This window comes from Desulfobulbus sp. (assembly GCF_030824455.1).
Lineage (GTDB): Bacteria > Desulfobacterota > Desulfobulbia > Desulfobulbales > Desulfobulbaceae > Desulfobulbus.
The window spans coordinates 1-115,343 of the sequence record NZ_JAVBXR010000010.1 but is presented as its reverse complement, the minus strand read 5'-3'; the positions used below and the strand labels follow the sequence as shown (position 1 = coordinate 115,343).

92 protein-coding genes, 3 tRNA genes and 1 CRISPR repeat array (1 of these 96 running past the window's edge) are annotated in these 115,343 nt (G+C 57.8%); of the genes, 39 read left to right on the top strand and 56 right to left on the bottom strand.

Annotated features, from left to right (window positions below):
• Window positions 1-1,541: the 5' portion of an AMP-binding protein gene (locus RCH93_RS01530; RefSeq protein WP_306546413.1), read on the bottom strand. The gene continues 946 nt to the left of window position 1, outside the view; 1,541 of the gene's 2,487 nt are visible here — the first part of the coding sequence; it begins with the start codon at window positions 1,539-1,541; its stop codon lies off the left edge, out of view.
• Between the two features lie 84 nt (window positions 1,542-1,625).
• On the bottom strand, window positions 1,626-2,630 hold the full coding sequence (locus RCH93_RS01525) for a YhdH/YhfP family quinone oxidoreductase (protein ID WP_306546411.1): 1,005 nt from the start codon (window positions 2,628-2,630) through the stop codon (window positions 1,626-1,628).
• 270 nt (window positions 2,631-2,900) lie between these two features.
• On the opposite strand from RCH93_RS01525, the gene RCH93_RS01520 reads away from it, so the two are divergent.
• From RCH93_RS01520 to RCH93_RS01475, 10 genes are all read left to right on the top strand, one after another.
• Window positions 2,901-4,106 (top strand): MFS transporter, encoded by a 1,206-nt coding sequence (locus RCH93_RS01520; RefSeq protein WP_306546409.1) that lies wholly within the window; start codon window positions 2,901-2,903, stop codon window positions 4,104-4,106.
• Between the two features lie 93 nt (window positions 4,107-4,199).
• A tRNA-Leu gene (locus tag RCH93_RS01515) sits at window positions 4,200-4,285 on the top strand.
• A gap of 114 nt (window positions 4,286-4,399) precedes the next feature.
• Window positions 4,400-5,716, top strand: a complete 1,317-nt coding sequence (tig, locus tag RCH93_RS01510) for a trigger factor (RefSeq protein ID WP_306546407.1) — start codon at window positions 4,400-4,402, stop codon at window positions 5,714-5,716.
• An 88-nt stretch (window positions 5,717-5,804) separates the two neighbouring features.
• Window positions 5,805-6,407, top strand: a complete 603-nt coding sequence (gene clpP / locus RCH93_RS01505) for an ATP-dependent Clp endopeptidase proteolytic subunit ClpP (protein ID WP_306546405.1) — start codon at window positions 5,805-5,807, stop codon at window positions 6,405-6,407.
• A 2-nt stretch (window positions 6,408-6,409) separates the two neighbouring features.
• Window positions 6,410-7,681: an ATP-dependent Clp protease ATP-binding subunit ClpX gene (gene clpX / locus RCH93_RS01500; RefSeq protein WP_306546403.1), complete on the top strand. Its 1,272-nt coding sequence runs from the start codon at window positions 6,410-6,412 to the stop codon at window positions 7,679-7,681.
• 9 nt (window positions 7,682-7,690) lie between these two features.
• On the top strand, window positions 7,691-10,105 hold the full coding sequence (gene lon / locus RCH93_RS01495; RefSeq protein ID WP_306546401.1) for an endopeptidase La: 2,415 nt from the start codon (window positions 7,691-7,693) through the stop codon (window positions 10,103-10,105).
• Between the two features lie 112 nt (window positions 10,106-10,217).
• Window positions 10,218-10,293 (top strand) — tRNA-Val (locus RCH93_RS01490).
• Between the two features lie 9 nt (window positions 10,294-10,302).
• Window positions 10,303-10,379: transfer RNA gene (locus RCH93_RS01485), tRNA-Asp, on the top strand.
• A gap of 400 nt (window positions 10,380-10,779) precedes the next feature.
• A complete protein-coding gene (locus tag RCH93_RS01480) occupies window positions 10,780-11,670 on the top strand; it encodes a DMT family transporter (RefSeq protein ID WP_373693240.1) in 891 nt (296 codons plus the stop codon).
• A 140-nt stretch (window positions 11,671-11,810) separates the two neighbouring features.
• A complete protein-coding gene (locus RCH93_RS01475; protein WP_306546399.1) occupies window positions 11,811-12,959 on the top strand; it encodes a citrate/2-methylcitrate synthase in 1,149 nt (382 codons plus the stop codon).
• 110 nt (window positions 12,960-13,069) lie between these two features.
• Here RCH93_RS01475 and RCH93_RS01470 read toward each other — a convergent pair whose 3' ends face one another.
• The 27 genes from RCH93_RS01470 to RCH93_RS01340 form a co-directional block, all read right to left on the bottom strand.
• Entirely contained in the window at window positions 13,070-14,068 is a 999-nt protein-coding gene (locus tag RCH93_RS01470) for an efflux RND transporter periplasmic adaptor subunit (RefSeq protein WP_306546398.1), read from the bottom strand.
• Between the two features lie 84 nt (window positions 14,069-14,152).
• On the bottom strand, window positions 14,153-14,569 hold the full coding sequence (locus RCH93_RS01465) for a secondary thiamine-phosphate synthase enzyme YjbQ (protein ID WP_306546397.1): 417 nt from the start codon (window positions 14,567-14,569) through the stop codon (window positions 14,153-14,155).
• Window positions 14,570-14,623: 54 nt separating this feature from the next.
• On the bottom strand, window positions 14,624-15,688 hold the full coding sequence (locus RCH93_RS01460) for an HD domain-containing phosphohydrolase (RefSeq protein ID WP_306546396.1): 1,065 nt from the start codon (window positions 15,686-15,688) through the stop codon (window positions 14,624-14,626).
• Window positions 15,685-17,685, bottom strand: a complete 2,001-nt coding sequence (locus RCH93_RS01455; RefSeq protein WP_306546394.1) for an ATP-binding protein — start codon at window positions 17,683-17,685, stop codon at window positions 15,685-15,687. Before RCH93_RS01455 ends, RCH93_RS01460 begins: the two co-directional genes overlap by 4 nt.
• Before the next feature lie 145 nt (window positions 17,686-17,830).
• The gene (locus RCH93_RS01450; protein WP_306546392.1) at window positions 17,831-19,243 is read right to left on the bottom strand and encodes a cobyrinate a,c-diamide synthase; all 1,413 of its coding nucleotides are present in this window, start codon (window positions 19,241-19,243) and stop codon (window positions 17,831-17,833) included.
• Window positions 19,244-19,331: 88 nt separating this feature from the next.
• Window positions 19,332-20,030, bottom strand: coding sequence for a lysophospholipid acyltransferase family protein (locus RCH93_RS01445; protein ID WP_306546390.1), 699 nt, complete (start codon window positions 20,028-20,030; stop codon window positions 19,332-19,334).
• Window positions 20,023-22,068 carry an excinuclease ABC subunit UvrB gene (gene uvrB, locus RCH93_RS01440; RefSeq protein WP_306546387.1) on the bottom strand — a complete coding sequence of 682 codons (2,046 nt, stop codon included), beginning with the start codon at window positions 22,066-22,068 and terminating at the stop codon, window positions 20,023-20,025. The genes RCH93_RS01445 and uvrB overlap by 8 nt, the downstream gene beginning before the upstream one ends.
• 87 nt (window positions 22,069-22,155) lie before the next feature.
• Complete coding sequence (locus RCH93_RS01435) at window positions 22,156-24,036, bottom strand: bifunctional acetyl-CoA hydrolase/transferase family protein/GNAT family N-acetyltransferase (protein WP_306546385.1); 1,881 nt, start codon at window positions 24,034-24,036, stop codon at window positions 22,156-22,158.
• A 41-nt stretch (window positions 24,037-24,077) separates the two neighbouring features.
• Complete coding sequence (locus tag RCH93_RS01430; RefSeq protein WP_306546383.1) at window positions 24,078-26,216, bottom strand: acetate--CoA ligase family protein; 2,139 nt, start codon at window positions 26,214-26,216, stop codon at window positions 24,078-24,080.
• Window positions 26,217-26,227: 11 nt separating this feature from the next.
• The gene (locus tag RCH93_RS01425; RefSeq protein WP_306546381.1) at window positions 26,228-26,884 is read right to left on the bottom strand and encodes a CBS domain-containing protein; all 657 of its coding nucleotides are present in this window, start codon (window positions 26,882-26,884) and stop codon (window positions 26,228-26,230) included.
• A gap of 34 nt (window positions 26,885-26,918) precedes the next feature.
• Window positions 26,919-27,884 carry a histone deacetylase gene (locus RCH93_RS01420; protein WP_306546379.1) on the bottom strand — a complete coding sequence of 322 codons (966 nt, stop codon included), beginning with the start codon at window positions 27,882-27,884 and terminating at the stop codon, window positions 26,919-26,921.
• A 358-nt stretch (window positions 27,885-28,242) separates the two neighbouring features.
• Window positions 28,243-29,169, bottom strand: a complete 927-nt coding sequence (locus RCH93_RS01415; protein WP_306546377.1) for an alpha/beta fold hydrolase — start codon at window positions 29,167-29,169, stop codon at window positions 28,243-28,245.
• 57 nt (window positions 29,170-29,226) lie between these two features.
• Window positions 29,227-30,672, bottom strand: coding sequence for an NADH-quinone oxidoreductase subunit N (locus RCH93_RS01410; RefSeq protein WP_306546376.1), 1,446 nt, complete (start codon window positions 30,670-30,672; stop codon window positions 29,227-29,229).
• Between the two features lie 49 nt (window positions 30,673-30,721).
• Complete coding sequence (locus RCH93_RS01405; RefSeq protein ID WP_306546374.1) at window positions 30,722-32,233, bottom strand: NADH-quinone oxidoreductase subunit M; 1,512 nt, start codon at window positions 32,231-32,233, stop codon at window positions 30,722-30,724.
• A gap of 30 nt (window positions 32,234-32,263) precedes the next feature.
• Window positions 32,264-34,186 (bottom strand): NADH-quinone oxidoreductase subunit L, encoded by a 1,923-nt coding sequence (gene nuoL, locus RCH93_RS01400; RefSeq protein WP_306546372.1) that lies wholly within the window; start codon window positions 34,184-34,186, stop codon window positions 32,264-32,266.
• Window positions 34,187-34,191: 5 nt separating this feature from the next.
• Window positions 34,192-34,494: an NADH-quinone oxidoreductase subunit NuoK gene (gene nuoK, locus RCH93_RS01395; RefSeq protein ID WP_306546370.1), complete on the bottom strand. Its 303-nt coding sequence runs from the start codon at window positions 34,492-34,494 to the stop codon at window positions 34,192-34,194.
• Window positions 34,491-35,075, bottom strand: a complete 585-nt coding sequence (locus RCH93_RS01390; protein WP_306546368.1) for an NADH-quinone oxidoreductase subunit J — start codon at window positions 35,073-35,075, stop codon at window positions 34,491-34,493. Before RCH93_RS01390 ends, nuoK begins: the two co-directional genes overlap by 4 nt.
• Before the next feature lie 11 nt (window positions 35,076-35,086).
• Complete coding sequence (gene nuoI / locus RCH93_RS01385; RefSeq protein WP_306546366.1) at window positions 35,087-35,725, bottom strand: NADH-quinone oxidoreductase subunit NuoI; 639 nt, start codon at window positions 35,723-35,725, stop codon at window positions 35,087-35,089.
• A gap of 25 nt (window positions 35,726-35,750) precedes the next feature.
• Window positions 35,751-36,719, bottom strand: a complete 969-nt coding sequence (gene nuoH, locus RCH93_RS01380) for an NADH-quinone oxidoreductase subunit NuoH (RefSeq protein WP_306546365.1) — start codon at window positions 36,717-36,719, stop codon at window positions 35,751-35,753.
• Between the two features lie 86 nt (window positions 36,720-36,805).
• A complete protein-coding gene (locus RCH93_RS01375) occupies window positions 36,806-37,366 on the bottom strand; it encodes a hypothetical protein (protein WP_306546363.1) in 561 nt (186 codons plus the stop codon).
• A 17-nt stretch (window positions 37,367-37,383) separates the two neighbouring features.
• Entirely contained in the window at window positions 37,384-38,610 is a 1,227-nt protein-coding gene (locus RCH93_RS01370) for an NADH-quinone oxidoreductase subunit D (RefSeq protein ID WP_306546361.1), read from the bottom strand.
• The gene (locus tag RCH93_RS01365; protein WP_306546359.1) at window positions 38,607-39,194 is read right to left on the bottom strand and encodes an NADH-quinone oxidoreductase subunit C; all 588 of its coding nucleotides are present in this window, start codon (window positions 39,192-39,194) and stop codon (window positions 38,607-38,609) included. The genes RCH93_RS01370 and RCH93_RS01365 overlap by 4 nt, the downstream gene beginning before the upstream one ends.
• Window positions 39,176-39,673 carry an NADH-quinone oxidoreductase subunit B gene (locus tag RCH93_RS01360; protein ID WP_306546503.1) on the bottom strand — a complete coding sequence of 166 codons (498 nt, stop codon included), beginning with the start codon at window positions 39,671-39,673 and terminating at the stop codon, window positions 39,176-39,178. Before RCH93_RS01360 ends, RCH93_RS01365 begins: the two co-directional genes overlap by 19 nt.
• An 11-nt stretch (window positions 39,674-39,684) precedes the next feature.
• Entirely contained in the window at window positions 39,685-40,053 is a 369-nt protein-coding gene (locus RCH93_RS01355) for an NADH-quinone oxidoreductase subunit A (RefSeq protein WP_306546357.1), read from the bottom strand.
• 13 nt (window positions 40,054-40,066) lie between these two features.
• Entirely contained in the window at window positions 40,067-40,570 is a 504-nt protein-coding gene (locus RCH93_RS01350) for a 4Fe-4S dicluster domain-containing protein (protein WP_306546355.1), read from the bottom strand.
• 16 nt (window positions 40,571-40,586) lie between these two features.
• A complete protein-coding gene (locus tag RCH93_RS01345) occupies window positions 40,587-42,671 on the bottom strand; it encodes a molybdopterin-dependent oxidoreductase (protein ID WP_306546353.1) in 2,085 nt (694 codons plus the stop codon).
• A gap of 276 nt (window positions 42,672-42,947) precedes the next feature.
• The gene (locus tag RCH93_RS01340; protein ID WP_306546351.1) at window positions 42,948-43,169 is read right to left on the bottom strand and encodes a hypothetical protein; all 222 of its coding nucleotides are present in this window, start codon (window positions 43,167-43,169) and stop codon (window positions 42,948-42,950) included.
• A gap of 210 nt (window positions 43,170-43,379) precedes the next feature.
• Here RCH93_RS01340 and RCH93_RS01335 point away from each other — a divergent pair, with 210 nt between their 5' ends.
• From RCH93_RS01335 to RCH93_RS01300, 8 genes are all read left to right on the top strand, one after another.
• On the top strand, window positions 43,380-43,652 hold the full coding sequence (locus RCH93_RS01335) for a FeoA family protein (protein WP_306546349.1): 273 nt from the start codon (window positions 43,380-43,382) through the stop codon (window positions 43,650-43,652).
• A gap of 3 nt (window positions 43,653-43,655) precedes the next feature.
• On the top strand, window positions 43,656-43,895 hold the full coding sequence (locus RCH93_RS01330; protein WP_306546347.1) for a FeoA family protein: 240 nt from the start codon (window positions 43,656-43,658) through the stop codon (window positions 43,893-43,895).
• Window positions 43,892-46,255 (top strand): Fe(2+) transporter permease subunit FeoB, encoded by a 2,364-nt coding sequence (feoB, locus tag RCH93_RS01325; protein WP_306546345.1) that lies wholly within the window; start codon window positions 43,892-43,894, stop codon window positions 46,253-46,255. Before RCH93_RS01330 ends, feoB begins: the two co-directional genes overlap by 4 nt.
• A 10-nt stretch (window positions 46,256-46,265) precedes the next feature.
• On the top strand, window positions 46,266-46,487 hold the full coding sequence (locus RCH93_RS01320; RefSeq protein WP_306546344.1) for a FeoC-like transcriptional regulator: 222 nt from the start codon (window positions 46,266-46,268) through the stop codon (window positions 46,485-46,487).
• Window positions 46,488-46,587: 100 nt separating this feature from the next.
• Complete coding sequence (locus tag RCH93_RS01315) at window positions 46,588-47,838, top strand: LbtU family siderophore porin (protein ID WP_306546342.1); 1,251 nt, start codon at window positions 46,588-46,590, stop codon at window positions 47,836-47,838.
• 188 nt (window positions 47,839-48,026) lie between these two features.
• Window positions 48,027-48,509 carry a flavodoxin domain-containing protein gene (locus RCH93_RS01310; protein WP_306546340.1) on the top strand — a complete coding sequence of 161 codons (483 nt, stop codon included), beginning with the start codon at window positions 48,027-48,029 and terminating at the stop codon, window positions 48,507-48,509.
• Between the two features lie 169 nt (window positions 48,510-48,678).
• Window positions 48,679-49,365, top strand: coding sequence for an HD-GYP domain-containing protein (locus tag RCH93_RS01305; protein ID WP_306546338.1), 687 nt, complete (start codon window positions 48,679-48,681; stop codon window positions 49,363-49,365).
• A gap of 328 nt (window positions 49,366-49,693) precedes the next feature.
• Window positions 49,694-51,055 (top strand): alginate export family protein, encoded by a 1,362-nt coding sequence (locus tag RCH93_RS01300; protein WP_306546335.1) that lies wholly within the window; start codon window positions 49,694-49,696, stop codon window positions 51,053-51,055.
• A gap of 322 nt (window positions 51,056-51,377) precedes the next feature.
• Here RCH93_RS01300 and RCH93_RS01295 read toward each other — a convergent pair whose 3' ends face one another.
• The 14 genes from RCH93_RS01295 to RCH93_RS01230 all read right to left on the bottom strand — a co-directional run bounded on the left by RCH93_RS01295 (window position 51,378) and on the right by RCH93_RS01230 (window position 70,484).
• Window positions 51,378-56,159 carry a PAS domain S-box protein gene (locus tag RCH93_RS01295; RefSeq protein ID WP_306546334.1) on the bottom strand — a complete coding sequence of 1,594 codons (4,782 nt, stop codon included), beginning with the start codon at window positions 56,157-56,159 and terminating at the stop codon, window positions 51,378-51,380.
• A gap of 300 nt (window positions 56,160-56,459) precedes the next feature.
• Window positions 56,460-58,130, bottom strand: coding sequence for a methyl-accepting chemotaxis protein (locus RCH93_RS01290; RefSeq protein ID WP_306546332.1), 1,671 nt, complete (start codon window positions 58,128-58,130; stop codon window positions 56,460-56,462).
• A 273-nt stretch (window positions 58,131-58,403) separates the two neighbouring features.
• Window positions 58,404-58,856: a chemotaxis protein CheW gene (locus RCH93_RS01285; protein ID WP_306546330.1), complete on the bottom strand. Its 453-nt coding sequence runs from the start codon at window positions 58,854-58,856 to the stop codon at window positions 58,404-58,406.
• Between the two features lie 23 nt (window positions 58,857-58,879).
• Complete coding sequence (locus RCH93_RS01280) at window positions 58,880-61,588, bottom strand: chemotaxis protein CheW (RefSeq protein ID WP_306546328.1); 2,709 nt, start codon at window positions 61,586-61,588, stop codon at window positions 58,880-58,882.
• Window positions 61,589-61,935: 347 nt separating this feature from the next.
• Window positions 61,936-63,405, bottom strand: a complete 1,470-nt coding sequence (locus RCH93_RS01275) for a sigma-54 dependent transcriptional regulator (RefSeq protein WP_306546326.1) — start codon at window positions 63,403-63,405, stop codon at window positions 61,936-61,938.
• A 125-nt stretch (window positions 63,406-63,530) separates the two neighbouring features.
• Window positions 63,531-64,157 (bottom strand): cyclase family protein, encoded by a 627-nt coding sequence (locus RCH93_RS01270; protein ID WP_306546324.1) that lies wholly within the window; start codon window positions 64,155-64,157, stop codon window positions 63,531-63,533.
• Window positions 64,154-65,509, bottom strand: coding sequence for a glucose-6-phosphate dehydrogenase (locus RCH93_RS01265; RefSeq protein WP_306546322.1), 1,356 nt, complete (start codon window positions 65,507-65,509; stop codon window positions 64,154-64,156). The genes RCH93_RS01270 and RCH93_RS01265 overlap by 4 nt, the downstream gene beginning before the upstream one ends.
• Before the next feature lie 3 nt (window positions 65,510-65,512).
• A complete protein-coding gene (gnd, locus tag RCH93_RS01260) occupies window positions 65,513-66,418 on the bottom strand; it encodes a phosphogluconate dehydrogenase (NAD(+)-dependent, decarboxylating) (RefSeq protein ID WP_306546320.1) in 906 nt (301 codons plus the stop codon).
• A gap of 185 nt (window positions 66,419-66,603) precedes the next feature.
• Window positions 66,604-67,344 carry a hypothetical protein gene (locus RCH93_RS01255; protein WP_306546318.1) on the bottom strand — a complete coding sequence of 247 codons (741 nt, stop codon included), beginning with the start codon at window positions 67,342-67,344 and terminating at the stop codon, window positions 66,604-66,606.
• Window positions 67,345-67,457: 113 nt separating this feature from the next.
• Window positions 67,458-67,916: a peroxiredoxin gene (locus RCH93_RS01250; protein WP_306546316.1), complete on the bottom strand. Its 459-nt coding sequence runs from the start codon at window positions 67,914-67,916 to the stop codon at window positions 67,458-67,460.
• A gap of 184 nt (window positions 67,917-68,100) precedes the next feature.
• Entirely contained in the window at window positions 68,101-68,508 is a 408-nt protein-coding gene (locus RCH93_RS01245) for a diacylglycerol kinase family protein (RefSeq protein WP_306546314.1), read from the bottom strand.
• A gap of 2 nt (window positions 68,509-68,510) precedes the next feature.
• A complete protein-coding gene (locus RCH93_RS01240) occupies window positions 68,511-69,584 on the bottom strand; it encodes an alkene reductase (RefSeq protein WP_306546312.1) in 1,074 nt (357 codons plus the stop codon).
• A 155-nt stretch (window positions 69,585-69,739) separates the two neighbouring features.
• The gene (locus RCH93_RS01235) at window positions 69,740-70,225 is read right to left on the bottom strand and encodes a GNAT family N-acetyltransferase (RefSeq protein ID WP_306546310.1); all 486 of its coding nucleotides are present in this window, start codon (window positions 70,223-70,225) and stop codon (window positions 69,740-69,742) included.
• Window positions 70,200-70,484, bottom strand: a complete 285-nt coding sequence (locus RCH93_RS01230) for a hypothetical protein (protein WP_306546308.1) — start codon at window positions 70,482-70,484, stop codon at window positions 70,200-70,202. The genes RCH93_RS01235 and RCH93_RS01230 overlap by 26 nt, the downstream gene beginning before the upstream one ends.
• Window positions 70,485-70,814: 330 nt before the next feature.
• Here RCH93_RS01230 and crcB point away from each other — a divergent pair, with 330 nt between their 5' ends.
• The 4 genes from crcB to RCH93_RS01210 all read left to right on the top strand — a co-directional run bounded on the left by crcB (window position 70,815) and on the right by RCH93_RS01210 (window position 75,517).
• A complete protein-coding gene (gene crcB, locus RCH93_RS01225; protein WP_306546306.1) occupies window positions 70,815-71,198 on the top strand; it encodes a fluoride efflux transporter CrcB in 384 nt (127 codons plus the stop codon).
• A 324-nt stretch (window positions 71,199-71,522) separates the two neighbouring features.
• Window positions 71,523-73,922 (top strand): methyl-accepting chemotaxis protein, encoded by a 2,400-nt coding sequence (locus RCH93_RS01220; RefSeq protein WP_306546305.1) that lies wholly within the window; start codon window positions 71,523-71,525, stop codon window positions 73,920-73,922.
• 258 nt (window positions 73,923-74,180) lie between these two features.
• Window positions 74,181-74,879, top strand: coding sequence for a hypothetical protein (locus RCH93_RS01215; protein ID WP_306546303.1), 699 nt, complete (start codon window positions 74,181-74,183; stop codon window positions 74,877-74,879).
• Window positions 74,876-75,517, top strand: a complete 642-nt coding sequence (locus tag RCH93_RS01210) for a FlgO family outer membrane protein (protein ID WP_306546301.1) — start codon at window positions 74,876-74,878, stop codon at window positions 75,515-75,517. The genes RCH93_RS01215 and RCH93_RS01210 overlap by 4 nt, the downstream gene beginning before the upstream one ends.
• 24 nt (window positions 75,518-75,541) lie before the next feature.
• Here the strand turns inward: RCH93_RS01210 and RCH93_RS01205 are convergent, their stop codons facing one another.
• The gene (locus tag RCH93_RS01205; RefSeq protein WP_306546299.1) at window positions 75,542-76,600 is read right to left on the bottom strand and encodes an OmpA family protein; all 1,059 of its coding nucleotides are present in this window, start codon (window positions 76,598-76,600) and stop codon (window positions 75,542-75,544) included.
• 295 nt (window positions 76,601-76,895) lie between these two features.
• Between RCH93_RS01205 and RCH93_RS01200 the strand changes: the two genes are divergently transcribed.
• Window positions 76,896-79,706, top strand: a complete 2,811-nt coding sequence (locus RCH93_RS01200; RefSeq protein ID WP_306546297.1) for a response regulator — start codon at window positions 76,896-76,898, stop codon at window positions 79,704-79,706.
• A 69-nt stretch (window positions 79,707-79,775) separates the two neighbouring features.
• Window positions 79,776-81,464 (top strand): methyl-accepting chemotaxis protein, encoded by a 1,689-nt coding sequence (locus RCH93_RS01195; protein ID WP_306546295.1) that lies wholly within the window; start codon window positions 79,776-79,778, stop codon window positions 81,462-81,464.
• A gap of 187 nt (window positions 81,465-81,651) precedes the next feature.
• Here RCH93_RS01195 and RCH93_RS01190 read toward each other — a convergent pair whose 3' ends face one another.
• Window positions 81,652-82,827, bottom strand: coding sequence for an LbtU family siderophore porin (locus RCH93_RS01190; protein WP_306546293.1), 1,176 nt, complete (start codon window positions 82,825-82,827; stop codon window positions 81,652-81,654).
• Between the two features lie 294 nt (window positions 82,828-83,121).
• Between RCH93_RS01190 and RCH93_RS01185 the strand changes: the two genes are divergently transcribed.
• From RCH93_RS01185 to RCH93_RS01170, 4 genes are all read left to right on the top strand, one after another.
• Entirely contained in the window at window positions 83,122-83,640 is a 519-nt protein-coding gene (locus RCH93_RS01185) for a metal-dependent transcriptional regulator (RefSeq protein WP_306546292.1), read from the top strand.
• A 23-nt stretch (window positions 83,641-83,663) separates the two neighbouring features.
• The gene (locus RCH93_RS01180) at window positions 83,664-84,623 is read left to right on the top strand and encodes an alpha/beta hydrolase (protein WP_306546290.1); all 960 of its coding nucleotides are present in this window, start codon (window positions 83,664-83,666) and stop codon (window positions 84,621-84,623) included.
• A complete protein-coding gene (locus tag RCH93_RS01175) occupies window positions 84,620-85,114 on the top strand; it encodes a dCMP deaminase family protein (protein ID WP_306546288.1) in 495 nt (164 codons plus the stop codon). Before RCH93_RS01180 ends, RCH93_RS01175 begins: the two co-directional genes overlap by 4 nt.
• Before the next feature lie 91 nt (window positions 85,115-85,205).
• On the top strand, window positions 85,206-86,441 hold the full coding sequence (locus tag RCH93_RS01170; RefSeq protein ID WP_306546286.1) for a DEAD/DEAH box helicase: 1,236 nt from the start codon (window positions 85,206-85,208) through the stop codon (window positions 86,439-86,441).
• Between the two features lie 507 nt (window positions 86,442-86,948).
• Here the strand turns inward: RCH93_RS01170 and RCH93_RS01165 are convergent.
• The 5 genes from RCH93_RS01165 to RCH93_RS01145 form a co-directional block, all read right to left on the bottom strand.
• The gene (locus RCH93_RS01165) at window positions 86,949-87,176 is read right to left on the bottom strand and encodes a hypothetical protein (RefSeq protein ID WP_306546284.1); all 228 of its coding nucleotides are present in this window, start codon (window positions 87,174-87,176) and stop codon (window positions 86,949-86,951) included.
• A 158-nt stretch (window positions 87,177-87,334) separates the two neighbouring features.
• Window positions 87,335-87,634, bottom strand: a complete 300-nt coding sequence (locus tag RCH93_RS01160) for a hypothetical protein (protein WP_306546282.1) — start codon at window positions 87,632-87,634, stop codon at window positions 87,335-87,337.
• An 82-nt stretch (window positions 87,635-87,716) separates the two neighbouring features.
• Window positions 87,717-88,601, bottom strand: a complete 885-nt coding sequence (locus RCH93_RS01155) for a universal stress protein (protein WP_306546280.1) — start codon at window positions 88,599-88,601, stop codon at window positions 87,717-87,719.
• A gap of 21 nt (window positions 88,602-88,622) precedes the next feature.
• Window positions 88,623-89,681 (bottom strand): sulfite exporter TauE/SafE family protein, encoded by a 1,059-nt coding sequence (locus RCH93_RS01150; RefSeq protein WP_306546278.1) that lies wholly within the window; start codon window positions 89,679-89,681, stop codon window positions 88,623-88,625.
• Between the two features lie 87 nt (window positions 89,682-89,768).
• Window positions 89,769-90,650: a universal stress protein gene (locus RCH93_RS01145; protein WP_306546275.1), complete on the bottom strand. Its 882-nt coding sequence runs from the start codon at window positions 90,648-90,650 to the stop codon at window positions 89,769-89,771.
• 493 nt (window positions 90,651-91,143) lie between these two features.
• On the opposite strand from RCH93_RS01145, the gene lon (RCH93_RS01140) reads away from it, so the two are divergent.
• Window positions 91,144-93,234, top strand: a complete 2,091-nt coding sequence (gene lon / locus RCH93_RS01140; RefSeq protein ID WP_306546273.1) for an endopeptidase La — start codon at window positions 91,144-91,146, stop codon at window positions 93,232-93,234.
• A 153-nt stretch (window positions 93,235-93,387) separates the two neighbouring features.
• Here the strand turns inward: lon (RCH93_RS01140) and RCH93_RS01135 are convergent, their stop codons facing one another.
• The 5 genes from RCH93_RS01135 to RCH93_RS01115 all read right to left on the bottom strand — a co-directional run bounded on the left by RCH93_RS01135 (window position 93,388) and on the right by RCH93_RS01115 (window position 100,545).
• Window positions 93,388-94,749: a sigma-54 dependent transcriptional regulator gene (locus RCH93_RS01135; RefSeq protein ID WP_306546271.1), complete on the bottom strand. Its 1,362-nt coding sequence runs from the start codon at window positions 94,747-94,749 to the stop codon at window positions 93,388-93,390.
• Between the two features lie 12 nt (window positions 94,750-94,761).
• The gene (locus tag RCH93_RS01130; RefSeq protein ID WP_306546269.1) at window positions 94,762-96,192 is read right to left on the bottom strand and encodes an ATP-binding protein; all 1,431 of its coding nucleotides are present in this window, start codon (window positions 96,190-96,192) and stop codon (window positions 94,762-94,764) included.
• 244 nt (window positions 96,193-96,436) lie between these two features.
• Window positions 96,437-97,543 carry an ABC transporter permease gene (locus RCH93_RS01125; RefSeq protein ID WP_306546267.1) on the bottom strand — a complete coding sequence of 369 codons (1,107 nt, stop codon included), beginning with the start codon at window positions 97,541-97,543 and terminating at the stop codon, window positions 96,437-96,439.
• 9 nt (window positions 97,544-97,552) lie between these two features.
• A complete protein-coding gene (locus RCH93_RS01120; RefSeq protein ID WP_306546265.1) occupies window positions 97,553-98,677 on the bottom strand; it encodes an ABC transporter permease in 1,125 nt (374 codons plus the stop codon).
• A complete protein-coding gene (locus RCH93_RS01115; RefSeq protein WP_306546263.1) occupies window positions 98,674-100,545 on the bottom strand; it encodes an ATP-binding cassette domain-containing protein in 1,872 nt (623 codons plus the stop codon). The genes RCH93_RS01120 and RCH93_RS01115 overlap by 4 nt, the downstream gene beginning before the upstream one ends.
• Window positions 100,546-100,969: 424 nt before the next feature.
• Between RCH93_RS01115 and RCH93_RS01110 the strand changes: the two genes are divergently transcribed.
• Complete coding sequence (locus tag RCH93_RS01110) at window positions 100,970-101,779, top strand: ABC transporter substrate-binding protein (RefSeq protein ID WP_306546261.1); 810 nt, start codon at window positions 100,970-100,972, stop codon at window positions 101,777-101,779.
• A gap of 163 nt (window positions 101,780-101,942) precedes the next feature.
• Here RCH93_RS01110 and RCH93_RS01105 read toward each other — a convergent pair whose 3' ends face one another.
• Window positions 101,943-102,242, bottom strand: coding sequence for a hypothetical protein (locus RCH93_RS01105; RefSeq protein ID WP_306546259.1), 300 nt, complete (start codon window positions 102,240-102,242; stop codon window positions 101,943-101,945).
• A gap of 1,539 nt (window positions 102,243-103,781) precedes the next feature.
• Here RCH93_RS01105 and RCH93_RS01100 point away from each other — a divergent pair.
• The 9 genes from RCH93_RS01100 (at window position 103,782) to cas2 (ending at window position 113,659) form a co-directional block, all read left to right on the top strand.
• On the top strand, window positions 103,782-104,768 hold the full coding sequence (locus RCH93_RS01100; protein ID WP_306546257.1) for a YafY family protein: 987 nt from the start codon (window positions 103,782-103,784) through the stop codon (window positions 104,766-104,768).
• Window positions 104,769-104,878: 110 nt separating this feature from the next.
• Window positions 104,879-107,062: a CRISPR-associated helicase Cas3' gene (cas3, locus tag RCH93_RS01095; protein ID WP_306546255.1), complete on the top strand. Its 2,184-nt coding sequence runs from the start codon at window positions 104,879-104,881 to the stop codon at window positions 107,060-107,062.
• Between the two features lie 232 nt (window positions 107,063-107,294).
• Entirely contained in the window at window positions 107,295-107,960 is a 666-nt protein-coding gene (gene cas5c, locus RCH93_RS01090; RefSeq protein ID WP_306546253.1) for a type I-C CRISPR-associated protein Cas5c, read from the top strand.
• Window positions 107,957-109,717, top strand: a complete 1,761-nt coding sequence (gene cas8c / locus RCH93_RS01085; protein WP_306546251.1) for a type I-C CRISPR-associated protein Cas8c/Csd1 — start codon at window positions 107,957-107,959, stop codon at window positions 109,715-109,717. Before cas5c ends, cas8c begins: the two co-directional genes overlap by 4 nt.
• 2 nt (window positions 109,718-109,719) lie before the next feature.
• A complete protein-coding gene (cas7c, locus tag RCH93_RS01080; protein ID WP_306546249.1) occupies window positions 109,720-110,580 on the top strand; it encodes a type I-C CRISPR-associated protein Cas7/Csd2 in 861 nt (286 codons plus the stop codon).
• A gap of 40 nt (window positions 110,581-110,620) precedes the next feature.
• Complete coding sequence (rhuM, locus tag RCH93_RS01075; protein WP_306546247.1) at window positions 110,621-111,661, top strand: virulence protein RhuM/Fic/DOC family protein; 1,041 nt, start codon at window positions 110,621-110,623, stop codon at window positions 111,659-111,661.
• On the top strand, window positions 111,654-112,331 hold the full coding sequence (gene cas4, locus RCH93_RS01070; RefSeq protein ID WP_306546245.1) for a CRISPR-associated protein Cas4: 678 nt from the start codon (window positions 111,654-111,656) through the stop codon (window positions 112,329-112,331). The genes rhuM and cas4 overlap by 8 nt, the downstream gene beginning before the upstream one ends.
• Window positions 112,328-113,356 carry a type I-C CRISPR-associated endonuclease Cas1c gene (gene cas1c, locus RCH93_RS01065; protein WP_306546243.1) on the top strand — a complete coding sequence of 343 codons (1,029 nt, stop codon included), beginning with the start codon at window positions 112,328-112,330 and terminating at the stop codon, window positions 113,354-113,356. The genes cas4 and cas1c overlap by 4 nt, the downstream gene beginning before the upstream one ends.
• Before the next feature lie 12 nt (window positions 113,357-113,368).
• Entirely contained in the window at window positions 113,369-113,659 is a 291-nt protein-coding gene (gene cas2, locus RCH93_RS01060) for a CRISPR-associated endonuclease Cas2 (RefSeq protein ID WP_306546242.1), read from the top strand.
• A gap of 172 nt (window positions 113,660-113,831) precedes the next feature.
• Window positions 113,832-115,334: direct repeats of the CRISPR family, unit length 32 nt; unit sequence GTCGCCCCCCGCACGGGGGCGTGGATTGAAAC.
• Window positions 115,335-115,343: the final 9 nt, after the last annotated feature.

The window sequence follows — 115,343 nt, the reverse complement described above, 5'->3', positions numbered from 1 at the left end:
GCCTTGCGTTGCTCCCGGGCCGCAACCAGACCCGGCAGCCGGAAGCGTTTGAGCTTCGACAACCGGGTGCGGGGCAGCTCGCTCTCCACCAGGGTGAAATGGTGGAGCCGCTTGGCCGGCGACGCACTTTGGTTGTAGCGGTCGATCACCTGCCAGCGGAAATACTCGTCCATCCGGGCGACGCCCTTTTCGCGGATCAGAGCCAGATTGGGGCGGATCACGGCCTGGAGAACGTCGTCATTGAGAAAAACGCCGACCTCGGCAATGGCCCCGTACTTTGCTTCCAGTTCCTGCTCGATCAAGGCCGGATTGATGTTTTTGCCGTTGGCCAGCACAATGATCTCTTTCTTGCGGCCGGTGATGAACAATCGCCCTTTCTCGTCGAGACGACCCAGGTCGCCGGTGTAGAGCCAACCATCCCGGAGCACCTCGGCGGTCTCCTCGGGTCGGTTCCAGTAGCCCTGCATGATGTTTGCGCCGGCCGCAACAATCTCGCCGTCGCGAATTGCAACAGTGGTGCAACTCATGGCCGTGCCTGCCGAACCGATTAGCACCTGCCCAGGTCGGGTAAAGGCGATCATCGGCGCAGCCTCGGTCATGCCGTAGCCCTCCAGAATCTCAAACCCCAGGGTGGTGAACCGCCGCCCCACCACCGGATCCAGGGCAGCCCCGCCGCTGACCAGAAATTTGAGACAGCCGCCGAATTTCTGATGCACCGAGCGAAACAGCACCTTGGACAACTGCGGCGAGTTCGCCTGTTCCGCCAGTCGGAACAACAGGGTTGCGATCCTGCTGGCCGCGATCTTGTTCTGGATCGACTGCATGATCAGGCTGTAGAGCCGGGGCACGCCGATAAGGATGGTGATCTTGTTGCGCTGCAGGGTGCGGACAATGTCCTCGGCCAGCAGCGAGGGCGACAAGGCCACCGTGGCCCCAATCTGAAAGGGGATCACCAGGGTGCCCAATAACGGAAAGATGTGATGCAGGGGCAGGAGCATCAGCACCCGCTCGTCTGGGCCGTAAATCGGCGCGCCGACGGTGACCGCCTCGACGTTTGCCAGCAGGTTTGCAAAGGAGAGCATCACCCCTTTGGGCGTGCCGGTGGTGCCGGAGGTGTAGATCAGAAGGGCCGTTGCCTGGGGATCGGCGGCGGCAACCGGTTCCGTCGAAGGTTCCGCCTCAGCCGGCATGGACTCAAACACCAGCAATTGCGGCACATAATCAAGCCCGGCCAAGGCCTCTTCCAGCACTGGTTTGCGCTCCAGGGAACAAAACAGCGTTGTCGGCCGACAATCGTTGAGAATAAACGCAACCTCAGCGGCCGTGGCCTGGAAATCCACCGGAACCACGGCCGCGCCGGCAATCCAGGCGGCGTACAGGGCATGGATCCATTCGGCGCGATTCTCTGAAAAAATCAGCACCCGTTGCAAGCCGGCGGGGAGACGTCGGGCATAGCTGTGGGCCATGGCCAGCAGTTGGGCGTAGGTGTAGCTTTGATCGGGCAGAATCAAGGCGGTTTTGTTGTGATCGGCAAGAAGCATAGGGGCTGACGTGGTTAAGGGGTTGAGGGAAAAACATTCGAGACGGACCGGTGGCTCCTGCCTTGAATCCAGGTTGGGCGGCAATCAATCGCTGATTTTAACAATGGCCCGCCCCCGGCTTTTCCCCTGGAGGAGGAGACCAATGCGCTCGTCCAGGGCTTCGAGATTGGGCAACTCGGTGGTGATGGTTTCCAGATGTTCCAGCTTCCAGGCGTCGGCCAGTTTCTCCCAGACCCGCAGGCGAAGCGGGGTCGGACAATTCACCGAATCAATGCCCAACAGGCTGACGCCGTTGAGGATAAAGGGGTAGATCGAGGTGTGCAGCTCGCCGGAAGTCACATTGCCGCAACAGGTGACTGTGCCGCCGTAGCGTGTGGTTTTAATGGCCGTGGCCAGGATGTTGCCGCCCACCGTATCGACCACTCCAGCCCAGCGCGGCTTGAGCATGGGCCGTCCGCTTTGGTCGTCGGCATCGGCGGCGGCAATGATTTCTTGGGCGCCGATCTGGTGCAAATACGGCGCTTCGCCCGGCTTGGTGGTAACTGCAGCCACAGCAAAACCCGCCTTGGCCAGAATGGCCACCGCGATGGAGCCAACGCCGCCGGTGGCCCCGGTCACCAGCACCGGTCCCTGATCCGGGGCAACGCCGCTCTCAAGCAACCGACAGCAGGAAAGCGCGGCGGTAAATCCGGCGGTGCCGTAGATCATGCTCTCGCGCAGGCTCAGATTCGCAGGCAACGGAACCACCCAGGCGGCCGGAACCCGAATATATTCGGCATAGCCGCCGCTGGTGTTCATCCCCAAATCAAAACCGGTCACCAGCACCTGGTCGCCCGGTTGACAGGCTGGCTCGCTGCTGTCAACCACAACGCCGGCCGCGTCGATGCCGGGGGTGTGCGGATATTTCCGGGTCACGCCCTTGTTGCCCGAGGCGGACAGAGCGTCCTTGTAATTGAGCGAAGAATAGCGCACCTGGATCAGCACCTGGCCTTCGGGCAAATCACGGACACGCCTTTCGCCAATCCTGCGAACAAAGTGTTTGTCGGCGGTTTCTTCGACAATCATGGCCTTAAATGCAATGTCATCCATGTCTTCCTCCTGAAAGTGGTCGCAACGGGGCAAGAGCTGACGAATAATTGGCCCAGTATACGGGGTTTCCCCTTGCCGTTCAAGGCGTTCCAGCGCTGTGCCCCGGTTTGATCGATCAACGCGCGTTTGTTCCTGCAGACAGGGGAAACAGGTGTTGCTTTCGCTGTGGCGGATGGTAAGAAGGAAAAGATCACGAGTGGAAAGCCCTCGTTTCCCGACCGCGTCCCTCCCCTCAACCCGTTCTTTCCTTGAGAGGATTCTGTCTGTTCCATGCTGAACCGCATCCTCGTCACCGTGATGCTCTCGGTGTTTATTGCCCTCCTCGGCGTCGGCGTCATCATTCCGGTGTTGCCGCTGCTGGCCACAAAATTGGGGGCCTCCGGCTTCTCGCTAGGCCTGATTACCGCCGCCTTTTCCCTCAGCCGCGGCCTGTTGCAACCGATAGTGGGCAGCCTTTCCGACCGCTGGGGACGCAAGGGGTTTCTCGTCGCCGGCCTGTTTATCTACGGCTTGGTCGGCTTGCTGATCCCCAACGCCAACAACGTGGCGCAGCTGATCTGCATCCGCCTCTTCCAGGGCGTGGGCGCGGCAATGATCGTGCCGGTGGCCATGGCCTACGCCAGCTTCCTCGCCCCGGTCGGCCAAGAAGGCCGTTATATGGGGACGATCAACATCGCCATCTTCTGCGGCATCGGCTGCGGGCCGGTGATCGGCGGCCTTTTTTCTGACCTCTGGGGCCTGTCCTCGGTGTTCTCGATCATGGCCGCGCTCTGTTTTTTCGCCTTCCTGCTGGTGCTGTTGGTCATGCCCGCCTGCTGCCCCATGGATCGACGCCAACAGGTCGGATTGTGGGTCAACATCCGCTCGATGCTGCGCCGGCGGCGAACCGTGGGCATTCTCGTCGCCCGCTTTGCCACGGTGCTGATGATGGTGCCGACCATGGCCTTCCTGCCGGTGATGATGGCCGAATGGCCGGGCAGCAGCGGCCTGCAGACCGGTGTGGTCATCGCCGGCCGCACCCTGGTCAACGCCCTGCTCCAGTACCCTTTTGGCAAACTGGCGGACCGCTGCGACAAGGTGCGGTTGATGCTTGTCGGCTGCATCTGCATGAGCGTTGCGCTCATGCTCATTCCCTCGGCCGCAAGCTTTGCCGCCATGGTCGGCGTCTATCTGTTTCTCGGTTTGGGCGAAGCCGTGCTCTGGCCCGTGCTGGGCGCCTATGCCGCAGAAGAGGGCCGCGCTCATTTTGGCCACGGCGCCATGATGGGCGTGTTCAACCTGGCGATGAGCGCCGGCGTCTTCACCGGGGCCATGCTTGCCGGTCTCAGCATGGACTCTTTCGGCATTCGCCAGGCTTTTGCCGGCACCGCCGTCGCCCTGTTGGCGTTGACCGCGCTTGCCGCTGTTTTGATCCGCGCCGGCGAGGCGGCTGGTGAATGCAACGCCACTCAACCGCAGCCCCATACCTCCGTTTAATCAGTTAAATTTGTTGATAATACAACTTTTTCCCCCTATCGATCACTTGACGGGATTCGTTATTCTGGTTATTAGTTGCAGTTTAACGCAACTGCGAGAGTGGCGAAATTGGTAGACGCACTGGCCTTAGGAGCCAGCGGGCCTGGCTCATGGGGGTTCGACTCCCCCCTCTCGCACCATCCCTCCTTGGCATATCAAGCACAGCGCGCGGACGGAGACGAAAAGCGGGCTAACAATAACTACGCCGTCGGGGTCACAGCCGCGGCAACACGAACCAAAAGGAACCGCAGTCCATGGAAATCGTCGTCGAAAATCTCTCAGACCTGACAAGAAAACTGACCATTACCCTCTCCAAGGAAACCGTTGGCCCGGCCCTTGACAAGGCCTTTGCCAAGATCAACAAAGAGGTCAAACTGAAAGGGTTTCGCCGCGGCAAAATTCCGCAAAGCGTCCTGGTGAAGAATTTTGGGGAGCAGGTGCAGGCTGAGGTTGGCGAAAAGCTGGTGCAGGACTCTTATTTCGACGCCGTCGAGAAAGAGAAGCTCGAGCCGGTGGTGCACCCTGAAATCACCGAGCATTCCTTCCCCGAAAACGGCACGTTTGTCTACGTGGCGCTGGTCGACATCAAGCCGCAGTTTGACTTGACCGCCTACAAGGGACTCGAGGTGGAACGACCGGTGTCCACGGTCAGCGAAGAGGAAATCAACAAGGAAATCGACCTGCTGCAACGGCATCAGGCTGTTTTGCAGACTGCGGACGCGGATCACGGCATTGCCATGGACGATGTGGCCATCGTTGATTTCCAAGGATTCCACGACGGCAAGGCCATGAAAGAGGTCCAGAACCAGAACTTCAGCGTCGACATCGGCATGCACCGGTTGGGCAAGGATTTTGAAGAAAAACTTCTTGGCCTGAAAAAAGGCGACAAAACCCTCTACGAGATCACCTTTCCCGCCGATTATCCCAACCCCATGCTGGCCGGCAAGAACGTCGAATTCAAGGTGGACATCAAGGACGTCAAGGTGCGCATCAAACCGGAACTTGACGACGAGTTCGCCAAGGACATCAAGCCTGAACTGACCAGCCTGGAGGATCTTAAGCAGGACATCCGCACCCGTCTGCAGAAGACCAAGGACGACGCCCTCAAAGGCGACATCGACGACAAGCTGATGCACAAACTGATCGAGCTTAACCCCTTTGAGGTGCCGCAGCGTCTGGTGAATTACGAGATCCAGGAGATGCTCAAGCAGACCGAGGAAAACCTCAAACGCAGCGGCCTTACCTTTGAATCCGCAGGCATCAATCTTGACGACTTGGTCAACAAGAACAAGGAAGTGGCGGAAAAAAGGGTCAAGGGCGATTTTCTGCTGAAAAAAATCGCCGAGATCGAGGAAATCAAGATTGCCGACGAAGATATCCAGCGCGGCTATCAGCGCATTGCCGATCAGTATCGAATGACCCTTGACGAGGTGAAAAAGTATTTCAAGCGCCGCGAGGAAATTCTGCCGTTCATGAATGAACTGCACAATGAGAAGGTTCTTAATTTCCTGCGCGAGCAAGCCAACTTTACCGACGCGGCCCCGACCGAGCCTTCGCAGGCCGAGGCCTGATCGCCGCCGCCCATTGCACTTACCCGGCGGCGGGCTCGCAAGCCCGCCGCCACGACGTGGTTTTCACGTGTTTTTCGGAGAAAAAAGCATGAATTTGGTCCCCATGGTTGTTGAACAGAGTCCGCGCGGCGAGCGGGCTTTTGATATCTATTCCCGACTGCTGAAAGAGCGGATTATTTTCCTCGGCTCCCAGGTCAACGACGACGTAGCCAGCGTGGTCGTCGCCCAGCTGCTGTTTCTCGAAGCCGACGACCCCGACAAGGACATCACCTTTTACATCAACTCCCCGGGGGGATCGGTGACCGCCGGCATGGCCATCTACGACACCATGCAGTACATCCGTTGCGACGTGGCCACGCTGTGCATGGGGCAAGCGGCCTCCATGGGCGCCCTGTTGCTGGCCAGCGGCGCCGCCGGCAAACGATTCGCCCTGCCCAACTCGCGCATCATGATTCATCAACCCATGGGCGGCTACCAGGGGCAGGCAACGGACATCGACATCCACGCCCGCGAGATCCTGCGGATGCGGCACGATCTCAACACCATTCTGTCCTTGCATACCGGCAAATCATTAAAAAAGGTCCAGGCCGACACCGAGCGCGACAATTTCATGAGCGCCGCCGAGGCGTGCCAGTACGGCATTATCGATAAAGTCTTGACCAGCCGCGGGGAACTGGACGGGGAGAAGTAACGGTGAGCAACGATTTTCAAGACGAGCACAATATTGCCTGCGTCTGTTCGTTCTGCGGCAAAGGTCAGGAAGAGGTCGGCAAGCTGATTGCCGGCCCCAATGTCTACATCTGCGACGAATGCATCGGGCTGTGCAACGAAATCATGACCGATTCCTCCGAGGATGAGACCGCCCAGGCCGACTTTGGCGTCAAGCAGGTGCTCAAACCCAAGGAGATCAAGGCCTACCTCGACCAGTACGTGATCGGTCAGGAGCACGCCAAACGCATCCTTTCGGTGGCGGTGCACAACCACTACAAACGGATCAATGTGCCGCCCGCCGCAACCGACGAGGTCGAGCTGCAGAAGTCGAACATCATCCTGATTGGCCCGACCGGCAGCGGCAAGACCCTGGTGGCCCAGACCCTGGCCAAACTGCTTAATGTGCCGTTCACCATTGCCGACGCCACCACCCTTACCGAGGCCGGCTATGTGGGCGAGGATGTGGAAAACATCCTGGTCAGCCTGCTGCAGGCCGCCGATTACGACATTGAAAAGGCCCAACGCGGGATCATTTACATCGACGAGATCGACAAAATTGCCCGCAAATCCGACTCCGCCTCGCTGACCCGCGACGTCTCCGGCGAAGGGGTGCAACAGGCCCTGCTTAAAATCATCGAGGGCACCATGGCCTCGGTGCCGCCCAAGGGCGGCCGCAAGCATCCTCAGCAGGAATTGGTGCGGATCGACACCACCAATATCCTCTTTATCGTCGGCGGGGCCTTTGTCGGCCTGGACAACGTGATCAAGCGACGGACCGGCACCCAGGCCATGGGCTTTGGCGCCAAGGTGGTCAGCCAAAAAGAACGAACCATCGGCGAGGTCCTGGCTTCGATCCAGCCCGGCGATCTGCTCAAGTTCGGCCTCATTCCTGAGCTTGTCGGTCGCCTGCCGGTGATCGCCACCATGGAGGAACTGGTCGAGGAAGATCTGATTCGCATCCTTAAGGAACCAAAAAACGCCCTGAGCAAACAGTATGAAAAACTGTTTGGCTACGAAGGAGTCACCCTGCGGTTCACCGAAGGCGCGTTTAAAGCCATTGCCCAGAAGGCCTTGGCCCGCAAATCCGGGGCCCGCGGTCTGCGGTCGGTGATGGAGGAATGCATGCTCGACGTCATGTACGAACTGCCCTCGGACGAACTGGCCACCGAATGCGTCATCAACGAGCAGGTCGTCACCCTTGGCGAGTATCCGGTCATTCTCTACGACAACGCTGAAACGAAAAAACTCGCCTAAGATGCGCCTATGAGTGACCTGACTGCCGAAACCTATCCGTTAATGCCACTCCGGGACATTGTTCTGTTCCCTGGCATGGTGGCCCCCCTTGTGGTTGGCCGCAAAAAATCGATCATGGCCCTTGAATCGGCCATGGAAAACCGTTCCCTCATCTTTCTCGTCACCCAGAAGGACGCCCGGGTCGATGAGCCTGAACAGGACCACCTGTATTCGCTGGGAACGCTGGCCACGGTGATGCAGTTGCTGCGTCTGCCCGACGGCACCATCAAAGCTCTAGTCGAAGGCAAGCGCCGGGCCATAATCGTCGGCGCCTTTGAAGGCGGCGCGGCAGACTCTTTTTACTCGGTCAGGCTGGTTGAGGCGCTGGACACCGACATTGAGCGGGAGGATGTGCCCGCCTATCTCCGCGAACTGCGCAAGGCCTTTGACCTGTACACCCAAACCAACAAAAAACTGCCGCGCGAGGTGCTGAAATCAATCACCTCCCTGGAAGATCCGGCGCGGATGGTGGATCTGATCACCTCGCACATCCAGTTGCGAACCGAGGAGAAACAATCGATCCTTGAACTGGTGTCTCTGCCGCAGCGCATTGCCAAGGTGCTGGAAATTCTGTACCGGGAGATGGATCTCTCGGAGATGGAAAAAGACATCCACGCCAAGGTAAAGAAAAAAATGGGCGCCACCCAGCGCAACTACTATCTCTCCGAAAAGATGCGGGTCATCCAGGAAGAGATGGGGCAGGGCGAAGGCGGCGACGATCTCACCGAGTTGCAGCAGGCCATCGATAAAAAAAGTCTGCCCAAGGCGGTGAAGGAACAGGTGGCCAAGGAGTTCAAAAAACTCCGCCAGATGCCGCCCATGTCCGCCGAGACCACGGTGGTGCGCAACTACATCGATGCGATCATCAGCCTGCCCTGGAAAAAGAAATCCCGCGCCAAAATCGACATCGAACGCGCTGAAACGGTGCTCAACGAAGACCATTATGGCCTGGAAAAACCCAAAGAGCGCATACTCGAATACCTGGCGGTGCAAACCCAGGTGAAAAAAATTCGTGGCCCGATCCTCTGTCTGGTCGGTCCTCCCGGCGTGGGCAAAACCTCGGTCTGTCGTTCCATCGCCCGGGCCATGGGCCGTGAATTCGTGCGCCTCTCGCTTGGCGGCGTCCGCGACGAAGCCGAGATCCGTGGTCATCGGCGGACCTATATCGGCGCCATGCCCGGCAAAATCATTCTCTCCATGCAAAAGGCCGGTGTGATCAACCCGGTGTTTTGCCTGGACGAGGTCGACAAAATGAGCGTCGATTTTCGCGGCGATCCATCGGCGGCCCTGCTAGAGGTGCTGGATCCGGAGCAAAATTACGCCTTCAACGATCACTACCTGGACGTTGACTACGACTTGTCGGAAATCTTTTTCATCACCACCGCCAACAACCTGCACGGCATTCCTGCGCCCCTGCAGGATCGCATGGAGATCATCCAACTGAGCGGCTACACCGAGGAGGAAAAACTCCATATCGGCTTGGATTTTCTTCTGCCCAAACAGTTGGAGGCCAACGGTTTCAAGTCAGATGAGATTACCCTCAACGACAAGGCCATTCTCGAAATTGTCCGCCGCTACACCAGGGAAGCCGGGGTGCGCAGCCTGGAGCGAACCATTGCCAGCGTGTGCCGCAAGGTGGCCCGTGAACGACTGAAGAACAAAGAGCCTAAGAAAAAATACCGGATTTCGCCGCAGGCGATTGAACGCTATCTCGGCGTGCCCAAGTATCGCTTTGGTCTTGCCGAAGAGCACGACGAAATCGGCCTGACCACCGGCATGGCCTGGACTGAGGTCGGCGGCGAACTGCTGCAGATCGAGTCCACCATTATGCCCGGCTCCGGCAAATTGACCATCACCGGCAAACTCGGCGACGTGATGCAAGAGTCGGCCCAGGCGGCCATGTCCTATGTGCGTTCGCGTGCCATGCGCCTGGGGCTGGACGCCGATTTTTATCAGAAAATCGACATCCACGTGCATGTGCCGGAAGGGGCCATCCCCAAAGATGGCCCGTCGGCGGGCATCACCATCGCCACCTCGATTGTCTCCGCCATTCTTAAACTGCCGGTGGACCGCAAACTTGCCATGACCGGCGAGATCACCCTGCGCGGTCGAGTCCTGCCCATTGGCGGTCTGACTGAAAAATTGCTGGCCGCCAAACGGGGCAACATCACCAACGTGCTCATCCCGCGCGAGAATGAGCGCAATCTCCGCGATGTGCCCCAGAAGGTCCGCAACAGCTTGGTTATTGAACTGGTCGACGATGTTGACGAGGTGTTGCAGCGGGCGTTGATCATTAAAACAGGCGAAACCCTGTTCAAGGATGTATCCATAGAGTCCATTTACAACGACTTTACCCTCTCTTCGCACAACACCCCGGCGCAATAGCCGGATTGTAAGAGACGGGCAAAGGGCTGAGAAACCTGATAATACTTCATGGCGTTTCTGTTTTTTGCTTGACGCAAGAGGCTCCCTCTGATATAAAGGTCCTCACGATTTGGGGCGAATAGCTCAGCTGGGAGAGCATCGGCCTTACAAGCCGAGGGTCACAGGTTCGAGCCCTGTTTCGCCCACCAAAGAATACTGGGGTCGTAGTTCAGTTGGTTAGAACGCCGGCCTGTCACGCCGGAGGTCGCCGGTTCGAGCCCGGTCGGCCCCGCCAGTATATGAGGGTAGTTGGAGCAATCCAACTACCCGTTTTTTTTGTCCAGGGGGCTTTCTGGCAAAAACGACAATGAAGAGCGGTAGGATTTCAGTTGCTGAAGCGCCGGCCGTTGTTATCGTCTGGTTTCATCTCAACATCGTCTTTATATCGAATTCCCGTCGGCAACGAACACGCTTTGAGGCTTTGTTCAGCGTAGTGGCGCCAGCGGTTGCGCTGTTTTCTTTCTTGGCGCACGAGCCTACGCCTTCCGCGTATAGAAATTTTTTTTTGCCGGCGACCTTCCTCCAATCCAATCAGCCACGCATTCCAGTTATAGCGGGGCATTTACAACGCGATTGAGAACGGCGCCTCATCAACGCGTTGCTCCTCCGACCACCTGCTTTCCCCCCTTCCGCGAATGGACTTGACCGGCATCGTCACCGCCATCCTCTCCGCCCTGTTTATGGGAACCGTGGGCGTGTTCGCCAAGATTACCGGCCTCGGCGCAGAGGCGATTACTTTTTTTCGCCTAGGACTGGGCGCGGCGTTCATGCTGCTTCTGCTGCTGATCACCGGTCAAGGACGGAAAATTCTTATCTGGCCTTCCTGGCCGGTTCTCCTCAACGGGACCATGCTGGCCGGCTTTATCATTTTCTATGTCCAGGCCATGGAATACACCACCATGGCCAACGCCATCATGCTGGTCTACCTGGCCCCCCTGACCTCCTCAATATACGCGCATTTCTTTCTTGGCGAACGCTTGACCTGCGCCAGCGCCGCCCTCATAGCCCTGGCTTTGTTCGGCTTTGCCATGATGATGGAATTCCACGTTGATTTTGCCGGCGGCTACCATCTCCTGGGGATTGGCTTAGGCCTCTTGTCTATGCTCTGCTATGCGGCCTTCATTCTGATCAATCGGGTGATTGATCAGAATATCCACGTGTTCACACGCACCTTCTACCAACTGCTGGTCGGTGCAATCATGATGCTGCCGCTCTGCCTCTGGCGTCGCCCCGAACTGCCGCTGCAGATTTGGCCCTGGTTGGCTGCGATTGGCCTGATTCCCGGCTTTCTCGCCATCCTGTGCGCGGTCAGCGCCCTCAGTCGTTTGCCGGCGGCAACCTTTGGCGCGCTTGCTTATTTTGAGCCCATCGCCGTGGTCTTTTTTGGCTGGTCACTTTTCTCCGAATCCCTATCCTGGGTGCAACTGGCCGGCTGCTCGTTGATCATTGCCGCCGGTATCCTGAAAACCTGGGCCAGCGTAGCCAATCAGTCCACCCGCCCGGAACGCGAACGTGTCCCAGATTAAAATCCATCCCAGCACGACAAAATCACAACATGGGTGCCCTTGCATTCCCGCAGCCCATGCTTACAAAAAAGAAATCGATCTAGAACCATAGATTCAATCCTGTGCAACAACACGCACTACAATCGGTCCCAGGAGAACAAATGGCCGCCCCATCCATTGCCCCCGCCAAACCATCCGAGGCCGGTCTGGCCGACGTCATTGCCTGCAACTCTTCCATCTGCCTGGTGGACGGCGACAACTGCCGCCTGCTCTATCGCGGCTACGACATCGTCGATCTTGCCGAACACTCCACCTTTGAGGAGGTGGCCTACCTGCTCTGGTACGGCCGTCTGCCCGGATTTGTTGAATTCCAAGCCTTTCTCGACGGTTTCACCGGCTGCATGAAATTGCCGGTGGAAACGGTTATGATTCTGCGCATGTTTCCCCACGCCGCCACCCCGATGGAGGTGCTGCGAACAGCGGTTTCGTCCCTGGGCCACTGGGATCCGGACAGCGGCAACACAAGGCTTGACGCCTGCCTGCGCAAGGCCCAGCGGCTCACCGAACGCATTCCCATGATCATCGCCTCGCATCAACGGCTGCGCGACGGCAAGGAACCGATCGAACCCCGCTCCAACTCCGGCATTGCCTTCAATTTCCTGTACACTCTCCAGGGCAGGGAGCCGGACCCGATCATGGTCAAGGCCATGGACACAGCGCTGATCCTCCACGCCGATCACGAACTCAATGCTTCGACCTTTGCCGCCCGAGTGACCGCAGCCACGATGACCGACATCTATTCGGCCATGACCAGCGCCATTGCAGCCCTCAAAGGCCCCCTGCACGGCGGCGCCAACGCCGAGGTGATGAAAATGCTGGAGGAGATCGGCAAGCCGGAACAGGCGGCGGACTGGGTTGTGCCCCGCTTGGCCGAAAAGAAAAAAATACCAGGTTTCGGGCACCGGGTTTATCGCTGCGAAGACCCCAGAGCCACGGTGCTGCGGGGAGAGGTTGAAAAAATCACCGCGCTCACTGGCGAAACCCGCTATTACGAAATCGCCCTGGCTGTGGAAGAACTCATGCGCGCCAACTCCAAGGTCTATCCCAACGTCGATTTTTATTCCGCCCCGCTGTATCACGCCATGGGCATTCCTGCGGAACTGTTCACCCCGATCTTCGCCGTCAGTCGGGCCGTGGGTTGGACCGCGCACATTCTGGAGCAATGGAAAAACAACCGGCTGATCCGCCCCAACGCCCACTATACCGGACCTGCACTGACGCCGTATGTCGACATCGGCTCCCGTTCATAGACGCTTTCGTCGGCAGAGTTTTTTTGCGCCAACAAAAACGGGAAGACCAATCGGTCTTCCCGTCACACCTTTGCCCTTAAAAAATACCTTTTCCGTTCGTCAACCACCCCTCACTCGCACCGGGCCGCGTCGCTGGCTCCTCCCTTGGCGGTGTCGATGTTCACTGTCACCGGCATGCCCAGTCGCAACTCCTGCTGGGGATCGCAGGCAAAGATGCGGGCGCGGTAAACCAACTTGGTGCGCAACTCCGTAGTTTCCACCGTTTTTGGAGTAAACTCGGCAGTTGAAGAGATGAAACCAACCCAACCTTTGTAGACCTTGCCGGGCAAACTGTCGCTGCGCAGTTCGGCCGGCATCCCTTCCCGCACCTTGCCGAGATCCGGCTCGCTGATGTAGGCGCGAACCCAGAGCGGGTCGATCAGCGCCAAGGTTAAAACCGGCGCTCCGGTCGAGGCCATGGCGCCGGGCTCAAGGATGCGGTTGCGAATGAACCCGGCGGCCGGGGCCAGCAAGCGGGTGTCGGCCAACCGTTGCTCGGCCAATTCCTTGGCGGATTGAAGGGCGATCAGGGTGGCCTCGGCAGCGGCAATATCCTCTTTGCGCGGGCCCTCAAGCGCCAGCGACTGCTCTTCTTCGGCGGTCTTAAGAGTTGCAGCCAAGGTCGCCACTCGAGCCTTGGCGCTGTCGATCTCCTGCTGAGAGATGCGGTTGGTCTGCAGCAAGGTTTGCTTGCGGGCCAAGTAGAGTTCGGCCTCTCTGAGATTAGCGCGCGCAGCAACCACCGCCGCCCGAGTTTTTTCAATATCCTGGGGACGGCTGCCGCTCTTGAGCCGGTCCAGCAATTGCCCCTGCGCCGTCGCCTCTCCGCCCAAACGATCAGCCTCCAGTTGAAATCGGACAGGATCCAATCGAGCGACTTCCTGCCCTTTTTTTACCCTATCGCCCTCATCCACTCCCAGCCTGAGAATTCTGCCCGCATCCTGAAAGGCCAATTGCACCTCGCGGATGTCGACATTGCCGTACAGGGTCAGCGCTCCGACGTCGTTTTTTTTCTCTCCCTGATCAAAACAACCGGTAACCCCGGTCAACAGCAGCAACAGCAGCGCCAATGCCGCCGGGCGTTGCCTACCGGACCACAACATAACAGTACAACCCATTGGTTTCATAATAATAGTGACTCGCGGCCTCTGCGGTCATTCGCCAATAATCTTGACCAACACCCGCTTTTTGCGCCGGCCGTCAAACTCGCCGTAAAAAATCTGCTCCCAGGTCCCGAAATGGAGTTTGCCGTTGGTCACAGCCACCACCACCTCCCGGCCCATGATCTGGCGTTTCATGTGGGCGTCGGCGTTGTCTTCGTAGCCGTTGTGACGATACTGGTTGACCGGCTCGTGTGGGGCCAGACGCTCCAACCACTGCTCATAATCAGAGTGCAAGCCCGATTCGTCGTCGTTGATGAACACTGAAGCGGTGATGTGCATGGCGTTGCACAGCAGCAATCCTTCCTGGATGCCGCTTTCCGCCAGACACTGCTCGACCTCCAGGGTGATGTTGACAAAGGCGCGCCGCGTCGGCACGTCAAACCACAGTTCCTTGTGATAGCTTTTCATGGGTGTTTCTAGCTGTTTTGCTTGAAAAAAAGGGGGCAGGATCAGCAACGACCGTCAATCAAGGTTGCTGGCTGCGATCTGGCTGAATTGCGGTTCGACCGCCACAAAGGCGTCGATCAGGATCGGGTCGAAATGGGTTCCCGTTCCCTCGAGCATGATTTTCATGGCCTCTTCGTGGGACATCGAATTCTTGTAGACCCGCTTGGAAATAAGGGCGTCGTAGACGTCGGCAATGGCCATAATGCGCCCAGCCACAGGGATGACGCCGCCCGACAGCCCGCGCGGATAGCCGCTGCCGTCGAATTTTTCGTGATGGCTGCCGGCAATCTCCTTGGCGCAGCTGAGAAAAGAGGTGGGCTGTCCGGCCATCTGCTCAAGGTTGGCGATAACCTCTTCGCCGAACAGGGTGTGCATTTTCATTTCCTCAAATTCCTCGGGGGTCAGCTTGCCGGGCTTGAGCAGGATGGAGTCGCGGATGGCCACCTTGCCGATGTCGTGCAAAGGAGCAGATTTCCGCAGCAAAACTATGTACTCAGGGGTCAGTTTGTCGTGAAAATGCCCTTGGGCGACCAGCGTCTCGGCCAGCAACTCAACATAGGCGCGGGTGCGATGAATGTGGCTGCCGGTTTCGGGGTCGCGATACTCGGCGAGTTCGCCCATGGCCTCGATGATCACGTCCTTGAGCAGTTCCGCCTCTTGGCTCCGTTCCTCGACCAGCCGCTCAAGGTTGCTGCGGTAGGCGTGCAATTCGAGGTGATTGCGCACCCGCGACCGCAATTCCACCCCTTTGAAAGGCTTGGTGATGTAGTCGACGCCGCCAAGGTTGAACCCATGGACCACATCCTCGGATTCCGCCCTGGCGGTGAGAAAGATCACTGGAATTGACCGGGTTTCCTTGCCGTGGTTGAGCGTCTCCACGGTCTGAAAGCCGCTCATGCCCGGCATCATCACATCCATGAGGATCAGTTCAGGCTGGGTGGCGGCAATCCGCTCCAGCGCCTGTTCGCCCGAAGTGGCGTAGGCAAAATCGCAATTCAGTTCCTTCAAATGCGACATCGCGATCTGAATATTCTCCGGCACATCGTCGACAATAAAAATCAGCGGTTTTTTCCGGTTCATGAATTTTTCCGGTTGACGGCTCTGGACAACTTGGCAAGTAAACGATCCACACCCAAAATATTGGGTTCGTTAGCAAAAAGGAACAGATCCCGACCCAGGGCGGTCAACACAGGCTGTTGCTCGGTTTTCCCGTGTTGGCCAATGGCCGCGCCCAGGGAAGCGGCGTCGGTCAGGCTGCCGGAACGCACGGCCTGACAGCGCAATTGTTCCAAATCCTCGTTCCAGACCCCGGCCACACAGGCAGACAAGGCGTGTTCCTCGTCGGCAAGGTCGTCCCCATCCGGCGGTTGCGGCTCCGATACGGAGGCAACCTTGGCGTATCGGGCGACAATCTCTTTCAACACCTCGAGGCGAAAGGGCTTCTGGAGGAAATCGTCGAACAGCGGTTTGTAATCTTCCTCTTCCAGCATCTCGCCGGTCATCACCACCACTGGAATGGCTGAGGTCTCCGGGTTTTGGCGCAGCTGTTCGGTGATGCTCCGCCCGTTAGTGCCGCTCAGATTGAGATCCATGAAAATAAGGTCAGGGTGTTCGACAAGGGCCAAAGACATGGCCTCGTCGCCGTTGTTGGCGGTGAGCACCCTGTAGGGGCTGTCCTGGAAGAAATCAACAAACACGTCTTTGATCAGATCAACATCGTCAACCACCAGGATGGTGAGTTCCTGTTCGCGAGCCGTCACAATCCCGCAGAGGGGAGCAGATTGTTCAGACGGCGGGTGTTCGGCCAACTGGATGCCGTTGAGATACACGGTGAAGCGGGCGCCTTGGCCTTCATTGCTGAACAGATCGATCCGGCCGCCCATCATGGTGGTCAGGCGGCTGCACAGGGTCAGCCCCAAACCGACTCCGCCATATTGCTTGGCAATGGTGTCTTCCCGTTGCCGAAACAGTTCAAAAATCTTTTCCTGGTCAACAACCGGAATGCCAATGCCGCTGTCCTGGACGGTGAAACGCAGATCGTAGCCGCCATCCGGGGCCGCCGAAGGCTCGCCGTCCACCGTCAGTTCAACCATGCCCTCTGTGGTGAATTTGATGGCGTTGCTCACCAAATTCTGCAAAATCTGTTTGAGTCGCACCCCGTCCAAAATAAAGGATTGAGGCAGGTTCTTGGCGATCCGGCAGTAGAGATGAATACCTTTCTCTTCGGCCAAGTCGTTGAACAATCCTTGGACTTCATTGATGATCGGCGGCAAACGGATCGAACTGACCATGATCTGCAACCGGCCGGAATCGATTTTGGACAATTCCATAATGTCGTTGAAGATGGAAACAAGCGCCATGCTGCTTTTATGAATAATGGCGACAAAACGTTTTTCTTTGGGCCCAAGCGCGGAGTTGGCCAGCATCTCGGCGTAGCCGATGATGGCGTTCATCGGCGTGCGCACCTCATGGTTGATGTTGGCGATGAACTCGCTTTTCATCCGATTGGCCGATTCCTCGGCCAGGGAGAGCGCACCGGCTGCCGTTGCAGCCTGCAACCCGGCGGTCGACGGCGACCCGAACCAGAGACCAAGGGATTGGTCGTCAACCACCAGCCAGTTGAGAACGCCGCGTGCGCCGATTGCGCCATTCCGGCCGCTCAGGTCTGTTGCCGGGGCGGCCTGATCGGTGGATTGCATCGTCGCTGCAGCCCGCTCATCGGCCAGTTCCGGCTCCAGTTCCAGCAGGCTGCAGCCGATCAGCGTATCCTTGCCATACGCGGCGCAGGCTGCCGGGTTTGCCTCGACAACACGCAACCCGCCGTCGACCTCGACAATGGGCAGGGGAGCATGTTCGACAATCTGCCGCATCAAACGCCACCGGCCCAGGGCGTCCTGCTTTTCCCGTTCACAGCGCCGCAGTCGCGTCCACAGCCCGCCAGCAACCACGAGCAACACGGCAAGCGAGCCATACAACGCCGGCGCCGCTGCAACGGAAACTGCGGCGTCTTGAGCCGCCTGGGCGGCCTGAGGCGGGAGAAAAAGGAGACAACCAGTGATCAGCAGTCGTTTGTTCACAATGGCGACAATCCATTCAGAGGGAAGAAAAGAGTTGGGTTATTATATAGGCAGGCCCGGAGCTTGTCAAAAACAGCTTGCCCGAATGCTGGGTTCCTGGACCCTGCAGACGGGCGTTTCACGACTGCGGCACATAGCGCAAGTCTCAGCACAAGCCGCCGCACTCGGCAGAGCAACCGGCAGAGGCCCGCCGCATTGCATGTTCGCGTGCGGCGGCAATGAATCCCGGCGCCCATTGGGGTGTTCCCGAAGCCAGCACATGGGTGTACAGGGCCAGGACATTGTTTTTCACCAGCCCGTCGCGGCCCCCGTAAAATCCTGCGCCCCGTTCCATGCTCAAGGCCAAGTCCTCGGTGACGCCGTCCCACTGGTGGACCATCGAATAGCGAAATTCATGGCCCTTGATCCGGGCGCCCACCGGGTAAAAACTGTTGGCCTTTTCCACGGTAAAGGTTGAATAGCCGTGGGCCTGGGGTTTAGCACCCAGGGTGAAGGTCACCGGAAAAACCCCGGCCAGCGGATACTCGCAGCCCTCAAGGATAATTGAGCGACCGAGAAAAATCAGGCCGCCGCACTCGGCATAGACCGGTAGACCGGCGTCAATGCGGTAGCGGACCGACTGACGAAACGTTGCGTTGTCGGCCAACTGCTGGGCGCTGGTTTCGGGAAAACCGCCGCCGATGTAGAGGCCGTCGATCTCCGGCGGCAGTTCTCTGGAATGGAGAGCGTCGATCATCACCAGTCGCGCCCCGCCGCTCTGCAGGGCTTCCAGGTTTTCTTCGTAATAAAACTGAAAGGCGGCGTCACGCAGCACGCCGATGGTCAGGCGCGGCTTGACCGAGGAGGAATGTGCCGGCGGCAGAGGCACGATCCCCCGCATCCGAGCGACAATGGCGTCCAGATCGAAATGGGTCTCGGCCAGGGCCGCCAGCCTGTCGACTGCATCACCGGCGGCGGCATACTCCTGGTGGGGCGTCACCCCGAGATGCCGCATGGGAAAGATGTCCTGCTTCAACCGAGGCATGATCCCCAGCACCGGCAGGTCGGTGTATCGTTCCAGGGATTGGCGGATGATCGACTCGTGCCGGTTGGTGGCGATCTGGTTGAGAATGACGCCGGCAAACTTGATGCGCGGATCAAAGGCCTGACAGCCCAGCACCAGGGCCGCCACGGTCCGGGTGGTTTTCGAGCAGTTGACCACCAGCAGCACCGGCAACTCGAGCAACTGAGCCAATTCGGCAGTAGAAAATTCGCCGCCGGCGTTGACGCCGTCGAAGATGCCCCGATTGCCTTCGACCACGGCGTAATCGCAGCCGTTGATGTGGCCCTGAAAGGTGGAGACAATGGCCGCAGGCGACATCAAATAGGGATCAAGGTTGTAACAGGGCTGGCCGGCAGCCTTGCTCATCCAGCCGGCGTCGATGTAATCCGGTCCCTTTTTGAACGCGGCCACGCCCCTGCCCCGATTTTTCAGGGCGGCAATCAAGCCCACCGACACCACCGATTTCCCCGAACCGCCACTGAGTCCGGCCAGCACCAAACTATTTACTCGTTCCAAATCCGTCTTCCTTAACTATTGCTCGTATCAATATGAATATGGGCCTCAAAAAACAGTCTTCCCGGTGACCGTTGAATCCCTTGTCTGCTCAGACTTTTTGGGTGCGCTGCGGCACGCCCAGATCATGCGGAGGCAGGCCGATTTCGTTCCAGGCCGCTTCATAGGCCCGGTTGAGCCGATGCTCCAGCTCAAGCCGATAGGCTTCGATCTGCTCCGGGGTCACTGCCGGCGGCACCCTCAGGGGCTCGCCGTGGCGCACCACAATGGCGGCAAAGGGCAACGGAACCAGGGTGCGATCCCAACTGCGGAACTTCAGGGTTCGGTTGGCGGCCCAGGCGATGGGGAAGATCGGTTTGCCCGACTTGCTGGCCATCAGAATCACGCCCGCCTGCGCCCGCCGGGCCGGCCCCTGCGAGCCGTCGGCGACGATGGCGCTGTTTTTGCCGTGCCGCAGGTGGTCGATCATCTCCCGCAGCGCCTTGACCCCGCCCCGGTTGGAGGAGCCGCGCACCGGCACATGGCCCATCAGTTGGGCCAACCGGGCAATGTATTCGCCGTCCTTGGAGGCGCTGACCATGACCGCCGCCGGATAGCGCCCCAAATAAAACATGTTGTAGAGAAACGAATAGTGCCAGAAGGCGGCGATGCCGGTGTCACGCTCGGCATAAGCGCGAAAGGACGCGCCGTCCCGCACCTTGACCCGGCAGCTGGCAAACCACAGCCGCAACAACCACAGCACCAGTCGCGGGGCCGCAACCAACGAACATGTATACCAAAAATCAGCCAACTGCCAGCTCCAGCATTTTGAGTTCCCTGATGCGGTCACGATAACTGGCCGCTTCTTCAAAGGCCAGTTGCTTGGCCGCTTCCTGCATCTTCTTTTCCAGCTCGGCAATCTCCCGGTGGAGTGCGTCAATGCTGTGATAGACCACCTCGGGCTCGGCGGCGGCCAGCGCCGCGCGCCCATGGTTTTCGTCCGCGCTCTGCCAGCCCGAGGCCCGCAGGTGCTGGTTCATGGCGTCCTTGATCTCCGAGATGATGGTTCGGGGGGTGATGCCGTGCTCGCGGTTGTAGGCTTCCTGGATGGCGCGGCGGCGGTTGGTCTCGTTGATGGTGTACTGCATCGAGGGGGTCACCCGGTCGGCATAGAGAATGACCATGCCCTCGGCGTTGCGGGCGGCGCGGCCGCAGGTCTGCACCAGGGAGCGTTCGGAGCGCAGAAACCCTTCCTTGTCGGCGTCGAGCACCGCCACCAGCGACACCTCGGGAATATCCAGCCCCTCGCGCAGTAGGTTGATGCCCACCAGGACGTCGTACTCGCGGTGACGCAACTCGCGGATCAACTCCACCCGCTCGAGCGTCTTGACGTCCGAATGGAGATACCGCACCCGGATGCCCAAGTCCTCGTAATACGAGGTCAGGTCTTCGGCCATGCGCTTGGTCAGGGTGGTGACCAGCACCGCCTGGTTGCGCTCCACCCGCAGCCGGATTTCCTCAAGCAGATCATCCACCTGGGTGGAAGCCGGCCGCACCTCGATGCGGGGATCAAGCAGCCCGGTGGGCCGGATCAGCTGCTCGACCACGTGATCGCCGGCTTTTTCCAGCTCGTAACGGCCGGGCGTGGCCGAAACGTAGACCGCCTGGCGGATGCGGCGTTCAAATTCATCAAACCGCAGCGGCCGGTTGTCCAGGGCCGAGGGCAGACGAAACCCGAAATTGACCAGGGTCTGTTTGCGCGACCGATCGCCGTTGAACATGCCGCCGATCTGCGGCACGCCAATGTGCGACTCGTCGATGATCAGCAGATAATCGTCGGGAAAATAATCGAGCAGGTTGGGCGGCGGCGCGCCCGGTTCCTTGCCGGTGAGGTGGCGGCTGTAGTTCTCGATGCCGTTGCAGTAGCCCAGTTCGCCGATCATCTCCAGGTCAAACATGGTTCGCTGTTCCAGGCGCTGGGCCTCGACCAGCCGGTTGTCCGCCTGCAGTTCGGTCAGTCGCAGCTGCAGCTCGTCCTGGATCGAGCTCATGGCGGTCTTGAGATTGTCCTGGCTGGTGACAAAGTGGCTGCCGGGAAAGACGGTGGTTTCTTCAACGTCTGCGACCACCACCCCGCGCAGGGGATCGATGATCGACAAACTGTCGATGGCGTCGCCGAAAAATTCGACCCGCACCGCATGCTCTTCCTCATGCGCCGGGAAGATGTCGATGACGTCGCCCCGCACCCGGAACACGCCGCGATGAAAGGAAAATTCGTTGCGCTCGTAGAGCATGAAAGCCAGCCGCCGCTGCACCTCTTCCATGGGATATTCGTCGCCGACGCGCAAAAACAGGTGCATGTTTTTGTACTCGTCCGGCGAACCCAGGCCGTAGATGCAGGAGACCGAGGCCACGATCAGCACGTCGCGGCGGGTGAGCAGCGAACGGGTGGCCGAATGGCGCATCTTGTCGATGGCGTCGTTGATCGATGAATCCTTTTCGATGTAGGTGTCGGAGGCCGGAATATAGGCCTCGGGCTGGTAGTAATCGTAGTAGGAGACGAAGTATTCGACCGCGTTGTGGGGAAACAGCTCGCGAAATTCGCCGAACAGCTGGGCCGCCAGGGTCTTGTTGGGGGCCATCACCAGGGTGGGCCGCTGCACCCGGGCCACCACCTGGGCCATGGTGAAGGTCTTGCCCGAACCGGTAACGCCGAGCAGCACCTGATCGCGCACCCCGGCCTCGATATTCGCCGTCAGCCGCTCGATGGCCGCAGGCTGATCGCCAGCCGGAGCAAAATCAGAAACAATGACAAAGGCTTGTTCGCTGGAATAGGTAGGCGCCTGCACGGGATGCGGATTCCTCTGGGTTGCGGTAATGGAGCGCGCAAGATACCCCCAACCGATCCGATGCGCAACCGCGCCGCCTCCCCTGCCCTAAAATTCCATGTGAAAACTGAACACGCCCTCTTCCAGCTGGCTGCTCACCTTAAGCCCGGAATGGTTGAACACGTTCTGCATCCGTTCGTTCTCGCGCAGGACCTCGGCGGTGAAGCCAGAGATGCCGTTGCGTTTGGCGATCTTGATCAGATGCTGGAAAAGGAAGGTGCCCAAGCCCTTGTTCTGCCACCCGTCGCGGACCACAAAGGCAACCTCGGCCAGGTTGGTCTTTTCATTGAGGTAGTAGGTGCCGACCGCGATGATCTGCTCGCCGTGGGCCTCGGGCACGGTGCCCACCACCGCCACGTCGCGGCGATGATCGATGTAGACGAAATCCTGGATCTGGCGGGTGGTGAAGTGCTGCTGCCGGCTCATGAACCGGTAGTAGATGGTCTCCTGGCTGAGATTGTAGATCAGGTCGCGCATGTGCGGCTCGTCGGTGGGCTTGATCGAGCGGAAGTCGACCTCCAGGCCGTCTTCCAGGAGCAGGGAGGCGCGGATCGATTCCTCCACCGGAATGGTGAACCGGTTGCCAAAGCGGGCCAGACCGGGGCGCAGGTATTTGGCGGCCACCGCCTCGCGGAACAGCTGCTCGCGAAAATCAGGATGGGCAATGGAGATCAAGGCCATGACCCGCTCCTGGATCGACTTGCCGTGCAGATAGGCCACCCCGTGTTCGGTGACCACATAGTGGACGCTGGCCCGGTTGATGACCACGCCGGAACCGGGCTGCAGGGTGCAGACAATGCGCGACTGGTCGCCCTCCTTGTTGAGCGACGGCAGGGTGATGATTGCCCGGCCGCTCTCGGACTTGGCGGCGCCGCGATTGAAATCGATCTGGCCGCCGATGCCGGAATAGAAGCGGCCGCCCACCGAATCGGAACAGACCTGGCCGGTGAGGTCGATCTCCAGGGCCATGTTGACCGCCACCATCCGCTTGTGTTTGCCGATGACGTTGGCGTCGTTGATGTATTCCGTGGGCCGGAAGCTGAACAGGGGGTTGTCGTGGATGTAGTCGTAGAGCCGCTTGGTGCCCATACAGAAGCTGGCGGTGATCTTGCCCTTGTCGATGGTCTTGCAGGCTCCGGTCACGGCCCCGGATTCGATCAGGGGGATGATGGTGTCGGAGATCATCTCGGTGTGGAAGCCGATGTCCTTGCGGTCGAGCAGAAACTCCATCACCACCTGGGGGATGCGGCCGTAGCCGGGCACCCGGCCCAACCCCAGTTCAATGGTGGAACCGTTGGGAATCAGGGCGGCGGCGGTTTGGGCGATCTTGCGGCTGATCGGGTTGGGCGGATCAATCTCCCGTTCCAGAATCGGTCGGTCCACCGGCACCAGGATGTCGAGGTCAAAGACGTCGACCAGGGTGTCGCCGTGGGTCCAGGGCATGTTGGGATTGACCTCGGCAATGACCAGCGAGGCGTTCTCGGTGGCGCTGCGGACAATGTCCACCGAAATCCCCAGACTCACCCGGCCGCGGGTGTCCGGCGGGGTCACCTGGATCAGGGCCACGTCGATCGGCAGGCTGCCGGAATCAAACAGCTTGGGCACGTCGGAGAGCAGGATCGGGGTGTAGTCGCCAAATCCTTCCTGGATCACGTCGCGGATGTTGGAACTGATGAAAAAGGCGTTGATCGCAAAGCTGTCCGACATCTTTTTGTCGGCATAGGGGGCCTCGCCTTTGGTGATCAGCTGGATAATCTCAACATTGGTCAGCGACCGGGACCGTTTGGTCATGGCCGCGATCAGCTCCTGCGGCGCGCCGCAACCCGTGCCGATGAACACCCGCTGCCCAGGCTTGAGGTGACTCAGAGCCTGGGTTGAAGTGGCGATCATGTCGCTGTATTTTTCCTGCCAGTCTTTCTCGTATTCCATGACAAACCCCTTGTGGGTTGGATAAAAATGGCGCCGGCCGTTCAGGCGCCGGTCAGCAGCGGCGCGAAGGTCGGACGGGCGTCGGTCAGCAGCGGCGCAAAGGTCATGCGGGCGTCGGCCACCACCGGTTCGTTGCCGACCTCGCCGACAATCAGGGGGTTGATGTCCAGTTCAACGATCTGGGGAAAATCGGTGGTCAGCTGGCTGATGCGCTGCAGGGCCACGGCGATGGCGCTGATGTCGACCTCCTTGAGGCCGCGCTTGCCCTCCAGCAGTTCATAGGAACGGGTCGACTTGAGCATCTGCACCGCCTCGTTTTCCGTGATCGGGGCCAGATGGAAGGTGACGTCCTTCATCACCTCGACAAAGATGCCGCCCAGACCAAACATCAGCATCGGGCCGAACTGGCGGTCGCGGGTCATGCCGATGATCACCTCCAGCCCTTTTTCCGCCATCTTTTCCACATAGATGCCTTCGACAATGGCGTTGGGCGCGTGCTTGTTGATCCGCAGCATCATCAGGTCAAAGGCGTCGGCGACCTCCTGGCTGGAGCCGATGTTGAGCCGCACCCCGCCCAGATCCGACTTGTGGACGATGCTTGGCGAGACGATCTTCATCGCCACCGGAAAACCAATGAATCGGGCGATCTCCACCGCCTCCTCGGGGGTGGTGGTCAGTCGGCCCTCCATGGTATGGAAACCGTAAGCCTTGAGGATGTCCTTGGATTTAACCTCGCCCAGCCGGAGCCGGCCGGTGCGCTGACGGCGGGTGATGATCCGTTCCACCCGGCGGCGGTTGACCGGAAAGCGGACCACATGCCGGGCCGGACGCCGTTTCCACACCCCGTACTCGTGCATCGCCTTGAGCGCGCCCACCGCCCGCTCGGGCGAATCGTAGAAGGGCAGCCCGGCGGCGGCCAGTTCCTTGCGCGAGGGCATGACGTCGCTGCCGCCCAGGAAGGAGGCCAGCACCGGGGTGGTTTCGTCGAGATGGGCGACAATGGCCCGAACCGTGGCTGCGGGCTGGGTCATGTACTGCGGCGCCAGCACCACCAGGATGGCGTCGATGGAGCCGTCGGCCACGGCAATGTCGATGGCGGCCGCGTAGTGACGGGGCTCGGCGTCGGCGGAGATGTCGATGGGATTGTCGATAAAGGCGGCGGGCGGCAGTTCGGCCCGCAACCGCGCGGCCAGCGGCGCGCTCAACCCGGTGACGGTCAGGCCCGATTTTTCCACCGCGTCGGCGGCCATGGTGCCGGAACCGCCGGAATTGGTGATGATCAGCACCCGGTCGCCCTTGGGGGTGGGTTGCAGCACCAGGGCGGTGGCGTAATCGAACAGGGCCTCAAAGGAGTCGGCGCGGCAGATGCCGGCCCGTTTGAAGGCCGCGCCATAGGCGGTGTCCTTGCCGGCCAGCACCCCGGTGTGGTTGGCCGCCGCCTTGGACCCTGCCTGGGTGGTGCCGGCCTTGAGAATAACTACCGGCTTGTTGATGCTCGCCTCCTGGGCCGCCTTGACGAACTTGTCGCCGTCGCTGATGTCTTCCAGGTAGCCGACGATGACCTTGGTCTCGTCGTCGTGGGCCAGGGCGGCAAGCACGTCGACCTCGGTGATGTCGGCCTTGTTGCCGATGGAGATTGATTTCGACACCCCGAGTTCGCGTTCGTCGGCAATGTCCATCATCGCGGTGCACAGGGCCCCGGACTGGGAAAAAATAGCCAGCGAGCCAGGCTGGGGAATGCGCTTGGAAAACGAGGCGTTGAGCTTGATTGCGGTGTTGATCACGCCCAGGCAGTTGGGCCCAAGCAGGCGCACCCCGCCCGCGCGGCAGATCTCGGTCAACTCGTCTTCGAGCTCGCGGCCCTGCCGGCCAATCTCCTTGAAGCCAGAGGCCACGACCACCACGGCGCCCGCCCTCTTCTTGACCGCGTCGCGAGCCGCCGCCGGCACCATCTCAGCGGGCACCGCGATCACCACCAAATCAATCGACTTGGGATAGTCGCTGAGCTGCGGATACACCGTGCGGCCAAACAACTCGCCGCCGGCGGAATTGATAGGCACAATCGGGCCTTCAAAACCGCTTCTGACCAGGTTGTGCACCGTCTCGTAGCCAACCTTGCCGACGGTCTTGGAGGCCCCGATCACTGCAATCGAGGAGGGAGAAAACAGTCTATTCAGCATAGCCGCCTCGTTCAGATCGATGTTTCCGGGACATGGACGGTAAACCCCTCGGCTTCAAGGGCCTTGTACACGGACCGGATGTTGTAGGTGTTGATGCGCAGATAGATCATGGCCTTGCGCTTGTCGGACCCCTCAACCCGCACCAGACGGGTGAATTGCACCTGTTTTTCTTCCATAATCCTGACCAGTTTGCTCAGCGCCTGAGGATCGCCGGCGTCTTCGATGGACACCAGCACCGAACCCTTGGCGCCCAGCCCGAACAGGTCGCGGTAGGCGTTCATCAAATCGGCGGTGGTAAACACCCCCACCACCTTTTCCTCCTCGTTGACCACCGGCAAGGCCCCGATCTTGCGCGACTGAAACAACAACAGGGCGTCGTCCAGGGTGGCGTTTGGGGTCAGGAAAAGACAATCCCGACTCATCAAGACGGCAATGGGCGTATTGTTGACCTTTTCCTCGACCGTGCCTCGTTCCTTGCTCTGCGCCACGGTCGAAGGGCGGGCGGAACGAAGATCCCGATCCGACAAAACCCCCCGGAGGACGCCCTGGTCGTCCACCACCGGCAGATGCCGGATGTTGTACTGCTGCAGGATGTCGATTGCCTCGGCAACGGTCTGATCCGGCGTGACCGTGACCGGCTTTGGCGTCATATGCTCGTAAATGAACATCGCAATGCTCCCCTGGCCTTATTGCACAATGAACTCATGCATCTTTCTCCACAAGCCCGGACAAATAGGCTTCAACGCAACTGCCAAGTTTTTCAAGACAATACCCGCCTTCCAGGATCGAGAGCAGACGGCCCTCGGTGTAGTCGCGGGCAAGTTCCATAACAAAGACGCCCAACTGCCGATAGAGGTCGACCGTAAAGGCCAGGCCTGACATGTCGTCCTCGCGGTGGGCGTCAAATCCGGCCCCGACGATCAGGACCTCGGGCTGAACAAGGTCGAGAAAGCTTCTGATTTTGGGAAACAGTCGCAGCACCTGCTCGGGGCCGGCGCCAGGCGACAGCGGCAGGTTGAGAATGGTGCCCTTCCCTGCCCCGATGCCTTTGTCCTCGGCCCAACCGGTTCCGGGATAGCTGAAACTGGGGTGCTCGTGAATCGAGACGTAGGCGGTTTCCGGCTCCTCTTCAAAGGCGGTCTGGATGCCGTTGCCGTGGTGGGCGTCAAAATCAAACACGCAGACGCGGCGACGGTTGTACTGCTGCTGCCAGTAACGGGCAGCAATCACGCAGTTGTTGAAAAAGCAGAAGCCATAGGGCTGATTGGGTTCGGCGTGATGTCCCGGCGGCCGGGTTTGGCAGAAGACCACCGAGCCCGGCGCCTGCTCGACCGCGTCCACCCCGACTAGGCCGGAACCGGCTGACAGCGTGGCGATATCGTAGGACTCGTAGCAAACCTGATTGTCGGGATGATCGATGTACGTGCGGCCGGAGAGCACGGCCTCTTCGAAGCGAAACAGCCAGCCTTCGGTGTGAAAGGCAAGCAGCTGGGCGCGCGTGGCCGGCCGGGTGGGGAGACGGCGAATCCGCTTGGCTAGGTGTCCCTCGGCAAGCCGCTCGTTGATCACCTGCAACCGCTCAGGAGTTTCCGGATGTTCGCCGCCGCCGGTGTCGTGCCGGTTAAAGGCGGGATCGGTTATGATGGTGACGACAGGCTCGTTTTCCATTGCGAGGTCCGCTGATCATCTCTTGCCGACCAGGAGCATTATGCGCCCGGCCCGACTCTTTGGGGCAACCTTACCGTATTCTTCGACAAAAACGAAGCATATCTTTGTCTTGCATCAACAACGGGGCCGTCAAGGCGCAGATCCGGTTGCTGACGTGCAGCCTGCAGGTCTGACGCGGTCAAAAAGAGAACGGCTTGGGGTCGAAAAAAAAGCCGCCGCAAGGTTGGTTGCCAACGCTGCGACGGCGTCAAAGGAGCATTGAAACCGAAGAAATGCACGGGGGAGATGGCCGGCTCGCCGACAACCGTTCAGGGTAACCGCCCGCACCCATTCGGCGCCAAAACACAACGAGCAGGGTTCACTGTTGGGCAGCCTTGCGCAGGATTGTATGCACGGCCTGCTCTAAGCCCTGATTAAAGGCATAGGGCCGATCAAGCATCAAAAAATGGTCCGCGTTCGGCACGACCACCGCGTCAAACGACTGCATGTGACGACGATTGGCCTCTGCGTTGATCGGCCAGAGGTCGCCACTGACGCAGACCACCGGCGCTTTGATCTGCTCAAAGATCTTGGCGGCGTCGCCGGCAATGTACTGCTGCATCATTTCCTCGAGTGCGCTCAGCGCCACCCAGGGCGGGGCCGAGGACATGTCGGCGAGTATCCAGTCGCGAATTCGGGGGTCGGTGTCGGGCCGGATCATGCCTTCCACAAAGGCGCGGGTCCCGACCTGGAAATCGTCGACCAGCGGCGCGATCATCTGCTCCAACTCCTTGCGGGTCAGGGGGTATTCAATGTTGTCGAAGGTGTCGACCCCAATCAGGCCGATTACCCGATCCGGCATCAAACGGCCCGCCTCGGCAATCACCTGGCCGCCCATGGAATGGCCGACGAGGATGACGGTCTTGCCGCCCACAGCCTCGACGACCGCGCGCACGTCCTGGCCAAAGGCCTGCATGGTGTAGCGGTAGCGGGTCAGCCCCGAATGGCCGTGCCCGGCGAGATCCAAAACAACCACCCGATATTTCTTGGCAAAATGATCAATCTGGGCGCGCCAATAGCGCGAATCGCAGCTCCAGCCGTGAACAAAGACCAGGGTCGGCTCACCGGTGCCGTACTGTTCATAGGCAATGGGGACGCCGTCCTTGGAAACCGCCGTCTGCGGCCAGACGGATGGGGTGCTCGCCTGGGCCGGCAAGGCAATCAGCGTCAACACCACCAACAGGCAGGCAGTGAACAGAGCGGCGGCCTGCATGGGCAGCGCGCGGCAAGGTTTTGGTGCAATCATCTGGGCGCCTTTTTCCTGGTTAAGGGTTGGAATCAAAGACCTTGATTGGCCGAAGCTTTACATGCCCGACAGGGCGGCCAGGGTCCAATCAAGGAGCGAACCGGGGAACACGCCAAGGCCCAGCACCCCGAGCAGACACAGGCCGAGGGCGGCGCTCATGCCGGGGGAAACGTGCAGGACGTCGGTCTGCCGCGGCTCGTCCATGTACATGTAGCGAACCACCCGCAGGTAAAAATAGGCGGAAATGGCGCTGAACAGCACCGCGCCTACCACGGTGGCGGTGTACCCGGCGGCAAAGGCCGCTTTGAGCAGATAGAACTTGCCAATGAACCCGCCGGTGGGCGGGATGCCGGTGAGGGAGAACAGAAAGACCAGCATCAGGGCGGCGGCCATGGGATTGCGGGCGGCGAGCCCTTTGCAGTCGTCCAGCGACTCGCCGGCGCGTCCGGGCGCGGCCAGCAGCATTAGCACGGCAAAGGCCCCGATGTTCATGAACAGATACATCACCAGATAGGTCATGGCGGCCGCCAGACCTTCAATGGTTCCGGTAAGCAGGCCGAGCAGGGCGTACCCCGCATGGGCAATGGAGGAATAGGCCAACATCCGCTTGAGGCTCTGCTGGCACAGCGCGGTGATGTTGCCCACCGCCATGGTCAACAGCGCCAGCACCGCCAGGATAGGTCCCCACTGGTCATGAAGCGCCGGCAGGCCAAGGTAAAGCACCCGGCCAAACACGGCAAACCCGGCCGCCTTGGGCGCCACCGACATAAAGGCGGTGAGGATGGTCGGCGCGCCCTCGTAGACGTCCGGAGTCCAGAGGTGAAACGGCGCCGCCGCCACCTTGAAACCGAAGCCGGTCAGCAACAGGCCCAGAGCAAGCAGCAGGGCCGGGTTGGCGGTCAACTGCCGGGCAGTGATCTCTTCCGCAATCCGGGCGATCTCGGTGGTCCCGGTCAACCCGTACACCAGCGACATGCCAAACAAGAGCAAGGCTGAAGCGAACCCGCCCATGAGAAAATATTTGATCGCCGCCTCGCTGGTGCGGCCGTCGCGCTTGTGCAGCCCCACCAGGGCGTAGATCGGCAGAGCCATCAATTCCAAACCGAGATACAGGGTCATCAGATCGCCGGCGGCGGCCATGAGCAGCATGCCGACCAGGGAAAGGAGGGTCAGGCTGTAATATTCGCCCTGGCGCAGGTTGATAACGGCGCAAAAACGCTCGCTCATCAAGGTGGTCAGAATCACCGTTCCCAGGCAGATGCTCTTGAACACCATGGCGTAACCGTCGGCCAGCAGCATGCCGCCAAAGCCGATGGCCGGCCGCGCCCCCAAAACCATGGCCAGGGCGGTGAGGCAGCCGATCACGGTCAACCAGGGCAGCAGTTGCCGCTGCCGGGGCAAAAACAGATCAAAACCGATCAGCAGCACGGCGACGCCGATCAGCAGCAGTTCCGGAAGGACAGGTTCCAGGGCGGTCCAGTTGACGGCCACAGATGCAATCATGATCGCTCCTTTTGCACGTTGGCGAAAGTGTTCATGGGGTGTTCAATGCTCAAGGATGCAGGGCAAGAGTAAGCGGCGCCGCCTGACCGGCCAGCCCCAGGCCGTTGACCTGATCAAGCAGATGGCCCACCGAGACGTGGAGGAATCCGAGCAGGGCGTTGGGGTAGAGGCCGATCCAGAAGATCAGCAGCACCATCGGCAGCAGGGTGAGAATTTCGCGCAGATCAAGCGGTTTCAACCCGTGCATGGCCTCGTTGACCTCGTTGAAAAAGATCCGCTGGTAGAGCCACAGCATGTACCAAGCGCCCAGGATCAGGCCGGAAGCGGCAACCACCGCCGTCCAGGGGGCGCGCTCAAAACTGCCCAAAAGGATCAGAAATTCGCCGATAAAACCGTTGGTTCCCGGCAGACCGACCGCAGCTAGGGTGAAAAGGAGAAAAAAGCCGGCAAAGACCGGCATGGTGGTGGCCAGTCCGCCGTAGGCTGTAATCTCGCGGGTGTGGGTCCGCTCATAAACCATGCCGATAGCAAGGAACAGAGCGCCGGTGACCACGCCGTGGTTAATCATCTGCAAAATGGCCCCTTCCAACCCATGCTGGTTAAGGGCGAACATCCCCAGGGTGACAAACCCCATGTGGCTGACCGAACTGTAGGCGATCAAGCGCTTGAGATCGGTCTGGGCCAGGCAGATAATGGCCCCGTAGACAATGGCGATCACCGACAGCACCAGCATCGGCAGCATCATCTCGCGGGTGGCGTCGGGCAGGATGGGCAGGGAAAAGCGGAGGAATCCGTAAGCCCCCATCTTGATCAGCACCCCGGCGAGGATGACCGAACCGGCGGCCGGGGCCTCGGTGTGGGCGTCGGGCAACCAGGTGTGCACGGGCCACATCGGCACCTTGACCGCAAAGGCGGCAAAGAAGGCCCAGAACAGAATCAACTGCAGTTTGAGCGAATAGGGCTGCCCGGCCAGTTTGAGGATGTCAAAGGTGTGCCCGCCGTTCTGATAGAGCAGGATGACGCCCACCAGCATCAGCAGACTGCCGACCAGGGTGAAAAGGAAAAACTTGACCGTGGCGTAAATCCGGTTCGGCCCGCCCCAGACGCCGATGATCAGAAACATCGGAATCAGCATGGCCTCCCAAAAGATGTAGAAGAGGAAAAAGTCGGTGGCGCAGAACACCCCCATCATCGCCCCTTCGAGCAGCAGCAGGCTGATGAAGAATTCCTGCACTTTGGTGGTGATGGATTGCCAGGACACCAGGATGGACAGCACGATGATCAGCGCGGTGAGCAGGAGGAAGAGCACGCTGATGCCGTCGATGCCCAGGGCATAGTTGATGTGCAGCGCCTTGATCCAAGGGTGGACTTCGACAAACTGCATCGCAAAGGTGGTCTTGTCGAACAGCAGGAAGATCGGCGCGCAGAGCGCGAACTCGATCAAACTGACGATCAGGGCCATGATCTTGATGGTTGCGGTCTGCTGCCTGGGCACTATCAAGAGCGAAAGACCGCCGAGAATCGGGAAAAAAATCAGGGTGCTCAAAAGAGGTATGGACATCGAAGACGCTTCCGCAGGTAAGGTTTCGGGTTAGATGCTGACCAAGAGGACGACAACCAGCGCCACGGCGCCGCCGCCCATCCAGGCAAGATAATGCGAGACCTGCCCGTCCTGGATGAGACGCAATTTTTCGGAGAAAACGCCGATGGCCCTGGGAACGCCGTTGACCACGCCGTCTATGCAGGCCAGATCCACCACCCGCAGCAGCACCCCGCGACTGAACGCCAGGGTCGGTTTGACGATGCCGCCGATGTAGATCTCGTCGATGTAGTATTTATTGAGCAGGAGGCGATGACAAAAGGCCAGACGCTCGGCCACGATTGCGGGCAGATGCGGCTTGAGCCGGTACATGTAAAAGGCCAAGCCAATGCCGCAGACTCCAGCCAGGATGGAGCCGAGCATCAGCAGCCCCTCGGTCAGCCCGGAAACATGGACATGGGGATGGCCGAGCACCGGCTCAAGAAAATGGGCCCAGTGATTGTCGCCGCCGATGATCTTGGGTACGCCGAACCAGCCTGCGCCCACGGCTCCGACGGCCAGCAGAATCAGCGGCAGGGTGACCACCGCCGGGGATTCGTGGAGATGGTCGCGCTGATGGTCCGTGCCGCGAAATTCGCCGTGAAAGATGAGGAAAAAGAGGCGGAAGGAGTAGAAGGCGGTCATGAAGGCCACCAGCACGCCGATGGCCCAGGCAAACTTGCCGGCCCCGAGTTCGGTGTTAAAGGCCATGAGCAGGATCTCGTCCTTGCTGAAAAATCCGGCCAGTCCGGGAACGCCGGAAATGGAGAGCGAGGCGAGGAGAAAGGTCCAGTAGGTGATTGGCATTTTGTCTTTCAGGCCGCCCATGGAGCGGACGTCCTGTTCGTGGTGCATGCCCAGGATCACCGAGCCGCAGCCGAGAAAGAGCAGCGCCTTGAAAAAAGCATGGGTGAACAGATGGAAAATGCCGGCGGAATAGGCCCCGACCCCGCAACCGATGAACATGTAGGCCAACTGACTGACCGTGGAATAGGCGACCACCCGTTTGATGTCGGTCTGCACCAGGGCGATGGTGGCGGCAAACAGGGCGGTGATTGCGCCCAGCACGGTGATCAGGTTGAGGGCAAAGTGGGAGAGCTCAAAAATCGGGTTGCAGCGGGCCACCAGGAATACGCCGGCAGTGACCATGGTGGCGGCGTGGATCAGGGCGCTGACCGGGGTCGGCCCTTCCATGGCGTCGGGCAGCCAGACGTGCAGCGGAATCTGCGCTGACTTGCCGATCGCCCCGCAAAACAGCAACAGGGCAATCACCGTGGCCAGACTTGCCTGACCGCCGAACAGGGAGACAGTCTGGCCGGCAATGCCGTCCACCCGGCTGAACACCTCATGATAATGGAGGCTGCCAAACTGGGTGAAGATCAAAAACAGGCCAAGGATAAAGCCGAAATCGCCGAACCTATTGACGATAAAGGCCTTTTTCCCCGCATCCGAGGCGGATTGCTTTTGGTAGTAAAAGCCGATCAGCAGGTAGGACGACAGCCCCACCGCTTCCCAGCCGAAAAAGAGCTGCAGGAAGTTGTTGCCCAGCACCAGCATGAGCATGGAAAAGGTAAACAGGCTCAGGTAGGCGAAAAAGCGGTAATAGCCGTCTTCGCCCTTCATGTAGCCCACCGAATAGATGTGCACCAGGGAGCTGACGCTGGTGACCACGATCAGCATCACCGAGGTGAGCTGATCCACCAGAAAACCCACCGAGACAGTCAGGTTGCCCGAGGCGATCCAGGTGTAGAGATCCTGATTGACGATCTCGCCGGAGCGCACTCGGAAAAAGGCGGCCAAGGCGCAGCAAAACGAGAGCAGAACCGTGATGATCGGCAGCCAGTGCGCCCTGGTTCCCCAGCGTTTGCCCAGCAGCAGGGTCAGGACAAAGGAGGCCAGCGGCAGAAGCGGGATGGCAAGCAAGGAGGCCGGCATGGTGTTCATCCTTTGAGTTGGTTGACGGTGTCGACGTGAACGCTGCGCCGGCTTCGGTACAGGGCAATGGCAATGCCGAGTCCGATGGCGGCCTCGGCTGCAGCCACGGTGATGATGAAGAAGGTGAAGGCCTGACCGCGCAGACTCTCCAGGAAATGGCTGAGCGCCACCAGATTGAGGTTGACGCCGTTGAGCATCAGCTCAAGCGATAAAAACATGATGATCACATTGCGCCGGGTGAGAAATCCGCAGACGCCGATGCAGAACAGGATGGCGGACAGAGCCATGTACCAGGAAAGGGGAATCATTGCGCCGCCTCCTTGTGGTCGGACTGGGCTGGGAGCGGGGTTGTCGCCTCGTCCGCTGCGTTTGCTTCGGTTGCGCCCTCGTCGCGTCGCGCCAGCGCCAAACCGCCGATCAGGGCCACCAGCAGGATCAGGCCGCCGATCTCAAAAGGCAACAGATAGGTGGAATACATCTCCTGGCCCAGGGCCTTGGTGTGGGTGACTTGCTTGATCGCTTCCACCGACCAGACCCCTTTTTCGCCCAGGGTAAAGGCCGGAATCACGTAGAGCAGCGCTGCGGCCAGACCGCCGGCAATGACTCGCCCGATCCAGGGGTTGGCGATAAAGGCGTCCAGGTGCAGTTCCTCGCGCAGGCTGACCAGAAAGAGGACAAAAAGATAGAGCACCAGGATGGCCCCGGCGTAGACGATGATCTGCACCGCCGCCAGAAACTCGGCGTTGAGGGTCAGATAGAGCCCGGCCATGTGAAAAAACAGCACCAGCACCATGAGCACGCAGTGCACCGGGTTGCGCAGGCTGATGGCCAGGATGCCGCTTAGCGTAATCATCAGCGCGCAGTAGCCAAAAAAGATCTGGATAAACATGCACTCCCTCCTCAGGATTGTTCCGGCGTATGGTGCTGCCGCCATTTTCTGCCCACCACCTGCTGCTCGCCGCTCCATTCGGGCGACACCGGCAACCGTTTGGGCGCGGGCAGATCCTGTTCGGACAGGCCGCGCGGCCGCCAGAAGGGATTGACGTATTCTTCGACCGGCGTGTCTAATTCGGCTGCGAACCGATCCCAATTGGCCAGCAATTGCTCTTTGGTGAAATAGAGCGAGGGGCGGGTGTATGAGCCGTACTCATAGACCTCGGTGAGGACGATGGCGTTGACCGGGCAGACCTCCTCGCAGTAGCCGCAGTAGACGCAGCGCAGGGAATCAATCCGGTAGCAGTCGATCACCCGGCGGCTGCCCGGTTCCTTGTCCTTGTGCGAACGGATGCGGATGCAGCGCGACGGGCAGGCCATGGCGCAGCGCATGCAACCGATGCACTTGCAATCGCCGGTCTCGGGATCGCGCACTAGGGCATGCTGGCCGCGAAAACCGGGCCGTATCTTGGGTTTTTCATCGGGATACTGGCGGGTGATCGGCTTGGAAAACAGTCGCTTCAGAGTCAGGGTCATGCCCTGCACGATCTCGGCCTGGAAGATGGTCGCCAACCAGCCCCGTTTGGGTTTGTATTGAATCTGCATATTTTTTGAGAGCTCTCCCCTCCCCTTACCCGATCATCGCCTTGAGGCAGGCGGTGAGGACGATGTTGGCCAGCGCCAGCGGAATGAGCAGCTTCCAGCCCAGATCCATCAGCTGATCGTAGCGGTAGCGCGGCAGGGTGGCCCGGATCCAGATAAAAATGAACATAAACAGGTAGATCTTGAGCACGAACCACAGCGGCGGAAAAAAGGGAACCGCAAAAGGCCCGTTCCAGCCGCCAAGAAAACAGACCGTGCCGATGGAGGCCATGACCATCATGCCGATGTACTCGGCCATGAAAAAGATGGCGTAGCGCATGCCGCTGTATTCGGTGCAGTAGCCGGAAACCAGCTCGGTTTCCGCCTCGGGCAGATCAAAGGGCACCCGGTTGGTCTCGGCCAGCATGCTGATAAAAAAGACAAAAAAACCAATGCACTGGGGAATGAGATACATCCCCAGGATGGAGTTGCCCTGGGCCTCGACGATTTCGCTGAGGTTGAGCGAACCGGAGAGCAGCATCACCCCCACCAGGCTCAGCCCCATGGCAATTTCGTAGCTGATCACCTGGGCCATGGAGCGCAGGCCGCCGAGAAAGCTGAATTTCGAGTTTGAGGCCCAGCCGGCCAGCACCACCCCGTAGCTGGACAGCGAACTCATGGCAAAGATGAACAGCAGGCCGATGTTGATGTCGGCCAGTACCCAGCCCTTGGCAAAGGGCAGCACCGCCAGCGAGGTCATCATCGCAACCAGGCAGATGATCGGCGCGGCCAGGAAGGTCGGCCGGTCGGCGTTGGCCGGGATAATGTCTTCCTTGAAAAAGGATTTGACCCCGTCGGCGATGGGCTGGAGCAATCCGTGCCAGCCCACCCGCATCGGCCCAAGGCGCACCTGCATGTGGCCGATGATTTTGCGCTCAAAATAGGTTGCATAGGCCACATGGAGCATGACCACGGCAAAGAGGATGATGATCCACACGAGCAGGAGCAGGATATTCATAGGGTTCCTTCTGCTTAAAAAACCATTTTGAATGGTTGCACACTTTATTGAATCATTACTTCGTAATAATACAATGAGTCAGTTGGTTATTGTTGATTTAATTGAGGATCGTTGTCATGAATTATAAAAGCGGTATTCAAATCATGAACCTGTGACGGCCGAATTTTGAGTTGAAACGTCTTGATTTCTTTCCAATCGGTTTCTCCTCCTACCTGAGCTTCAAGAATGAAGTCATAATTTTTCAACTCAAACTTAAAGCTCGAAGGCATCTGCACAAATTCACAGATTTGCAACAGTGCTTGCCCTTTATGAACAGCAAATGGAGTAGCAAGGTCATTTTTTATTTTTTCATCAGGTTTTAATTTTTCTACAGTTGCATTAAAAAACAAGAAAGAACGTGTATTATCGATATTAAGAAAAGTAAGACGAAGATTTTCTACCAGAACTGGCAATGCACCTGGATTAAAAAATATTAAAGGCAGTCGGACAAATAGTTTATTCCCCAATTTCCCAGCAGCATAGGTTCGAACACTGCTCACGAGTAGAGAACCTTTTCTCCAATTCATCCACCAAAAGCTGAAAATAGTGAATGATAAAGCAAAACTACTGATCATGAGAGCTGTTTCACTCATTGTTGCTTCACTCATCAAAAAATTTACAACCTTCACCGGTCGGATTCGCCCAGAACCACGTCCAGGCTGCCGATGTTGGCGATCAGATCGGCGATCAACTCGCCCTTGGCAATGGCGGCCAAGGCCCCGATGTGAATGAACGATGGGGAGCGGATGTGCATCCGGTAGGGTCGGTTGTTGCCGTCGGAAATGAAATAAAAGCCCAGCTCGCCTTTGGGAACCTCGGTGGCCAGATAGACGTCGCCGGTAAGATAGGGGGTGCGGTCGCGAATCAGACGAATCAGGCCCGTGCCGTAGGCGCTGCTGTCGGCCTCGATCCGGGCGGGAATTTTGTTGGGCATGACCAGATCCGGGGCGTCCGGGCCGATGATCGGGCCGGGCGGCAATTGGTCGATGCACTGCTGGATGATGCGCGCCGACTGGTGCATCTCTTCCATGCGGCAACGGTAGCGGGCGTAGATGTCGCCGTCGCTGCCCAGCGGCACCTCGAACTCCACCTGATCGTAGGCGTCGTAGGGCTGATGTTTGCGCAGGTCGTAGTCAACCCCGGAACCGCGCAGGCAGGCGCCGGTGAGGCCAAGGGCCAGGGCTTCTTCGCCGCTGAGTTTGCCGACGCCGACGGTGCGTTTAAGCCAGATGCGGTTGGTGTCGATCAGGGTTTCGTATTCTTCGATTTTGGACGGGAAGATGTCGAGGAACCGCTGCAATTCATTGATAAAATGGGAGGTGACGTCCTGACGCACCCCGCCGATCCGGGGATAGGAGAAGGTCAGCCGCGCCCCGCACAACTCCTCGAACAGATCGAGCAGAATCTCGCGTTCGCGGAAACAGTACAAAAAGACGGTCATCGCCCCGATGTCCAGGGCATGGGTGGCCAGCCACAACAGATGCGAGCAGAGGCGCGACATTTCGCACACCAAGGTACGGATGTACTTGGCCCGCAGCGGCACGGAAATCCCCAGCAGCTTTTCCACCGCCAAACAGTAGCCGACGTTGTTGGCCATGGCCGCGATGTAGTCCAACCGGTCGGTGAGGATCAGGGCTTGGGCGTAGGTGCGGTTTTCCGCCAGCTTTTCAAAGCCGCGATGGAGGTAGCCCACCTGGGGTTTGCACTCGATGATGGTTTCGCCGTCCAGTTCAAGATCGACCCGCAGCACGCCGTGGGTGGCCGGATGTTGTGGCCCCATGCGCAGCGAATAGCGTTCGCCTTCGCCGTCGGCCACCGGAACTTCAAGAGTCTGTTGCGTGGGCGAGGTCATTCTTCCTCCTCCTGATCCGGGCCTGCCTGTCCGTGCGCATGCCCTTCCGGATCAAAACCGAATTTATCGAGTTCCTTGACCTGTTCCAGCAGTTCAGTCATGCCGGCCCACTCCACCTTGCCCTTGAGCGGGTATTCCTTGCGCAGCGGATGCCCGACCCAATCCTCGGGCAGGAGCACCCGACGCAGATCGGGATGATTGTTGAAGCGAATGCCCATCAGATCATAGGTTTCCCGTTCCAGCCAATCAGCTCCGCACCAAAGGCCAACCACCGAGTCGATGGCCGGGTCTTTGTCGCCGACCTCGGCCCGCAGGCGAATCTCGTGACGCAACGGGATGGAATAGAGATTGTACACCACCTCAAAGCGCGACAGCCCCGGATCCTTGCGGCGGGCGTTGTCGACCCCGCACAGCGAGCGCAGATGATTCATGCGCAGATCGTCGGAATCGCGCAGCCAGCGGAGCATCTCGACAATCCGACCGGGCCGGACAATCACCGCCGTCTGGCCCTGGTTGGAATAGCTGCTCAATATCTCGTCGGGGAACTCGGCCCGCATCCGCTCGGTTATCGCCACCTGCTCCATCGGAACTGCTCCTTGAGGATCTTTTCCTGTAATTTAAGAAACCCTTCCATCAGGGCCTCGGGCCGGGGCGGACATCCGGGCACATACACGTCCACCGGGATGATCTGATCCACGCCCTGGGTGACCGCGTAGGTGTCGAAGACGCCACCGCTGCAGGCGCAGCTGCCCATGGCCAGCACATAGCGGGGCTCGGGCATCTGATCGTAGACCCGACGCAGCACCGGCGCCATTTTTTTGGTCAGGGTGCCGGCCACCACCATGCAGTCGGCCTGACGCGGACTGGCGCGGAAGAGGATGCCAAAGCGGTCGAGATCGTTGGTTGAGGCCCCTGCATCCATCATCTCGATGGCGCAGCAGGCCAGGCCAAAGGTCACCGGCCAGATCGATCCGGACCGGCCCCAGTTGACCAGTTTGTTGAGCGGCCCCAGAATGGCATTGGCGCCGGGGATGTAACGCACCCCCTCTTCCAGCGGGACCATGGACGGTTCGCTTATTTCTCCCATTGCAGGACTCCCTTTTTCCAGGCGTAGACGTAGCCGACCAGCAGCAGCGCGATGAACAGCAGCATCTCCACCAGGGCGAACAGACCGAGCCGGTCGTAGCTCACGGCCCAGGGATAGAGGTAAATGGCCTCAACGTCGAAGATCACGAACAGGATGGCGATCAGGTAAAACTTGACCGAAAAGCGCATGCGCGGCGCTTCGCTCGGTTCGTTGCCCGATTCGTAGGCGATCAGTTTCTCCCGGTACGGCCGGCTGAGGCGGAAAAACCGGCCCACAAACAGGGTCAGCACCCCAAAGAGGACGCCGAAGATCAACAACAAAAAGATGCCAAGGTATTCCGGGGGCATGGCGTTCATGGCCGCGCTCCTCTCAGCGCCTGTTGCGCAGCAGTTGCTCGGCAAAAGCCTGACGCGCCGACTCCGAGGCCTGGCCCGGCGTGGTGAAGCTCAAACAACCGGTGGTGCATTTGCTGACGCAGGCCGGTTCCAGACCCTCATCGATCCGGTCCATGCACAGATCGCACTTGCCGACCTTGCCGGTTTCGGGATTCCACTGGGGCACGGTCCAGGGGCAGGCGGTGATGCAGGCCTTGCAGCCGACGCAGGATTTGGCCTCGACGTAGACGATGCCGTCCTTGTCGCGGCGGCGCATGGCCCCGGTGGGGCAGGCGTCAACGCACCAGGCCTTTTCGCAGTGAAAGCAGGCAAGGTAGACAAAGTCTATGCGCGGCAACGAACCAGCACTTGATGTCACCTCGATCATCCGGCAGTAAAAGGCGCCGGGGCCGCTGTTGTTTTTATCTTTGCAATGGACCTCGCAGGCCCGGCAGCCAATGCAGTCGGCCACGTTCTGGGTGACGATATATTTGCTCATTTCTGTTCTCCTGCGATTAGACCGGGGTAACGGTGACGAAACTTTCCGCGAGATTGAGACCGCCGCCGGCCTTGTCCCACTCTTTGAGCTTGCCCTGCATGAACATCTGATCGGCCAATCCCTTGCCAACGGACCTTTTTTTGGCGGGCACGTCGGTGCCGAAACCGTGGAGCATGAACACCGCCTGGGGATGGATCAGATCGGTGACGTAGGCGGTTATCGTGCCCTGCTCATCGCCGGACTCGACCCGCACCTGATCGCCGTCTTTGACGCCCAATTTTTTAGCGGCTGCGGTGTTGATCCACAGTTTATTGACGTTGAGCAGTTCGCACAGGATCGGGTTGTTCTGATGCTGGCCGTGGGCCTGGTAGCCGTTGCGGCCGAACAGCAGCCGGAAACTGCCCTCGGGCGGCGGAACCGGAGCCTCGTACGGCGGCAGCGAGGCCACGCCCATGGCCTCCCATTTGGGATTGACGATCTCGATCTTGCCCGACTCGGTGCCGAATTTGAGTTTGTCGCGATCAAACCAAAGGGCCTTGTCGCTCAGTTTGACAAAACCCTGGGCGTCAAAATCGGCAACAGAAAGCCCGGTGTCCTGCAACTGGAACTGCCAGATGTCTTCAATCGATTTGAACGGGAAATATTCGCCCTTGCCCATGCGTTTGGCCAGGTCCAGATAAATTTCCCAGCCGGCCTTGGTGTTGTTCAGGGGCTTGACGCACTGCTGTCGCCGGCCGAAACCGGGTTTCAGTCCTTTTTCGGTGCGCAGGATGTCGTCGCGCTCCAGGAAGGTGTTTTCCGGCAGGATGACGTCGGCAAACCAGGCGGTTTCGCTGAAGTTGACGTCCACCGCCACGATCAGGTCGAGTTTGTCCAGGATGCGCCGCTGTTCGTTGGTGTCGGGCAGGGCGATGAAGGGATTGTGGCGATGGACAAAATAGGCTTTGACCGGATAGGGCGTGCCGGTCTCAATGGCTTCGTAGGCGGTCTGGAGCATGCCCGCGCCTTTGTCCCACTGGGGAAAACGGGAACCGCAGCCGTCCGCCCGCTCTTCGCTGACCGCCGGAACCAGCGCAGCCAGACTTTTGAGGCCCGACTTGCCCACGTCTTTGGGGCCTTTGGGATAAAAGAGCCCGCCGGGCTGCTCGATGCTGCCCATCAGGGCGTTGAGGATGTGGATGATCCGCGAGGCGTGAAAGGAATCGCGATACCGGGCCAGCATCCAGCCGGGATGGATGATCACCTTGGGCCGGTCTTCGTTCAGTTCGCGGCAGAAGGCCTCGATTTCAGAGGCGGCGATGCCGGTTTCTTCGGCCGCCCATACGGGCGTGTACGGGGCGAGGAAGGTTTTGAATTCGGACAGGCCGGTTATGTAGCGTTCAGCAAAATCAAGGTCGTAATAGTTGTTGGAGAGCACACAATGGGCAATGCCGAGCAGCAGGGCGTAATCGGTTCCCGGTTTGATCTGCCAGTACCGGGTGGCCTTGCCGGCGGTGACGGAGGCGCGCGGATCGATGTAGGTCACCCGTGCGCCGTTCTTGACGCCCTTGAGAAAGCTTTTCACTTCCTTGACCTTCAGCGCCTCGGTGATGTTGCGGCCAAAGAGCACAATGTGGCGCGCATTGGCGTAATCGTAGGAAAAATCCTTGCGCCCCAGGCCGTAGACCGATTTGGAGGCGTGGTGGACGTTGCGGCCGCAGGTGCAGTCATGATTGATGTAATTGGGCGAGCCCAGGGCCTTGACAAAGGCCTGACGCAAATCGGCAAAGGGACCGCCGCGGTCGGAAAACATGATCGAGCGCCCGCCGTGTTCGGCAATGACGGCGTTCAGGCGTGTGGTGATGTAGTCGTAGGCCTCGTCCCAGGAGGCTTCCCTCCATTGCCCCTCGCCGCGTTTGCCCATGCGCAGCAGCGGCGCGGTCGGCCGCTGTTTGTCCGCCCGCTGGGCAAAAGCGGCCCCGCCCTTGGCGCAGAGACTGCGGCCCATGCCGCCGTCATGGCTGTTGCCCTCGATCCAGACCGGTTTGCCGTCTTCCACCTGCACAGCCACTGGACAGCGCACGGCGCACATGCCGCAAATGCTGTATTTCGTCTCTTTCATAGAATCCACCCCACACGCATTATCAGAAAACCGACGCAAATCCTTGCCGGCGACAACTCATCTTTTATAAGTAAATTTGATAGAACAATTCAATCCGGGCGACAACAAAAAAAACCAGGAACCATCCCGTCACGCTTCACGACGGTAAATGACGGAGCATCGCCAGGAATCGCGATTCCGCTGAAAACCACAGCCGTGTTCCGCCCGGTTTCAAATCAGTGTAATTGATAAAAAACTAACATTAAGCAAAATAATACTTAAAAGTGACTGTTATTTCTACAAAACTTGCCCATAAAAAGACAATCTATTTTGCCTTAGATTGCGTTCAATTAAATTGAACGTTGTTTGTAACCAATCGACCTGGAATGGTATTTCAGGATCACCACCCTGACGGCAGTTCAGGATACAGGTCAGAAAAAAAAATTCAACAGAATAGCGCGCTCCTGAGGCAAGGAACTTCCCCTCCACAAACCCACCATCAAGCAGGCTATCCCGCATTGTCCACACCTTTTTGGCGCCACAGGGTTGGCGCTGGCCAACCCTCCCGTTACCGACGCCACATTTAATTTCTACGTTAAAATAATTTTAGCCATGCCTATAAAATATCTTGACACCTTACGCCAACAAGGTAGATTTGCCCCCGTGTTAGTTACAGCTAAACAGTGCCGCGCAACGCGTCGCAGTCCGAGATTCAAACCAGGAGAAAAAATGCACCGCAGACATTGTCCCTTGCGCCGCGACAACGCGACGACGCCTTCATTCCCCCTGGCCATGGCCGGCGAAGGCGAACGAGTACAGATCGTGCTGTTCCGCAGCGGAACCATGATGCAGGAACGCTTGCTCAGCATGGGCATCAACCTTCACGATGAGATCCTGGTGATCCAAAAACAAAACGGTGGGGCCACACTCATCGAAAAATCGGGCACCCGGTACGCCCTTGGCGGCGGAATGGCCCATAAAATCAACGTAATCAGGTGTTAAAACATGGAACAGACATTGGCTGACATCTCCGTGGGGGAGACAGGCACGGTCCTTGGCTTTGTCAAGGGCACGCAGGCGTATCGACAAAAACTGCTGGCCATGGGATTGATCAAAGGCGCGGAATTTCAGGTGGCGCGGGTGGCCCCCATGGGCGACCCGGTTGAAATTCGGGTGCGGGGGTTCAACCTCAGCCTGCGCAAGGACGAGGCCAAGGCGCTGCTGGTGGGGAGGGCTGGTCAATGAAACAGCTTGTCATCGGTGTGGTCGGCAACCCCAACTGCGGCAAAACCACCCTGTTCAACTGCTTTACCGGGGCAAAACAGCGGGTCGGCAACTGGCCTGGCGTCACCGTGGACCGCAAATCCGGGGCCTACCGGTTTGAAGACGGCAAGGTTGAGGTTATCGACACGCCGGGCATTTATTCCCTGGCGGCCTCGTCCCTGGACGAACAAGTAACCCGGGATTTCATTCTGTCGCGCGAGGCCGATCTGATCGTCAACATCGTGGACGCCTCCAACATCGAACGCAATCTGTATCTCACCAGTCAGCTGCTGGAGATGCGGGTTCCGATGCTCATCGCCCTCAATATGATGGATATGGCGGCGGAGCGGCGGCTGGAAATCGACGTGCAGGGCTTGGCGCAACGCCTGGGTTGCCCGGTGGTTCCGCTGACCGCCTCAAAAAATCAGGGCATTGACGAACTCAAGGCCGCCATCCGCGACGCCGCCGGAAAAACCGACCTGCCAATCGCCGAAACCCTCTACCCGCCGCTGGTTCAGGAGGCCCGGGAACAATTGGCGAAGGATCTCCAGGATATCTGCGCGGTCAACAGAATCGATCCGAGCTGGCTGGCCCTGAAACTGCTTGAAGGCGACGAGCAACCGGCCAAACACATCGTTTTGGGCGAAACCATTGCAACCCGAATCGCCACGCTTCGCGCCGCCGTCGAACAGCAGGAGGACGAGGAGATCGACATTGTCATCGCCTCGGCCCGCTACGGTTTTATCTCCTGGCTCACCCAGGATTTGATCAAAAACCGGGGCCAACTCAACACCACCCTTTCCGACCGGATCGACCGGGTCGTGCTCAGCCGGATTTTCGGCATCCCCATTTTTCTGGCGGCCATGTACCTGATGTTCATGTTCACCATCAATCTCGGCGGGGCCTTCATCGACTTTTTCGATCAGCTGGCCGGGACCATTTTTGTTGACGGCTTTGCCGAGGTTTTGGGCGGCTTGGGCGCACCTGAGTGGCTGATTGCGGCGCTGGCCACCGGGATCGGCGGCGGCGTCCAGACCATGGCCACCTTTATCCCGCCGATCGGCTTTATGTTTCTCTTTCTCTCCTTCCTCGAGGATTCGGGCTACATGGCCCGCGCCGCCTTTGTCATGGACCGGTTCATGCGCTTCATCGGCCTGCCGGGCAAGGCCTTTGTGCCGATGCTGGTGGGATTTGGCTGCAACGTGCCGGCGATCATGGCCACCCGCACCCTCGAGAACGAGCGCGACCGCACCCTGACCGTGATGATGAACCCGTTCATGTCCTGCGGCGCCCGCCTACCGGTGTACGCGCTCTTTGCCGCCGCCTTTTTCCCCACCGGCGGGCAGAATCTGGTGTTTCTGCTCTACCTGGTGGGGATCGGATTCGCGGTGCTCACCGGATTGATTCTTAAAAACACCCTACTCAAGGGCGAGGTCACCCCCTTTGTCATGGAGATGCCGCCCTACCACCTGCCCACCGCGCAGTCGGTGCTGCTTCGGGCCTATGATCGCCTCAAGACCTTTCTGTTCCGGGCCGGCAAGGTGCTGATTCCGGTGATCATGGTGCTGTCGTTCCTCAACTCTCTGGGCACGGACGGCAGTTTCGGCAACGAGGACACCGACAAATCCGCCCTGGCCTCGATGAGCAAGGTGATCACCCCGGTGCTCAAACCTTTGGGCGTAACCGAAGAGAATTGGCCGGCCACGGTTGGCATATTTACCGGCATTTTTGCCAAGGAAGCAGTGGTTGGGACGCTGGACGCCCTATATACGGGCCTTGACCAGCAAGCGGCGACAAGTGAGGACGCGCCTGAACAAGAGGCCTTTGATTTTTGGGGCGGCATTAGCTCCGCCTTTGCCACTATCCCGGAAAACCTGCTGGGCGTGCTCGACACCGTTGCCGATCCGCTCGGGCTCTCGGTAGGCGACCTCAGCGACACCTCCGTTGCCGCCGAGGAACAGGAGGTCAGCGTCGCCACCTTTGGCTCCATGGTGAAACTGTTCGGCAGCCAAAGCGCCGCCTTTGCCTATCTGCTCTTTGTTCTGCTCTATTTTCCCTGCAGCGCCGCGATTGCAGCGGTCTATCGGGAAACAACCCTGGCCTGGACCGCTTTTGCCGGATTTTGGACCACCTTCCTGGCGTATCTGGCCTCCACCCTGTTTTACCAGACGGCAAATTTTTCGGCCCATCCCGGCTACTCCCTGCTGGTGATTGCCGCCGACCTGGGCGTCTTTGCCAGCGCGATCTTCGTGATGAAATTCCTGAGCGCAGGCCGACGCACGCCGCAAGGGGCCTTGGCCAATGCGGCGACCGCCGCCCCAGGCCTTGCCGGCAAGCAATGAGAGGCAACCCATGGATTTAATCCAGTTGAAACGCTATCTGCGCGAACGAAAAATCACCCCCTTGCAGGATGCCGCCTACCATTTCAAGGTCGACGTCGAAACAATCCGACCCTTGCTCAATGTCTGGATCGCCAAAGGCAAGGTGCACAAACGCAGCGAAACCGGCGGAGCCTGCAAAGGCTGCTGCAAATGCGATCCTGCGACCGTGGAAACCTATGAATGGATCGACTGATTTTTTGGGATTGCGCTGAAAAATTTTATTTATTATCAAACAGATTTGAAGTTATTACATAAATTAAAAAAATAACACCATCAACAAAGAGGAACAACCAATGACCAAAAAACTCCATCGACGCCTTGCTTTGACAACGGCCGGCATGCTGTGCCTGCTGAACACCCTTCCCGCTCAAGCGGCTCCCGCGAAGAGCGAGATAGAACAGCTGAAACAACAGGTGCAAATGTTGATGCAGCAGAATCAACAACTGAATCAGCGACTCACCGACATGGAAAAGGGCATGCAGAGCAAGCCCGCCACAACGCCCGAAAAAGCGGTCATCGAGGAAGAAGTCGCCCGTCAGCTCAAAGAAAAAAAGAGCGGCCCAAACATCAATGAGTATGTCAGTTTAAGCGGTTCCATCGAGGGAGATTACAAACTGTCGCAAGGCCGGGACGGCGCGAACAAGAGCGAGTTTGTCCTTGACACCGTCGAGCTGATTTTAGACGCCAAGCTCACCGATTGGGCCACTGGTAAAATTGTTGTCGATTACGACGGCGACGACGAGGATCGCCTGTACCTTGACGAAGGCCACATCACCCTTGGCAATACCGAGGAATTCCCTTTCTTCCTGACCGGCGGCAAAATTTATGCGCCCTTTGGCGATTACTCCACCAACATGATTCAAGATCCCCTGACGCAAACGGTGGGCGAAATTAATCCGAAGGGCGTTATTGCCGGCTACGAACACAACGGCATCACGGCAACCGTCTTCAGTTACAACGGCATGGACGAAGGCGACGAAGACAACGACACCATCAACGGATTTGGCGCATCGCTGGGATACAGTTATGAAGAAGAAGGCAAATCCCTTCAGGCCGGGGTTTCCTGGGTGAGCAACATTGGCGATTCCAGCGGCATCACCGATTATCTAGAAAGCGATGAAGACGGCAAGACGGCCATCTCTTCCATCACGGACGAAGTGCCCGGCCTGAGCCTCAATCTTGGCGGCAGCTACGGGGCCTTCTCGCTGATCACCGAATACACAACCGCTCTCGACAGTTTTACCGCCGCTGAACTTGCCTTTGGCGACAACGGGGCCGAGCCCAGCGCCTGGAACAGCGAACTCGCCTACACCACCGCCATAATGGACAAGGAAACCGTCTTTGCCGTTGGATACCAGAAATCCTGGGAGGCCTATGCGTTGGACACTCCCGAACACCGCTACATCACCTCGGCGTCGATGACTGTTTTCGAAGGAACCAAGGTTATTCTTGAGTACTACCTCGACGAGTTCTACGATCAAGATCCTGATGCAATCAATGACGACGGCTACGGCTTCACCACCAGATTAGCCTACGAATTTTAACGTTTTTTAAATAATTTAAGGCAACTCTTCTGCTCTGGGAAAAGCTCTTTTCCCAGAGCTTTTTTTGGAACTCTGTGATTAGCCAAAGCTAAAAACTTTGGGGAGTTATGAACAGCGCCTCCCGTCGATAACCACCGGAGACCTTGTTCGGCAACACATTGCGCAAAACGTAGATCAAGGAACAGATCATGGCAAAAGCACTTATTGTTTTTGGCTCCACCACGGGCAACACGGCAACGGTTGCCAGGCAAATCGGACACATTTTCACGCAAGAGGGAATAGACGTGCGCATCCAAAATGTCCGCACCATAAAGACAGAAGAGGTGGGGCGTAGTTTTGACATAACGCTGCTGGGAGCTTCGAGCAGGGGCAATATTGACACGATTGCATTCCAGGAGGATTTTGCCCCTCTTTATGAAGACATCCGCAAGGCCGACATTAAAAATCAAAAAGTGGCGCTCTTTGGCTGCGGCGACTCCACGCGCGAATATTTTTGCGGCGCGGTTGATTTGCTCCAAGAAAAAATTGGGGATCTCGGCGGCATAGTCGTTAATGAATCCTTGCGGGTCGATGGCGATCCCCAGGCAGCCTTGGCGACCATCATCCAGTGGGCCTTGGACGTGGCCAGCGAAACCTGCCAGGCGTCGGCGCCGCCAATACAGTTAGAGTGACGCCTCGCAAGGCAACGGTTGCCGCTTGCTCACGCGACGGTTTTCGCTCAAGCCGGAACCATGCCTACAAAAGGCCTGTCGCGGTGAACACGCAGGGGAACCACCTGGGCGACAGTCGTCAAAACAAATAGTATCCAAACGGCAAAACGTCGTTTGGGCGGAGATTTGCATGACCTGCTTTAAAGACCTAGACTTTCATCTTTTTATTGAGAGTCTCATTCGCACCATCGAGATCAAAGACATGTATACTGCCGGTCATTCCAGACGAGTGTCAGAAATTGCGGAACTCATGTGCAAGGGATTGCACATGTCCGACCAGCATTGCGATTATTTGCATGTTGTTGGTCATCTCCACGATATTGGCAAAATTGGCATAGCCGAAGGCATACTGATGAAATCGGGAAAATTGAGCAAAGCTGAATACTACCTGATGCAGCAGCATTCGGAAATTGGGGCCTCAATTTTTGAAAACCTCCCTGGTCTGGAAAAAATGGGGAAAATCATCCGGCATCATCACGAACGCTTTGACGGCAAAGGATATCCCGACCATCTCCGGCATGACGAAATCCCCCTGGAATCGGCCATCATTGCCATTGCCGATTCGTTTGACGCCATGACCACGTTCCGGCCGTACAAGCGGGCCATGACGGCCGAACAGGCCCTAGCTGAAATTGAGAGGAACCGGGGAACGCAATTTCATCCCGACCTCTGCGATTTGTTCATCGATCTGTTTGGGGCCAATCAAGACAAACTGGCCGCCATGACCCACGAATATGTTCAAATGTATTCCACAGGTTACGTCCCGTTCAATTCAAGAGGCACGGCAATGGAAATTCCGGCAACACTCTGCAGTTAACGCCCTCTCTCCCCTCCAAACCTCCCACTGAGCCACGATCAAGGGAACGCATAAGGGCGAGACACACAGAAAACGCCGAAGCGGAATGCGCCTATCGTTGGGTTTCATGTCAGAGGAACTTGTGATTGTTTTTGTTTCTTGTTAGGAGTGCATTAGTATGGTATTTTGGCCATTTTTTCACTTAATAGCAGCAGATGTTTAATTAACATACTGATGTTATTAAAAAATTACAGCATTGACGTCTCAGTTTTTTGAACAAAAACGTCTGGATATTGCTGCGCACTCTTACACAGAACAATTTCAACCCACTAAAGGAGAGCTACGACCAATGAACACCCTCGTCAAACACCCCTTATCGGCAGCTTGCGCCTCAGTTTTGCTCTCAGCCACGCTCATGGCAGGGCACGTTCAGGCGGAAGAAGCAACCGAAGCCAATCCGCTCCAGTTCTACACCGGAGATAACGGCAGCTATGCAAAAGTGACTCTGGAGGCTGACCTGGGATTTTTCACCCAGGGCAACTCCAATTTCGGAGCGTCTACGGATTCAGACTCCTGGTGGGAATCACTGATCCGTCCGGGCCTTGACGTCAGCTACACGCTGCCCAGCAGCCAGAGAATCTACGGACTCATTGACGCCGTGCAGGCCAACACCTTTGGCGGCATCGACGCCGGCGGCACCAATGCATCCGATTGGGCACAGGGCGACGTCCATGATCTCCGTATCGACCATGCCTATGTTGGATGGCGTTCAGGCAATCTTTTCAATTCGCTCGGGGAAGATTTTCTGGATCTTTCCTTTGGCCGCCAGAATTATGTTGCAGGCGACGGCTTTCTTTTCGCCAGCCAGGGATACGGCGGATTCAACCGCGCCGCCTACTGGATTGGTGGCCGCAAAAGCGCTGAATACGCCGGCATTGCACGGATGAAAAGCGGCAACTGGTCGGGCGACCTAGTCTACTTCGAGGCTGACGACAGAAAGGAAACCGACACGCAGGTCGGTGGCGGCAACCTGAACTATGCGGTTGAGAAAGTCGCCAACATCGGCGGCGGATTCTACTCCATCAGTTCCGACCTCGAGTCCAGGGATTCGATGAAAGTCTACAACGTCCGCGGCGGCATTTATCCATTTGCTTTGGCGGACGGCGCGCCGGCTCTCAAGACGTTCAAGATTGACGCCGAGTATGTGCATGAAGCGGCTGACGGCAACTATGACAACGGCAACGCCTGGTACATTGCGCCCAGCTATCAGTTTGAAGCAATGCCGTGGACACCGACCCTCACCTATCGTTACGCAAGTTTTAACGAGAATTACGATTCCCTCTTCTATGGCTCGTCTGATTGGGGCAACTGGTATCAGGGGGAAATTCTGGGCGAGTACATCATAGACAACTCCAACCTTAAGTCGCACATGATTAAATTGAAGGTTCAGCCAACCGAATCGGTTGCCGTCAATTTGATTTACTACAAGTTCATGATTGATGATACAGCTACAGCTTCAGACATATATAGCAAGACAGTAACAAGCGACAGCCTTGCCGATGAATATAACTTAATTGTCGACTGGACCGTCAACCCCCACCTCTCGGTTTCCGTTGTCGGCGCCATTGCTGATCCCGACGACGCTGCAGCCGAGATTTTCGGCGACGACACCTGGTCATACATGATGCTTTTCGGCTGCATCAAGTTTTAACCCGCCAGCCAGCCGTACTTGGGACGCTGCAGGAGCATTGGCGCACACAGCAAAAAAACCTGATTAAATTGCAGCAACCCATGCAAAGGTAAAACGCGGGAGAGGCGCTTCACACAGCCTCTCCCGCGTTTTTGTTTTTCAAGCCTGTTGTTGCACTGCAACAGCGCGATTGAGCCCATGCGCATTGCAAGGGATCAGGGGGCATCTGTGGCCCCTTCCCTGAACCCGGCCTGACGGTTCAATGAACAAACCACCACACTCCCGAGATCTCCATACCAGACACAGCGCAACGAATGGCGCCTGTCTGCACAAGATCACATGTTCAACAAGTTCTACTGTGCAGCGCTGCGGCCACAGCCTGAGCCAAGTCGCTGGTGTTGACGGGTTTCATGAGAAATTGATGGATGCCATGGTATGCTGCAGACTGCTTACTGACGATTTCACTGTACCCGGTGCAGAGAATGATCGGCAGATCTTTGTCGATTTGTCTCACTTCCCGGACAAGTTGCACGCCGGTCATCTCGGGCATGGTTTGATCGGTAATCAGCAGGTCATAGTTATGAGGCGCGGCGGCAAACATTTGCAAGACATTGGTGCTGCTCAGGCTGGCAGTGACATGGTAACCAAGCAGTTGCAAACTTTCTTGAATAACTTCCAGGAAAAAGGGTTCGTCATCGACCAGCAGCACACGTTCGCCCCTTCCCATGGGGAGCGGCGGCAAAATGCCGCCATTAGGGGCCGCGTTTTCTTGGGTGAGCGGCAGATAGATATCGAACCGCGTCCCCGTACCGATTGCGGATTCAATCTCAATCAGGCCCTGATGGCTCTTGATGATACCCAAGACCACCGCCATGCCCAACCCGGTGCCCTCGTTGACGTTCTTTGTGGTGAAATAGGGCTCGAAGATTCGTTCCAGTACCGCCGGGGACATGCCGCAACCTGTATCGATCACCTGAAGTTGGATATACTCCCCCGCTGGGATGGCCATGGACAGGAACTGGCGAGGTTCATCAAGGAATATTTTATCCAGGGCTATGGTCAATTGACCGCCCTTCTCCCCCATTGCATGGAGGGCATTGGTGGCCAGATTCATCACCACCTGATGCATCTGGGTGGAATCACCAAGAATACGGCCTGACACCTGCGCCATTTGCTGCCGGATGGTGATCGTGCTCGGCAAGGTCGAACTCAGCAATTGGATGGATTCTTCAATCACCGGCACAAGGTCGAACGGTTCCATGACCGTGGCGGTGTGGCGGCTGAAGCGCAGGATCTGCTGGACCAGGTTTTTTGCCCGGTTGCCGCCCTCCAGCACCCTTTGCAGGTTGTCGCGAATTTTTGCATCCATGGCCGAATCGGCCCGATAGAGCGCCAACTCGGTGTAGCCGATGATCCCACCTAAAATATTGTTGAAATCATGGGCAATTCCACCGGCCAGCGTCCCGATGGCCTCGCTCCTCTGGGCATGGATCACCTGTTTTTCGAGAGCGGCCTTTTCTTCGGCCAGGGCCAGTTCCTTGCTCAAGTTGTGGATAAAAACCCCTATGTAAATCGGGTTGCTTTGCTCGTCGACCACCAGCCAGCCCTTGGCCATCACCGGCACGAGGGCGCCGTCCTTTGTCGTGTATGAAAACCGGATCGGCTGATCCTGGGCAATTCCCGACTTGAAGGCGAGGATGGCCTCGACGATCCGGGCCTGATCCTCGGAAGGCACGAACTCCCTGAAGTGTTGCTGGACCATTTCCTCATGGCAGTAGCCACTTTCCCGCAAGAATGCCCGGTTGACATCCAAAATCGTCCCGTGAAAGTTAACGAGCAGGATACCGTCAGGGTTGGTGTTGAAAAAAGAACGGAACCGGAATTCGCTTTCACGCAGGGCAGATTCCGTTTGCTTCCATTCGGTAATGTCGCGGACAATGCACTGCAGGCAGGTCTCGCCCGTGAGGTCAACGGCGCTCATGCGCATATCGGAATGGAACAGGGCGCCATCGAGCCGGAGGTGTACCCATTCAAATTGTTGGGGACGGCCCTGCAGCGCCTCGTGGATGTAGCCCATGCCGTGTTCGGCAAAGGTACGTCCGTCCGGCTGGAGCCTCGGTGAAAAGAATTGCGGCGACATGCCAACGAACTGATCGCGACTCCCCCTGAACATCTCCAGGGTCTTGATGTTGCAATCAACAACCACATCCTCCTTGAGGATAAAAATAGCGTCGCTGCCTGATTCAAACAGGGTTCGGTAGCGCCTTTCGCTCTCCATAAGCGCGAACTCAGCCAATTTACGATTGGTAATGTCGGTATTGATACCGGTGACCAGGAGAGGGGCTCCGTCTTGATCCCGTTCCACAACCTTGCCCCGACTGACTATCCACCGCCAATGGCCATCGCGGTGGCGCATCCGATATTCAACCACCTTTTGAGCATTGTCCGGCGAGGACATCAACTGCCTGAGGGCTTCGACCGCAGCCGGATAGTCTTCGGGATGACAGAGCTCGGCCCAGCTATCGGCGGTCATGGGCAGTTCCCTATCGTCGTATCCAAGCATTTCGTACCAGCGGGGGCTGTAATAGGTACGCGAGGCCTTGGGATACCACTCCCAGATCGCGTCGGTGGTGGCGGAAAAGGCGTGAGCCAACCGTGCCTCGCTTTGTCGCAATGCCTCTTCCGCAAGTTTTTGGGCGGTGACATCCTTCAACGTGCCCAACATGCGAACCGACTTGCCCAGCTCATCGTAAAGATAGGCGCCCTCTTCGTAGACATCATAATAGGTCTGGTCCGCCTTGCGGAATCGATAGGTGGCTGAATACAGTGACCGATCACGGCGGGCGACCTCTATCAGGCCAAGGGTCGTGGCTCGGTCATCGGGATGAATGCGGTCAACCCAGCCAGTAAACCCATGACTGTTAAACGCTTCCGCTGAATAGCCGGTGATCTCCTTGATCCGGCCGGACCACAAGATGGATCCGGAAGCCACATCGTAATCGTAGATCAATTGGCCGCTCAGCTCGGCGGTTTGACGAAATCGCTGTTCGCTGTCCTGCAGCGATTGCAGCATGGCCACCCGTTCGCTGATATCCTGGATGGCCACTGCGGCCCCGACTGCGGGATTGCTGCGATCGAGCGGAGCGGCAAACAGAGAGACGTGGCGTAGTATACCGTCTTGCCGCTTGAATTTGGTTTCAACATAACTGTTGCCCCGCTCCCAAAGCGTATCGTAGAGAGCTCGGCCCACCCGGACAAATTCCTCCTCGGTTTCGTACAGAGTACGAGAAGATTGGTTGAGTAGATCAGCCACGGTATACCCGGTGATGGTGGTGATTTGGTCGTTGACCACCTGGAAGCAGCGATCTTTGAGGATGACCAACCCCACCGGCACCGCCTGAAAGAGGCTGCTCAACACATTTTCGTGGTGCCGCAACTGTTCTTCCATCTGTTTTCGGGCCGTGATGTCGATGAACATGCTGATCACGCAAGGTTCGCCGCCTGCTTGAAATACAGCGGAAGAATAGAGGATGTGGCGTTGGGTTCCATCGATTGTGCTACCTAAGGCCTCCTGGTTGTGGAGACTTCCCGTTGCCAGCAGCTGCGTCCTCGCCTCCCGGCTTTTTTTGAGTTGGGCAGGGGGAAGAAAGTCTTCAGGCGTTTTACCCAGAATATCGTCACGCTTTCTGCCGCCGCTCATTTGTTCGTACGCCGGATTAGCGTCCAGATACACCCCATCACCGAGACGGTTGATGACAATGCCATAGGGGGCGTGTTCAAAAATAGCCCGCCAGGCCGATTCTCGCTCTTCCAGGGCGCGTCTGTTTTGGTTGCGTTCGGTCATATCGCGCAGCAGGACGAGCAGATGGGGCGCACCCGCCAGATCGAACCCACTTAAAGAAACCTCGGTTTCCCGGATACTGCCATCGGGGAGAAGAATGTCCCAATCAAATTGTTGGCGACTCTGCTGCTTGGCGGCGGTAAGCCATTGTTCGGTACGTGCAACCGAGGGGTGGCCGTCCCCTTGCGTGGGGGGCGACAAGGCCGCAAACCCCGCGCCGAGCACATCCTGCCTTGATCGCTGAAACAGGCGCAGGGCCTCATCATTGCATTCGATGACCACGCCTCCGGCCAAGAGGAGAATGGCATCGCTGGCGCTTTCAAACAACGCCCGATAGCGCTGTTCGCTGGACAGGAGTCGCTCTTCGATGGCCTTTCGTTCGGATATGTCAATATAGACGCTCCGGACACCGACAACCTCGTCATCCACTGAAATCGGCTGGGAGTAGACCAAAGCTGCGCCCCTGGATCCTTCCTTGCCGATCAAGGGATACTCCGTTGGTTCCAGTTGCTGGCCCTTGAACATCAGTTGCAGACGTTGCTTGATCTTGGGGTGCAACTGCGGCGGCGCCAGGGAAAAAAAATCGATACCCTGGTCAAGCTCCGCCGCAGTGCGATTAAAATGGTGCAGGGCGGTTTTATTCGCCGACACCATGCGGCCATCACGATCAATTTCATAGACCACCACGGGGAAGGAATCGAGCAAGTGCTGATACCGCTGCTCGCTCTTGTGCAGCTTTTGGGCGGTCTGTCGCTCTAGGAGAGTCAGACGTCCCATCTCCGCCAGCAGCTCAACCATGATTTCCAACCGATCGGTCAACCCGGCCAGGGCCTCATCGGTCATAACCGGAGGCGTGGCCGGGCCGCTGATATCGCCAATCGCGGTCTCTTGGCGGTCCCCCTCGCCTTCCGCACATGACCCGGTACTTGCGGCACATCGAGAAAACATGCCGATAAAAATGCTCCCCAGATGGATGTTGTCGATCATGATAGGGGCGCCGATGGCACTCAAGCCATTGTCGCAGGTATGGAGCGTGGTTTTTTCCCACGAAGAAGGCTGGGGTTCCAGAAATGGGTTGGCTGCCAAGCAGTTCCGAAACGAATGGACGGAGCAGGTTGCCCCCTGAATGCCGTACCGACAGGACCAATCCGCCTCAAAAACAACCTCCCCATGTGGATCGATGAGACAACATCCCATTTCGATGGAGGCGCTGAACCGGCGCAGAGCCGATTGCAGCCTGTGGATGGGAAGCAACTGGTCAAAGGGCGGGATTGTTTGCATCATGGCTCGTCATGAAAATAGGAGGGTGTGTTTTGCACGGGCCCGGAAATTTAGCTGTATCAATCGCTGTTGGTAAAAACCGCTGTCTCAACCCAACAGAGGTTGGTTTGGGGGCATGGGGGTATTCGGTTTTGATCTGGGTGATCTCGACCACCATATTCAGTAACGCCATCGCTCACCGGTGGAGCGTCCACAATGCTTTGCAGAACAATATCGATGAAAGTCTTGGTCGTTGACAAATGTAATGCAGCCCCCCAGGAAAACAACCGCTTGGCTGTCCCCCAGGGGCCTGCCGCCTTTTGCTTACACCTTGAACTGCTTGACCAGTTGTTCCAAATGGGCGGCCAATTGGGCCAGTCCCTGGGCACTGTTTTGCACCTGGCCGCTGCCGTCGCCCACCTGGGACGATTGCTGGTTAATGCTGGCGATGTCGCGGGTGATATCGGTAATGACCACCGTGCTCTGGGCCACGTTTTCGTTGACCTCGGCAATGCCTTGGGAAGCCTGGGCAATGTTGCCGGCAATTTCGCCGGTGGCTGCGGACTGCTCTTCTACCGCCGTGGCGATGCCGTTGATCACATGATTGATCTCGACAATAATGGTGGAGATCTTCTCGATGTCTGCCACCGTGGTGGAGGTGGTGGTCTGCATATCACCGATCTGGTTCTTGATGTCTACCGTGGCCGCGGCAGTCTGACGGGCCAGTTCCTTGATCTCGTTGGCCACCACCGCAAAGCCCTTGCCCGCCTCGCCGGCCCGGGCCGCCTCGATGGTGGCGTTCAAAGCCAGCAGGTTGGTCTGCTCGGAAATCTCGGTAATGGTTTCGGTCACCCTACCGATCTTGCGGGCCGCCTCGCCCAAGGCAGTCATCTTGTCCGAGGTGAGCCGCGATTGCGTGACTGCGCCCTCGCTGATGGCACGCGCCTTTTCTGCGCTTTGGGCGATCTCTCCCACGGTAGAGGTCATCTCCTCGGTGGAAGAGGCCACCATGTTGACGTTGCTGGTCGACTGCTCCATGGCGGCCGAGACCGACTGCATGTTGGTGCTCATCTCCTCGGTGGCGGCGGCCACGGTAGCGGCCTTGTCGGAGGTGTCCTTGGCGGCGGAAGACAGTTGGCGAGACACCGCCGCCATGTCGTTGGAGGCGGCGCCCAGCTGGTCAACACCGGCGATGATGTTGCGGATCATTCCGGCCACCTGGGTGGCCATGCTATTGACCGAGTTGGCCATTTGACCGATTTCGTCCTTCTGGTCGGTGACCATAGTGTTGGTGAAATCCCCCTGGGCCATGATCTCGGCCAGGGCTGCGGCTTTGCGTATCGGCACGGTGATCGACCGAACAAGCAGGAAGGCGATCAATACGCTGAAACCTACGGCAGCGGCCAGGCACAGGGAAATGACCCGGGTCGCTGTGGAGGCGCCGCGCTCGGCTTCTTGGCCAGCCTGTTGGGCTTTTTCGGACTCATATTCGTTGAATTCATTCAAGGCCTTGAAATATTCGCCTTGGATCAGGCGGAAATCGCCCATCAGCAGGGTCTTGGCCTCCTGGAGGCGATCTTTTTTGATCAGGTCGAGCAAGGTCTCGAGGTGGCGGGAGAAGATCGGCCGGATGTCGGTGATCATCTTCGTCAACAAGACCCGCCCTTGTCCCTGCTTCACCGTTTTATCGAGTTCCTCCAGGATGTCGCTCGCAATCTTGCGTGCCTCGGCAATCCGTTGGAACTCCATGGCCGTAAGATTCTTGTCATTGTCGATGAGCAGGAGATTGCGCGACGCCCGGGCTACGATATTGACGTTGTCGATCAAATGGTTGGCCTGCTCGACCTTGACCAGCCGATCGTTGACCAATATATGGATATCATCGTTCAAGTCGTGGATTTTTTTGATACCATAACCGCCCACCAGCACCATCAACACCAGCAGAATGCCAAAGCCGCAGCTCAGCCGCGTTCCGATCTTCAAATTGTTTAACACTGTTACACTCCTTTGCAAGTATTTCGGGTGCGGCCTCGTGATGACCCCGATCCCGTCTTCATCAATAAAAAGGGCGAACCCCTTTCTCCTCTGAGTTGACAGCCGCCCAATGGGTTGGCGCGTGTGGTATTGATGCTCCAACCCCCGCAGTCCCGTCATTGGCGCGGGCTGTTTTTCTGCAGATACACGTGGTGGCTCCGGTAAGGGCGCCATGCCGAAGTGCCAACCTTTCACGGTTGGTTGTGGCCGGCCAATCTGGCTTGGCCACGCGGGTCAGTTGTCATCGAGACTAAGGACCTTGTCGATGTCGAGCAGGCCGATGAGGCGATGTTCTCGTTTGCAGACCCCGGTGAAGAAACGCCCCTGGATGCCTCGCATGTTGGCGGGCGGGGGCTCTTGTTCGCGGAAATCGACGCTGACCACGTCGCTGATCCGGTGCACCAAGATGCCGACCTTGCCGCCGGCGCTGTTGACGATAATCACCCGGCACTGAGAATCCGGCTCGGTGGAGCCCAGCCCCAGTCGTCGGGCCAGGTCGAGCACGGTGACGATCTGGCCCCGCAGGTTGAGGATGCCAAGCACGTCGGCCGGCGCCTGCGGCGCCCGGGTGAGTTGGCTGAGCTTGTTGATCTCCTGGATCTGGCGGATCTCCATGCCGCAGAGGGCCTCGCCCACCTGAAAGGTGGCCAGTTCGACGCGGCTGTCCTGGGGGGATGATGGGGTCATGCGGGCTCCTTGCTCCTCGTGCATCAGGCGGCGACCGTGGCCCGGAGGTAGCGGCAGACGCCCTCCACCAGCCGCTCCCGGTCCAGTTTGATATGGTATTCCTCAACCCCGGCGGCCTTGCCCCGGGCAATGTCCTCCTCGGCGGCCAGGGTGGTCAGGGCGATGACCGGCAGGTGGCCGAACTGCTGGGAATGCTTGATCCTTCTGGTCAACTCGAAGCCGTCCAGGTTGGGCATCTCGATATCGGTGACCACCAGGCCGATGACCTTGTGGTGGGCCTCCAACAGCTTCCAGGCATCGAGGCCGTCGACCGCGTCCACAACCCGGAAGCCGGCCTGCTCCAGATAGCTGCGCACCTGGGTGCGGAAGAACTCGGAATCGTCGACGATGAGGACCAAAGGCGCATTCTCGTTGCCGCAGGCAGCCCCATCCTCGAACCAGTCGGGATGCAGGGTTTCCACCAGCTCGAAGATGTCGACCAGCATGGTGGTGGTCCCGCCGATGATGGCCGAGCCCATGATGCCGGTCTGCTTCAAGGTGACCGCGTCGATCTCCGCCGAGACCTCGATGGCGTCCACCGGACCACTGGCCAGCAGGCCGACGTCCTTGCCCTTGAGATGGAAGACGATGACCAGCAGATTGTCCTGGTCGGCCAGGGGCAGCACTGCGGCCGCCTCGTCGACGCTGAGCAACGGCAGGCTGCCGCCCCGGTACTGCATCACCCGGCGGTTGCCGATGGCTTCGATCTGGGACCGGTTGATCTTCTCCACCCGCTCCACCAGACTCAGAGGCACGGCGAACTGCTCTTCCTGGGCGCTGCGGAAGGTGAGCAGCGCCTGCTGGTCCTGGCTTTTAAGCAGGGTTTCCCGTGCCAGTTCGCCCGCCCGCCGGGAGCCCTCCAGGGAGGTTAACCGGGCCATCAAGGCCAGGTGGGCGATGTCGAGGATCAAGGCGATGCGGCCGTCGCCCATGATGGTGGCCCCGGCATAGCCCTGGCAGCTCTGGAGATGGCGACCGAGCGGCTTGATGACGATCTCTTCCGAGTCGAGCAGACGGTCGACGATCAGGCCATAGCGGAACGCCCCGGTCGTAACCACCACGATATTGAGGGCGCTGGACGGGCTCTGCCGACGGTCGGCGTCCCGGCGCTCCGGCCGCGGCTCAGGATCGCGGACGGCGGGCGCGGCGGGGTCGAACAGCGGCGAGGTCCGCGAGCGGCGGTCGGCGATGTTGTGGCGGCGATCGCCGCGGGTGCAGCCTGCTTCCTCGTCGTAATAGATCCGCTCGATCCTCAGGACATCGGACAAACGGATCAGCGGCAGGAGGGTGCCCCGCAGCCGGACCACCTCGGCGTCGCCCACCCGCTCGATCCGCTCCTTGATCTGCGCAGCGGGGATGCGCAGCAGTTCTTCGAGGTTGGCTTGAGGGATGGCGTAGCGCTCGTTCCCGGTCATGATGATCTGACAGGGAATGATCGCCAGGGTGAGCGGCAGCTTGATGGCGATGCGGGCGCCTTGGCCAACCACCGAGTCGATCTCCAGGGTCCCGCCCAGTTGGTCGAGGTTGGTCTTGACCACATCCATGCCCACGCCCCGGCCGGACACGTCGGTAACCCGGGCGGCGGTGGAGAAACCCGGCAGGAGGATGAGGTTGAGCTTCTCCTTGGCCGACATCAATTTGGCCTGGTCAGCGGAGATCAGCCCCTTGGCCATTGCCGTGGCCGCCAGTTGGTCGCCGTCGATTCCCCGGCCGTCGTCGTTGATCTCGATCACCACCTGGCCGGCGGCATGATAGGCTTTGAGCACCAGGACGCCGTGCCCCGGCTTGCCCTGGCTCCGCCGCTCCCCTGGGGGCTCGATGCCGTGGTCGACGCTGTTGCGCACCAGGTGGGTGAGTGGGTCGCTGATCGCCTCGATGATGGTCTTGTCGAGTTCCACCTCCTTGCCGACCAGGTGGAGTTCCACCTCCTTGCCCAGTTTCTTGGCCAGATCCCGCACCATCCGCGGAAATTTGCCCAGGACATTACCGATGGGCTGCATCCGGGTGAGCATGATCGCCCCTTGCAGCTCGGAGGTCACCAGGTCAATGCGCTGCCCCACCGCCTCGGCCTCGTGAACCGCGCCGGAGCCGATGGTCTGCAGCAGTTGGTTGCGCGACAACACCAGTTCGCCCGCCAGATTCATCAGCTGGTCGAGCAGGGCCACCGACACCCGGATACTGGTCTCCGGCTTGCCGGCAGCCGCCTCATCGTCTGGCTGCGGTGTTTCATCGCCAGTGGATGGAGGAACCATTGCCGCCGGGGCAGCCGACCACTCCTCGGGGGGGCGAGGGGCGACCGGCTGTTCCCCGGCGGCGATGGCATTCAAGGCGGCGACGGGGCCGCTGATATCGGTCTCGTTGCTGCAGGAGACATCAGCCAGCAGTTGCTTGAGCCTGTCCGTGGCCAGCAGCAGGGCGTTGATCACCTCCGGGGTGGGGGTCAGCTTGCGGGTGCGCACCAGGCTGAGCACGTTCTCCGCCGCATGGGCCAGGTTCTGGAGTACATGCAAACCCACGAAACCGGCGCCCCCCTTGATGGAGTGGATCGACCGGAACACCTTGTTGATCCGCTCCTTGTCATTCACTGCCCCGCCCTGCTCGATGGCAAGAAGGTCGCCCTCGATATCGGCCAGCTGTTCAACCGACTCTTCGACGAACGCTCCAAGGAGCTCGTCGTCTTCGCTACTGCTCATGCATGTTTCCTTGCTGAAATGGATCTGGAGCGCCAGAGCTGGCCCCCGGCATGTTTCACTTTTCTGCAAATAACCGTATGCGGGGCCAGGCTTGGCCCGAGCGGGCGTCTTCCTTTGGGTGCTGCTGAAAATGATTGCCCGTCTTCTGCAATGGTATGCTGTAGAGCGAAATCCATACCATTTCGGAAATCTTCTTTTTGTGACAACAAATTAAAGAGTTACATCTTCAAGAGAGGGGGGCAACGGTGAGACGGGAGAGAATTTCCAGAAAAACTGGACAGCAAGCTATCCAGTGGTCCAGAAACAGTAGACGTGGCAAGTTGAACGCAGGGAAGACTGCGCACAACTTATTTCGTGGTCGGATCGTGATCGGGAAGGTGTTCTGGTTTGCCTGAACAGGGAATGGTTGAAGCGGTGAGAGCGTGCATCTTCAATAGATTATACAGGTGAGAGCGGCTGAATTGAGCCATAGCGCAGGCAGCGCTGATGTCGCCATCTGCTTCCTGCAACAGACTTTGCAGGTAATGTTTTTCTATGGTGTCAAGCAGCACGCGGCGGTATTCCTTGTATGGAAGAAGCGTACCCGTTGGAGAATGCGGGGGCGGCGGTTGGAAGTGATTGTGGGGTTCGTTCTTACTCGACACCATGGATCGAATGTGGTGCAGCCGAATTTCCGGAGAGAGGTGAACGGGGTAAAGCGCTGGATTATAGGGGTCGGAAAGAATCGCTTTTTCAAGCACATTGCGAAGCTCGCGAATATTTCCAGGCCAGGGATAGGCGTTCAGGGTTTCAAGAGTTTCGGGAAGGATACCTTTGATAGGAAAATGATGGCGCCGACAAATTGTCAGGACAAAACTCATGGCGAGTTTTTCGATATCAGCATCTCGTTCGCGGAGCGGCGGCAAATGGAGGGTGAACGCAGCGAGGCGAAAGTACAGATCTTGGCGGAACTGCCCCAAGTGCGCCATTTCCTTAAGGTTACGGTTGGTGGCTGCAATCAGTCTGAAATCGCTTTTCAGTTCACGAACTTTACCCACCGGCCTGAATGTCCGCTCATGGAGAACACGAAGCAGACTTTTTTGCAAATCGAGAGAGATTTCGCCGATTTCATCAAGAAAAAGGGTTCCCCCATCAGCCTGTTCAATCAGGCCTTGACGATCACAATCGGCTCCGGTGAACGCGCCTTTTGCATGGCCAAAGAGGATGCTGGCCACTAATTGGTCGGGCAGATTGGTACAGTCGACCACTACAAAGGGTTTATGTGCGCGGGGACTGTTGTTGTGGATGGCTTGGGCGAACAATTCCTTACCCGTGCCCGTTTCACCGGTAATCAACACCCCCGTATCGGTGCTCGAGCACTGGGCAACTTGGTTGAGGCAGGAGATAACACCTGCACTTGTGCCGATGATTTCATCGCGCTTGAGGATGACCTTGCTTGCGCATTGTCTCTTCTTTTCGTGATATTCCAGGGCACGGTTGATTTGCAGGATGATTTCTTGTCTGTTCAGAGGTTTTTGCAGATAATTCCACGCGCCATTTTTAATCGCCAACTCCGCGCCGTTGGCGTCTCCCATGCCGGTAACAATGACGACCTCTGGCGGGGAAGGCAACCTGTTAATATAAGGCAAAACATCAAGGCCGTTGCCATCAGGCAATCGGACATCCAAAAAAACCAGATCCGTTGATTGTGCGGCAAGTTTTGCTTTCCCTTCCTCGACACTGGCGGCGTCACTGGCCTCATGGCCGAGCAATGAGCAATATTCCAAGAGAATATCGCGAAAATGGGGATCATCATCAATAACGAGAACGTGTGCCATGGGTTACCCCTTCAATGAGCTTCCGCGCCCGACCATCCGATGCGTGATGCACCGCTCTCCAGCGCGTGAGGCATGCAGCGCGAATTGTGCGCTGCAGCCGTCGGCCGCCTCATCCTTCTCTGCAATCATTGAGCAAGGGCATACACCAGCACCGGTTCGGCTTCCACGCCCTGTATGCCCAGGGTGAAGGCCGCGCATCGGCGACGGCCGCCTGTGATCCGCGACAAATCCAGCCCCTCAATGATCAAGATGTCCCTCTCCAGCAACTGAATGTGGGTCGGATGACTGGGTTGCGCCCTTTCGATCCCCGGCTGATCGATGCCGACAAAGAGCAGTGGATATCCGACCAGCCAAATCGCCGCCTCGGTTGTCAGCCACGGAAACAGGGGGTCAAAGACCTCAAGGGGCTGCTCGCGGGTGCGGAAAAACACGGCTTCGATCCCATCCATGGGAATATTTTGCACCTGCGCAAGGGTGATGGAGAGCGGAGCTTCGGGACAAAGATCAAGGACATAAACGGAAAATTCGACGGGAAACCGCTGGTAATCGCTGGAACACTTGCCGCCGGCAATGGCGTGCAGCGGATAATCAACATGGGCGCCGGTGTGCAAAGGCAGGCGCAGGGTGCTCTCGTGCATGCCATGGCGGGCAAAATCCCTGGTGATTTCAATCACCGGCCGTTTTTCGTCGAGGTTCTTGTACACGGCCATCTGTTCGCTGATCGGCGGCGAAAGCGCCTGCCAGTGCATCATGTCGCACCTCCTTGTTCACGCATGTCCCAAACGCCGGGAGGATACACCACAAGGCCATGCTCCCTGGCGGCGGCCTGAATTTCATCGGCAATCCGCCACTGGGCCTGCAACTCGGCAAATCCGGCGAACAGCGTTTTATCGCCAGACCAAGCGTCTTTGAGCAGTTTGACATAAGCCTCGGGCTTGTTGCCGATCATCCTGCAACTGTGGCAATAATCGGCAGTTACCGGCTCAACGCCGTACCCGTATCCCGGAGTTTTGGAATTAAACCGCAACTGCACCCCTTCCTGGGGAAACACCTCAATCACCAACTGGTTCGGCGCAGCCTCCAGGGTTTCGCTGCAGTTCAGGCACAGACGGGTCGGACGAAAATGGAGGCGAATTTCGGTTCTTTTCTCGCCCAGTTTTTTCCCGGTGCGGACAACAAACCGGGTTCCCTGCCATTGCGGCGCATCAATCCGCAGCGTGGCCTCCACAAAGGTCTCGGTGGTCGATCCAGGGACCTGGGCGGCGTATCCTGCATACTGCCCGATGACCGGCGGATGGAGCGAATCGAGGCGCATCTGCTTAAGGACGTCGATCTTGGCCCGGCGAATGGACTCGGGTTCCAGGGTCTGCGGTGTGTCCATAGCCACCAACGCCGCCATTTGCAGCAGGTGACTCTGCACCATGTCGTTGACGGCGCCGGCTCGGTCGTAATACTCCAGCCGTTCCTCCACCCCCGAGGTCTCAATGCTGATCACCTCCACCGTCTCAATGGCCCCGCCGTGCCAGCTTTCGGTGAAAATCCGGTTGGCAAAGCGGATGGTCAGGATGTTGCGGATCATCTCCTTGCCCAGGTAGTGATCGATGCGGTACATCTGCTCTTCCGCCGCCAAAGGCAGCAGACGCTGCTGAATGGCGGCAGCCGATTCCAGACTCTCGCCAAAGGGCTTTTCCAGCAGCAGTCGATGCTCAGGGTTGCCGGTCGCAAAAAGCCCGGCCGCCTGCAACTGGTCGATTATGGGGACAACGTCCTCCGGTTTGACGGCCAAAAAAAACAACCGTTTTGCCGCCGGATCAAAACCTTCCGCAACGATGCGGGCCGCCAAGCTATGGTAGGCGGCGGCATCGTCAAACGTAAGACGGTGATAGTCAATCGCCTTTTTCAACCCTTCGTTCAGGCGGAAGTTCCCCTTGGCCTCGACAAAGGCATGGTAGCCAGGCCCGTCCAAGGGCCTGCGTCCCAGGCACCAAATCCGCTCAAAGGGGATATTGTCTTTGGACCATTGCTGCAACGCGGGAAGTATTTTTTTGGCCGCCAGATCGCCGGTAGCCCCAAAAATGCACAGAAGCGCGCCCCTGCTCTCCATGGCTCACCCCTCGCCCTTGGCGACAACGGCATGACCGCCGAATTCGCGGCGCATGGCCGCCAAGGTTTTTTCCGCGTATTTTTCCCGGTCCTGGGATTTAAAGCGGTTGAAAAGCGAGGTCGCAATCACCGGGGCGGAAACACCCAGCCGCACCGCCTCTTCCACGGTCCAGTTGGCCTCGCCGGAGGCGGCGACAATGCCTTCAATCGAGGCAAGGTCGGGCTCCCGGGCCAGGGCGGCGGCGGTCATGTCCATCAGCAGCCCGGAAACAATGGAACCCTTGCGCCACACCTCGGTCACCCTATCCAGTTCCATCGGAATCGGCCCGTGCCGGAGAATTTCCATCCCCTCGGCAATCGCCTGCATCATGCCGTATTCAATGCCGTTGTGGATCATCTTGACAAAATGACCGGCGCCGGAAGGCCCCATATAGCCACAGCCCATGCCGCCGCTTAGCGCCTTGAAGATCGGTTCCATCCGCGCGTACAACGCTTGGTCGCCGCCCACCATCAGACAGGCCCCATTGCGGGCGCCCTCGATGCCGCCGCTGGCGCCGACATCCATAAATGCAATGCCAACCTGCCGCAACTGGGCACAGCGGCGCTGACTGTCCTGGTAGCGCGAGTTGCCGCCGTCAATCAGGATATCGCCCGGCGCCAGCAAGGGCAGGAGCTGGGCGATCATGCCGTCCACCGCCTGCCCGGCCGGAATCATCAACCAGACGGCCCTGGGCGGCGTCAGCGCGGCGACGAACGCATCCAGCGAGCCACAGCCTTTGACGCCTTCTTTATCCAGTTGAGCCAGTTTTTCCGCCTTTTCGGTGAAAACAACAATATCCAGGCCCCTGTCCCGACCGTTGAGAGCCAAAGGCAGCCCCATCTTTCCCATGCCAATGATGCCAAGTTGCATTGTGATGCCTCCATTGCGGAATTTTCTTTTCGCTTCGATCACTTGTTTGGGGGAAATTGCTTGGGTGCGTAGGTTTGCGGATTTTCACCGCACCCAACGCTTGCCGCCACATGCAATGGCAATCGGCAGCCTCTCGTCCGGCCATCCGGTTTACAACGGACAGCGCAACGGCCGCCGCCCCCAACCTACGCCAATTTCCGGCGCACCATCTCGGCTATGGCGGTGTTGGCGCCGTGCCGCACCGCCTGGATTTCCGGTTCCATGGCGCGTCTGAATTCCACTGATTTCCTGGTGGTGCTTTGCATATTGGTCAGGTTGGTGTCGGAAAAAAAACCAACGCCGCTGTCGATCATGGCGGGCGACTGGTGAAAGGAAATTTCGCCGAATCCCTCATAGGGCTCGCCCGGACGCGCCGGATGCCACCCTTTCCAATAATAGAAGACTTTGCGCTCGCTCAGGTTGATGCAACTGGCAAGGCTTTCCCACAGGGCAACAGGCTCGCCCTCTCTGTTGTAGGCCGTCCCCTTCATTTTGACCGTGCCGGCGGCGGCGTCGGGATGGATTTCCACAAAGCTGAGCGCGGAAGGTTCGTCTGGACGAATATATTCCCACCAATGGCCGCAGATGCGCCGGCTGAAATCAAGCAGAGGCTGTGCAGCCGAGGAGCAGGCGTTTTCCTCCGAATGCAGCAGGGCCGTGGGACTGCTGTAGGCAAAAAAGGCGACGATCGCAATCAATGCCCCAACAACGGCCAGCATGCCGTACATGGCAACCAGCTGATTTTGTCCTGCTGTTTGCAAGGCAATGGCGCCGAGCACCGCCTCAAGCACGAGCACAACCAGGACAAAAAATCCCAGCGGCGTCTTGACGGCGCTGATGATCGCCACCCGTTCCGAACGGTCCTGCTTGGGTGATTGTGCCGGCATCGCGATTTCTCCAAGAGAAGATAAAAAACAGCTGTGGCGAACGGGAAAGGATTGCGCAAAAGCCGCCATAAAAGCAGCCGCAAAGGCAACGTTTGCACGAAGGCGGTGCCCCCCTAGGGCTCGATCAAGCTCAAGATTTCCTGGTTCGACGGGATATCAGCCATCGAATGGCCATAATGCGCAAACCGAATCCGGCCGGAACGATCAATCAGCATCAGGGCGGGCAACCTGCCTAATTTGAGCAGCTTGACCTCCTGGCCGTACAATTTCAACACCACCTGATGAGGGTCGGGCAGACCGATAAAGGGCAAGGCTTCCTGTCGCCAGTAGTGCTGAAACGAAGCGGCGTCCTCCGGCCCAACCACGAGAATCTCGGTGTTCAACGCGACGAACTGTTGATAATCCTGACGCAACTGCGCCATGTGCCGACGGCAGAAGGGTCAGAGAAATCCACGGTTGAACACGACCAGCACATTTTGCCGATCCAAAAAATCGGAAAGCGACACCGGGGCGCCGTGCAAATCGGGCAAGGTGAAATCAGGCGCCGGGGTGTTCAGGGCAACTTTGGCCATATATCCACCTCTTGCTGGCAAAATTGTTCAAAGGGGCACACTGGCCGTTGAGACCAAGACTCACGTCGAGATTCAGCCCAATGTGCGGCTCCGGACGGTGCTTCTCGATAAAGGCGGCGACGCTTTTCTCGGTTCGTTTTTGTGCAAACGCGCCGAGACTCGTCGAATATGCAATAGAAGGAGGCTAATGGAAAAGATGCGGCACAAAAACAAACATCCCGATCAGCGCCGCCGCAACAGCTGCGGCCAACACGCCGAAAGCGGCCACATCCTTGGCCTTGCCGATGCCGGGCCGCTGTTCAAGCGAAACCTCGTCGGCGAGCAATTCAACGGCGGTGTTCATCGCCTCCAGAGCCCAGACCAAGCCCATCGCCAACGCCAGCAACGCCCATTCCAAAGGGGCGAGGCGCGTCGCCAGCCCGCCAAGCACCACCAAAACAGTGGCTGCGGCATGCATCCAGGCGTTGTGCTGGGTCGTGAGCAGCACCCGCCCGCCGGCAAAGGCAAAACGGAAACTCCGTGCCCGCGCCTGCAGCGAAAACGGCGCGGGCCGCTCATCCGCCCGCCCGGATTGTTCGCCGTTTTCCCGCATGTTCAGGCGGCGCCCAGAAAGGGATAGTCGATATAGCCCGCCGGCCCCGGCTTGTAAAAGGTGGCGGGATTGGCCGCGTTGAGCGGCGCGCCGGCTTTGATCCGCTCCGGCAGATCGGGGTTGGCGATGTACGGGACGCCAAAGGCCACCGCGTCGACCTGGCCGCTGGCCACGGCGGTTTCCGCCTCTTCCGGGGTGTAATGAAAATTGCCGACCAGCACGCCCTGATAGTGTTCACGCATCGGCGTCACCACATCGCCCTGGAGTTCGCCCATAACGTCGCCCCGGATCAGATGGACATAGGCGAGATTGCAAGCATTCAGCCGCTTGCCCAGCCAAACGGTGAGCCCAACCGGATCGCTGTCGCCCATGGAGTTGAAGCTGGAAATCGGCGACAGGCGCAACCCGACCCGGTCACTGCCCCAGACCGAACCCACCGCCTCCAGCACCTCCAGCAGCAAACGCGCCCGATTTTCGACGGAACCGCCGTAGGGGCCGGTGCGCTGATTGCAGCCGTCGCGAAGATATTGATCCAGCAAGTAACCATTGGCGCCGTGGACCTCAACCCCGTCAAAGCCGGCGGCCTTGGCGTTGGCCGCAGCCATTCGAAATCCGTCGACAATGGCGGGCAATTCGTCGTCGCGCAATGCGCGCGGAACCGCGTAGGTGGTTTTGCCGTCCTTGGTGTGGGTCAGGTCGTTGGTGATGGCCACCGGGCTTGCCGACACCGGCTGATCGCCGCCGTTGAGCAGGGGATGACAGGCGCGCCCGCCGTGCCAGAGTTGCAGAAAAATGCGGCCCCCCTTGGCGTGCACCGCGTCGGTGACTGCGCGCCAGGCGTCGATCTGGGCCTGATTGTAGATGCCCGGCTCGGTTTGGAAGGCGCAGTTGCCGGCCATCACCATGGTGGCCTCGGCAATGATCAAACCGGCGCTCGCCCGCTGGGCGTACTGTTCGGCCATCAGCGCGGTGGGCACATGATTGCCGTCGGCCCGGCACCGGGTCAGCGGCGCCATGAAAATACGATTAGGAACGGTCAGTGGGCCAATGGCAAGGGGTTGGAAAAGACGATGCATGGTTGCCTCTCGGGTGGATTGTTGGCAAATCGTATTCATTTCCTGACAATTCGAACAGATAGGAGCATGGTAAGCATGAACGCCCCGCCTTTCCAGGGGAGAAATGCGCAAGAAGCAGACAACCCATTGCGGGTCCGGGGCAGCCGCCCGAATGATTAGTCAGGAATGCACGGCAGCCGGAGATGAATCAAGGCAACGCGCTGCCCCTTCCCGTCTTGCCGTTCTTCCAGGGCAAAGGGCGTAAAACCAAGCGAATGGTAGAACAGCAATCCGGCGACATTGCGATTGAAACACGACACCCTCACCTCGGCGGCCCGGTGTTTGGCAACGGCAAGGTCAATCATCTGCTTGATGAGACAGCGCCCTGCCCCGCTTCCACGGGCGGCCGGCGCAACGACGACGTTGCCAATGGCGCAACAGCCGCCGGTTTCCCATCGATAAAAATTGGCAAAAGCGACAACCTTGCCGTCAAGCTCCACCACAGTCGAGTCCGAGCGTTGGGCGACCGCCTCGCGCAGCTGTGACGGGGTCAGGGGATACACCGCCTTGGGGAACAGAAAAAACAGTTCTTCTGCATTCTGCGGAAACCCGCAAATGCAGGCGAAATCCTGTTGATCAACGGGCCGGCAACAAAAAGGCATACGCACTCCAGAGATGCTGTAAATTGCCGACAGTCATGGCCTGCCCTGCAATTGCTTCCAAATCAACGACGCCCGCCTCGTTCGCCTCCTTAACGGCTTTCAATCTGTCGATAACACGATTTAATTTTCTCTTGAGGCGAAAAGCGGGGACAAAAAACTGCACCACAAAGAGCACGATGAAAAGGAAAAGAAAAAATGCGACGATCCTGTTGGGCCAGGAGTGCAAAATCGACAGAACAAAGGCAAGGGAAGTCGTCACGGGGATCCTGTTTTTTGTTGAAAGCCGCGCTGGCCGTGTATTGCGCTGCGACGGCGCAAGCGGCGACGGCTTAGACGATGAGCAGCGAGCAGATGGGCCGCCAAACATTCAATGCCTACCACAAATCGCGCTAATCATCAAAAACTCTTTGATTTTGCTCGACATCCAAGCAGCTCTCTCTTCTTTCATTCATCCTGAAAAACTGCGCCTCGACACGTTCGCCTCTTGCATTCCTCGGCAATATGCCCTTAACTCCCACCCGTTACGACAGCCGCAACACCCCGCCCACGCGGAGACGCAATAATCGCCACAACAGTTCAAGGTTTCGTCATGCTCAACTCCATTCTCGCCATTAGCCTTGGCGCCTCGGCCGGAGCCGTGCTTCGATGGTTCCTTGGGCGGGCGCTGAACACCCTCTTCCCCGCCATCCCCCCCGGGACCCTGGCCGCTAACCTGCTCGGCGGCTACCTTATTGGCCTGGCTCTGGCTGTCTTTGCCGCTGCGCCGAGCGTGTCGCCGGAATGGCGCCTGCTGATTATCACCGGATTCCTTGGCGGGCTGACCACCTTTTCCACCTTTTCCGCTGAAGTCGCCACGCTGCTCCAACAGGGACGCCTGCTCTGGGCTGGGGCGGCCATTGGCGTCCACGTGGCGGGATCGGTATCCATGACCCTGCTCGGACTGGCCACAATCGCCCTGATCAAGCGTTTCTGAACAGCTGCGGCGGTTGCCTCTGTTTCCGCCCTGCACTGCCGCCCCACCACCACCATAAACATCACCCGCTGACTCCTTGCGCATCAAGGCCTTACCGGACCGCATCTTGCCGCGCAGCGTTCCCCGCCTTGACATAATCCTTGATCCCTATAAGATTCCATTATTAATAACTCTCACTTTCCATATCCAGAGATTCCCCGTGGCTCAGGAAATCTCTCAGGAGGGCAGACCAGGGCAACAGAGGCCGCGTGCCCGTCAACCATGCTTGATCGTTGTCTTTCATGTTGAACAAGCTCTACAACCATTGCCGGAGGATTATTGTTCATGAAAAACATGCAAAAAATTGGCGTCCGCATTGCTTTGCCAATAGCCGCGGCAACCGTCATTTTTTCGTTGGCCCTGTATTTTATTGCCGGCCGCACCATCGGGAGCCTGATGACAAACAACCTGGATCAGCTTGGCCGCTCCAAGGCAGCGGACATTGCCACCAGCGAAAAACGGATCGCCGGCGAAATGCTTGCCCAGGCGGCCTTGTTCAGTCGAGCCAAACCAGTGCTGGCGGCGTACAACACCGCGCATCAGGGCAAACTGAGCGATGCGGGCGACCCTCAGATGGAGCTGGCCCGTCAGCAGTTGCGAGAGTATTTCGCCTCCATTGAGAAAGGGTTCAAGGAGAACAACAACGGCAGCGCCCTGCGGCTCCACTTTCATGTCCCGCCGGCACGCAGTCTTTTGCGCGTCTGGAAAAAGGATCAAAATAAAAGCGACGACTTGACCTCCTTTCGTGAAACCGTGACCGCCATCAGCGGCGGTGGACATCAGCGGATTGTCGGCGTCGAGGTCGGACGCGGCGGGTTCGAGATTCGCGGCATAGCCCCCATTCTCGGGGAAAACGGCACGTACCTGGGGTCTGTGGAGTCGCTGTCGTCCTATGATCCCCTGGTGCAATACGGCGTCAGCAACGATCAGGAGCATATCGCCGTGTACATGAACAAGGCATACCTGAACATTGCCACAGAGTTGCAGGACGCCGCCAAGCACCCGGTGATCGGCGACTCTTTTGTGTTTGTGTCCTCGTCGAACCGCCAGATAACCGACAAAATCGTCACCCCTGAAATGCTGGCCGGAGGGCAGGCCGGCCTGCGGATGGCCCGAATCGACGATTATTTCACCGCCCTCTTTCCCATCAAGGACTTCAGCGGCAAGCAGGTGGGCGTTATGGCGTTTGTTTACAACGCTGCGGAACTCTATAAACAGGCGCAGCAAATCGAGCAGGGCCTGATCGGCCTGTGCGTTGCCCTGCTGCTTGCCGTCATTGTGCCCCTGTTCTTCAGCGTGCGCTCGGTCACCGTGCCCATCGCGCGCACGGCGGCCATGCTCAAGGACATCGCTGAAGGCGAGGGGGATTTGACCAGTAGGTTGAAAATATTAAAACACGATGAAGTGGGTGAATTAGCCCAATGGTTCAACATCTTTCTCGACAAAATAGAACGCATCGTCCGGGATTTTGGCTCCAAGGCGTACAGCCTGCGGCTGTCGTCCGACGACCTCAGCGCCATTGCCGGGCAGATGTCGCACACCACTCAGGATTCGTTGGCCAAATCCGCGCGGGTGGCGCTTGGTTCCGAAGCGATGAGCGGCAACATGTCGTCTGTGGCCGCCGCCAGCGAAGAGGCGGCCACCAACGTCAATGCAGTGGCCTCGGCAGTTGAGGAAATGGCGGCCACGATCAAGGAGATAGCCGTCAATTCCGAGCAGGCGCGGGTGATCGCGGCAAAGGCGGCCGCTAGCGCCGAAACGACCTCGGAGAAAGTCAACAGGCTTGGCGCCGACGTCGACGCCATCGGCAAGGTGACCGAGGTCATCACCGAGATCTCTGAACAAACCAACCTTCTGGCTCTGAACGCCACTATTGAGGCGGCCCGCGCCGGTGAAGCCGGCAAGGGGTTTGCGGTGGTGGCCAATGAAATCAAAGAACTTGCCAAGCAAACGGCCATGGCCACCGGCGAGATCAAAGGCAAGATCGACGCCATCCAAGCCTCCACCGGCGACACGGTGCGCGAAATCGACGCCATTCTGACGGTCATTAACGACGTCAACGACATTGTGGGGGGCATTGCCACCGCCGTAGAGGAGCAATCGGTCGCCACGGCGGAGATAGCCGCCAATCTAAGTCAGGCGTCCCAGGGCATCCAGGAGGTCAATCAGAATGTGGCGGAGGTTTCCGTGGTTGCCGGTGAAATTTCCCAAGATATTACCGGAGTCAATATTGCCTCGGATGAGATGCACATTGTCAGCGCCCAACTAACCAGCCACGCCAGTGATCTGCTCAAACTGTCTGAGCGGCTTGCCGAGGTGGTTGATCGCTTTCGAACCGAAAAAGCCAGTTTCGACATCGGCATGGTCAAAAAAGCGCATATGCAGTGGCGGTCCCGGCTTGAAGCGGTGCTGAACGGCAAAGAGGCGTTGCGGCCGGAGGAGGTGACCTCTGACCGCGAGTGCGAATTCGGCAAATGGTATCATGGTCCCGAGGGGCAGGCGTTGAGCGACAGACCCTACTTTGCGGAGGTTGGCGAACATCACGCCAAGGTCCATCAGTACGCCAAGCAGATTGCCGAGTTGGTCAAGCAGGGCAACAAGGACAAGGCGGCGGCTTTGATGCTGGAGTTTGAAAAGGTGCGGGATGAGTTTTTTAAAGCCCTGGACGAACTCTACCTGCGCTGACAGGGCGCGGGAGCAAAGTCGCGGCAATTGACGTCAATCCACATTTCGTCCCGCAACAACGGGGAGCAAGGGCCGGCATGGGGCGTTCATGTCGGCCCTTGTTTGCTGTTTGTTGCCGAGCCGGCCGCAGCCGCTTGCGCCATTGACCTGGGGTTTTCACGGCTTGGGTGGACAATTTTTCTATTGTTTCAGAGGGATGCTGCCGAAAAGCAGGGAGCTGGCAGGCTCTTTTCAACCTCACAACTGTGCGGAATCGCAATGCGAAACAGATTGTTTTTGATGCTATTGATGGGCGCACTGGGCGCAACGGCTGGATGTTCTGGCTTTTTTGGCGGCCAGCAGGAGATGGAGTCGGCTTCCCATTGGAATGTGCTGGCCAACGACGTCGCCAACCGGATCAACAATGAACTGATGCGGCAAAAAAAAATCTCCGCCTCGGTGCATGTTCGTCACAGCTGCGGCAAACCAAACGCTTGCGGCCCCGGCGAGACCTTTCCTTTTGATGAGGGATTCAACGATCTGCTGACCACCCAACTGGTGCATTTTGGGGTCAACACCGTAACCGCCCCGGAAAACGCCAGCCTGTTGGTGGATTACAAGGTGCAGGTGGTGTATCATCCGGGCGACTGGCAGGCGTGGAGCTGGCCCAAACCCGGAGTGCATACCGCTCTGGCGGCCGGGATTGTCGTGCTCCGCGACGCGCCCTGGGAAATCGTCGCCGCAGCCGGAGCGCTCGACGCGTTCCGGGCCAATTACCGGGACGACGGGCAGTACGAGGTGATCATCTCCACGTCGATTGTCGACAATAAACGGTACGTCATGCGCTCGTCGGACATCTATTCCATCAAAAACGCCGATTTCTGGCAGTACCGCAAGCCCAACTCTGCCCCCGAGATTCGACTCACCGGGCCCGGCGGTCCAACGCCTTCCTCACCAATCCATAAAACTTCGTTATGACGCCCATGATCCGTTCCGGTTTGACCGTCCTGGCTTGCCTGTTTACCCTTCTCGCCGCCTCCGGCTGCAGCGAACTCAACGGCACCCGCCTGGAGCCGGTCTTGGGCGGAGACGTCAATCTGGTCGAACTGGGCGACAAGGTGGCGGATACGCTGATCAGCCAGACCCTGCCGCCGCTCATCGCCCAGCAGGCTGATCAACCGATCCTGGTCACCACCCTGGTCAACAACGACAAACTCAACGACACCTCCAGCTTTGGCCGCAGCTTTCAGAACAATATCGCCGCCGGCTTTGTCAGCCGCGGCTTTGCGGTCAAGGAAATCAAACTGCGCCGGGATTTGTTGGTCGAGTTGCACAAAGGCGAATTCATGCTCACCCGCAACCTGCCGGAGATGGCCGGCGCACAACGCGCCCAGGCGGTGGTGGTGGGCACCTACACCTTGACCAACCGGGTCATGTACCTGTCGGTGCGGTTGGTTTCCACGGCCAATCAATCCATCCGCTCCGTCTATGAAGACAAGCTCTATCTCGACGACAACAGCCTGCGGTTGCTTGGTTTCAAATACGCCAACGGCTCCGACGGCGACGAGATGGTGCGGCCGCCCAGCCCCTCTGTCCTGGACAGCATCCTCTACTGAACGCGACCCCAAAAGCGACCGAGCTTATCGCGGCACAAGCTCCACCCGGCGATTCTTGGCGCGCCCCTCTTCCGTGGAATTGACGGCGACCGGGGCGAGATTGGCTACGCCGTTGGCGGTCAGGCGGCTGGCGCTGACCCCGTATTCCGCGGTCAAGGCGGCAACCACGGCCTCGGCCCTCCGCTTGGAGAGATTCAGATTGGCCTCGTAACTGCCGACATTGTCGGTGTGGCCAACCACATGCAGGGCAAGACCCGCATCCGCTTTCAAGAGCTTGGCGATTTCTTCCAGGGCCGCCTTCGATGCGGGCTGGATGTCTGCCTTGTTGAAATCAAACAGGATGCCGTACAGCGCCACCCGTCCTGAAGAGGCAATCGATTTTGCCATGTCGTCGGCCTTAACCGTAACCATGTTCTGGGTCATCGGCTTGACTTCAATGATGTCCACCGCAATGTAGGCTCCACGCTTTGCTTTATAGGTGGCGTCGTCCTTGTCCCATTCCACGGTTGTCAATGAGACGTACAGGTCGCCTTCCGGCCGCTGTTTTTTAGCGCTGACGACTTTGACGCTTTGAGCGTCGGCAGCGTAAAATACATAGTGGCTGCGGTTGGTCTTGATGTTCATGCCGCTGAAAAAGGACAGGAAATTGGTCCATTTGACCGCCGCTCCGTCCTTGGTTGAATCGTAGAGAATCTCAAAGCCCTGATCCGCCATCTCGTTTTGATAGTTGCGCAACAACTCCACGCCGCTGGCGTCTCCGGCCGCCTCATACCAGATGCGGGTCAGCGCCCCCTCGAGTTTGAGCGGCGGGGCGGCGTATTGCCGTTTCTTGGCATCCAGATCATAGACGACAAAGGTGGAGGTCTGCAGGTCGTATTCGACAAACCGCTTGGTGTCGAATCCGACGATGTCCGAACCGCCGAAACGCTTGAGCAACGGGTGATCCTTGGCGCCCGCCAGATCGGCGGCCATGGCCTGCCCGGTCATCGCCGCCGCTAAAACCCCGCAACAAACCCAGCAACAGCCAACAAACAACATCCTGCCCAAGAAACGCGCCAACCGTCCGCCTGTTGTTCTCTTCATTTCCTCTCCTTTGTCTGCTGAATTCCGATGGCCTGCGGGTTGCGCAACACCGCCAATCCGCCCGCGCCCGACTCTGTTCACTGTATCTTTTTTGTCCGTGATGGAAAAAGGATATTTCCCCCGCCTTCAAAAAAACACCGCCCTCAATTTGATAATTATTCCGCGCCCCCTATAATGTAACAAAACGTCTGGTTTCAAAAGTATGGGTCTGCAATCGCCGCCATGCAACAACCCTGTTGGTGGGTCGTTCGCAGCCCCATTTTGGTCACAATCACGGTGAGCGCGAGATAAGGAAATGCCCCACACGACGACATTCGCCAAGCGCTGCGCCCCAGCCTCCGCACAGGCCGCGTCGCCCGCCTCCCGCCTCTGCCTGCAATTCTGCCTGCAACTCCGCCTGCAACGCCTCCGCCTTGCCCGATGGAACCTCGGCCGCAACCTATTGCGTCTGCAACTGTTGTTCTTTCTAATTCTCCTGCCGGCGGCAGTCCTGGCCGACGCCGCGCAAGAGCGGCCGCCGCAGGTGCTGCTGCTTAATTCCTATCATCAGGGCTTTCGTTGGACCGACGAACTCACCGCCGCCGTCGTAGCCGCCGTCAAGACCGGGTTGTCGCAGGTCGATTTCCATATCGAATATATGGACACCAAGCGGCAGTACAACGATGCCGCTAAAGACGTTATCCGGCAATCGCTCTTTTTGAAGCACCGGGAGCGTCAGCCCGATGTGATTGTCACCTCCGACGACGACGCCCTCAATTTCATCAAGCAGTTTCACGACGAGCTCTTTCCCAACGTCCCTGTTGTTTTTTGCGGGGTCAACAACGTGCCCTCGGCGCTGCAGGCGCCCAAGGATCTGTTTGCCGGCATTGTCGAAACCCTGGACGTCAAAGACAACATCGCCCTGGCCTTGCGTCTCTTTCCAGGCGCCCGCGAAATTGTCGTGCTCAGCGACGGCACGCCGACCGGGCTGGGAACTCGCCAGATGGCCATGGACTCGGAATCGAGCTTTCCTGGCGTCCGTTTCACCTACCTCAACGGCGAAGACCTGAGCACCGAAGCAATGCTTGCCCGGTTGCGGGGGTTGTCTACGGGCAGCGTTGTCCTGGCCCCGGCCTGGTACAAAGACGCGCGCGGCCAGGTTTTTGACAACACCGACATTTATCCCCAGATCGCGGCAGCCTCCTCGGTGCCGGTGTTCATCACCTCCAGCGCCAACCTCGGCCTGGGCGTTTTCGGCGGCAAGGTCAACAGCGGCGCCGCCCAGGGGCAGTACGCAGGGGAACAAGCCCTGCGCATCCTCCTGGGGCAAGCCTCGCCCAAGGACATGCCAGTGGAGACCGGAAGCCGGAACAGCTATCTGTTTGACAGCCGCCAGCTGACCCGTTTTGGCGTTGCGGAAAGCGATCTGCCCGCGAACAGCGTGGTTCTGTATCGGCCTTTTTCCTTTTACCAGACCTACCGTTATCTGGTCTGGTCGGTTGTTGGCGTGTTCTGCGCGTTCGCGGCGATGATCGTCACTCTGCTGATCAATGTCCAACGCCTGCGGGAAACGCGCTCCAATCTGGCCCGCAGCGAGGAAAACCTGCGCATCACCCTGCATTCCATTGGCGATGCGGTAATCACCACCGACACCCGCAGCCGCGTCACCCGGATGAACCCGGTGGCCGAATCTTTGACGGGTTGGACCTTCGCTGAAGCCGTTGGCACGCCGCTGGCGTCGGTACTGCACATTGTCAACGCCGCAACCAGGGAGCCCCGCCCCAACCCGGCGGAGGCGGTGTTCTCCTCCGACGCCGTTGTCGTCCTGGAACGCAACACCCTGCTGCTGGCCAAGGACGGAGCCGAATATCGCATTGCCGATTCCGGCGCGCCCATCCGCAACAGCAACGGTCAGGTTATTGGCGCGGTGCTTGTGTTCCGCGACGTCACCGCAGAATTTGCGCGGGAGACGCAGCGCAATCAGAGCCGCAAGCTGGAAGCCATCGGTCAATTGGCCGGAGGCGTGGCTCACGATTTCAACAACATGCTGGGCGGCATCCTGGGCAGCGCCGAAATGCTGACCATGCAACTGGGCAAAGACAGCCCCCTGCAGCGCTACATCACAACCATCATCAAGGCCAGCGAGAATGCGGCCGGACTGACCCGCAAGCTGCTCGCCTTTTCACGCAAAGACACCATGGTGATTGTTCCCATGGACATCCACGCCGCCATGGCCAACGCCCAGAGCCTGCTGGAACACAGCCTGGACAAAAACATCGCGATTGAGCGCCAGTTCAAGGCGACGGCCTCGGTCATCAAGGGCGATTCGTCGCTGCTGGAGAACTCGATCATCAATCTTTGCGTCAACGCGGCCCAGGCCATGCCGAACGGCGGCACGCTGACCCTGGCCACAGACAACGTGCACCTGGACGACGCCTTCTGCCAATCCAGCCCCTTTGCCGTTGCACCGGGCCTCTATGTGCAGGTCGGCATCCAGGACACCGGCGCCGGCATTGAACCGGAACTGCTGGGCCGCATCTTTGAACCGTTTTTCACCACCAAGGACGTGGGCAAAGGCACCGGACTGGGGCTGTCTGCGGTCTACGGCACCATCAAGGAGCATCGCGGCTGCATTGCGGTCTATAGCGAGTTGGGGGTGGGCACGGTCTTTTATCTGTACTTGCCTGTTGCGAACACAGTCCTCAGCCAGGTTGGACGCCAGGACGACACTGCGGAAACCGGCAGCGGCTGCATTCTGGTGGTCGACGACGAACAGATCATCCGTACCACCGCCGCCTCTCTCCTGGAGGATCTGGGCTATCAGGTTCTGTTGGCCAGGGACGGTCAGGAGGGACTGGAGCTGTACAAAAACCAAGGCGTTCAGATCGATCTGGTCATTCTCGACATGATCATGCCGCGCATGGGCGGCAGCGCCTGTTTCAAGGAAATCCAGGCCATTAACCCCGCCGCCAAGGTCTTGATCTCCTCCGGTTTCACTAAAGAAGGGAGCATGGAGGAACTCTGGCAAGCCGGGATTATGGGCTTTGTCAAAAAGCCCTACCGCAGGGCTGAACTGGCCCGCGCCGTGGCCCAGGCCCTGCGTCAACCTTCTGTAAACAAAGTATAATTTTATATACCCTCTGAATATTCATCCTTTTTCAACCATCACCGCAACCAACCACAAGGAGAACCCGCCATGCTCAATTTCAACAACATGAAGATTCGCAACAAGTTGATTGCGACCTTCACCCTGATCCTGCTGTTCATGGCCGGCATCGGTTGGGTCGCCAATCGCGGCATGACCCATATCGACCGCAATCTCAACGACATTTTCTCCGTCAGCCTGCCCAGTATCGATCTGTTGATTGAGGCGGACCGGGATCTGCAACAATTGCTGGTGGCCGAACGGTCAATGATCTCCGCCGATCCCAAGGCGCCTATTTTTGCCTCGCTGCAAAAGGATTACGAAAAAAATCTTCAACAGGTTTCCGAACGGTTCAACAAGTACAAGATGCTGGTCGACTCGCCCGAGGAAAAGGCGTTGATCGCCAAGTTCGAGCGCGATCGGGCCGCCTGGGAACCGGTGTCCCGCCAGATCGCCGAAAGCAGCAAATCCGGCGAGCAGGAGGCCCGCGTCAAGGCTCTGGAAATGTCGTTTGGCAAGGCAAGCGAACTGTTTGAAGCCGCGCGCGACAATCTCGACAAGTTGACTGAAATCAGCTTGAAAAACGCGGAGAAATCGCAGCAGGAATCCCAGAGCATCTACCGCCGCGCTCAATTCACCCTGATGGGGATTCTGGTTGCAGCAGTGATTGTGGCTGCAATCTTGGCGGTTATCCTTGGCGTGGCCATTGCCAAACCGATCAATGCTGCGGTTGCCGGCCTGCAGGACATTGCCCAGGGTGAGGGAGATTTGACCAAACGGCTCTCTGTGCGCACCAAAGACGAGATCGGCGAACTGGCCACCTGGCTGAACGTATTCATGGAAAAATTACAAGGCATTATCGGCAAGATCAGCGCCAACACCCAGGCCCTGGATCTTTCGTCCAACGACCTGCGTGGCTTTGCCGACAAACTGGCCGTCGGCGCCGGCGACGCCTCGCGCCAGACCGCAAGCGTAGCCGCCGCCGCCGAAGAGATGAACGCCAATCTCGCCAATGTGGCGGCCGCGATGGAAGAGTCGACCACCAACATCAGTATGGTGGCCAGCGCCGCCGAAGAGATGACCGCAACCATCGGCGACATAGCCCATAACGTCGAGCAGGCCAACCACATCGCCAGCGACGCGGTCCAGCAGGCGGCCAAAACCGCCACAAGAATGGATGCGCTGGGCGACGCGGCCCAGGCCATCGGCAAGGTGACGGAAACCATTACCGAAATCTCGGAGCAAACCAATCTGCTGGCGCTTAACGCCACCATTGAGGCGGCGCGGGCCGGCGAGGCAGGCAAAGGTTTTGCGGTGGTTGCCAACGAAATTAAGGAATTGGCCAAACAAACCGCCGAGGCCACCCTCAACATCAAAGAGCAGATCGCCGGCGTGCAACAGACCACCGCTGAAACCGTGGCCGACATCGGCGCCATCACCACGGTCATCAACCGGATGGGCACAATCGTCGGCACGATTGCCGGAGCCGTGGCTGAACAGGCAAAGGCCACCCAGGAAATCGCCGCCAACATCTCCCAGGCGTCGCTGGGGCTGCAGGAGGTCAACGAAAACGTCAACCAGAGTTCGGCGGTGGCCACCTCCATCTCCCGCGACATCGCCGGCGTCGGCAACGCTTCCGGCGAAATCGCCAACAGCAGCAAGCAGGTCAAGTCCAGCGCCGGCTCCCTGCAGAATCTGGCCACTGAACTCAAGAGCATTGTCAACCAGTTCAAAATCTAAACCCAGCCGTCCCGCTCCGCTCCCATGCTAACCCCAGCAGTTGCATGGGAGCGGTTTTCCGGCGACCGGTTCACACAGCCGGCATCTATTGCCGGCTTCCCCCCAGCATCTCCCGACGATTTGATCCTCTGGAACTCCGGTTGAAGCCGCTTCTGCAAAAAAGCGTATTTTTGGTGAGTTGATTGGCCTAAAAAGGAAAACCGATTTTGGTGGTGATGCCGTAGCCTTCGTCCTCCACGCCCCCGTCCTTGGTCGAATATTCCTTGTCCAGATAATATTCAAGCGTGAGGGTCGCGGAGTCGAACATCTCCATGGAGGCCTTTGTTCTGTACCGCTCTTCCGGCAGGTACAACTGGAGGGATTCGGACGATTTCTGATAGCCCACCGCCAGGGTCGTCTCTTTACGCAACAGTTCGGTGGAGTAGGCCAGTTCACTGTTCCAGGCGGTGGGTTCGGCCTCGTTGCCGGTCAGATCGAGATCCGCCGGGCCAAGTCTCGGCTCGACGGCGCGGATGTAGCCGCCGGTCAAGGTGAAGGCGCGGTAACTGGCGCCCAGGGTGAAATTCACGGCGGCAATCGTCTCGGAGGACACCGCGCCGTACCCAATCGCTTCCTCGACCGGCGAGAGCCCCTGGGTGTCGGCCAGATCCTGAATCCAGGCAACCCCGGCATTAACCGAGGTTTTTTTATCCATTCGGTACCGATAGGCAAAGGGAGAAGCCGAGGCGCTGGACGTTGGCGAATAAAAACCTGTTGCTTCCAATTCGGCATATCCGGCATCGGCGGCAAACGGATCCATGCCAAGCGCCGCCAATTGGGCAAACGAAACCGCGTCCGCTGCGGTCAGCAACGGGCCGGCAATCAGGGGCGCAAACAGATCGCCCGCAAAGGGGTTGAATGCGCCAAAGTTGTAATCCAGGGGTTGGATGTCGATATGGATGCGCCGCAGGGCGTCCCAACCCGAGGCGTCGTCGCCGGCCAATCCTGTCGAACCTTCCAGCCGGGCAGAGGCCCACGACACCTCCTGGGCGGCAAACAGCAGCGCCTCAGAGGCGGTTGGGTCGAAAAAGACGGCGGATGCACAATGGCTGCAGGCAAAGGGCTCGTAGAGGATTCTCTGGCTGAGCAGGACAAAGGCGCTGGGTTTGGAGGCGCCTTTTTTCTTGGCGCGGCGAACGCGTTCTTTTCGCGGCGCGACGGCTTTTTCGCCAGCTTGGCGAGCGTTCGCAGGTTGGGCGGCGGCAACAGGGGTGGAAACGTCCGCTGGCGGTTGATTATCCTCGGCGCCGGACGCCGCCGCAGTGAGCAGGCAAAGCCATCCCGCTGCGGTCGCGGCGAGGAGTTGATGCAGTCGGTTGGCCATCTGCTTGATTCTTTGTAAAACCTGGTTAAAAAAGAAGAAACGGTAAAAATCGTTTTGATTGGCGGATAATAGAGTAGAAACTTTAGAGAAATATTGCAAGCTGCGCCGCGCGGATTGCCCCTGTCCCGCCGGAACGTCAATGCAAAAAATGGAGATGGGGAGCCTTGCACGCCGGGAAAAGGTTGCCGCCAGGGCGCTGCTGGGGACCCAGCCACGTTTCAAGGTAGCCAAAAGCGCAAAGTTGCGGTATGGAACGAGAGATAAGCACTCTCAATCCACACAGGTTTGCCAGGAATGAAACAACAATCGCAACTCAGCGCCAGCCAGGAGGACTACCTGGAGGCGGTGTACCATATCGCCAAAGAAAAAAAAGTGGCCCGCGCCAAGGACATAGCCAAACGACTTGACGTCCGGGCCTCTTCGGTGACCAATGCGCTGCGCATTCTCTCCTCGCTTGGCCTGATCAATTACGCGCCCTACGACCTGATCACCCTGACCGAAGCCGGCTTGACCGCAGCCCAAGAGATTGTCGGCCGCCATGTGGCCCTGTCCAACTTCCTGGTGACCGTTCTCGGGGTGGATGAAACCGAGGCCGATCAAGCGGCGTGCAAAATGGAGCATTCGGTGCCGAAATCGATTGTCAACCGGTTGATCCAATACGCCGACTACATCACCCACTGTCCGCGCGGCGGCATCACCTGGGATTCCGGGTTCGGCTACTACTGCAAAACAGGCTGCGCGCCAGACGCGTGCGAGCGCGGCAAGTCCTGCGACAGGCCCCAGCCGGATTGCGCCGCCCCCCCGGACAAGTGAGCCCAACGGGCCGATGCGGTCGTGTGATCGCGCTGTGCCTGTGGGGGGCGCTGGTGTGGCTGTCGACAGCCAACGCCGACGGCCCCGCCCCATCAATCATCAAGAACCAATCGTCTTCTCAAGCAATTATGGATCGACCTGAAATCACCCAACTCATTTTCCACCCCATCAAAACCCCTCAGAACACCCCGCCCGCCGGCGCAATCGATCTTGAGGTTCCGATTGCCGACGGTGTGACCATTGCCTGCAGGCTGCACAGCCACGCAGTGGGCTCGCCCACCCTGATTTTTTTCCACGGCAACGGCGAAATCATTCCCGATTACGACCAGGTCGGCCCCGGTTACGTCCGCGAGGGGCTCAATTTCCTGGTGGCCGAATACCGTGGCTACGGTTGGAGCACCGGGGCCCCGCTGACCAGCACCCTGCTGCCGGACAGCAACGCTGTGTTTCTCTTTCTGCAGGCCTGGCTCCGCGACCACGGCTACACCGGGGCGCTGTTCGTCATGGGTCGGTCTCTGGGCAGCGCCAGCGCCATTGACGTGGCAGTGAACCACAGCGACGCAATCTCCGGCCTGATTATTGACTCCGGTTTTGCCAAGACCCTGCCGCTGGCCAAGGTGCTGGGCGTGGATCTCGCGGCCATGGGCATCGGCGAGGAGCAATCTTTCAACAACAGCGGCAAGATCGCCAAATTCACCAAGCCCACCTTTATTCTCCACGGCCAGTACGACCAGCTGATCCCCCTGTGGCAGGCGGAAACCCTGCAGGCGGAATGCGGCGCCAGGAGCAAGGAGTTCCAGATCGTGCCGGGCGCGGACCACAACTCGCTGATCGCCGTGGCCGGACCGCTCTACTTTCAGGCCATCCGTAAATTTATTGAAAAATCGGCCGGACTGGCCCCGGACTGGCGGGAACGCAGGCGGCTGTTCAAGGCGCAGCAGGCGGAACAGCAGGCGAGTCAGGCCTCCGGCGCCCCCCGATGACCAGCAAGCGCGCCGACTACCTCTCCTGGGACGAGTATTTCATGGCCGTGGCCATTCTTTCCGGCCACCGTTCCAAGGATCCCAACACCCAGGTGGGGGCCTGCGTGGCCAACAGCCAGAACAAAATCGTCGGCGTCGGCTACAACGGCTTTCCCTGGGGCTGTTCGGACGACGAACTGCCCTGGGCCCGCGAAGGCGACTACCTGGACACCAAGTATCCCTACGTCTGCCACGCCGAACTCAACGCGGTGCTCAACTCCATCACCTACGATCTGCGCGATTGCCGGCTGTATGTGGCCTTGTTTCCGTGCAATGAATGCACCAAGGTGATCATCCAATCCGGCATCCGCGAGATCATCTATCTGTCCGACAAATACAAGGAGACCGACGCCGTTCGAGCCTCCAAAATCATGATGGAAAAATCCCACACCCGTTACCGCCAGTTTTTTCCCTCGCGGGATTCGCTGCTGCTCAATTTCAAAATCCTCTGACGGCGGCGACTCCTTCCTTGCCGGATGCGCCGGCAATGTCTATTATATAAGGGCAACATGAACGAAATATTCAACACAACCAAGGAACCGAATGCGATTTGACGAACTGGCTCTGCCAGAATCCCTCGGCAAGGGTATTGCCGAAGCAGGCTTCACCGAGTGCACTCCCATCCAGGAGATGACTTTCCCCCTCACCCTGAACGGCAAAGACGTGGCCGGCCGGGGACAGACCGGCACGGGCAAAACCGCCGCCTTTCTCATCACCCTGTTCGACCGACTGCTGAAAAACGACCAAGGTCCGGGCCAGAATCCCCGCGCCCTGATTCTGGCGCCCACGCGGGAACTGGTGGTCCAAATCCACCAAGACGCGCTGTTGCTCGGCAAGCACTGCGGCTTTTCGGTGCAGGCGGTGTACGGCGGGGTGGACTACAACAAACAGCGCGACGACCTGCGCCACGGCGCCGACGTCGTGATTGGCACCCCGGGCCGCCTGATCGACTATCTCAAGCAGAAGGTCTACACCCTCTCCGATGTTGAAATGCTGGTCATTGACGAGGCCGACCGGATGTTTGACATGGGCTTTATCGGCGATTTGCGTTTTATCCTGCGCCGCCTGCCGACCTTTGACAAACGCCAGAACCTGATGTTTTCCGCCACCTTGAACCACCGGGTGATGGAACTGGCCTATGAATTCATGAACATGCCGGAAAAAGTCAGCGTCACCGGCGATCAAATGACCGCCGACAACATCGAGGAGATTTTGTTCCACGTCTCCCGCAAGGAAAAATTCCCCCTGCTGCTTGGTCTGTTGCGCCGCGAAGGCATGGAACGCACCATGATTTTCGTCAACACCAAGCGCGAAGGCGAATACCTCCAGTCCCGCCTAATAGCCAACGACCAGCCCTGTCGGATGATCTCTGGCGACGTGGCCCAGGAAAAACGGTTGCGGATCATGAGGGATTTCAAGGAAGGCAAATTGCCGATGCTGATCGCCACCGATGTGGCTTCACGCGGACTGCACATTGAAGGCGTTTCCCACGTCGTCAACTACGACCTGCCCGAAGATTGCGAGGATTACGTGCATCGCATCGGCCGTACCGCCCGCGCCGGCGCCGAAGGCAAGGCCATCTCCCTGGCCGACGAGCAAGGCGTGTTGTCGCTGGAGGCCATTGAAGAGTACATCGGCCATCCGATTCCCACCGAATGGGCGGAGGACGAACTCTTTGTAAATGATTTCAAACACGTGGTTAAACCAAAACGGACCAAGCCCGTGCAACGGGGCGCTTTTTCCGGCTCCCGCAGAAGCACTCGACCGTTCCCGAAGTAATCCTGTTCTTGACGCGCCAAGCCACGGAAGGCGCCTGACCAACCCAAGGCTCCTTCCGCCCCCTGCTCCATCATCACCTATCCGAGGAATCAAACACCATGGCAAAAGAAAAGAACATCAAACAGCAGAACACCAAAAAAGAACCCACCAAATCCCTTAAAGAAAAGCGCGCCGCCAAGCAGATCAAGCGCGAGGAGAAATTCAAAGACAGAGCATAACATGTAAACCCGGCATTGAGGAGTTGACTTGGCTCCAGCCGCAAGGACGAGATCCCCGAACACCCGCCGCCGGCGGCCCGGAAATAACCAAGCGCCAAATCAACTCAAACCGAAGCGTCAAACAAGCCCCAAAAAATCCGCACAATCAAGCCAATGTTGAGCGGCGACTTGGGGCTTGACGCACCAGCGCAGTAATTGTTTGGGCCTTTGCGCCGCAGCAAAAAACAACCGTGGCAAATCCCGGCCTCACCAACTGCCCGGCCCGCAGGTTGGAGATTAACCTCGGGTGTTATTCAAAAGCAAATCCATACCACGGGGCTTGGTTCATATAGCCTACGGCGTGCCGTTCCACCTCGCCCGAACCCAATTTTTTCTCAACAAAATCCATCCATTCCATCGCCTGTAATCGAGAAGGGAATGGCCCCGCCTCCACGATGTCGTTATGCGCAATCCCTTTTGATGCAAGATATGTATTGATCTGTTCTTTTTCTTGAAAAATTCCCATCTGCACTTTCACGTTTCACCCTTTTATCAATCACACATTGTGCTGTAATTTTTCATCATCGCCGCAGCTGCACCAAGAGATTCAGTGGTGTTGAGGCGCACCCTTGCCTGTTTTTTTGCCGGAAATGAAATCCAAAAAGAACGCCTTTGCCAAGAAGCGCCAGAAAGTGCTCAAATTCCTGCACGCATGCGTGCAGGACGGCGTTTGTCTTGCCCAATAGCGTCTGACGGACAAGCAACCTGACGTTGTTCCTCCCCGCGAGACACACTGTTGACCGATGCTGTACCCAGCAAATCAGCGCAACAAAAGAAGACATACCAATCATCCCGCTCTTGCGGCTGCGCGTTCAGGATCTTTTTCTCGCCCGATAGCGCCCGCGCGAGATCCTCAACAGCCTGCCCCGCAACGGTTGCCAGATGAACTGCGCACACCAGCAGCACTAATCCGCTAAAATATAGATTCATCTCCATGGCCGACCTCCTGACTACTTTGAAATACCCTTTGAGGGGGAGTTCCTCTTCGACCTCTCCCTGCCCCACCTGTCGTCGAGACTCAAATCAAATCGCGCACCCCGTTTTCTCCCAGCCGTTTCACCACCAGCGTGGGCAAGGGAGAAATCGCCGCCACCCGCTCAACCACACTCCCCATGAGCAGATTGCCAAGCGCGGTTCTGCCGTAGGTTCCCAGGACAATCAGGTCGATTTTGTTGGCCTCGCTGTATTTGACGATGGCGTCATACGGCGCGCCGTGCAGGATTTCGGTGGTCACGCGCACCCCAAGTCTTTCCCCTTGCCCGGCGAGGGTTTGCAGCGGCGGGAAACTTTTCCGCCGCGCCTCTTCGAGCACCCCGTAGAGAAAACTGCGCTCAAGGGGGACGTCAAGCACGGTCAGGGCATGCACTTCGCCGCCAAAGGCGAGGGCCAAATCCAAGGCCCGTTGCCCGGCATCCATGCTGTAGCGGGAGCCGTCGACGCCAACAAGTATCCGGGAAAAATTGACTTCCGCATGTTCAGGAACCATCAGCACGTCGCAAGGGCTGCAGCCAATCACCTTGGCAGTGGTTTTGCCAAGCAGAACGCGCTCTAGCCGAGAACGTTTCGGATACCCCATGAGCACCAACCCTGCATTCTCCTCTTCAGCCACCCGCACGATCTCTTCCACCGGTTCGCCAACGGCGTGGATGGTCCGCACAGTCTGCCCCTTGGCAGTGGCGGCCTGCCGCACCTCCTCCAGGCAGCGTTGAAAGGGTTGACTGAGTTGTTCTTCGGCATTGCTGATCTTCCACCGGTGCATGTTCCCCTCATAGCGGGGTGTCACCGAAATGGCGATCAATTGCGCCTTAAGCAACAGAGCCAACCGGAGCGCTTGTTGAAAGGCCGCCTGCCCGACACTGCTCGGATCGACAGCGACAAGAATGGTTTTGGTGCTCTCGGGCATATTCTCTCTCCTCAGCAAAGATTAACTGGTGACAGCCGCCGCCTTTTCCTGACTTCTTGCTTTGAACAGACTGGCGAGGATAATCGAGGCGCCGACCAGCAGGGCAAAACACATGATTGCAAAGCTCAGCTTGGTCATAATATTTTCAAGATTGTCGGCAAGCGAGATCAGGTGCAGCTGGTTGAGATATTTGGGAATGGCAAAAAAGCGGCTTACGGCGACGATCAGCATGATCGTGGCCATAACGTACTTGATCATGTAGTCCTTGACATAGGTGGTGCCAATGGCGCCCAACTGCACGCCAAAGAGCGAACCAGCGAGAATGATCATCACCAGACGAATGTCGACCATGCCGTAATAGGCCCAGATCAGGGTGCCGCCCAGCCCCATGACAAAGGCGATGACCAGTTCGGTGGCGGAGGCGACAATGCTGGTTGCGCCGATGATGTACATCAGGCCGGGAACGCCGATGAAACCGCCCACCGCGATGGTGGCGGCAAGCATGCCGGTGGCGATGGCGACCGGAAGCAGGAACCAGATGCTGATGCGCAGATTCGCGGTCTTCAGGGTGACCATCGGCCAGAGTTCAATCTGTTGCAATCGTTTGGCCAACGAAGTCCCAGGCGCGGACTCGTTGCCGGCCTGCTTCATTTTGACGGCGTCGCGCATCACAAAGGAGCCGACAATGACCAAAACCATCACAAAGACAATACTGACGTACAGGTTGGAACCAGCCTGACCCCACTTGTCCAGAATGTGCTTTTGCAGCATGATGCCCACCTGAACGCCGATTTCAGCAAAGACGCCCATGATCAGCCCCAACTTGATGTCCACCTGACCGTATTTGTACCGTTTGATCGATCCGACCAGGGCCTTGGGGAACTTGTGGCACATGTTGCTGGCAACCGCCACGGTTCCCGGAACACCCAGACTCATCATGCCCGGCGTGAGCACAAAGGCGCCGCCGGAGCCGATGAAACCGCTGACAAGTCCGCCGATGAAACCGACAATAAATAAAAACGTGATGGTGTACGCATTAAGGTCGATGAACTGTATCACTTCACTGATTGGCCCGTGCATTGTATGCTCCCGTTATTGTATGAATTCACCTTGAGTATTGCGACTTGCAAGACAACGTCTCGCCTCTGCTGGATTGCGCCTCAAACCTTATACGTTCACCTGGAGGCGCGGTCTGGCGTCCGGACGCGGAGCAACGACGCCCTCTTTGACCGGCTGATCCGCTTCGACGCGTTGCGCCGCAGTTTTCTTGGAAGCTTCAATGCCGAGCGCCGACCAAAAGGCGCTGGTAAAATTGCCGTGGAAATAGGACACGGCAAAGACAGTGGCCACCGGCAGCAGAGCAAACGCGCCCCCTTTGGTGAAGTAGGTCATGACCGCGTCCTGATTGACAAACACCGCCGCATACAACCCTGAAGTCAGCGCGCCAAAGAGGAAGCAATTTTTTACATGCCGTTTTCTGCTTGTGGTGGACATAGCGAATACTCCTTTTTCTTTTGGGTTATGAACAATGGTCTTGCTGCATTGACCTGACTGAGTGGTGATGACGGGGAACACGGGAACCGGCGATTGCCGGGCCACTTCCTGCACACGAATGCCCTTGTCGACGACGACGAACTCAATGCGTTTTTTTGCATGACACAGCCGACTGACGACCCCGCCGATCTTGCCGGTCTCGCCAAGATGTTCGACAACCACCTCTTTGTTGTGGGCTTTGCGGTTGAAGAGCGCTTCGCTCTCCCGCATGGCGGCGGCAAACAATTTGCTCCGCTTTCCCCGGTCGTGAAACAGCGGCAGAGTGTCGACATGCACAGCCAAAATGCCGTACTGCAGGCGATGGGCGACGTTGACGGCATACTCCATGACATGCTCGGACAGGTGCCCGTTGCGCGTCACCACCAGGATGAAGGGTCGATCCTTCTGGCGCTCCAGGAGCAGTTGGCGGTCGATCTGGTTGTGATCTTGCGGATCTTGTGGGAAAGCGGCGGTTTCGTTGTGCATAGCTGGTACGATGCCTTTGGGTGTTTGCATATTCGTTGCTCATGCAATACCAAGAACCGTGCCAAACGATTGTTTCTCTCAACATATTGTTATTCAATATATTTTTACCAAAGCCACCAGCTGAGCCGCGTAGATGCAGTTGCATTACGCAACACTGAAAACGATCGACGAACGCATACCCTGCATTCGCCGTTGCATTATGCAACCAACCCACCAAAGGGTGTAACATTGCCCGATTGCGGGCGCACCAGCCCTGCGCTAGCGACGTGGTTGATCAATCGACCGGGAACAAGACGGCAATGAATCAAGCGAGCGTGGACCCAAGGCGGTCGCCCCTGTGCAAAGACGACGACGCTTTGCAGTGGGCTCTGACGGAACGTCAGGGCATTAGTCTTGCATAGATCTGAATTTGGTCTATACATGGTTTTCGCGCAGTGGTTGCGCTGGCGGACAATGACCGTTGCAGCCATTTCGCGCCGCACCCGCCCGTCAAAAATTGAGGAAGGACACAAGGGATATCGTCATGTTCTTTAAAAAACGAACGGAACACACTGAAGAGGCTCCTCGCCAGCAGACAACGGCGCCCTCCGCCCTGGACGCCCTTCGCTCCCGAACAGCAGTGGCGCACCTGCCCCACCACGCCCTGGAAGCGGTGAACAACGAACTGGAGAAGCTGGAGAAGACCGACGCCTCTGTGGCCGAATATTCGGTGGGATTCAATTACATCGAATTGATCCTCGCCCTGCCCTGGAACAAATCCTCGCAATGCAAGCTGGACCTGGCGCGGGCGCAAGCCGTGCTCGACACCCGTCACTTTGGCCTCTTCCAGGTCAAGCAACGGATTTTGGAGTTTCTGGCGGCCAAAACGCTCTGCAGCAAGGCGCGACAAACCATCCTCATCGTCGACGACGAGGAAATAGCCCGCGCCAACATGGAACATGTACTGAAAAAAGAGGGCTACACCTGCCATTGCGCCGGCAACGGCGCCGAGGCATTGGAGGTGATGGCGCGGGAAGACGTTGATCTGGTGATCACGGATTTGAAGATGGAGCGGATGGACGGCATTGAACTGCTGCAGGAGGTCAACCGCATCTCGCCGGAAATCCCTGTGATTATGGTCACAGGGTTTGCGACGGTCAGCTCAGCGGTGGACGCCTTGAAGAAAGGGGCCGCGCACTATCTGGGCAAGCCGGTCAATCTCGACGAGTTGCGCCGGACCGTGAAGGACGTTCTGGAAAAGAAGCTGTTCGTGCAGATGGGCAAAGGGCCGATTCTGTGCTTCACCGGCCCTCCTGGAACAGGCAAAACCTCGGTCGGCAAGGCCATTGCCGAGGCGCTGCAGCGGCAGTTCATCCGCGTCTCTTTGGCGGGATTGCGCGACGAGGCCGAGTTGCGCGGTCACCGGCGCACCTACGTCGGCGCCCTGCCCGGTCGCATCATTACCGAACTGAAGCGGGCCGAAGTCAACAACCCGGTGCTGATGCTTGATGAGATCGATAAAATTGGTCAGGATTTCCGGGGCGACCCCGCGTCGGCCCTGCTTGAGGTCTTGGACCCGGAACAAAACGTCAACTTCACCGATCATTACCTGGAACTGCCCTTTGATCTTTCCCGGGTCATGTTCATCGCCACGGCCAACGATCTCTCCAAACTGCCAAAGCCACTGCTTGACCGCATGGAGTGTATTGAATTTACAGGCTATACAGAGCGAGAAAAACTCAAGATTGCGCAACAGTTCATTCTCCCTCGGCAGCTTAAGGTTGCCGGGTTGTCCAAGTCAGCGGTGCAATTCTCCCCTGAAGCCCTGTCGCGGGTGATCAACGACTACACCAGAGAATCCGGGCTGCGCAACCTGGAGCGCCAGCTTGCCGATGTTTGTCGAAAAATAGCCATGATGTGTCTCAAATCGAATCGCAGCCAGGATGAGCAGGTGCACATCGACGCCCAAACCTTGGGAAAATTGCTCGGACCGCGGAAATTCCACCGGGAGGCGGCGGAAGCCAACCCCCAGATCGGGGTTGCCACGGGCATGGTGTGGGCTGAGACAGGGGGGGAGATCATCAGCGTTGAGGCGGTTTTGATGCCCGGTTCAGGCACGCTGCTGCTCACCGGTTCGCTGGGCGAGGTGTTGCGGGAATCGGCGCAGACGGCGCTCAGTTTTCTGCGCAGCAGAAGCGAAGAATTCGGCGCTCCCGACAATTTTTTCAAAAACTCCGACGTGCACATCCATTTCCCGTCCGGGGCCATCCCCAAGGACGGCCCATCGGCCGGGGTCACCATCTTTGCCGCCCTGCTGTCGTTGCTGACCCGGCGACCGGCGCGACGGGACGTGGCGCTAACCGGAGAAATGACCCTGACCGGCCGGATCCTGCCGGTCAACGGCATCAGAGAGAAGGTGCTGGCGGCAAGAAGAGCGGGCGTGCGCATGGTGCTGTTGCCGCTTGCCAACCAGGAGGAGGTCGAGGCGCTGGAGCCGGACGTAACGGAAGGGTTACGCTGGGTGTTGGTCGCCAATGCCGGCGAAACCATTGCACACCTGTTTGCGCAGCAGGAGTTTGATGAATCCAGTGCGACTCCAGGGAGTTGTTCGATTGCTTCATCGAACGAGGCTTGATGCGCGAATTGAACTCAACACGTGGGGAGAAGAGGAAGCGGCCCCTGGCGTCTGACACAACAGGACGCTGGAGCATAGGAACAATCCTGCTCGGCTGTTCAACTTGGGCTAACGAAATTAACGGAAGCGGACGGATGTGTGGCGGATCGCGGCTCAGGCGTCCGGATTTTCCAGCCCATAACGTTTGATCTTGCGCCAGAGGGAAACCCGGTCGATGCCAAGGATTTTCACGGCCGCCGACTTGTTGCCTTCCACCTCGTCCAACACCTCGAGAATATACTGTTTTTCGTGTTCTTCCAGGGAAGGCCAGTCCTCGCGGTTGTCGCGAATGGTCAACCCCTCGGTGTCGCCAAAAACTGCGGCAATATGCTGCGGCTCAACGAGGTCGCCGTCGCAGGCAATCAAAATGCGCTGTGCGATATTCTCCAACTCCCTGATGTTTCCGGGGTAATCATAGAGCATCAGCCGCCGTTCCGCCTCGGGCGACAACTGGGGAGCGATCCTGCCCAGGCGGGCGTGCTTGGCCAGGAAATGGCGGGCCAGCAGGGGGATGTCTTCCTTGCGCTCGGAAAGCGACGGGACGGCAATGGTCAGCACATCCAAACGATAATACAGATCCGACCGGAAGCCGCCGCCTTCGGTTTCGCGTTTGAGATCCTTGTTGGTGGCCGCCAGCACCCGGAAATCGACCGCAATCTCTTCGGTGCCGCCCACCCGCAGCAGCGTCCGTTCCTGGAGCACGCGCAGCAGTTTCACCTGCATGGAGAGCGGCAATTCCCCTACCTCGTCAAAAAACACCGTGCCGCCTTCGGACATTTCCAACAGCCCTTTCTTGGCCTTGTTGGCCCCGGTGAACGCGCCCCGTTCGTAACCGAACAACTCGCTGGTGATCAACTCTTCGGTAAAAACCCCGCAGTTGAAGGCGACAAAACGCTTTTTGCCGCGCGGGCTTAACTCGTGGATGGTGCGGGCCACCAACTCCTTGCCGGTGCCGGTTTCCCCCTGAATCAACACATTGCAATCAAGCTGCGACACCTGGTGGATGGTTTCGCGCAGGGCCTGAATTTTTCGACTGTGGCCGACGATTCGCAGGGCGCCTTTGCTGGCGTCCACCTGGTTGCGCAGCAAACGGATTTCCTTGCGCAGCAGGTTTTTCTCCAGGGCCTTTTCGACAATGACCCGCAATTCATTGATTTTGAATGGTTTGGCGACGTAATGATAGGCTCCGCGCCGCATCGCCTCGACTGCGGTGTCGACGCTTGCATGCCCGGTGATCACCACCACTTCGATGGCGGGCCACAGGTTCTTGGCCTCGTCCAGGACGGCCATCCCGTCCTTTCCCTTCATGCACAGGTCGGTGAGCACCAGATCGATTTCTTCTTTTTTGAGGATGTCTATCGCCTGCTGTCCATTTTCCGCAACCCGCGCCGAATACCCGTCTTTGGTGATGATGTGCGCCAAATTGTCGCGGGCGATAGGTTCATCGTCAACAATAAGAATTTTCCGATCTTTCATGCCCCTGCTCTGTCAGTTCTCTTGCTCGCCCGGAAAAGGAAGGTGAATGAAAAACGATGTACCCCGGCCAGGACGACTTTGCACGGCAATAGTGCCCCGATGTTTTTGGATAATGCCGTACACCACCGACAAACCGAGACCTGTGCCCTGCCCTTCTTCCTTGGTGGTAAAAAAAGGATCAAAGATTCTGGCTTGGTGTTCCTCGGAAATGCCTTGCCCGGTGTCGCTGACTTCAATAACAACCTCTTCGGCGGCAGGATCTTTGACGGCGGTCATCGCAATGTCCCCTTCCCGTTCAATAGCCTGAGCCGCATTGATGATCAAATTGATGAACACCTCCTGCATCCGCTGCACGTCAATATAACAGAAGAGGTCGTCGGGTATGTCGACAGACATGTTGATGTTGGCCGGCACTTGACTTCTGGCCAAAATGACGGCTTTGTTTGCCACATCGACCAACTGCGCCTCCCGCAGGCAGAAATCCTGGCTTCTGGAAAATTCCAACAGATTTTTAACGACATCCCTCGCCCTAAGGGTCTCTTTATCGATATTTTTCAGCATCCGTTTGAGCAGAGGCACATCGCCGGCGTCAAATTCATCAATGGCGATCTGACACGAGGTGGAAATATTGTTCAATGGATTGTTCAATTGATGGGCAACACCGGCGGTGAGCGTGCCCAATGAAGAAAGTTTTTCGGCTTGGATCAATTGATCCTGCCGCCGCTCCAGCTCGGAGACCATAATGTTGAACGTTTCCATGACCTGCTGAATTTCGTCACGGGTGTTGATGACGTCGATCTTTTTAAACTGGCCGCCGGCAATGGCTTCTGTTGCCTTTTTGATCACCGAAAGTGGTTTGAAAATGAAATACACAATCAACATTGAAAGCATAACGCCAATAAAGATGGCCATTGACGACCACGAAACCAGCTGTCCCTTCAAGAGGGTCATCATTATATGGATTCTATTTTTCTCGAAATTAACAACCTCGCCACTGATTTCAGCAATCAACTTCCCCTGCTGCCTGATTTTTTCGGAAACATCATTGCGAACATCGACGTCTGCATTTTTCAGCTGCATCAATTCGTTAATATATTCAATATATATTGACACATTCTTATCTAAAAGATTCAGCTTTGGATTAACAGACAAATTTCCATCGTTCTGGATTATCTTTTCTCCAATCGATATAACCTCTTTAAGCATATCGATGTTATCAACAAGAGACTCCTTCTCGCCATACAAGAAATAATTTTTCTCATACCTACGCGCTTCAAGAATGATGTTATGAATATCGTATGCAAGCTCGAGCACTACGGCTTTTTTCTCAGTGGTCACCAGATCGTCATACGACACAAACGCCATAAGAATAACAGCGCATATATAAAACATGAGCACTGTTATGATTTTAAAACTCAAACCAAAAAATATTTTTTTCAACATAACCGTATCCTTTCGCTGTGGATTACATGCGGCGTCCTTTCGAGGCGACAACGCCGCAATTTCCCAGCCAAGGAAGTTGCGCGCCCGTTCGTCTCCGACGCAGGAGTAAGCTGTAAACATGCAGTATTTGCACCAATCGACACGGGAACATTGATCAATTTCACTGGGGAGATTGCTGGAGGATGGGCACAAAAGCACACAGGGCGCCCATTGCACAAAACGTGATTTCTTCAATCAAAGCAGATCAATACATCCGGTGGCGGAACAGCCAGGTGGCCATGGCCAGGGTCACGGCGGCGATGATCGACATCGGCCAGAGGTCGTGCCAGAAATATTCGATGCCCGCCCCTTCAAGAAACACCCGGCGGACGATGGTGAGGAAATACCGCATCGGGTCAAGATAGGTCAGGGCCTGCATGAAAGCCGGCATGTTGGCGATGGGCGTGGAAAACCCGGAGAGAATCACCGCCGGCACAATGAAGAGAAAGGCTCCGAGCAGGGCCTGTTGCAGGGTGGCGGAGAACGAGGAGATCATCAGGCCGACGCCGATGATCGACAGCACATAGATGATCAGGGCCGGATAGAGCACGCTCAACTGGCCGACCAGCGGAATTTTGAACCAGAACACCGCCACCGCAATGATCAGCGAGGCCTCGCCGACCCCAACCAGCAAGCCGGGCATGGCCTTGCCGATGAGAATCTCCCAGGGGCGCAGCGGCGTGACCAGCAGTTGGTCAAAGGTGCCGGCCTCGCGCTCGCGGGCCACGGACAGGGCGGTCACCACCAGGGTGACGATCATGGCCAACAGGGCGATGATGCCGGGGACGATGAACCAACGGCTCTCGAGGTTGGGGTTGAACCAGGCCCGCATGTTGAGCCGCGCCGGCAGCTTGACGCCGTTGAGTTCTGCCCGCTCCTCGTTGAAATCCGACACAATGCTGCGTACATAATTGAGTGCCAGCATGGCGGTGTTGGAGTTGCGGCCGTCGATCAGCACCTGGATGTTGCAGCTTTCGCCCCTGGCCGCGTCGCTGGAACATTGCGGGCCGATGTGCAATGCCAGCAGCGCGCCCCCCCGGTCGATCAGGGGGGCTATCTCCGCTTCTGAGCGCAGGTAGCCGACCACCTCAAACCCGCTTGAGCGTTCAAACCGGCCCGCCAGATCGCGGGAAAAACCGCCCGTGTCCTCGTTCAATATCGCCAGGGCCGCATGTTCCAAATCAAAGGTGGCGGCGTAACCGAACACCAGCAGCTGAAAAATCGGCGGCACAATCACCGCCATCCGGCTTTTTTTATCCCGGAACAGGGCCAGGAATTCTTTGATGATCAGGGCGAGGATACGATGGCCCACCGTGGCCTCCTATTCGAGATTTTTTCTGGTCTTGCGGTAGACCATGCCGTGGAAAAACAGCCCCATGCCCACCAGGGCCGCCGCATTGGGCAGCACCACGCTCCACACATCGCCCACCAGAAACAGGGTCTGGAGGATGGACACATAGTAGCGGGCCGCGATCAGATGGGTCAGCCCCTGGATGATCGGCGGCATGCTCTGAATGTCGAAGATAAAGCCGGAGAGGATGAAGGCCGGCAAAAAGGTGCTGACCATGGCCACCAGGGCGGCCACGAACTGTGATTTAAAGATGGTGGAGATAAAAAAACCCATGCCCAGCGCCACCCACAAAAACAGGGCAGAGGTCGCCAGCAGCAGCCACAGCGAACCGCGCAGCGGCACATGAAAAAGCGAGTGCGCCATGGCCAGCGACAGCGCCAGCCCGCCCATGCCAAGAATAAAATAGGGAATCAACTTGCCCAGCAGGATTTCCACCACCGAAATTCGAGTGACCAGCAGGGCCTCCATGGTGCCGCGCTCCCATTCCCGGGCGATGACCAGGGCGGTGAGCAGGGCGCCGATCAGGGTCATGATCACCGCCAGAACCCCTGGCACCAGGAAATCGGTGGAGCGCACCTCGGGGTTGTACCAGATGCGCTGCTCCAACTGCACCGGCGACTGCAGCTTCTTGCCCGCCCGCTCCGCCTGCTGCTCCAGCCAGCCAAACCAGATGCCCTGCACGTAGCCTTCGATCAGGCGCGCGGTGTTGGCGTCGACGCCGTTGACAATCACGCCGATGGGCGGCGAATCCTTGCGCAGGTAATCGCGGCCAAAGTTGTGCCGCAGCCAGACAATGCCGTCCACCTTGGATTGGCGCAGGGCGGTTTCCGCCTCCTGGATGGAATTGAGGGCCAGGGGCGCGAAATAGGAGGTCTGGTAAAAGCCGCCGGCAAAACTGAGCGACTGGCTGTCGGCCTGTTCCACCACCAAGGCGATGCGCACGTTTTTCGCATCCAGGCTGACGCCGTAGCCAAATATCAACAGCAGCAGCATCGGCAGGAAAAAGGCAATGGCAATGCTGGACGGATCGCGGATGACCTGCAGCCATTCCTTGCGGATCATCCCTTTGACGCGCAGCAGTCTTCCCGGTTTCATGCGCTGGCCTTGGCTGCTTGTGGGGCGGATTTGAGATTGGCCTCGTTGCGGTTGGCCTCCAAAAGGCCGATGAAGGCGTCTTCCATGGTGGCCTCGCGCCCTACCCCGCCGCTGAACCCTTCCTTCATCGCCTCGGGCGTGCCTTCGGCCAGCACCCGGCCGTCGGCCATGATCACCAGCCGGTCACAGTATTCGGCCTCTTCCATGAAATGGGTGGTGACCAACACGGTCACGCCCTGATCAGCCAGACTGTTGATCTGCACCCAGAATTCGCGCCGGGCCAGGGGATCGACCCCGGAGGTGGGTTCGTCCAGAAACAGCACCTCGGGCTCGTGCATCAGGGCCACGGCCAGGGCCAGCCGCTGCTTGAACCCCAGCGGCAGGGACTGGCTCTCAGTGGCGGCAAAGGGCTCGAGGTTAAAGGTGGACAGCGCCCAATCGATCTGGCCGCTGCGCCGCGCCCCGCGCAGACCGTAGGCGCTGCTGAAAAATTTGAGATTCTGCATCACGCTCAGGTTGCCGTAGAGCGAGAATTTCTGGGCCATGTAGCCAATCTTGGCCCTGGCCGCCGCCGCTGCGGTGCGCAGGTTCATCCCGGCCACAGTGCAAGCCCCGCTGGAGATGGGCAGCAGGCCGCAAAGCATGCGAAAGGTGGTGGTCTTGCCGGCCCCGTTGGCCCCGAGCAGGCCGAAGATCTCGCCGTGCCGCACCCGAAACCCGACATGATCGACCGCGTAAAAATCGCCGAACCGACGCACCAGATTGTCCACCGTGATCACGTCCTGGCCGGCCAGCCGGTCGCTGGTTTGCCGCAGGGTGATGTGATTGTCGCCGTTGGCGGCGGCGTGGTCGTCTTTGAGGGTGGCCACGAAATAATCCTCGAAACGAGGCGCAACCGGCGCGACCTCCACCGCAATCTCCGAGGGCAGGCCGATGGGCTGCAGCGGCGTCCGGTCGCGACTGACCACCCGGATCGCCTTGCCCAGGATCAGGGCGTCAAGCACCGCCGGGTTATGGCTCAACGCCCGTTGCAGGGCGCGTTTGGGCATGTCCGGGGCGCGAACCTGCCAGGTGCGGCCCTCGACCTGTTGGCTGAAGGCGCGGGGATGATCGTGCCCCAGGATTTTACCCTGATGGATCAGCACCACCTCGGCGCAGCGTTCAGCCTCGTCCAGATAGGCGGTGCTGAGCAGCACGCTCATGCCCTCGGCCTCGACCAGATGGTAGACAATCTGCCACAACTCCCGCCGCGACACCGGGTCCACGCCCACGGTGGGCTCGTCGAGCAGGAGCAAACGCGGCGGGCGCACCAGGGTGCAAACCAGCCCCAGCTTCTGCTTCATGCCGCCGGAGAGCCGCCCGGCCAGACGACCGCGAAACCCTTCCAAGCCCGCCATGGCCAGCAACTGCGCGTACCGCTCGGCCCGCGCCTCCGCCTCCACGCCCTGCAGATCGGCGTACAGGTCCAGGTTTTCCAGCACGGTGAGATCTTCGTAAAGGCCGAATCGCTGCGGCATGTAGCCGATGCTGGCCTGCACCTTGAGCGGCTCCCGCACCACGTCGATGTTCAGCGCCCTCAGGCTGCCCTGGTCCGGGGTCAGCAGGCCGGCGCACAACCGCATCAGGGTGGTCTTGCCCGCGCCGTCCGGGCCGATCAGACCAGTGACCATGCCAGGGCGAATGGCGCAACTCACCCCGTCCAGAGCGGTGATCTGTTTCTTTTCAATGGTGAAGGTCTTGCGGACCTGATCCAGGACAAGGGCTGCGGCGCTATCAGGCGCAGCGCCGGTTGGAGCGGCGGACGGAGCGGTGGGCGCAAAGGCGGCGTGCGGGGAAGAGTGGAGAGGTGAAACGGCGGGCCGAGCCATGGTTGCTCCTGGAGGAGGTCGTGCAGTGACGGAAAAATTGTCGCCATCATACACAAGTCCCCGATTATTCTCCATGCCTGCGCGAAAAAAGTGCGGCTCTTCAGCTGCCTGTTCAGGCGACCGGCGGGAAAAGGGGACTGATTCATTCCCCAAGATTATCACAGGGTAATCGTTGCTAAATCAAATGGATATAAGTATTAAGGGTAGAGTTGCGCAGGGGGAGCAAAAAATTGGCGGCCGATTGATTGACGAAACACTAAAGCGACCCTTAATTGGCAGACATGCCGCAATGGCTTGATTCCGATATATATTGGAATTCCATCCTGACGATCCATGCAACCGATAACACTCCATCAGTGTTATTACATAATTATCGAATTGCAATATAGATCAAAGAATAACAGCTAGCAAAAATGGCGAAAAAATGAAAGTAATAAAATTTACAAATTATAAAAATGAAAAATTTCTTACTTGCATAATTTTTTCAATTCTATTTTTACTCACAAACAAAATATACGCAGGCACAAAATGCGACAACATTAACTATCAAAATATTAAAAAAATCAATATCGTATCCCCAGAATTAGAAGGCGGAGCAACCAATGATGGATCAGGCATTTATTTCGAGCTTGTAAAGTTGATTTACAATCCAGTAGGGATTACCGTAAAAACAAGCAACGCTCCATTTAACCGAGTCAACATGTTGTTAACTAAAAATAAAATTGATGCGTCAATTTCTTTTTACTCTTCAAAGGTTGCATCAGATAATGGTTTAAACTATTACAAAACTCCGAAACGTCCAATAAACACTGAAAGGCTAACAGCAATCTTTAAAAATAATTCTAGCAAATGGATTTTCCCCGATTCTTTGGTTGGGAAAAGAGTTGCCTGGATGGATGGATATAATTTCGAGAAAGGAATACCTGTTGATTATGAGTACCAGAGAATATCAGACCAATTACAGGGATTGAAATTGCTTCAAATAGGAAGAATCGATTACTATCTAGACAATGAATACGATATAAAAAGGACAATAAAAAAATATAACTTTGACGACAAACAATACACCATGCAACCAATCTTAGAAAATCAACTGTTTGTTGCTTTTTCAAAAACACAAAAAAGCAACAAACTCATGGACTTATTTGACTGCAGAATGGATGAATTGCGCGAATCAGGAGAACTTGAAAAACTATACTACAAATGGGACATTCCAATGCCTCCAAAGGAATAAGCACAAAACAAGCCCATAAAACATCAAATAATGACAAAATTATTCAACGGTCAACTCATGCCTTTCCCACCTTTTCAACGTCACACCGACATATTCCATATCAAAATATGCTGATACAAAATCATCATCAACCGTAAATTCAAGCTGCAATAAAGATCTTTTTTTACTTCAATTTTTCACCTGAAGAATTCTTCCAATTCTCTTTAATCCACCTGATCACATCCTCTTGATTTTTAATTTCATCAGGGAGTCGATCATGGATCATTTTTTCCACCCTATTGCCAAAACCTTCCACGCTCCAAGCTACGTGGTCAGTTAACGAGCTGATAATATACAGAACTTCCTGTCCATCTTTGCGGTTGAACGGTGTGACGTCAGGAACCCCTGAAACTCTGGGGTCATCTTTTTCATACGGGGACCACGCGTACTCATACACCAGGTCTTCTTTTCTGAAGGTATCCATAATCCGCCTCATTTGTAGTAGGGGAAAAGATCAATCTGCCATCTTGCAGTTATTGTAAGCATCAATTTGACGCTGTCTCCCCGCGACATTTGCCACCCCTAATATTTTGGCCTGATTCGGCCGGCTAATTCCATTTTTAAATCAAACGAGGCCTGCTGCACACAGCAACATCTCGTCGAGGAGGGTGCGTCATATCAACCTGTAGCCTGGATGCAGCTTGCGGAATCCGGGGTTTGATGTGATCTGTTCCCGGATTCCGTTGCACTTCATCCAGGCTACGGTCCGCCGGCCTGCTCTCGTTCTCTGGTTTCCAAGCATCGTATGGGAACATTTCGTTGGGCCAGCCAAAACGCTGCATCATTGTGACCAAGGGGGCAATCTCGGTCCTTGCCTGCGATTTGTCCCTTCGCTCGAAGGGACAAACAAGCGCGTTTCACTTTTGAAATGGAAATGGAATAACTCGACAGCAATGGGAAGGTCTGGCGCAAACGGGCCTTCCGCCGCGCTCATCACAACCGCCTATAACTTTTAGCCAGTGCGAATATTGACAGGGCCACCGCTGCCGCTTACTGTATCAGCAGGTTTCCCGGCGTGCACGACAGGCAACCGGTCAAGATACACTGTTGTATTTTGGGAACAAAATCGATGGGTTCAACCGACCTGTCCGACACCCATCGCTTTGCAATTGAGATTGTGCACATAGCTCTACAAGAGGAGAACAACCATGGCCTATACATGTCAGAATTGCGGCGCATCTGCAGACACTCCCACCAGCCTCTGCAAGCCAATCAACGAGGAATTCGAAAGCAAATTTTGCGGCGCCCCGGCAACCCAGGTTTGCGATGACAAACTGAAAACCATTCAATACGCATGTGACTCTTGCGGCAGCGTGTCGGCAGATGCTGATCGTCTGTGCAGTCCGTCTATGATCAAATAACCGACGGAAAAACAAGCAGTTTTCAAGTGAATTCTTACTACAAAGCAACCTGCTGGCCCGCCCCCCAAAAGAGCGGGCGGCAGGCGCGCCATTTCTGCAAACCCTACTTTTCAGGATAAAGCGCCTCCCCTTTCACCAGTCCGGCAATGCGCACAATCCGCATTGTGCGCGAAAAAACAGAGCTCAATCCAAGCCATCCCTGGTTCCTCGACGCTCTCCGCAATGGTTGAGTTGTCGTCCATCTGACCGCCCCAAAATATCCCAACGCTGCTGTTTCTACAGACGCCCCCCTGATTGTTCGCCATGTTTGGGCGCAACAAGCGCTGCTCTTCAGCGGCCTGTTCCGGCAACCTGCCAAACCCGCCGGGCTCATACCGTCCGCCTGCCCTTCCCCTTCCCGTAGCCCTTGCGTCATCAATAAAAAGCGGCAAACCGCCGTTGACGCGCACAGACACATTGTGGCCCAACTAGTTATGCTGACACTATTTTCATGAAAGAAGAGGGTGACATTTGATCGTTGCCCCAACTATCCCCGCGTGGTAGGAACATTTTGTTGCGCTGGCTGCTTGATGACGTCAACACGCCCGTCACCGGAGGAAATCATGTCTGAACGGTTGAAGTTTGAGCGGTATGTATGGTTGCATCATCAGATCAAGCTGGCGAAGTATCCCAACTCGCAGAGCCTCGTTCACGAGTTTGAGGTGTCGCAACGCACTGCTCTGCGCGACATCGAGTTCATGCGCGAGACGCTGCTGGCGCCCCTTGAATTCGACCGGTCGCGCAACGGCTATCGTTATGCCGACAACACCTACGAAATTCCCGGATACTGGATCAACGAGGGCAACGTGCTGGCCCTGGCACTTGCCGTCCGACTTGCCTCAACCATCCCCGACGCCGCCATCAAAGAGGAACTCTGCCGCCTGATTGGCCAGATGACCAACGCCTCCCGCAAAAACGGCGCATCCTGCCTGGACGGAATCAGCGACAAGGTTTCCGTTAAAAACATCGAGTACGCCAAGGTCAACGAGCAGCATTTTCGGTTGGTTGTTCAAGCGCTCTTTGCCGATCAAGCGCTTCGCATCACCTATCACTCTCCCCACAGCGGCGCCGTCACCGAGCGGACGGTGCAACCGCTCCACCTGATGCACTACATGGGCAGTTGGCATCTGCTGGCATGGTGCGCGTCCAAAAGCGCAATCCGGGATTTTGCCCTGGCTCGCCTGCAGGCGGTTGACATCTCAAAAAATCGTATCCAAGTGCCGGCCGACCTCCCGCCGATCAAGGAATACACCCGCCGCCATTTCGGCATTATGCAAGGGAAAGCCACCACCACGGCGACCCTGCGTTTTTCGCCCCACATCGCTCCCCGCATTATTGAACAGATCTGGCATCCCGACCAGCAGACCAGCTTGGAACCCGACGGCAGCCTGCTGCTCAGCTTTCTCACCGCCGATTACCGCGAACTGATCAGAAATATCCTCAGTTACGGCGCCGAGGTGCGGGTGGTGGCGCCCCCGGAACTGCAAACCCTGGTTCGTGAGGAAATTGAAAAAATGCACAGAAATTATCGGCGCCCTGACATCCCCTGACAGGGCGGGGGTGGTAGGGTGGAGGCAAAGGTGAATGAGTGGATTAGCTCTGACTCCTTGTCTATTTTGCGGCCCTTCAGCCTTCCTCATTCAAAACGGTACTGACGACTATGGAATATTACGCCCATTCAACTGAAAAGGCAGATAAATCCGACTGGCAACCACTTGATGAACATTTGCACAACGTGGGGAAACTGTCCGAGCAATTTGCCGCCGCATTCATGGCAGGGCAATGGGGACGATGCGTGGGGGAATTGCACGATGCCGGCAAGGCGTGCCCAGATTTCATCGCGCGGTTGGAAGGTAGAGCAAACCGCGTTGACCATGCCACCTTCGGGGCTCAGTTGGCCCAAATGCGTGACGGTAAATTAGGTTTTTTACTCGCGTATGTGATCTGTGGACATCATGGTGGATTGCCCGATGGCGGTGTTCAGGAAGGACAGCTGCACCATCGATTACGCAAAGAAATTACAAATACCGAAATATTGCCGGAACTCGGCGGTGCCAAACCATTACTCTTTCCTTTTCAATTAGAAAGAGAATGGTCCATGTTCAATCTGGCTTTTTTTACCCGCATGCTGTTCTCCTGTCTGGTGGACGCCGATTTCCTCGACACCGAAGCCTTTTGTAACCCTGACAAATCAGCACTGCGGCGGGCATTACAGCAGAATAATTTTGGTAATCTGAGGAGTTCTTTACAGTCCTTCATTTCTCAAAAACAGGCATCGGCAGAACTGGGAAAGGTGAACGCTGCGCGGCAGAGGGTTTTGGCGCGGTGTATTGAGCAAGCGAGAGAAGCCCAAGGATTCTACTCGTTAACTGTACCGACTGGCGGCGGAAAAACACTTTCTTCGCTGGCCTTTGCCTTGGAGCATGCGGAAACGCACGGCCTTTCACGGGTAATTTATGCCATCCCCTTTACTTCAATCATCGAGCAAAACGCCGAAGTGTTCCGGCAGGCCCTTGGTGAGGCCAACGTGCTTGAGCACCATTGCAATTACCATGCTCGGGAGGATGACGATGCGGTCATGTACAACAAGTGGCGGGGACTTGCGACCGAGAACTGGGCCGCGCCGGTGGTGGTGACCACCAATGTGCAATTTTTCGAGTCATTATATAGCAATAAACCGTCACGTTGTCGCAAACTGCACAATATAGCCGGGAGCGTGATCGTCCTTGACGAGGCCCAGGCGATTCCTACCGAATTTCTTCAACCTTGCCTCCTCGCGTTGCGCGAATTGGTCGCTCATTACCGGTGCACGGTCGTGTTATGCACCGCCACTCAGCCAGCGTTGGATGATACGAACCTGAAGCGTTTACAACTCCCTGAGACCAAAGAGATTGTTGATGATCCTGATCAATTGTTTGCGGAGCTCAAAAGGGTTCGTGTCGAATTCATCGGCAAATTGACCACCGAGGAACTCGCTCGGCAGCTCGACGGCCACCCCCAGGTGCTTTGCGTTGTCTCGACCAAAAAACAGGCGCAACAGGCAGTTGCAATTATGAGAGAAACTGAGGGCACATTCCACCTGTCAACGAACATGTACCCGGTGCATAGGTTGCGTGTGCTTGATGTCATCAGGCAGCGGCTTGCGGATGGGTTGCCGTGCCGGGTGATCTCTACCTCGTTGGTTGAGGCCGGTGTCGATCTCGACTTCCCGGTTGTTTACCGGGCCATGGCAGGCCTCGATTCCATTGCCCAGGCAGCCGGGCGGTGCAATCGTGAAGGGCTGTCGGATTTTGGCTTGGTGTATGTGTATGAACCGGAAGAACTGCCCGCCATGCCTTGGTTACGGCGTCGCATCTCGCGTGCCCAGGAAACTCTGCGATTATTTCCCTCGGGTGACTGCTTGGAACTCGTTCCGATGCAACGTTATTTCGAATTGCTGTACGACGTGGAAAGTTTGGATGCAAAAGACATCGTCAAGCGAGCGAATCCCTGCCTGCATTCAGAACTGATCGTGCCGTTTCAGGAGGTGGCCAAGGATTTCCGCCTCATTGAAGATGAAGGCGTTGGCGTGATTATGCCGGGGCTCCCCGAAGACAGAGACGAGGTGCAACGATTGGTTGAGCAATTGCGACACGCGCAGTTTCCCCTGGCGACAGGGCGAAAACTGCAACGCTATGCGGTGGTGGTACGGAGCAACGTGCTGTTTCGCTTGCAACAAAAAGGGGTGATTGAGATGGTTCGTGATGTTTTCCCGATCATGTTGAATGCCGCCGCCTACGATGCACGCTTGGGATTTCGAGAAGATATGGCCGAGCTTTGGGATCCTGAGTTTTTTTGCAGATAGAAAATTTAGAAAAAATACACCAACTATTGAAAAAAAATTGACGGCGACCATCGGCCATATGTATGCTCCCATCAAGGACCGGGAGGGTACCCCTTGGGCGAAGGTGCAGTTTGTGGTCATCCCCCGCGCGGGGATGCGGATTGAAATAATAGCTGGTGCAATTTGTCGTTTGTTATTGGAGCGTTGCTTGGATGTAACGCTCCAGGAATCCTCTACGTAAGGAGGTGTGCCTATGGGGTATGGAGTTAAACTTCGTGTCTGGGGTGACTACGCTTGTTTCTCCAGGCCGGAGATGAAAGTGGAACGGGTGTCGTATGATGTTATGACTCCCTCGGCGGCGCGGGGGATTCTGGAGGCAATCCACTGGAAGCCGGCCATTCGTTGGGTGGTGGACAGGATTCATGTGCTCAACCCTATCCGTTTCGACAATGTTCGTCGTAATGAGGTGAAGTCAAAAATTCCCAAGCCCAATCCGACAACGGTGATGCGCGATAAAAAATCGCTGTTTTATTTGGTGGATGAGGGGGATAACCGGCAACAGCGAGCCACAACTTTGCTTCGCAAAGTGGACTATGTGATTGAAGCCCATTTTGAACTGACAGAGAAAGCGGGGCCGGGGGAGAATGAGGGCAAACATCTTGATATTTTTAACCGGCGAGCTCGCACCGGGCAATTTTTCCACCAGCCTTGTTTCGGCTGTCGTGAATTTCCTTCTTTTTTTGAGCTGTTGGAGGGCGAGTTACCGATTTCTTGCTACAAGGGAGAAACAAAAGAGTTGGGATACATGCTGCTGGATATCGATTTTGCCAACGGCATGAAACCACTCTTTTTCAAGGCCACCATGCAGGACGGCATCATCACCCCGCCTGCACCCCGGTCGTCGGAGGTGCGGTCATGATTCTTCAGGAATTGAACCGTTATTATGAACGCAAAGCGGCGGAGCCTGATACTGCAATCCCCGCCTATGGCTCCAGTGTGGAGAATATCTCGTTTGCTCTTGTCCTTGGTGACAATGGGGAATTGTTGAACGTGGAAGACCTTCGGTTGCAGGAGGGCAAGCAACTGCGGCCCCGTAAAATGGTCGTGCCGGCAGCCGAGAAGAAAGCCAATGGAATTAAGCCAAATTTTCTTTGGGATTCGACCAGCTATGTCCTAGGGCTGGATGACAAGGGCAAGCAGGAGCGAACGGATAAATGTCACAAGGCCTTTGTCCAGCAGGTGCGCACTTTCTGCGCGGCTGAAGATCCTGGCCTCAAGGCAATTATCTTCTTTTATGACCACGATTTCCGGACAATAACCACCCTGCCGAATTGGGTGGACATCTGCGGTGCAAACTTGGTTTTCCGTTTGAGTGGTACGCCGGGGTTCATCCATGACCGTGCGGCAGCGCGTAAGGCATGGGAACAGTGTCTAGGGCAACGTGAGGCTGCCACAATTGGGCAATGTCTCGTCTCAGGGGAAGACGAGCAACCTCTTGCCCGTTTGCATCCTTCCATTAAAGGCGTGCGCGGTTCTCAACAAGGCGGGGCGGATATTGTTTCGTTTAATAAACAATCCTTTGAATCCTATGGCAAGGAACAGGGGGCGAATGCACCTATCAGCCAAAAGGCAACTTTTAACTATGTCACAGCGTTAAATACATTGTTGGCCATAGATAGTCGCCAAAAGGTAGTGGTTGGCGATACGACTATTGTGTTCTGGGCAGAATGTCGCAGTGTTGCCGAAGAGCTGTTTGCCGACCTGTTTGCTCCGGATGAAAGCCGCGTTAAGCCGGTAGCGGCCGATGATGACCAGCAAACTGCCGGGAAAATATTGCACCTGCTGACCAGCCTTCGATCCGGTAAACGAGCAGTCGATATTATCCCCGAATTGGACGAGTCCGTCCGTTTTTATATTTTGGGGCTTGCCCCCAATGCTTCACGTTTATCCATCCGGTTCTGGATGGCAAGCACCGTGGGAAACTTTTTGAAGAATATCGGGGAGCATTTTCGCCACCTGGAGATAGTGCGCCAGTACGACAGCGAACCGGAGTTTCCTCCTCTTTGGCGGTTGCTCTGCCAGACTGCAACCCTTGGAAAGAGTGAGAATGTCTTGCCCGTGCTTGCGGGCGGCATGACCAAGGCCATGCTGAACGGCGGCTTGTATCCGCAGAGTTTGCTTGCGGCGGTCTTAGGTCGTATTCGAGCCGAACGTGAAGTCGGATATTTTCGGGCGGCTTTGCTGAAAGCCTTTCTCGTCCGTAATAAACAAATGGAGATTTCTATGTATTACGACCCCAGCAGGAAAGAGGTCCCTTATTTGCTCGGAGGCTTGTTTGCCGTTCTCGAGAAAGCCCAGGCAGATGCAATTCCAGGAGCGACAGCCACTATGAAAGATCGTTTTTTCGCTTCGGCGCCTGCAACGCCAGCCAGGGTCTTTCCCATGTTGCTGAAAAATGCCGCCAACCACATCGCAAAATTGCGCAAAGACCCCGCGAAGACCGGCTGGGCCATCAATTTAGAAAAATCCATCCAGGATTCGGTAGCGCATCTTGCTCACTTTCCGCCAACAATGTCGCTGGAGGACCAGGGACTGTTCATGATCGGCTATTACCAACGGATGAAGGATTTCTATACTAGTAAAAACACCACAGCCAACACGACCGAGGAGAATTGACCATGACTGCAATTGCCAATCGTTATGAATTTGTGCTGCTTTTTGATGTGGAAAACGGCAATCCCAATGGTGACCCGGATGCTGGCAACACTCCTCGCGTCGACCCGGAAACCGGGCATGGCCTGGTGACGGATGTCTGTTTAAAACGCAAGATCAGAAATCATGTGGCGTTAGCCAAGGACGGCGCTGAAGGATTCAAAATTTATATTCAGGAAAAGGCAGTCTTAAATCGTACCAACGAGGAGGCGTACAAAGCCTTTGAATTGAAATCGGAAGCCAAGAAATTGCCCAAAAACATTGAAGATGCACAGAAGGTCACTGGCTGGATGTGCGCTAATTTTTACGATATTCGCGCTTTTGGCGCGGTGATGACCACGGAAGTCAACTGCGGACAGGTGCGAGGGCCGATACAGTTGGCCTTTGCCAAAAGCGTTGAAAGTATCATGCCCCAGGAAATCAGCATTACCAGAATGGCGGTGACCAATGAGAAAGATTTGGAAAAAGAACGCACCATGGGGCGTAAGCATATCGTGCCGTATGGCCTCTATGTAGCACATGGATTTGTTTCTGCCGCCCTGGCGGATAAAACCGGTTTTTCCGAAGATGATTTGGAACTTCTTTGGGATGCCCTCATCAACATGTTCGAGCATGACCGTTCCGCCGCCCGTGGATTGATGAGCAGCCGTAAGCTCTTTGTGTTCAAACATGAGAACAAGATGGGTAATGCCCTGGCGCACAAGCTGTTTGACTTGATCGACATCCAGCGCGCGGAAGGCTCAACCGGTCCGGCCCGTTCGTTCAAGGATTACTCCGTAACCGTAGGCGATGTCCCGAAGGGAGTGGAGTTGGATATAAAATTATGACCGCGTGATTGTTTGAACCGATAAACGGAGCTAGCTTTCTATGGAGTTCTCACAAGAACAGCAAACCTCGCCTTCTGATCACAGCGCCATCGTCCTCTATCAGGCCGATGACGGGCAAATAAGGCTGGATGTCCACCTGAGGAATGAAACCGTCTGGTTAACGCAAGCGCAGATGGCTTTTCTTTTTCAGACGGAGCGCAGTGTCGTAACCAAGCATATTAACAATGTTTTCAAATCAGAAGAGTTAGCCAGAGAGGCAGTCTGTGCAAAATTTGCACAGACTGCCGCGGATGGCAAAACCTACCAAACCAATTTTTACAATCTGGACGTTATCATTGCCGTCGGCTATCGGGTCAACTCCAAACGCGGCACCCAGTTCCGCATCTGGGCCTCATCGGTACTCAAGGAGTATCTGATCAAGGGCTATGCCCTCAATCAGCGGCAGCTGGCGGAACAGGGGGTGGCTGAGTTGCGCGGGGTGCTCGATTTGCTGGCCACAACCTTGGAGCAGCATCAACTGGCGGATGCAACCGGGTTAGCTGTGGTGGAGCTGGTGAGGCGTTACGGCCTGAGCTGGCAATTGCTGCTCCAATATGACGAAGACCGGCTGCCCCTGCCATCTGGGCTCACCCGGCGGGAGTCGGTGGGTTTTGATCTGGCCGTGGTGCGCCGGGGCATTGCCTGTCTGCGTGATGATCTGGCCGCCAGGGGCGAGGTCACCGATCTCTTTGGCCGCGAGCGTGGCGAGAGCCTGGCTGGCATCCTCGGCGCCATCCACCAAACCTTTGGCGGTGAGGACCTCTACCCGAGCATCGAGGAAAAAGCGGCCCACCTGCTCTATTTCGTGATCAAGGATCATCCCTTCAGCGACGGCAACAAGCGCATCGGTTCCTTTCTCTTTCTTCTTTTCCTCCAGGAAAGCAGTCTTGTTGATACGGTCCGCTTCGACAACAAGGGGCTGGTGGCCCTGGCGCTGCTGGTCGCCGCCTCTGACCCGAGCCAGAAAGATGTGCTCATCCGTCTGATCATTCATCTGCTTGGCGAATCCACACTGCCCAACGGAGGAAGGGCGCATGACTGAGCGCATCCTGGAACAATCCGGCCAGCAATCGTCGCTGCCGGGGTTGTACGACGAGGACGATCTGGTGATGATCTCCGCCCTGCAACATTACCTGTTCTGTCCGCGCCAGTGCGCCCTGATCCACATCGAACAGCAATGGCTGGAAAACCGGCTGACCGCCGAGGGGCGGGTGCTCCACGAGCGGGTGCACACCAGCGGCCGCGAGTCGCGGCGCACGCTGCGGGTGGAATTCGACGTGCCCATCCGTTCCTTGCGGCTGGGGTTGGCCGGCCGGGCCGACATTGTCGAGTTTCATCTTTGCGAAGGCGGTTTGTGGCGGCCGCTGCCGGTGGAATACAAGCGTGGGCGGCCTAAAAAAGACGATTCTGACCGGGTGCAACTCTGCGCCCAAGCCATCTGCCTGGAAGAAATGCTGGGTTGCGTTGTGCCGGAAGGAGCCTTGTATTACGGCGAAAAGAAGCGACGGACAGCCGTTGTTTTCGATCCGGCCTTGCGGGAGACGGTCGCTCGGACGGCCGACGCGGCACACGACATGCTGGCGGCAGGAGTAACGCCGCCGCCCCGCTATGACGCCCGCTGCGAGAGCTGTTCGTTCCTGCCGCTTTGCCTGCCCAAGGTGGCGACCAAGAAAAGAGTAAGCAACTATCTGCGCACCATGGCGGCTGCATGAAAAAACATCTCAACACCTTGTTTGTCACCACCCAAGGGGCGTATCTGGCCAAGGACGGCGAGACCGTGGCAGTGCGCATTGAGGGCGAAGTTGCGCTGCGGGTGCCGTTGCATACGCTCGATTCCATCGTCTGTTTCGGCAATGTCGGATGCAGCCCGTTTTTGATGGGCTTTTGCGGCGAGCGCAATGTCGGCCTGAGTTTCCTCAGCGAATACGGGCGATTTTTGGCGCGGGTGCAAGGGCCGGTTTCGGGCAACGTGCTTTTGCGACGAGAACAGTATCGCCGTGCCGACGATCTGAGTTTTTCCGCCGGAGTGGCGACGTCCTGCGTGCTTGGCAAGGTGGCCAACTGCCGGACGGTGTTGCTGCGGGCGCTGCGCGATCATAGCGACAAAATCGACGCCCCGGTTGTGGAAGAAGCGGTGGATCGCCTGGGCGCCGCGCTGAGAAGGCTGCAAGGCGGCTTGGGGCTAGATGAGGTTCGCGGCGTTGAAGGCGATGCCGCCCGCGTCTATTTCAGCGCCTTCGATCATCTCATCGTCCGCGACAAGGACAACTTCTTTCTGCATCAGCGCAGCCGCAGGCCGCCGCTTGACCGCATCAACTGCCTGCTTTCCTTTCTCTACACCCTGGTGGCGCATGATATTCGCTCGGCGCTCGAAACCGTGGGGCTCGATCCCGCAGTTGGTTATCTGCACCGCGACCGGCCGGGTCGGGCGGGACTGGCCCTGGATCTGATGGAGGAGTTTCGGCCGCTGGCGGATCGGTTGGCCCTGTCGCTGGTCAACCTGGGGCAATTGCAACAGGGAGATTTTATCATCAGCGACGGCGGCGCGGTGCGAATGAGCGACGCGGCCCGCAAAACCCTGCTGGTGGCGTATCAAAAACGAAAACAGGAAGAAATGAACCATCCGTTTTTAGAGGAAAAAATGTCGCTGGGCCTGTTTTTCCACACCCAGGCTTTGCTGTTTGCCCGCTTTCTCCGGGGCGAACTCGACGGCTATCCGCCGGTCATTTGGAAATAGCGGGGTGCGGCCATGATGGTGCTGGTGAGTTACGATGTGCGCACAAGCGAGCCCGGCGGCGCGAAAAGGTTGCGGCGGGTAGCCAAAGTATGCCGTAATTTCGGGCAACGAGTGCAGTTTTCGGTGTTCGAGTGCGTGGTGGACCCGGCACAGTGGACCAGGATTCGCCAACTGCTGATCAACGAGATCGACATGGACGCCGACAGTCTCCGTTTTTATTTCCTCGGCGCGCATTGGCGCAACCGGGTGGAGCATGTCGGCGCCAAGGAAAGCGTGGACCAGGAGGGCCCGCTTATTGTCTGAACGGTCCGCGAACCGTTGGCAACCAGCAAAAGCCAGGAGGATCGCGCTGGTTGGCAGGACAGCGTTTAAGAACAATGCAGGTTGCGAACGCAAATGAACGAAGCGGTCTGAAAGAGACGTTCGCGGAACCTGCCGTAAAAATTGACTTGTATTGAATAGATACGAGTCAACAGTCGCCCCCCGCACGGGGGCGTGGATTGAAACCTATCCCTGTTACTGATCAGTAATCAGCGCTTGCGTCGCCCCCCGCACGGGGGCGTGGATTGAAACGTATTTTGAAAAGTGCTGATTTGCGTGGAAAAAAAGTGTCGCCCCCCGCACGGGGGCGTGGATTGAAACATTCGATTTTTGTCAACGGTACACTGTGGCCCTCGTCGCCCCCCGCACGGGGGCGTGGATTGAAACACCGCCAGTGCTGCCGCCAGTGCTGCCGCCAGTGCGTCGCCCCCCGCACGGGGGCGTGGATTGAAACCACGTCTGGCCCTACCGGGAGAGCAGCGGAAAAGGTGGTCGCCCCCCGCACGGGGGCGTGGATTGAAACGATGCCATTCTGCTCGCCGGGTTGATGGGCGGGAGTCGCCCCCCGCACGGGGGCGTGGATTGAAACTTTTCGATGGGCATCTTCCGAGCGGGAAAGCGCAGTCGCCCCCCGCACGGGGGCGTGGATTGAAACCCGACACGTCCTTTTCGTCTACCGACGCAACACTGGTCGCCCCCCGCACGGGGGCGTGGATTGAAACGTTGAATTTTCAGGGTCGCAAACATCATCCCATGTCGCCCCCCGCACGGGGGCGTGGATTGAAACTTTACAGCTATGACAACGGCACCATGCCGAATCGTCGTCGCCCCCCGCACGGGGGCGTGGATTGAAACACCGGCAATAAGGCCATGAGAAACCAAAAGTGCAACGAGTCGCCCCCCGCACGGGGGCGTGGATTGAAACCGAGAGTACCAGCGGGGACACGCTCAAGGGCAATGTCGCCCCCCGCACGGGGGCGTGGATTGAAACGTTCCAGTCTTTTTCGAGATCGGTGAAAGTGTCAGTCGCCCCCCGCACGGGGGCGTGGATTGAAACAAATCCCGCAAAGAGGCCCATGACTGGCTGGTGGGTCGCCCCCCGCACGGGGGCGTGGATTGAAACATGCTGCGGGCTCCAAGGTGATCATTGCGTCGATGTCGCCCCCCGCACGGGGGCGTGGATTGAAACCTATAGCAAAGGCGGCCGCATTGGAGCTTACCGCAAGTCGCCCCCCGCACGGGGGCGTGGATTGAAACCATCAGGCATAACGCTCAATGACCGCGCCCCACAGTCGCCCCCCGCACGGGGGCGTGGATTGAAACCGGTAACTGAGGGGTGATAGAGCGTGACCGTGCCGGTCGCCCCCCGCACGGGGGCGTGGATTGAAACGCACCAAGCGCCATTGCAATCGCATATCGGGTAGGTCGCCCCCCGCACGGGGGCGTGGATTGAAACTCAGATGGCGAGTAAGGGAACGGTCCAGATGGAAGGTCGCCCCCCGCACGGGGGCGTGGATTGAAACAAATCCTGATAGATACGGCGCAAGGCTAACATGGCCAGGTCGCCCCCCGCGCGGGGGCGTGGATTGAAACCCTGGAAGTTGTCCACGTTGGAACCTTCCGAAGGTCGCCCCCGCGCGGGGGCGACCTTCGGAAGGTTCCAACG

Excerpts from the sequence above, each read along its gene's own strand:
- RCH93_RS01525 (WP_306546411.1), bottom strand. The coding sequence starts at position 2,630 with ATGGATGACATTGCATTTAAGGCCATGATTGTCGAAGAAACCGCCGAC.
- RCH93_RS01520 (WP_306546409.1), top strand. The coding sequence starts at position 2,901 with ATGCTGAACCGCATCCTCGTCACCGTGATGCTCTCGGTGTTTATTGCC.
- tig (WP_306546407.1), top strand. The coding sequence starts at position 4,400 with ATGGAAATCGTCGTCGAAAATCTCTCAGACCTGACAAGAAAACTGACC.
- clpP (WP_306546405.1), top strand. The coding sequence starts at position 5,805 with ATGAATTTGGTCCCCATGGTTGTTGAACAGAGTCCGCGCGGCGAGCGG.
- lon (WP_306546401.1), top strand. The coding sequence starts at position 7,691 with ATGAGTGACCTGACTGCCGAAACCTATCCGTTAATGCCACTCCGGGAC.
- RCH93_RS01480 (WP_373693240.1), top strand. The coding sequence starts at position 10,780 with ATGGACTTGACCGGCATCGTCACCGCCATCCTCTCCGCCCTGTTTATG.
- RCH93_RS01475 (WP_306546399.1), top strand. The coding sequence starts at position 11,811 with ATGGCCGCCCCATCCATTGCCCCCGCCAAACCATCCGAGGCCGGTCTG.
- RCH93_RS01465 (WP_306546397.1), bottom strand. The coding sequence starts at position 14,569 with ATGAAAAGCTATCACAAGGAACTGTGGTTTGACGTGCCGACGCGGCGC.
- RCH93_RS01460 (WP_306546396.1), bottom strand. The coding sequence starts at position 15,688 with ATGAACCGGAAAAAACCGCTGATTTTTATTGTCGACGATGTGCCGGAG.
- RCH93_RS01435 (WP_306546385.1), bottom strand. The coding sequence starts at position 24,036 with ATGGAATACGAGAAAGACTGGCAGGAAAAATACAGCGACATGATCGCC.
- RCH93_RS01430 (WP_306546383.1), bottom strand. The coding sequence starts at position 26,216 with ATGCTGAATAGACTGTTTTCTCCCTCCTCGATTGCAGTGATCGGGGCC.
- RCH93_RS01425 (WP_306546381.1), bottom strand. The coding sequence starts at position 26,884 with ATGTTCATTTACGAGCATATGACGCCAAAGCCGGTCACGGTCACGCCG.
- RCH93_RS01420 (WP_306546379.1), bottom strand. The coding sequence starts at position 27,884 with ATGGAAAACGAGCCTGTCGTCACCATCATAACCGATCCCGCCTTTAAC.
- RCH93_RS01415 (WP_306546377.1), bottom strand. The coding sequence starts at position 29,169 with ATGATTGCACCAAAACCTTGCCGCGCGCTGCCCATGCAGGCCGCCGCT.
- RCH93_RS01410 (WP_306546376.1), bottom strand. The coding sequence starts at position 30,672 with ATGATTGCATCTGTGGCCGTCAACTGGACCGCCCTGGAACCTGTCCTT.
- RCH93_RS01405 (WP_306546374.1), bottom strand. The coding sequence starts at position 32,233 with ATGTCCATACCTCTTTTGAGCACCCTGATTTTTTTCCCGATTCTCGGC.
- nuoL (WP_306546372.1), bottom strand. The coding sequence starts at position 34,186 with ATGCCGGCCTCCTTGCTTGCCATCCCGCTTCTGCCGCTGGCCTCCTTT.
- nuoK (WP_306546370.1), bottom strand. The coding sequence starts at position 34,494 with ATGATTCCCCTTTCCTGGTACATGGCTCTGTCCGCCATCCTGTTCTGC.
- RCH93_RS01390 (WP_306546368.1), bottom strand. The coding sequence starts at position 35,075 with ATGTTTATCCAGATCTTTTTTGGCTACTGCGCGCTGATGATTACGCTA.
- nuoI (WP_306546366.1), bottom strand. The coding sequence starts at position 35,725 with ATGCAGATTCAATACAAACCCAAACGGGGCTGGTTGGCGACCATCTTC.
- nuoH (WP_306546365.1), bottom strand. The coding sequence starts at position 36,719 with ATGAATATCCTGCTCCTGCTCGTGTGGATCATCATCCTCTTTGCCGTG.
- RCH93_RS01375 (WP_306546363.1), bottom strand. The coding sequence starts at position 37,366 with ATGAGTGAAGCAACAATGAGTGAAACAGCTCTCATGATCAGTAGTTTT.
- RCH93_RS01370 (WP_306546361.1), bottom strand. The coding sequence starts at position 38,610 with ATGACCTCGCCCACGCAACAGACTCTTGAAGTTCCGGTGGCCGACGGC.
- RCH93_RS01365 (WP_306546359.1), bottom strand. The coding sequence starts at position 39,194 with ATGGAGCAGGTGGCGATAACCGAGCGGATGCGGGCCGAGTTCCCCGAC.
- RCH93_RS01360 (WP_306546503.1), bottom strand. The coding sequence starts at position 39,673 with ATGGTCCCGCTGGAAGAGGGGGTGCGTTACATCCCCGGCGCCAATGCC.
- RCH93_RS01355 (WP_306546357.1), bottom strand. The coding sequence starts at position 40,053 with ATGAACGCCATGCCCCCGGAATACCTTGGCATCTTTTTGTTGTTGATC.
- RCH93_RS01350 (WP_306546355.1), bottom strand. The coding sequence starts at position 40,570 with ATGAGCAAATATATCGTCACCCAGAACGTGGCCGACTGCATTGGCTGC.
- RCH93_RS01345 (WP_306546353.1), bottom strand. The coding sequence starts at position 42,671 with ATGAAAGAGACGAAATACAGCATTTGCGGCATGTGCGCCGTGCGCTGT.
- RCH93_RS01340 (WP_306546351.1), bottom strand. The coding sequence starts at position 43,169 with ATGCGGGATAGCCTGCTTGATGGTGGGTTTGTGGAGGGGAAGTTCCTT.
- RCH93_RS01335 (WP_306546349.1), top strand. The coding sequence starts at position 43,380 with ATGCACCGCAGACATTGTCCCTTGCGCCGCGACAACGCGACGACGCCT.
- RCH93_RS01330 (WP_306546347.1), top strand. The coding sequence starts at position 43,656 with ATGGAACAGACATTGGCTGACATCTCCGTGGGGGAGACAGGCACGGTC.
- feoB (WP_306546345.1), top strand. The coding sequence starts at position 43,892 with ATGAAACAGCTTGTCATCGGTGTGGTCGGCAACCCCAACTGCGGCAAA.
- RCH93_RS01320 (WP_306546344.1), top strand. The coding sequence starts at position 46,266 with ATGGATTTAATCCAGTTGAAACGCTATCTGCGCGAACGAAAAATCACC.
- RCH93_RS01315 (WP_306546342.1), top strand. The coding sequence starts at position 46,588 with ATGACCAAAAAACTCCATCGACGCCTTGCTTTGACAACGGCCGGCATG.
- RCH93_RS01310 (WP_306546340.1), top strand. The coding sequence starts at position 48,027 with ATGGCAAAAGCACTTATTGTTTTTGGCTCCACCACGGGCAACACGGCA.
- RCH93_RS01305 (WP_306546338.1), top strand. The coding sequence starts at position 48,679 with ATGACCTGCTTTAAAGACCTAGACTTTCATCTTTTTATTGAGAGTCTC.
- RCH93_RS01300 (WP_306546335.1), top strand. The coding sequence starts at position 49,694 with ATGAACACCCTCGTCAAACACCCCTTATCGGCAGCTTGCGCCTCAGTT.
- RCH93_RS01295 (WP_306546334.1), bottom strand. The coding sequence starts at position 56,159 with ATGATGCAAACAATCCCGCCCTTTGACCAGTTGCTTCCCATCCACAGG.
- RCH93_RS01285 (WP_306546330.1), bottom strand. The coding sequence starts at position 58,856 with ATGACCCCATCATCCCCCCAGGACAGCCGCGTCGAACTGGCCACCTTT.
- RCH93_RS01280 (WP_306546328.1), bottom strand. The coding sequence starts at position 61,588 with ATGAGCAGTAGCGAAGACGACGAGCTCCTTGGAGCGTTCGTCGAAGAG.
- RCH93_RS01275 (WP_306546326.1), bottom strand. The coding sequence starts at position 63,405 with ATGGCACACGTTCTCGTTATTGATGATGATCCCCATTTTCGCGATATT.
- RCH93_RS01270 (WP_306546324.1), bottom strand. The coding sequence starts at position 64,157 with ATGATGCACTGGCAGGCGCTTTCGCCGCCGATCAGCGAACAGATGGCC.
- RCH93_RS01265 (WP_306546322.1), bottom strand. The coding sequence starts at position 65,509 with ATGGAGAGCAGGGGCGCGCTTCTGTGCATTTTTGGGGCTACCGGCGAT.
- gnd (WP_306546320.1), bottom strand. The coding sequence starts at position 66,418 with ATGCAACTTGGCATCATTGGCATGGGAAAGATGGGGCTGCCTTTGGCT.
- RCH93_RS01255 (WP_306546318.1), bottom strand. The coding sequence starts at position 67,344 with ATGCCGGCACAATCACCCAAGCAGGACCGTTCGGAACGGGTGGCGATC.
- RCH93_RS01245 (WP_306546314.1), bottom strand. The coding sequence starts at position 68,508 with ATGCGGGAAAACGGCGAACAATCCGGGCGGGCGGATGAGCGGCCCGCG.
- RCH93_RS01240 (WP_306546312.1), bottom strand. The coding sequence starts at position 69,584 with ATGCATCGTCTTTTCCAACCCCTTGCCATTGGCCCACTGACCGTTCCT.
- RCH93_RS01235 (WP_306546310.1), bottom strand. The coding sequence starts at position 70,225 with ATGCCTTTTTGTTGCCGGCCCGTTGATCAACAGGATTTCGCCTGCATT.
- crcB (WP_306546306.1), top strand. The coding sequence starts at position 70,815 with ATGCTCAACTCCATTCTCGCCATTAGCCTTGGCGCCTCGGCCGGAGCC.
- RCH93_RS01220 (WP_306546305.1), top strand. The coding sequence starts at position 71,523 with ATGAAAAACATGCAAAAAATTGGCGTCCGCATTGCTTTGCCAATAGCC.
- RCH93_RS01215 (WP_306546303.1), top strand. The coding sequence starts at position 74,181 with ATGCGAAACAGATTGTTTTTGATGCTATTGATGGGCGCACTGGGCGCA.
- RCH93_RS01210 (WP_306546301.1), top strand. The coding sequence starts at position 74,876 with ATGACGCCCATGATCCGTTCCGGTTTGACCGTCCTGGCTTGCCTGTTT.
- RCH93_RS01205 (WP_306546299.1), bottom strand. The coding sequence starts at position 76,600 with ATGAAGAGAACAACAGGCGGACGGTTGGCGCGTTTCTTGGGCAGGATG.
- RCH93_RS01200 (WP_306546297.1), top strand. The coding sequence starts at position 76,896 with ATGCCCCACACGACGACATTCGCCAAGCGCTGCGCCCCAGCCTCCGCA.
- RCH93_RS01195 (WP_306546295.1), top strand. The coding sequence starts at position 79,776 with ATGCTCAATTTCAACAACATGAAGATTCGCAACAAGTTGATTGCGACC.
- RCH93_RS01190 (WP_306546293.1), bottom strand. The coding sequence starts at position 82,827 with ATGGCCAACCGACTGCATCAACTCCTCGCCGCGACCGCAGCGGGATGG.
- RCH93_RS01185 (WP_306546292.1), top strand. The coding sequence starts at position 83,122 with ATGAAACAACAATCGCAACTCAGCGCCAGCCAGGAGGACTACCTGGAG.
- RCH93_RS01175 (WP_306546288.1), top strand. The coding sequence starts at position 84,620 with ATGACCAGCAAGCGCGCCGACTACCTCTCCTGGGACGAGTATTTCATG.
- RCH93_RS01170 (WP_306546286.1), top strand. The coding sequence starts at position 85,206 with ATGCGATTTGACGAACTGGCTCTGCCAGAATCCCTCGGCAAGGGTATT.
- RCH93_RS01160 (WP_306546282.1), bottom strand. The coding sequence starts at position 87,634 with ATGGAGATGAATCTATATTTTAGCGGATTAGTGCTGCTGGTGTGCGCA.
- RCH93_RS01155 (WP_306546280.1), bottom strand. The coding sequence starts at position 88,601 with ATGCCCGAGAGCACCAAAACCATTCTTGTCGCTGTCGATCCGAGCAGT.
- RCH93_RS01150 (WP_306546278.1), bottom strand. The coding sequence starts at position 89,681 with ATGCACGGGCCAATCAGTGAAGTGATACAGTTCATCGACCTTAATGCG.
- RCH93_RS01145 (WP_306546275.1), bottom strand. The coding sequence starts at position 90,650 with ATGCAAACACCCAAAGGCATCGTACCAGCTATGCACAACGAAACCGCC.
- lon (WP_306546273.1), top strand. The coding sequence starts at position 91,144 with ATGTTCTTTAAAAAACGAACGGAACACACTGAAGAGGCTCCTCGCCAG.
- RCH93_RS01135 (WP_306546271.1), bottom strand. The coding sequence starts at position 94,749 with ATGAAAGATCGGAAAATTCTTATTGTTGACGATGAACCTATCGCCCGC.
- RCH93_RS01130 (WP_306546269.1), bottom strand. The coding sequence starts at position 96,192 with ATGTTGAAAAAAATATTTTTTGGTTTGAGTTTTAAAATCATAACAGTG.
- RCH93_RS01120 (WP_306546265.1), bottom strand. The coding sequence starts at position 98,677 with ATGAAACCGGGAAGACTGCTGCGCGTCAAAGGGATGATCCGCAAGGAA.
- RCH93_RS01115 (WP_306546263.1), bottom strand. The coding sequence starts at position 100,545 with ATGGCTCGGCCCGCCGTTTCACCTCTCCACTCTTCCCCGCACGCCGCC.
- RCH93_RS01110 (WP_306546261.1), top strand. The coding sequence starts at position 100,970 with ATGAAAGTAATAAAATTTACAAATTATAAAAATGAAAAATTTCTTACT.
- RCH93_RS01105 (WP_306546259.1), bottom strand. The coding sequence starts at position 102,242 with ATGGATACCTTCAGAAAAGAAGACCTGGTGTATGAGTACGCGTGGTCC.
- RCH93_RS01100 (WP_306546257.1), top strand. The coding sequence starts at position 103,782 with ATGTCTGAACGGTTGAAGTTTGAGCGGTATGTATGGTTGCATCATCAG.
- cas3 (WP_306546255.1), top strand. The coding sequence starts at position 104,879 with ATGGAATATTACGCCCATTCAACTGAAAAGGCAGATAAATCCGACTGG.
- cas5c (WP_306546253.1), top strand. The coding sequence starts at position 107,295 with ATGGGGTATGGAGTTAAACTTCGTGTCTGGGGTGACTACGCTTGTTTC.
- cas8c (WP_306546251.1), top strand. The coding sequence starts at position 107,957 with ATGATTCTTCAGGAATTGAACCGTTATTATGAACGCAAAGCGGCGGAG.
- cas7c (WP_306546249.1), top strand. The coding sequence starts at position 109,720 with ATGACTGCAATTGCCAATCGTTATGAATTTGTGCTGCTTTTTGATGTG.
- rhuM (WP_306546247.1), top strand. The coding sequence starts at position 110,621 with ATGGAGTTCTCACAAGAACAGCAAACCTCGCCTTCTGATCACAGCGCC.
- cas4 (WP_306546245.1), top strand. The coding sequence starts at position 111,654 with ATGACTGAGCGCATCCTGGAACAATCCGGCCAGCAATCGTCGCTGCCG.
- cas1c (WP_306546243.1), top strand. The coding sequence starts at position 112,328 with ATGAAAAAACATCTCAACACCTTGTTTGTCACCACCCAAGGGGCGTAT.
- cas2 (WP_306546242.1), top strand. The coding sequence starts at position 113,369 with ATGATGGTGCTGGTGAGTTACGATGTGCGCACAAGCGAGCCCGGCGGC.